At 39.2% G+C, this 95,863-nt stretch carries 81 protein-coding genes; 36 read left to right on the top strand and 45 right to left on the bottom strand.

Translation table 11 applies throughout. The features are described 5' to 3' along the window. Window positions 1–117: 117 nt before the first annotated feature. Window positions 118–348, bottom strand: coding sequence for a signal peptidase (locus BLR27_RS11525; RefSeq protein WP_143007736.1), 231 nt, complete (start codon window positions 346–348; stop codon window positions 118–120). A gap of 146 nt (window positions 349–494) precedes the next feature. On the opposite strand from BLR27_RS11525, the gene ileS reads away from it, so the two are divergent. From ileS to BLR27_RS11500, 5 genes are all read left to right on the top strand, one after another. Beyond that, window positions 495–3,902, top strand: coding sequence for an isoleucine--tRNA ligase (gene ileS, locus BLR27_RS11520; RefSeq protein ID WP_176767684.1), 3,408 nt, complete (start codon window positions 495–497; stop codon window positions 3,900–3,902). Between the two features lie 2 nt (window positions 3,903–3,904). Then, entirely contained in the window at window positions 3,905–4,288 is a 384-nt protein-coding gene (locus tag BLR27_RS11515; RefSeq protein WP_090705027.1) for a TraR/DksA family transcriptional regulator, read from the top strand. Beyond that, the gene (locus BLR27_RS11510; RefSeq protein ID WP_090705024.1) at window positions 4,289–4,939 is read left to right on the top strand and encodes a lipoprotein signal peptidase; all 651 of its coding nucleotides are present in this window, start codon (window positions 4,289–4,291) and stop codon (window positions 4,937–4,939) included. 138 nt (window positions 4,940–5,077) lie between these two features. Further along, window positions 5,078–5,782: an SIMPL domain-containing protein gene (locus tag BLR27_RS11505; RefSeq protein ID WP_090705022.1), complete on the top strand. Its 705-nt coding sequence runs from the start codon at window positions 5,078–5,080 to the stop codon at window positions 5,780–5,782. A gap of 169 nt (window positions 5,783–5,951) precedes the next feature. Next, window positions 5,952–7,010 carry a hypothetical protein gene (locus BLR27_RS11500; protein ID WP_090705021.1) on the top strand — a complete coding sequence of 353 codons (1,059 nt, stop codon included), beginning with the start codon at window positions 5,952–5,954 and terminating at the stop codon, window positions 7,008–7,010. 317 nt (window positions 7,011–7,327) lie between these two features. On the opposite strand, the gene BLR27_RS11495 is transcribed toward BLR27_RS11500, so the two are convergent. Further along, on the bottom strand, window positions 7,328–10,765 hold the full coding sequence (locus BLR27_RS11495) for a pyruvate carboxylase (protein WP_090705019.1): 3,438 nt from the start codon (window positions 10,763–10,765) through the stop codon (window positions 7,328–7,330). A gap of 145 nt (window positions 10,766–10,910) precedes the next feature. Between BLR27_RS11495 and BLR27_RS11490 the strand changes: the two genes are divergently transcribed. Further along, on the top strand, window positions 10,911–11,372 hold the full coding sequence (locus tag BLR27_RS11490; RefSeq protein ID WP_090705017.1) for a DUF4112 domain-containing protein: 462 nt from the start codon (window positions 10,911–10,913) through the stop codon (window positions 11,370–11,372). A 162-nt stretch (window positions 11,373–11,534) separates the two neighbouring features. On the opposite strand, the gene serS is transcribed toward BLR27_RS11490, so the two are convergent. After that, window positions 11,535–12,806 (bottom strand): serine--tRNA ligase, encoded by a 1,272-nt coding sequence (gene serS / locus BLR27_RS11485; protein WP_090705015.1) that lies wholly within the window; start codon window positions 12,804–12,806, stop codon window positions 11,535–11,537. A 95-nt stretch (window positions 12,807–12,901) separates the two neighbouring features. On the opposite strand from serS, the gene rsmI reads away from it, so the two are divergent. The 4 genes from rsmI to BLR27_RS11465 all read left to right on the top strand — a co-directional run bounded on the left by rsmI (window position 12,902) and on the right by BLR27_RS11465 (window position 17,091). Continuing rightward, the gene (gene rsmI / locus BLR27_RS11480; RefSeq protein WP_090705014.1) at window positions 12,902–13,573 is read left to right on the top strand and encodes a 16S rRNA (cytidine(1402)-2'-O)-methyltransferase; all 672 of its coding nucleotides are present in this window, start codon (window positions 12,902–12,904) and stop codon (window positions 13,571–13,573) included. Window positions 13,574–13,593: 20 nt separating this feature from the next. Beyond that, window positions 13,594–14,220 carry a PH domain-containing protein gene (locus tag BLR27_RS11475; RefSeq protein ID WP_090705012.1) on the top strand — a complete coding sequence of 209 codons (627 nt, stop codon included), beginning with the start codon at window positions 13,594–13,596 and terminating at the stop codon, window positions 14,218–14,220. Continuing rightward, window positions 14,221–15,873, top strand: coding sequence for an apolipoprotein N-acyltransferase (gene lnt / locus BLR27_RS11470; RefSeq protein ID WP_090705010.1), 1,653 nt, complete (start codon window positions 14,221–14,223; stop codon window positions 15,871–15,873). It abuts the gene before it with no gap. A gap of 264 nt (window positions 15,874–16,137) precedes the next feature. After that, window positions 16,138–17,091: a sugar phosphate isomerase/epimerase family protein gene (locus BLR27_RS11465; protein WP_090705008.1), complete on the top strand. Its 954-nt coding sequence runs from the start codon at window positions 16,138–16,140 to the stop codon at window positions 17,089–17,091. A gap of 123 nt (window positions 17,092–17,214) precedes the next feature. On the opposite strand, the gene BLR27_RS11460 is transcribed toward BLR27_RS11465, so the two are convergent. Continuing rightward, complete coding sequence (locus BLR27_RS11460; protein WP_090705042.1) at window positions 17,215–18,855, bottom strand: NAD+ synthase; 1,641 nt, start codon at window positions 18,853–18,855, stop codon at window positions 17,215–17,217. 107 nt (window positions 18,856–18,962) lie between these two features. Between BLR27_RS11460 and gldB the strand changes: the two genes are divergently transcribed. Both gldB and BLR27_RS11450 read left to right on the top strand, forming a co-directional pair. Next, window positions 18,963–19,991: a gliding motility lipoprotein GldB gene (gene gldB / locus BLR27_RS11455; protein WP_090705006.1), complete on the top strand. Its 1,029-nt coding sequence runs from the start codon at window positions 18,963–18,965 to the stop codon at window positions 19,989–19,991. 33 nt (window positions 19,992–20,024) lie between these two features. Beyond that, window positions 20,025–20,798 carry a patatin-like phospholipase family protein gene (locus BLR27_RS11450; protein ID WP_090705004.1) on the top strand — a complete coding sequence of 258 codons (774 nt, stop codon included), beginning with the start codon at window positions 20,025–20,027 and terminating at the stop codon, window positions 20,796–20,798. A gap of 65 nt (window positions 20,799–20,863) precedes the next feature. Here BLR27_RS11450 and BLR27_RS11445 read toward each other — a convergent pair whose 3' ends face one another. The 8 genes from BLR27_RS11445 to BLR27_RS11405 form a co-directional block, all read right to left on the bottom strand. Continuing rightward, entirely contained in the window at window positions 20,864–21,073 is a 210-nt protein-coding gene (locus BLR27_RS11445) for a hypothetical protein (protein ID WP_090705002.1), read from the bottom strand. A gap of 55 nt (window positions 21,074–21,128) precedes the next feature. Further along, complete coding sequence (atpG, locus tag BLR27_RS11440; RefSeq protein ID WP_090705001.1) at window positions 21,129–22,010, bottom strand: ATP synthase F1 subunit gamma; 882 nt, start codon at window positions 22,008–22,010, stop codon at window positions 21,129–21,131. An 83-nt stretch (window positions 22,011–22,093) separates the two neighbouring features. After that, a complete protein-coding gene (gene atpA / locus BLR27_RS11435) occupies window positions 22,094–23,668 on the bottom strand; it encodes a F0F1 ATP synthase subunit alpha (RefSeq protein ID WP_090704999.1) in 1,575 nt (524 codons plus the stop codon). A gap of 87 nt (window positions 23,669–23,755) precedes the next feature. Next, window positions 23,756–24,295, bottom strand: a complete 540-nt coding sequence (atpH, locus tag BLR27_RS11430) for an ATP synthase F1 subunit delta (protein WP_090704998.1) — start codon at window positions 24,293–24,295, stop codon at window positions 23,756–23,758. Window positions 24,296–24,355: 60 nt separating this feature from the next. Further along, window positions 24,356–24,868 carry a F0F1 ATP synthase subunit B gene (locus tag BLR27_RS11425; protein ID WP_090704996.1) on the bottom strand — a complete coding sequence of 171 codons (513 nt, stop codon included), beginning with the start codon at window positions 24,866–24,868 and terminating at the stop codon, window positions 24,356–24,358. Window positions 24,869–24,936: 68 nt separating this feature from the next. After that, window positions 24,937–25,155 (bottom strand): ATP synthase F0 subunit C, encoded by a 219-nt coding sequence (gene atpE, locus BLR27_RS11420; RefSeq protein ID WP_090705041.1) that lies wholly within the window; start codon window positions 25,153–25,155, stop codon window positions 24,937–24,939. Window positions 25,156–25,201: 46 nt separating this feature from the next. Then, window positions 25,202–26,344 (bottom strand): F0F1 ATP synthase subunit A, encoded by a 1,143-nt coding sequence (gene atpB, locus BLR27_RS11415; protein WP_090704995.1) that lies wholly within the window; start codon window positions 26,342–26,344, stop codon window positions 25,202–25,204. A gap of 400 nt (window positions 26,345–26,744) precedes the next feature. Then, complete coding sequence (locus BLR27_RS11405; RefSeq protein ID WP_090704992.1) at window positions 26,745–26,990, bottom strand: AtpZ/AtpI family protein; 246 nt, start codon at window positions 26,988–26,990, stop codon at window positions 26,745–26,747. A gap of 203 nt (window positions 26,991–27,193) precedes the next feature. On the opposite strand from BLR27_RS11405, the gene porW reads away from it, so the two are divergent. Genes porW through uvrC form a run of 3 tightly spaced genes read left to right on the top strand, consistent with a single transcriptional unit; the run spans window position 27,194 to window position 34,071 of the window. Next, window positions 27,194–29,986: a tetratricopeptide repeat protein gene (gene porW / locus BLR27_RS11400; protein ID WP_456072995.1), complete on the top strand. Its 2,793-nt coding sequence runs from the start codon at window positions 27,194–27,196 to the stop codon at window positions 29,984–29,986. Window positions 29,987–29,998: 12 nt separating this feature from the next. Further along, complete coding sequence (locus BLR27_RS11395) at window positions 29,999–32,236, top strand: transglycosylase domain-containing protein (RefSeq protein ID WP_090704988.1); 2,238 nt, start codon at window positions 29,999–30,001, stop codon at window positions 32,234–32,236. A 35-nt stretch (window positions 32,237–32,271) separates the two neighbouring features. Then, window positions 32,272–34,071 (top strand): excinuclease ABC subunit UvrC, encoded by a 1,800-nt coding sequence (gene uvrC / locus BLR27_RS11390; protein ID WP_090704986.1) that lies wholly within the window; start codon window positions 32,272–32,274, stop codon window positions 34,069–34,071. A gap of 55 nt (window positions 34,072–34,126) precedes the next feature. Here uvrC and porN read toward each other — a convergent pair whose 3' ends face one another. From porN to BLR27_RS11360, 6 genes are all read right to left on the bottom strand, one after another. Then, window positions 34,127–34,993, bottom strand: coding sequence for a type IX secretion system ring subunit PorN/GldN (gene porN / locus BLR27_RS11385; RefSeq protein WP_090704985.1), 867 nt, complete (start codon window positions 34,991–34,993; stop codon window positions 34,127–34,129). A gap of 5 nt (window positions 34,994–34,998) precedes the next feature. Continuing rightward, complete coding sequence (gene porM / locus BLR27_RS11380) at window positions 34,999–36,531, bottom strand: type IX secretion system motor protein PorM/GldM (protein ID WP_090704983.1); 1,533 nt, start codon at window positions 36,529–36,531, stop codon at window positions 34,999–35,001. Window positions 36,532–36,578: 47 nt separating this feature from the next. Next, a complete protein-coding gene (porL, locus tag BLR27_RS11375; protein WP_090704981.1) occupies window positions 36,579–37,373 on the bottom strand; it encodes a type IX secretion system motor protein PorL/GldL in 795 nt (264 codons plus the stop codon). Window positions 37,374–37,412: 39 nt separating this feature from the next. Continuing rightward, window positions 37,413–38,738 carry a T9SS ring complex lipoprotein PorK/GldK gene (porK, locus tag BLR27_RS11370; RefSeq protein ID WP_090704979.1) on the bottom strand — a complete coding sequence of 442 codons (1,326 nt, stop codon included), beginning with the start codon at window positions 38,736–38,738 and terminating at the stop codon, window positions 37,413–37,415. A 274-nt stretch (window positions 38,739–39,012) separates the two neighbouring features. After that, the gene (locus BLR27_RS11365) at window positions 39,013–39,792 is read right to left on the bottom strand and encodes a uroporphyrinogen-III synthase (RefSeq protein WP_407641184.1); all 780 of its coding nucleotides are present in this window, start codon (window positions 39,790–39,792) and stop codon (window positions 39,013–39,015) included. Between the two features lie 5 nt (window positions 39,793–39,797). Further along, a complete protein-coding gene (locus BLR27_RS11360; protein ID WP_176767683.1) occupies window positions 39,798–40,751 on the bottom strand; it encodes a DUF4271 domain-containing protein in 954 nt (317 codons plus the stop codon). Window positions 40,752–41,023: 272 nt separating this feature from the next. On the opposite strand from BLR27_RS11360, the gene BLR27_RS11355 reads away from it, so the two are divergent. From BLR27_RS11355 to BLR27_RS11340, 4 genes are read left to right on the top strand one after another with little or no spacing between them, the layout of a single operon-like run. Beyond that, entirely contained in the window at window positions 41,024–41,497 is a 474-nt protein-coding gene (locus BLR27_RS11355; protein WP_090704976.1) for an Lrp/AsnC family transcriptional regulator, read from the top strand. Window positions 41,498–41,501: 4 nt separating this feature from the next. Then, complete coding sequence (locus tag BLR27_RS11350; protein ID WP_090704974.1) at window positions 41,502–42,461, top strand: EamA family transporter; 960 nt, start codon at window positions 41,502–41,504, stop codon at window positions 42,459–42,461. A 48-nt stretch (window positions 42,462–42,509) separates the two neighbouring features. Further along, window positions 42,510–43,640, top strand: coding sequence for a radical SAM family heme chaperone HemW (gene hemW, locus BLR27_RS11345; RefSeq protein ID WP_090704972.1), 1,131 nt, complete (start codon window positions 42,510–42,512; stop codon window positions 43,638–43,640). Between the two features lie 6 nt (window positions 43,641–43,646). Continuing rightward, a complete protein-coding gene (locus tag BLR27_RS11340) occupies window positions 43,647–44,438 on the top strand; it encodes an SDR family oxidoreductase (RefSeq protein WP_090704970.1) in 792 nt (263 codons plus the stop codon). 4 nt (window positions 44,439–44,442) lie between these two features. Here BLR27_RS11340 and BLR27_RS11335 read toward each other — a convergent pair whose 3' ends face one another. Continuing rightward, the gene (locus tag BLR27_RS11335) at window positions 44,443–44,868 is read right to left on the bottom strand and encodes a YybH family protein (protein ID WP_090704968.1); all 426 of its coding nucleotides are present in this window, start codon (window positions 44,866–44,868) and stop codon (window positions 44,443–44,445) included. A gap of 156 nt (window positions 44,869–45,024) precedes the next feature. Between BLR27_RS11335 and BLR27_RS11330 the strand changes: the two genes are divergently transcribed. The 5 genes from BLR27_RS11330 to BLR27_RS11310 all read left to right on the top strand — a co-directional run bounded on the left by BLR27_RS11330 (window position 45,025) and on the right by BLR27_RS11310 (window position 50,595). Then, window positions 45,025–46,125 (top strand): vWA domain-containing protein, encoded by a 1,101-nt coding sequence (locus BLR27_RS11330; protein ID WP_090704965.1) that lies wholly within the window; start codon window positions 45,025–45,027, stop codon window positions 46,123–46,125. Window positions 46,126–46,136: 11 nt separating this feature from the next. Beyond that, entirely contained in the window at window positions 46,137–47,648 is a 1,512-nt protein-coding gene (locus tag BLR27_RS11325; protein ID WP_090704963.1) for a sigma 54-interacting transcriptional regulator, read from the top strand. A 39-nt stretch (window positions 47,649–47,687) separates the two neighbouring features. Continuing rightward, window positions 47,688–48,953 (top strand): metallophosphoesterase, encoded by a 1,266-nt coding sequence (locus tag BLR27_RS11320; RefSeq protein ID WP_090704962.1) that lies wholly within the window; start codon window positions 47,688–47,690, stop codon window positions 48,951–48,953. Window positions 48,954–48,972: 19 nt separating this feature from the next. After that, entirely contained in the window at window positions 48,973–49,851 is an 879-nt protein-coding gene (locus tag BLR27_RS11315) for a UbiA family prenyltransferase (RefSeq protein WP_090704960.1), read from the top strand. A gap of 84 nt (window positions 49,852–49,935) precedes the next feature. Continuing rightward, window positions 49,936–50,595, top strand: a complete 660-nt coding sequence (locus BLR27_RS11310; RefSeq protein WP_090704958.1) for an MOSC domain-containing protein — start codon at window positions 49,936–49,938, stop codon at window positions 50,593–50,595. Between the two features lie 62 nt (window positions 50,596–50,657). Here the strand turns inward: BLR27_RS11310 and BLR27_RS11305 are convergent, their stop codons facing one another. From BLR27_RS11305 to BLR27_RS11295, 3 genes are read right to left on the bottom strand one after another with little or no spacing between them, the layout of a single operon-like run. Then, entirely contained in the window at window positions 50,658–51,347 is a 690-nt protein-coding gene (locus BLR27_RS11305) for a response regulator transcription factor (protein WP_090704957.1), read from the bottom strand. Between the two features lie 2 nt (window positions 51,348–51,349). Further along, window positions 51,350–53,053: a sensor histidine kinase gene (locus tag BLR27_RS11300; RefSeq protein ID WP_317040472.1), complete on the bottom strand. Its 1,704-nt coding sequence runs from the start codon at window positions 53,051–53,053 to the stop codon at window positions 51,350–51,352. Continuing rightward, window positions 53,028–54,914 (bottom strand): S9 family peptidase, encoded by a 1,887-nt coding sequence (locus BLR27_RS11295; protein ID WP_090704955.1) that lies wholly within the window; start codon window positions 54,912–54,914, stop codon window positions 53,028–53,030. The genes BLR27_RS11300 and BLR27_RS11295 overlap by 26 nt, the downstream gene beginning before the upstream one ends. Before the next feature lie 297 nt (window positions 54,915–55,211). Here BLR27_RS11295 and BLR27_RS11290 point away from each other — a divergent pair, with 297 nt between their 5' ends. From BLR27_RS11290 to rfbC, 3 genes are read left to right on the top strand one after another with little or no spacing between them, the layout of a single operon-like run. Further along, a complete protein-coding gene (locus BLR27_RS11290; protein ID WP_090704953.1) occupies window positions 55,212–57,017 on the top strand; it encodes a tetratricopeptide repeat protein in 1,806 nt (601 codons plus the stop codon). A 46-nt stretch (window positions 57,018–57,063) separates the two neighbouring features. Beyond that, window positions 57,064–57,372 (top strand): DUF4286 family protein, encoded by a 309-nt coding sequence (locus BLR27_RS11285; RefSeq protein ID WP_090704952.1) that lies wholly within the window; start codon window positions 57,064–57,066, stop codon window positions 57,370–57,372. Next, entirely contained in the window at window positions 57,369–57,911 is a 543-nt protein-coding gene (gene rfbC, locus BLR27_RS11280; RefSeq protein WP_090704950.1) for a dTDP-4-dehydrorhamnose 3,5-epimerase, read from the top strand. Before BLR27_RS11285 ends, rfbC begins: the two co-directional genes overlap by 4 nt. A gap of 50 nt (window positions 57,912–57,961) precedes the next feature. Here rfbC and BLR27_RS11275 read toward each other — a convergent pair whose 3' ends face one another. The 19 genes from BLR27_RS11275 to BLR27_RS11185 form a co-directional block, all read right to left on the bottom strand. Continuing rightward, window positions 57,962–58,801, bottom strand: a complete 840-nt coding sequence (locus tag BLR27_RS11275) for an OmpA family protein (protein WP_090705035.1) — start codon at window positions 58,799–58,801, stop codon at window positions 57,962–57,964. Between the two features lie 10 nt (window positions 58,802–58,811). Next, window positions 58,812–59,474, bottom strand: a complete 663-nt coding sequence (locus tag BLR27_RS11270; protein ID WP_090704948.1) for a DUF2461 domain-containing protein — start codon at window positions 59,472–59,474, stop codon at window positions 58,812–58,814. Then, window positions 59,452–59,859 carry a DUF983 domain-containing protein gene (locus tag BLR27_RS11265; RefSeq protein WP_090704947.1) on the bottom strand — a complete coding sequence of 136 codons (408 nt, stop codon included), beginning with the start codon at window positions 59,857–59,859 and terminating at the stop codon, window positions 59,452–59,454. The genes BLR27_RS11270 and BLR27_RS11265 overlap by 23 nt, the downstream gene beginning before the upstream one ends. A gap of 55 nt (window positions 59,860–59,914) precedes the next feature. Then, window positions 59,915–60,190, bottom strand: coding sequence for a hypothetical protein (locus tag BLR27_RS11260; protein WP_176767682.1), 276 nt, complete (start codon window positions 60,188–60,190; stop codon window positions 59,915–59,917). A gap of 93 nt (window positions 60,191–60,283) precedes the next feature. Further along, window positions 60,284–60,823 (bottom strand): DUF420 domain-containing protein, encoded by a 540-nt coding sequence (locus BLR27_RS11255; RefSeq protein ID WP_176767681.1) that lies wholly within the window; start codon window positions 60,821–60,823, stop codon window positions 60,284–60,286. Between the two features lie 24 nt (window positions 60,824–60,847). After that, window positions 60,848–61,555, bottom strand: coding sequence for an SCO family protein (locus BLR27_RS11250; RefSeq protein ID WP_090704944.1), 708 nt, complete (start codon window positions 61,553–61,555; stop codon window positions 60,848–60,850). Beyond that, complete coding sequence (locus BLR27_RS11245) at window positions 61,555–61,896, bottom strand: cytochrome C oxidase subunit IV family protein (RefSeq protein ID WP_090704942.1); 342 nt, start codon at window positions 61,894–61,896, stop codon at window positions 61,555–61,557. The genes BLR27_RS11250 and BLR27_RS11245 overlap by 1 nt, the downstream gene beginning before the upstream one ends. Before the next feature lie 21 nt (window positions 61,897–61,917). After that, window positions 61,918–62,607, bottom strand: coding sequence for a cytochrome c oxidase subunit 3 (locus BLR27_RS11240; protein ID WP_090704941.1), 690 nt, complete (start codon window positions 62,605–62,607; stop codon window positions 61,918–61,920). 23 nt (window positions 62,608–62,630) lie between these two features. Continuing rightward, window positions 62,631–63,212, bottom strand: coding sequence for a cytochrome c oxidase subunit 3 (locus tag BLR27_RS11235; RefSeq protein ID WP_176767680.1), 582 nt, complete (start codon window positions 63,210–63,212; stop codon window positions 62,631–62,633). Between the two features lie 6 nt (window positions 63,213–63,218). Further along, window positions 63,219–64,109 (bottom strand): heme o synthase, encoded by an 891-nt coding sequence (gene cyoE, locus BLR27_RS11230; RefSeq protein WP_090704938.1) that lies wholly within the window; start codon window positions 64,107–64,109, stop codon window positions 63,219–63,221. 302 nt (window positions 64,110–64,411) lie between these two features. Then, the gene (locus BLR27_RS11225; protein ID WP_090704937.1) at window positions 64,412–66,319 is read right to left on the bottom strand and encodes a cytochrome c oxidase subunit I; all 1,908 of its coding nucleotides are present in this window, start codon (window positions 66,317–66,319) and stop codon (window positions 64,412–64,414) included. 2 nt (window positions 66,320–66,321) lie between these two features. Then, the gene (locus BLR27_RS11220) at window positions 66,322–67,650 is read right to left on the bottom strand and encodes a cytochrome c oxidase subunit II (protein WP_090704936.1); all 1,329 of its coding nucleotides are present in this window, start codon (window positions 67,648–67,650) and stop codon (window positions 66,322–66,324) included. Between the two features lie 40 nt (window positions 67,651–67,690). Further along, window positions 67,691–68,911 carry a quinol:cytochrome C oxidoreductase gene (locus BLR27_RS11215; RefSeq protein WP_090704934.1) on the bottom strand — a complete coding sequence of 407 codons (1,221 nt, stop codon included), beginning with the start codon at window positions 68,909–68,911 and terminating at the stop codon, window positions 67,691–67,693. A gap of 17 nt (window positions 68,912–68,928) precedes the next feature. Continuing rightward, a complete protein-coding gene (locus tag BLR27_RS11210) occupies window positions 68,929–69,522 on the bottom strand; it encodes a c-type cytochrome (RefSeq protein ID WP_090704932.1) in 594 nt (197 codons plus the stop codon). Continuing rightward, a complete protein-coding gene (locus BLR27_RS11205; protein WP_090704930.1) occupies window positions 69,506–70,042 on the bottom strand; it encodes a DUF3341 domain-containing protein in 537 nt (178 codons plus the stop codon). The genes BLR27_RS11210 and BLR27_RS11205 overlap by 17 nt, the downstream gene beginning before the upstream one ends. Window positions 70,043–70,044: 2 nt before the next feature. Next, entirely contained in the window at window positions 70,045–71,523 is a 1,479-nt protein-coding gene (nrfD, locus tag BLR27_RS11200; protein WP_090704929.1) for an NrfD/PsrC family molybdoenzyme membrane anchor subunit, read from the bottom strand. A 21-nt stretch (window positions 71,524–71,544) separates the two neighbouring features. Continuing rightward, window positions 71,545–74,565 (bottom strand): TAT-variant-translocated molybdopterin oxidoreductase, encoded by a 3,021-nt coding sequence (locus BLR27_RS11195; protein WP_090704927.1) that lies wholly within the window; start codon window positions 74,563–74,565, stop codon window positions 71,545–71,547. A 47-nt stretch (window positions 74,566–74,612) separates the two neighbouring features. Beyond that, on the bottom strand, window positions 74,613–75,887 hold the full coding sequence (locus BLR27_RS11190) for a cytochrome c3 family protein (protein ID WP_090704925.1): 1,275 nt from the start codon (window positions 75,885–75,887) through the stop codon (window positions 74,613–74,615). Between the two features lie 248 nt (window positions 75,888–76,135). Then, window positions 76,136–77,116, bottom strand: a complete 981-nt coding sequence (locus tag BLR27_RS11185) for a deoxyhypusine synthase family protein (protein ID WP_090704923.1) — start codon at window positions 77,114–77,116, stop codon at window positions 76,136–76,138. 152 nt (window positions 77,117–77,268) lie between these two features. Between BLR27_RS11185 and BLR27_RS11180 the strand changes: the two genes are divergently transcribed. The 7 genes from BLR27_RS11180 (at window position 77,269) to BLR27_RS11150 (ending at window position 87,556) form a co-directional block, all read left to right on the top strand. Next, the gene (locus BLR27_RS11180; protein WP_090704920.1) at window positions 77,269–78,924 is read left to right on the top strand and encodes a M28 family metallopeptidase; all 1,656 of its coding nucleotides are present in this window, start codon (window positions 77,269–77,271) and stop codon (window positions 78,922–78,924) included. 503 nt (window positions 78,925–79,427) lie between these two features. Beyond that, window positions 79,428–80,573, top strand: a complete 1,146-nt coding sequence (locus BLR27_RS11175; RefSeq protein WP_090704919.1) for a BamA/TamA family outer membrane protein — start codon at window positions 79,428–79,430, stop codon at window positions 80,571–80,573. 65 nt (window positions 80,574–80,638) lie between these two features. Beyond that, window positions 80,639–81,943, top strand: coding sequence for a hypothetical protein (locus BLR27_RS11170; RefSeq protein WP_090704917.1), 1,305 nt, complete (start codon window positions 80,639–80,641; stop codon window positions 81,941–81,943). A 24-nt stretch (window positions 81,944–81,967) separates the two neighbouring features. Further along, window positions 81,968–83,467 carry a serine hydrolase gene (locus tag BLR27_RS11165; protein ID WP_090704915.1) on the top strand — a complete coding sequence of 500 codons (1,500 nt, stop codon included), beginning with the start codon at window positions 81,968–81,970 and terminating at the stop codon, window positions 83,465–83,467. A gap of 136 nt (window positions 83,468–83,603) precedes the next feature. Next, entirely contained in the window at window positions 83,604–84,557 is a 954-nt protein-coding gene (locus BLR27_RS11160; RefSeq protein WP_090704914.1) for a pectate lyase family protein, read from the top strand. Between the two features lie 108 nt (window positions 84,558–84,665). Then, window positions 84,666–85,937, top strand: coding sequence for a serine hydrolase domain-containing protein (locus BLR27_RS11155; protein ID WP_090704912.1), 1,272 nt, complete (start codon window positions 84,666–84,668; stop codon window positions 85,935–85,937). A 38-nt stretch (window positions 85,938–85,975) separates the two neighbouring features. After that, window positions 85,976–87,556 carry an N-acyl-D-amino-acid deacylase family protein gene (locus BLR27_RS11150; RefSeq protein ID WP_090704911.1) on the top strand — a complete coding sequence of 527 codons (1,581 nt, stop codon included), beginning with the start codon at window positions 85,976–85,978 and terminating at the stop codon, window positions 87,554–87,556. A gap of 246 nt (window positions 87,557–87,802) precedes the next feature. On the opposite strand, the gene BLR27_RS11145 is transcribed toward BLR27_RS11150, so the two are convergent. Continuing rightward, complete coding sequence (locus BLR27_RS11145; RefSeq protein ID WP_090704909.1) at window positions 87,803–88,588, bottom strand: O-methyltransferase; 786 nt, start codon at window positions 88,586–88,588, stop codon at window positions 87,803–87,805. A 133-nt stretch (window positions 88,589–88,721) separates the two neighbouring features. Here BLR27_RS11145 and BLR27_RS11140 point away from each other — a divergent pair, with 133 nt between their 5' ends. After that, window positions 88,722–89,606 carry a transglutaminase-like domain-containing protein gene (locus BLR27_RS11140; protein WP_090704908.1) on the top strand — a complete coding sequence of 295 codons (885 nt, stop codon included), beginning with the start codon at window positions 88,722–88,724 and terminating at the stop codon, window positions 89,604–89,606. 345 nt (window positions 89,607–89,951) lie between these two features. Here the strand turns inward: BLR27_RS11140 and prfB are convergent. The 3 genes from prfB to BLR27_RS11125 all read right to left on the bottom strand — a co-directional run bounded on the left by prfB (window position 89,952) and on the right by BLR27_RS11125 (window position 93,828). Further along, window positions 89,952–91,029 (bottom strand): peptide chain release factor 2 gene (prfB, locus tag BLR27_RS11135; protein WP_143007735.1). Its coding sequence is split into 2 segments (ribosomal slippage): window positions 89,952–90,968 and window positions 90,970–91,029, totalling 1,077 coding nucleotides; the frame shifts between segments, so codons are not numbered across the junction. A gap of 77 nt (window positions 91,030–91,106) precedes the next feature. Next, the gene (locus BLR27_RS11130) at window positions 91,107–92,510 is read right to left on the bottom strand and encodes a M16 family metallopeptidase (RefSeq protein WP_176767679.1); all 1,404 of its coding nucleotides are present in this window, start codon (window positions 92,508–92,510) and stop codon (window positions 91,107–91,109) included. A gap of 4 nt (window positions 92,511–92,514) precedes the next feature. Continuing rightward, complete coding sequence (locus BLR27_RS11125) at window positions 92,515–93,828, bottom strand: M16 family metallopeptidase (RefSeq protein WP_090704906.1); 1,314 nt, start codon at window positions 93,826–93,828, stop codon at window positions 92,515–92,517. A gap of 99 nt (window positions 93,829–93,927) precedes the next feature. On the opposite strand from BLR27_RS11125, the gene pgi reads away from it, so the two are divergent. Beyond that, complete coding sequence (pgi, locus tag BLR27_RS11120) at window positions 93,928–95,574, top strand: glucose-6-phosphate isomerase (protein ID WP_090704905.1); 1,647 nt, start codon at window positions 93,928–93,930, stop codon at window positions 95,572–95,574. Window positions 95,575–95,863 lie beyond the last annotated feature (289 nt).

The raw sequence follows: 95,863 nt of genomic DNA, 5'->3' as shown, positions 1-95,863 counted from the left end.
CACAAAGATTTTAGTTTATTAACACCCCCCGGACCCCCCATTTCAACAATAGTAATAGCTAATAAATATTCTTTCATTGACCAAAGGAAATGACGTGAATAGGGTCGTGATTTCAACCTACTCCTCCTCTGCGTCCTCTGCCCGTTCCTTCATGATAGCTCTTCGGTCCATTTTGCGGATCAAACTATAAATTACCGATAAAAAGCCAACGCCAAACGCGATGGTGCCACTTACCATCGCCCAGCCATACTTGTAAATCTCCTCTCCCATCAGGTAATATCCCAAAAGATTTAAGGCTATTCCTATAAGTATCAGCCAGATGCCACGGCGCATGTATATATTTCTCATAAACTAAAAAACTAACAGTGTAATATACACAAAATACGTGCCCTGCTTAATATCCAAATTTTCGCGTATTAATGATTTGAATAAACTGCATTTTAAGGGTTAAAATTCTTAACTTTGCATCCTTAAATTTGGGAGTTAAAGCACTGATGTACAAAGAATATAAGCAACTTGATCTATCAAAAACCGGAAAAGAGATATTAGAATACTGGAAAAAAAACCAGGTATTTGAAAAAAGTATTTCTAACCGGCCTGCTTCTAAACCTTATATCTTTTATGAGGGACCACCATCCGCAAACGGGATGCCGGGGATCCATCATGTTATGGCCCGCTCCATCAAGGATATCTTTTGTCGCTATAAAACCCTGAAAGGCTTCCGTGTAGAACGTAAAGGTGGCTGGGATACCCATGGTCTTCCAATTGAGCTGGCAGTAGAGAAAAAGCTGGGTATTACCAAAGATGATATCGGTAAGAGCATTACCGTTGAAGAATATAATGCGGCATGCCGTACCGAGGTAATGAAATATACTGATGTATGGAACGACCTGACTGAGAAAATGGGTTACTGGGTTGACCTGGAAGATCCATATATCACCTACGAAAACGATTATATCGAAACCCTCTGGTGGATATTGAAGCAGTTTCATGAAAAAGGACTTTTATACAAGGGTTACACCGTTCAGCCTTATTCTCCTGCCGCAGGAACCGGATTAAGCTCACATGAGCTGAATCAGCCCGGGACCTATAAAATGCTGAAAGACACCTCCATTGTTGCCCAGTTCCACATAAAAAAGGATCAGGAACATCCATTGATGAAGGTTCTGTTCGATCAGGAAACAGAAGATACCACCATTCTGGCCTGGACCACTACCCCATGGACCTTGCCTTCCAACTGTGCATTGGCTGTTGGGGCATCCATCAATTATGTAAAAATTAAAACATTTAATCCTTATACTTTCAGTCCCGTTAGCGTGGTTCTGGCAAAGGATCTTGTTTCAAAATACTTCAAAGAAGAAGCAAAAGGCATTCAATTCTCAGATTACAAGGAAGGAGATAAACTGATTCCATGGCAGATCGTGGCAGAATTCAAAGGCACAGACCTTATTGACCTGCATTACCATCAGTTGATGCCCTATGTAACGAATGATGACCTTGAAAAGAATGCATTCCGCGTTATTCCTGCCGATTTTGTAACGACAGAGGATGGTACAGGTATCGTACATACGGCTTCTGTTTTTGGTGCAGACGATTTCAGGGCATGCCGCGAAAACAATGTGCCATCGGTCATGATCACCGATGAAAAAGGAAACGAATTTCCGCTTGTCGACAGGCAGGGACGATTTGTTCAGGAGGTCACAGATTACGCCGGGAAGTACGTAAAAGAAGAATACTACAGTGATGAAGAACGCAAGGATCCTGATTTCAGGCCTACGGATGTACTTATCGCCATTAAATTAAAAGAAGATAACAAAGCGTTTGATGTAAAGAAATACGAGCACAGTTACCCGCATTGCTGGAGAACAGATAAGCCCGTATTGTATTATCCGCTCGACAGCTGGTTTATCAAGACCACAGCGGTGAAGGAACGCCTTGTTGAACTCAACAAAACCATAAACTGGAAGCCCGAATCAACTGGTACCGGTCGCTTTGGAAACTGGCTGGAAAACCTGGTCGACTGGAATTTATCCAGATCAAGATACTGGGGTACTCCACTCCCAATCTGGCGTACCGAAGATGGTGCAGAAGAAAAATGTATCGGATCAGTGAACGAACTCAGAGCAGAGATCAAAAGATCGGCAGATGCTGGTTTCATGGACCCTTCATTTGAGATCAATGATATGCACCGTCCGTATGTGGATGATGTGGTGCTGCTTTCTCCATCCGGCAAGAAAATGCTCCGTGAACCTGATCTGATTGATGTATGGTTTGATTCTGGAGCAATGCCTTATGCACAATGGGGACTTCCGCCAACGGAAGAAGGGAAAAGCGGAAACATCAGTGCGAAAGACTTTTTAGAATACTGGAACACACATTCAGGATCTGATTCTGAAGCTGGGTCAATATATCCTGCAGATTTCATTGCCGAAGGAGTGGATCAAACCCGTGGATGGTTCTTTACCCTTCATGCCATCGGCGTAATGCTCAACGACAGTGTTTCCTTTAAAAATGTGGTATCCAACGGATTGGTATTGGATAAGAACGGCAATAAAATGTCGAAACGTTTGGGCAATGCGGTAGATCCATTTGAAACCATTGAAAAATACGGTGCAGACCCTACACGCTGGTACATGATCAGCAATGCATCACCATGGGATAATTTAAAATTCAATATCGAAGGTATTGATGAGGTGCGCCGCAAGTTCTTTGGAACCTTGCATAATACCTATGCATTTTTCGTACTGTATGCAAATATAGACGGTTTCAGTTATAAGGAGGAGGAGATTAAAGACCGTCCGGAAATTGATCGCTGGATCATCTCATTATTAAATTCATTAAGTCTGGAAGTAGATAAATACTACGCCGACTTTGAGCCTACACGTGCTACACGTGCTATCCAGAACTTTGTGGATGAACACCTAAGCAACTGGTATGTTCGCTTATGCCGTCGCCGTTTCTGGAAAGGTGAATATACCGAAGATAAGATCTCTGCTTACCAGACATTATATACCTGTCTGAATACCATCGCAAAACTAATGGCACCGGTTGCGCCCTTCTTTAGTGATCGTTTATTTATCGATCTGAACAGTGCTACAGGTAAAGAACAGGCGGTTTCTGTACATCTGGCTGATTTTCCGGAATATAATGAAGGCCTGGTAGATAAAGCCCTTGAAGAACGCATGGCGCTCGCTCAGGATATTTCTTCCCTGATCCTTTCATTAAGAAAGAAAGTTGGTATCAATGTAAGGCAGCCATTGGGGAAAGCACTTATACCAGTGCTGGATAAAACTTTTAAAGCGAGGGTTGAAAAAATAAAAGATCTGATACTTTCAGAAACCAACATCAAGGATATTGAGTATATTACAGATACATCTGGTATTATCAGCAAAAAAATTAAGCCAAATTTTAAAGCTTTAGGCCCGAAAGTTGGTAAGGATATGAAAGTTGTCGCAGAAGCTTTAAGCTCACTAACACAACAGGATATCAGCCGGTTTGAGAACGAGGGTAAAATAGATATCCCCGGCACTTCCTACCAGATCCTTGTTGAAGATGTTGAGATCCTGGCGGAAGATGTTCCGGGCTGGCAGGTTGCAAATCTTGGAGCATTAACAGTTGCATTAGATATTACCATCACCGAAGACTTAAAGCAGGAGGGAATTTCAAGAGAGTTAGTTAACCGCATCCAGAACATGAGAAAGGATCAGGGTTTTGAGGTTACAGATAAGATCAGGGTACTGGTTAAAGACCATCCATATATTTCGGAAGCCCTGAAAAATAATTTATCATATATTTGCGCCGAAATTCTGGCAGACTCCTTAGAGCTTGTAAATGAGTTAACTGAAGGAGAAATAGTAAGTATTGATGAGAATAATTTAATGATACTAATAAATAAAGGATAGAAATGGACAAGAATGAGAAAACAAGGTATTCCGATTCAGAATTACAGGAATTCAAAGACCTTATTATAGAGAAATTACGTAGTTCAAGAGAAGAATTAGCTGCCTTGAGCCAATCATTAAGTAACCCTAACATGAACGGAACTGATGATACCGCAGGAACTTACAAAACTCTTGAGGATGGATCAGCAACCCTTGAAAAGGAATCAATCAATCAACTGGCAGCTCGTCAGAGAAAATTCATAGATAACCTGGAGAGTGCATTGGTGCGTATTGAAAATAAAACATACGGCATCTGCAGAGAAACCGGAAAATTAATACCTAAAGAACGTTTGCGTGCAGTACCTCATGCAACGCTTAGTATGGAAGCTAAACTGAAACAGGCCTAAATGAAAGCTTATACCAAGCCCTTTTTTGCAATTTTCTTCATATTAATTGCTGACCAGGTTTTAAAATTCTGGATCAAGCTGAACATGTCCCTTGGACAGGAATATAAGATCATCGGAGACTGGGCTATCATACATTTCACTGAAAATAATGGAATGGCATTCGGCATGGAGTTTGGCGGCGAAGCCGGCAAACTTGCATTAACCTTATTCCGTATTGTGGCTGTGTTAGGAATAGGATACGGATTGGTATATATGATCAAACGTAAATATCACCGCGGCCTGATCATGAATTTATCGCTCATCTTTGCAGGTGCAATGGGTAATATCATTGATTCAACTTTCTATGGAGTGATCTTTAGCGAAAGTTCTTATTATGAGCCCGCAAAATTTTTGCCTGCTGAAGGAGGATATTCCAGCCTGTTCCATGGTAAAGTAGTCGACATGTTCTATGTTCCCATTATTCAGGGGACTTACCCGGCGTGGTTTCCATTCTGGGGCGGACAGGAACTCATTTTCTTCAGGCCGGTATTTAACCTGGCCGATTCTGCGATCTCCATTGGAGTTATTATGATATTAATTTATCAGAAAAGATATTTCAAAGAAGAGAAAGAAGAGGAAGTGTACACACATAGCGAAGTTGTTGAAGAATAGAATTTGAGGCCTGAAAAGGCCTTTTTTTATAGATACTATTTTGTATGTGATGGATTAGGTCATAAATGTCAATTAGCTTATGGAATTGGCACGAAATTTTCATCAAGATTAAATAGTTTAACATTTTAAATAACATACATGAAAAATATGATCGCATTGGCACTATTAAGCGTATTCAGCTTAAGTGCATTTTCACAAAATATCGATACACGCAGAAAGATCGAAGTAAATGGTTCTGCAGAAGCTGAAGTAACCCCTGATATTATCTATATCGGCATGTCCTTAAAGGAATACTTCAGAGACTCGAATAACAAAAAGAAAGTAGAGATCGAAGAACTTGAACGCCAGCTTCAATCTGCAGTGTTAAAGGCAGGCATTCCACAGGAAAACTTCACGATCAATAATATTTCCAGCTATAATAACTGGTGGGAAAAGAAAAAAACTCCTGATTTTCTGGCGCGCAAACAATACCGCATCAAGGTTACTGATCTCACAAAATTCAATGAGATCATGAGCGCGGTTGACCCAAAGGGTATTGAATACAGTAATATTGAGAGTTATGACTATTCTAAAAAAGAAAGTCTTAAAAAGGAACTGAAGATCAAAGCGCTGCAGGAAGCAAGAGCAAAAGCCGAATACCTGATCACATCCATCGGTGGAACGCTGGGAGGAGCATTGGATATTCAGGAGATCAATAATGAATATTACCCTCAGCCAATGTATAAAACCAGTATGGCAATGAGAGGTGATGCTGTGAGCAGCGCCGAATCTGCCATGCCAGATATCGATTTTAAAAAGATCAAGCTGAACTACCAGATGAGAGCGGTATTTGAGATAAAGTAAGAGGTCTGAGGTCTGAGGTCTGAAGTCTGAAGTCTGAAGTCTGAAGTCTGACTAGCGTACCCAAACTGATAACTGACTACAGATAACTGATAACTATTTACCAACCAACTATCTACTAACCACCTAACAAACTAACTACTAACAAACTAACTACTAACCAAAGCTCAAAATGCATTTACATCAAAAGGAGCCCAGGGATGTTGTTCCCTCAAAAAAGAAACAGCTTTATACCATAAGGCCTGAGCTTCGTGAATATCTTTTGAAATTCGACCGTGAGGTAAAACTTCCGGTTCAGTATTCTGACTTATTGCGTTTTAACCTGAAGACCCCTTTACGGGACAAGGAAGGTCGTGATACGCTTTGGTACACCGTATATTATGATGAAAGTGAGATGAAGGAACTTTTCCCGAATCTCACTTACATCTATGCGCTGATGAATACCGATGGCGATACAGCGGTAATGGAGCACCTATCGGTGGCGCGCATCGACTATTGTACTTTCGCCAATACCAGGCCATTCCGGGTTCGCATCATCAACAGACTGAATGATAATTATGATCATTTTTATATAAAGGTAGCTGATGCCTCCAGAGTTTACGGACTGGAGCTGGAGCATATTCTTTCACCCAACAGGATCAGTTATTTAACGGATGGCAATACCCTGATCGAAGAACACATTCCCGGTTTACCTGGTGATGAATTTATCAGCAGACGATTAGGAACTTCCAAATTTAATCAGATCAGGATATGTAAGGAGTTTGTGAAGTTCAATGAGCGATGCTTCGTCAGGCTGCTTGGAGATATGCGTTCCTATAATTTTGTAGTGGATATCACTCCGGATATTGAAGGGAATCAATACCGCTTTCGGGCAATCGACTTCGACCAGCAATCGTATGAAGGCCGGCTGAAAATGTATCTGCCGCATTATTTCAAGGAAAACCTGGCACTAGTTCAGCTTGGAATGCAGCATATGGATGAAACCACCATGAGACAGTATCAGGAGGAAGAGAGAAGCCTTATCGCAAACCGTTTTCGTACAGGACATTACCGCATTGAAGAACTTTTCCGGGTGATGGACATTGACACCATTGCTCCGGAAGAAAAAGTCACACAGTTAGGCAGGGAACTTTCCTCCTACCATAAAAACCCGGCATTTAAAACCTGCAGTACCATGGGTCAACTAGTATTTGAATGTCTGAGCCAGATCGTTGGAAAACGGCAGTGGTAAAAATATAAGGATTAGGATAGTCTGTAACTCTAGAGCCGGATTAATTTAATTTTAGATTTTTCAGAACCACCCCCTTTTATTCCCCCGCCGGCGGTGGATACTGGGCGCATAGGGAAATTTGCTCCAACATGAAAATATCAATCCTCAACCAAATTTCCCTATCCGATATGCTGTCCGGCGGTGGATACTGGGCGGCTAAGAAAATTTGATATAAACTAACATCTCAGTATTAAACTACAATTTTCTTATGCGTCATACATTCGCGTCTTTGCGCCTTTGCGAGAAAATTTTTTAAATACAATCATGGATTTTAACCCCTACCTAAACTCCAGCACCAGATCATCTGTATTGACCAGCGTTCCCGCCGATAATATAATATCTCCAACAATACCATCCGCACTTGCAGCAATATTGGTCTCCATTTTCATGGCTTCAACCATAAACAAAGGTTGATTCTTTTTTACTGCATCGCCCTGCTTCACAAAAACCTTTGAAAGCATACCCTGCAGAGGAGAGCCTATATGATGGGCACTTGCTTTATCAGCCTTACGATTTTCCTGTCGGATCACTTTAATAGACCTGTCCTGAACCTCAATATTACGGGTCTGTCCGTTCAGCTTAAAGAAAGCCGTACGCATACCTTTATCATCAGCGGGTCCGATAGACTGAAGCCGCACAAGTAATGTTTTGCCGGGAGCGATCTGAATGGTGGTCTCTTCACCCGGTTTCATCCCGTAAAGGAAATACTTGGTCGGGACTACATCCACATCACCAAATTTGCGGAACATCTGCAGGTAATCTTCTGTTACTTTTGGATAAAATTTATAGGACAGGTAAGTAGTATAAGGAAGATCATCACCAAATTGTTTCTTAAAATCTTTGAAATCCTGTTCAAGATCAAGCGCAGGCAGACTTTTGCCGGCACGCTCAGTCATTGCAGTCTTACCCTTCAATACTATCCGCTGAAGCTCTTGCGGGAAACCTCCCTCTGGCTGCCCTATCTCACCCATAAAATAAGAAACTACCGATTCCGGGAAGGAGATCTGATCGCCTTTGGTAAATACATCCTCCTTACTAATGTTGTTTGCTACCATATACTGGGCCATATCACCAACAACTTTTGAACTTGGAGTTACCTTTACGATATCTCCAAACATCTCATTCACATCAGCATAGCGTTCCTTGATCTCTTCAAATTTATCTCCAAGCCCGAGTGCGATCGCTTGTGGCTTAAGATTTGAATATTGTCCGCCTGGTATCTCATGCTGAAATACTTCAGCAGAGCTGGATTTCATTCCTGATTCAAAGGGATGGTAATAATCACGAACAGTTTCCCAGTAATTACTAAACTGGTTCAGTGATTTTACATTATATGGGTTTTCCCGATCGTGAAAACGCATCATCTCAACAATAGAATTAAAATTAGGCTGGGAGGTCATACCAGACAGGGCACCCAGGGCGCAATCAACTACATCAACACCTGCTTCAATGGCCATCAGGTAAGTTGCCGACTGCAAAGAGGAAGTATCATGCGTGTGAAGGTGTATAGGAATCTTCACAGTGTCTTTTAATGCTTCGATCAGCACTTTGGCTGCATAAGGCTTCAAAAGCCCTGACATGTCCTTAACGCCCAGAATATGAGATCCTGCATTTTCAAGATCCTTTGCCAGGCGCAGATAATAATCGAGATTGTATTTAGTCCGCTTAGGATCGAGAATATCGCCGGTATAACATAATGAACCCTCTGCAATTCCTCCGGTTTTACGTACCATATCAATACAAGGGGTAATATTTTCCATCCAGTTCAATGAGTCGAAAATACGGAAGACATCCACACCATTCTCCCAGCTCTTTTGAACAAATGACTCGACCAGATTATCAGGATAGGCTGAATACCCAACCCCATTACAGCCTCTTATCAGCATCTGAATAAGAATATTTGGCATTGCAGCCCTTAATTTCTGTAATCTCATCCATGGATCTTCATGAAGGAATCTCAGACACACGTCGAATGTGGCACCACCCCATGCCTCCATACTGAATGTTTGAGGATGATCTTTAGCATAAGCTTCAGCAACCTTTAGCATATCATAAGTACGCATACGTGTAGCCAGCAATGATTGGTGGCCATCCCTAAAGGTGGTATCCGTATAATAGATCTTCTTCTCGTTCTTTAACCAGGCGCAGAAGGCCTCTGCACCCATTTCATTCAGCATATCCTTTGTGCCTTTGGGATAGCTGGAGGTATGATCAAATTCCGGGATCAGGGGTTTCTCCAGACGGATTTCAGGATCGTATTTCTTCACATCCGGATTTCCGTTCAATGATATATCGCCAAGAAATGAAAGAACACGGGTACCTCGATCCAGGCCTTTGGTGATCGCAAATAACTCAGGAAACTCCTGAATAAAATTAACCGTAGCCTTTCCTTCTACAAAAACAGGATGATTGATCAGGTTTTCGAGAAACTGAATATTGTTTTTTACACCTCTGATCCTGAATTCACGCAGGGCGCGGTTCATCTTACGTGCAGCATCCAGTAAAGTGGCTCCCTGGGTACTGACCTTCACCAGCATGGAGTCGAAAAAGGGACTGATCTTCATCCCCGGATAAGTACTTCCCTCATCCAGACGGACACCAAATCCGGTAGCATTTCTATAGGTGATCAGTGTGCCATAATCAGGCTTAAATTCGTTCGACGGATCTTCGGTCGTGATCCGGCATTGCATGGCAAAGCCATTTTTCATCACTTTCGACTGATCAGGAAGACCAATTTCAGGGTCAGAAAGTTTATAACCATCGGCTATAAAGATCTGTGTTTTAATCAGGTCAATACCGGTTATCATTTCTGTAACAGTATGTTCAACCTGAATTCTCGGATTAACCTCTATAAAATAGATATGTTCATCAGAATCCACCAGGAACTCCACTGTACCCACGTTGTTATAGTTAACAGCTTTTGCAATACTAACTGCATAATGGTAGAGTTTTTCGCGGGTCTCATCTTTCAAATTCAGTGAAGGGGCAACCTCCACCACCTTTTGGAAACGTCGCTGAACAGAACAATCACGCTCGTAAAGGTGCATTACATGCTGATGATTATCGGCTACGATCTGTACCTCAATATGGCGCGGACGTTCAATGAACTTTTCAAGAAATACGGTGTCGTCTCCAAAGGCGTTTTTTGCCTCACTCCGGGCTTCCGGGAATGCTTTTCTCAATTCCTCCTCAGTTCTGACTACCCGCATACCACGGCCACCACCACCTGAAGCAGCCTTTAATATCATTGGGAAGCCTATTCTTTTCGCCTCAGAAAGCGCTGTTTCAAGAGTATTAAGATCTGGTTCATTGCTTTCAATTATAGGGATCTGTGCCTGCTTAGCAACTGTCTTTGCTGTGATCTTATCTCCCAAAGCGATCATTACATCAGGCCTCGGACCGATAAAGATGATTCCATTTTCAGCACATTGGCGCGCAAATTCAGGATTTTCAGATAAAAAGCCATATCCGGGATGAATAGCATCGGCTTTGCAGTATTTGGCCATTTCAATGATGGCCTGAATATTAAGATAAGGCTTTAAAGGGTCATTATCCTCACCGATCTGATACGCCTCATCGGCCTTATAACGGTGAAGAGAATAACGATCTTCGTATGTATAAATTGCTGCTGTCTGTATGTTCAGCTCATTACAAGCCCGGCTAATTCTAATTGCAATTTCTCCCCTATTTGCAATCAGTATTTTCTTAATATTCATAATTCAAACAATTAATTTGTAAGATAGAAAAAATAAAAAATTATACCAAATAACAATTTGGTTCAAAATGTGTTATAGATTAATCGTAAAGGGCATTTAATCAATCATAATATCTGCAAAACAAGCATAAACTGTTAATTTTTGTATGCAAAAAATTACAAATTCAAAATTAAAATGGGTAGAACGTGTTTCTTACCTAATGGATGAAAAATTCCGCTTACCAGGAACAAATTTCAGATTCGGGATAGACCCGCTAATTAATCTAATACCTGTTGTGGGAGATCTTTCCGGATTTGCTGTTTCATCTATGCTGGTTCTGTCCATGGCAAAACATGGAGTAAGCAGAAAAGTTTTGATCCTGATGTGCCTGAATATTGTACTGGATTCAACTATAGGCGCCATCCCGATCATCGGACAAATATTTGATTTTATCTATAAATCAAATTCAAGAAACATCAAACTCCTGAAGGAGCATTATGAGGAAGGAAAACACCAGGGCAAAGGAAAAGATGTTATCTTTTGGATCATTGCCATACTGATGCTCAGTTTCCTGATTTTTGCCTATTTATTATGGATGCTCATGAGCTGGATAATTGATACGATCTGATAAATCACAATTTGGATAAGACCACCCCCTTTGATTCCCTAGCGGTGGACACCGGGGCCTAGGAAAATTCCCCAAAACTGAACAGATTGGAAGATCTTGTACCAAACCTGATCAGGATTTTTTCCCGGCTCAGATCACAAGATCATTAAATGCAGAAACAGATTAATTGATCCACTCAAAACCAGTGTAAGGAACCAATGCTGCAGGAATTCTAATTCCCTTTTCTGTCTGATTGTTTTCCAATAGTGAAGCCACAATACGAGGTAAGGCTAGCGCACTACCATTTAATGTATGTGCAAGCTGAGGCTTCCCTTCCTTACTTTTGAAACGTAGTTTCAAGCGATTACTCTGATAAGTTTCAAAATTAGATACAGAAGACACCTCCAGCCAGCGGGCCTGTGCGGCACACCATACTTCCATATCATAGGTTTTAGCTGAAGTAAATCCCATATCGCCACCGCATAAACTTAAAACACGGTAAGGTAGCTCCAACGCCTGCAGGAGCGACTGAACATAAGTACTCATATCTTCAAGGACCTGATAGGAATCAGCAGGGTGAACAACCTGCACGATCTCAACTTTATCAAACTGATGCAATCTGTTCAATCCACGAACATGAGCACCATAAGATCCCGCTTCTCTGCGGAAACATGGGGTATAGGCACAATTTTTTATCGGTAGCTCTTCTTCCTTCAAAATTACATCCCGATACAAATTAGTAACCGGAACCTCAGCTGTAGGGATCAAGTATAAATTATCAATACCAATATGGTACATCTGCCCTTCCTTATCCGGTAACTGTCCTGTTCCAAAACCAGACGCCTCATTTACAACAATAGGCGGCTGCATTTCACGGTATCCTGCCTCGCCGGCACGATCCAGAAAGAAATTGATCAAAGCACGCTGAAGTTTAGCACCCTTTCCCTTGTAAACAGGAAATCCGGCACCTGCGATCTTGTTACCAAGCTCAAAATCAATAATATCATATTTTGTTGCCAGCTCCCAGTGCGGAAGTGCATTTGTCATGAGTTGAGGAATCTTTCCGTTTTCCAGAGCAACAACATTATCTTCAGGCGTTTTTCCTTTTGGAACAGAAACATGGGGCAAATTAGGAAGCAAAACAAGCTCATTCTGTAATAGAATTTCAATTGCACTTAACTTATCACTTAGCGTTTTTGTTTGCTCTTTATAGGTATTGGACTGTGATTTTATGCTTTCAGCTTCTTCCTTAAGCCCCTGACGCATCAGATCACCAATTTTCCTGGCAGATGCATTTGCTTCTGAAGCAATTGAGTCCAGCTGAGTTTGTGTTTGCCGGCGGTCATCATCTAATTTAATGATTTGATCGACCAGTTCAGGTTGTTTAAAATTCTTTACCGATAAACGATTTAAAACTTCCTCCCTATTTTCGCGGATATAACTAACTTGCAGCATCTTTTATAATTTTAGACAAAGATATAAACAGTTTGGAGTTTGGGCTTTGGTTTTGGAGTTTTTCCTTGATTATTGCCCGAATTAAATAAGAACCCATGAGCGGCAAACTCTACCTTGTACCAACACCGATAGGCAATCTTGAAGACATGAGCTTCAGAGCTATCCGCATTCTAAAAGAGGTGGACCTGATTCTTGCAGAAGATACCCGCACCAGTGCACCATTACTTAAACATTTCGGCATTGACAAAAAGCTATTTTCTCATCATCAGCACAATGAACATAAATCAGTTACAGAGGTCATTCGCTTTCTGAAAGAAGGCAAACAGATCGCTCTGATCTCTGATGCAGGAACGCCAGCAATTTCAGATCCCGGATTTTTGCTTGTGCGTGAAGCCATCCGCAACGATATCCCTTTGGAATGCCTCCCGGGTGCCACGGCCTTTGTTCCGGCATTGGTCAATTCCGGATTAGCAGCCGACAGATTTACTTTTGAAGGATTTTTACCTGTTAAAAAGGGCCGGCAAACGCGCATGAAAGAACTTGTGAACGAAACACGGACCATGATCTTTTATGAATCTCCGCATCGCCTGCTAAAAACACTGGAAGAATTAAGCCAGTATTTGGGTGCAGAACGCCAGGCTTCCGTTTCACGGGAACTGACAAAGATGTTTGAAGAAACTGTCAGAGGAACTTTAGAAGAAATTAAAATACATTTTGAGACTCATACGTTAAAGGGTGAGATCGTTATTTGCGTTGCCGGCAAATAGGCACATTAAAAAATAAAACTATGTTAATCGAACAATATTTAACTGATGATCAGGATCCAAGGACCGCAGAAAAGGTCTTAGGGAAATTACGGGACATGCTTACCTCTGGTGAGGCCGTAATTTATTTGGCTATCCAGAAGAGACCTGCTGTAACACTCATTCCCGATTGTATCGCGGTAACCAATAAACGAATCGTATTCTGTATTCCTGAAAACCTGGGACTTACAACCAATTATATCACATTTACCTGGGCGGAAGTCAAAGAAGTAGCCTTCAAAGAAGAATTCTTTGGCTCAAAATTCATCACCATCCCTCAAAGAGGCGAGAATGTTGCAATTGATTATATCCCCAAAGTTCAGGCGAGAAAACTTTATCAATTCTGCAATGAGCAGATTGAAAAGCATAAAACAATACCTTCCGGACCGGAGACTGCTTTGCAAAATGAAAACCTGGCTGATGATTATGCCTCTTACATTGAGGTTAGGGATGAAGTTGCCCCGGTTTCGGAACCCGTACAAAGTGCAATTCCGGATATTGAAGATGAGCTGACCCAGAAACTGAAAAAATTGAAAATCCTATTCGAAAAGCAACTCATCAGTCAGGAAGAATACGAAAGTAAAAAAGCAGATATTTTATCTCAACTATAAGTGAAGAAAAATTACCAGCTGGCTTTGCTCAGCGCATTTCTACTATGGCTGGCCTGGCCACCAATTCCATTTACTGCCCTGATCCTGCATGTGGCTCTTGTGCCATTACTTCAGGCAGCAGAGAACATCATTCAATCAGAGGAAAAAAAGAAAGGCAGATTGATCTGGCGGATTGCCATCATTTGCTTTTTTATCTGGAATACAGCCTGTATTTACTGGGTTTTCAACTCTCTGAACGCTGTCATGCAAGGCTGGCTGGCCATAATCATTGCACAGATTCCTTTTTGTCTCGGCGCAGTATTGATGACCCTTGCCTTTTGGCTATACTACCGTTTAAGACTGATAACAAGCAGGATTTGGAGTTATGCCGGATTGATCTGTTTCTGGATAGGGTATGAATATCTGCATCAAAGCTGGGATCTGGCCTTCCCGTGGATGAACCTTGGCAACGGTTTTGCAGAATCTCACTACCTGGTTCAGTGGTATGAATATACAGGTGTATACGGCGGAACATTATGGATCTTATTATCCAATATTCTTGTTTTTGAAACCATACTTGCGGTAAAGAGCAATGCTTCGAAAACAAATAAGATCAGGCTTCAAATTTCAACGGCAGCATTGGTATTGATTCCTGTTCTTAGCTCAGTACTAATCTATAATAACTATGAGGAAAAGGTTAATCCTGCTAATATTGTTGTAGTTCAGCCCAATATTGATCCCTATGAAAAATTTAGCACTTTATCATCAGCAGATCAGGTAGCAAAGCTGATCAAGCTTTCCGAATCAATAGGACAAACCAATACCGAATTTTTTGTATGGCCTGAGACTGCCATTTCAAAAGGCACGGAAGAGAGAAGTTTCAGGGGCGATGAGAACTTTATCAGAATTCAGGAATTCTTAAAAAATTATAAAAATGCAAACCTGATATCAGGGATAGAAAGCTTTGCAGTTTACGATACAGCAGTTACAGAAACTGCACGGTTTGACAGCAAATCAGATATATATTTTGATGTTTTCAATGCCGCTGTCCTGATTGAAAATTCTGCAAAACTGCAATTCTATCATAAATCGAAACTCGTTCCTGGAGTAGAGCAAACTCCCTTCTCAAATTCAATGGCATTTTTAAAGCCAGCCTTCGCTGCTTTTGGCGGATCATCCGGAAGCTATGGTAAACAGAGTGAACCGTCTGTATTCTATTCCCAAAGTGGAATTGGATCTGCACCAGTCATTTGTTATGAATCGATATGGGGCGAATATGTGGCTGACTATATTAAGAAAGATGCACAGTTCATTGCCATTATAACCAATGATGGCTGGTGGGGAAACACATCCGGTAAAGACCAGCATCTGCAATATGCAAAACTCAGAGCAATAGAAACCAGACGATGGGTAGCTCGTTCTGCAAATACAGGAATATCAGCTTTTATTGATCAGCGCGGCACTATCGTACAACGAACAAAATGGTGGATGCCTGGCGTATTGAAGCAGGATATTAATCTGAATGAAGAAATTACGTTTTATGTAAAACATGGTGATTATATCGCCAAGGCAGGTTCTGCAGGAAGCGCCCTGTTTGCATTATTGCTCCTTGCAGGAATTTTCAAAAGACCAAATATCAAAAAAGATCCGCCCCAAAGGAACGGATCTAACTAAACTAAACTAAAAATAAACCTAAAAAAATCGGTTTGGAATAATCTGGAATCAACATAACGTTTATTCCAATACATCAGATAACCACCTGCAAAGTAACGGAATTTGAAACCACTACAGGTTCACACTGCAGCTTTGTTACAGGCATCTGACGATAATATGATAAAAGTTCATCTCTGCCTTTAAATCCCGAAAAGATATCTCAGCAATATTTTCTGTATAACTATAAATAATGTACTTTCATGGATAAATCTAAAGTCAGCAACCATGTCAAATAACCGTCGCAAATTTATTCATCAAATTTCAGGCCTTGCCGGAATCGCTCTGATTCCCACCTCATTATATTCTTGTGTGGGAAGGAAAAATCCAAATGCCGCAGATCTGAAAAACTCATTTTTTGAGATCTCCCTTGCTGAATGGTCTCTTCATAAAGCACTTTTTAGCAAAAAGATCGACAATCTTGATTTTCCTGTGATCGCTAAAAAAGAGTTTGGTATCAGCGCGGTTGAGTATGTAAATGCCTTCTTTAAAGATAAAGCCAAAGATACCAATTATCTGAATGAGCTCTTAAAACGTTGTAATGACAATGGGGTCAAAAATCACCTGATCATGTGCGACGGAGAAGGAAATCTGGGAGAGTTGGATAATACCAAACGCCTTCTGGCGGTTGACAATCATAAGAAATGGGTCGAGGCAGCCAAACATTTAGGATGCGCAACGATCAGAGTCAATGCCCATGGTGTTGGAACCGCTGCCGAAGTTCAAACAGCAGCTATTGACGGCCTGGGACGTATTGGTGAATTTGCAGCAACAATGAATATCAATGTTGTTGTTGAAAATCATGGGGGATACAGTTCAGATGGATCATGGCTAAGCACCGTAATGAAAGGCGTTGGTGATAAAAACGTAGGAACACTGCCTGATTTTAATAATTTCTGTCTGAAACGTGATGCAAAGAATCAGTGCATTGAAGAGTACGATAAATATAAAGGTACCTATGAAATGCTTGCCTATGCTAAAGCAGTAAGCGCCAAATCAATCGATTTTGATGAGCAGGGAAATTGCGTAGAAACAGATTACGTAAGAATGCTTAAGATCGTTAAGGATTCAGGTTTCAAGGGATATGTGGGTATCGAATACGAAGGTGAAAAGCTGGGAGAATACGAAGGCATCAAAAAAACCAAAGCTTTACTTGAACGCGTTGGAGCAATGATGGGATAAGGTTATATAAAGATTGCTATGCTTAAATTATCCAATTTAGGCATAGCTATTTGAACGCTTAAAGGTGAAAGCTAAAAGCATAACGGCTAACTACTAAGCACTAACCAACTAATTACTAACCAACTACCCCAAATACTTTCCTACAATCGGCATCCTTCTTCCAATTCCAAAAGCTTTTGGAGAAACCCTCAAAATTGGCGGTGCCTGATTTCGTTTGAATTCCGCAATATTGACCATTCGCAATATCCGTTTCACCAGAGCCACATCAAAGCCCATTGCAATCAGTTCTGCAGAGCTCTTTTTATGTTCGATATACTCATACAATACCCCATCAAGGATATCATATTCTGGTAAGGAATCAGAATCCTTCTGTCCCGGGCGAAGTTCTGCGGAAGGAGGTTTAACAATACTGTTTTCCGGGATGATCTCTTTTTCCCGGTTAATGTAATGAGAAAGTTTATAAACCTGCGTTTTATATACATCACCAAGCACTGCAATAGCGCCTGCCATATCGCCATATAAAGTACCATAACCCACAGCACACTCACTTTTATTGGAGGTATTGAGGAGGATATAGCCGAACTTATTCGACATCGCCATTAAGATGACCGCTCTGCTCCTGGCCTGGATATTCTCTTCTGCCACATTGAAAGGAAGATCTTTAAATACAGGGTTCATCATATTACCGAATGCAGCAGCTGCCTCTTTAATCGGAATTATTTCATGTTTACAGCCCAGATTATTGACAAGGTCCAATGCATCCTGAATGGAATGATCACTAGAATATTCAGAAGGCATCAACACTGCCATCACATTCTCAGGACCCAGCGCTTCAGCAGCAAGTGCACAAACAAGTGCAGAGTCAATGCCTCCCGAGAGTCCCAGAATGGCCTTGCTGAATCCTGATTTTGCGAAATAATCCTTTATCCCAAGAATCAGAGCATCATGTATTTGCTGAATATTGTTTTGAGTATCATGAACTATCGGTTTATGTCCAATGATTTTCCCGTACTCAAAAGAATATATTTTAAGGCTTTCAGAAAAGTAAGGCAGTTCATCAAGTAAAGAACCATCCTGATCAAAGACCAGCGAGCCCCCATCAAAAATAATTTCTGTTTGAGCTCCAACCTGATTAACATAAAAGAGCGGAAGCCGATACTTTCTGCAATTATCCCCAAGAATTTGCACCCTCTCTTCATCATGATTATAGGAAAAGGGGGAAGCAGCAATATTGATCATCAGATCAGGATTTTCAATTACAAGCTCATCCATAGGCGAAATAACATACATCGGATTATCATTGATATTCCACATATCTTCACAGATCGTCAGGGCGATCCGATGTCCCATAAATTCTACGCAGCTGAAATTTACTGCAGGCTCAAAATAACGGTACTCATCAAAAACATCATAATTCGGAAGTAATGCCTTATTGACAATAGCTTTTACTTTAGTATCCTCAATAAAATAAGCCGAGTTATAGAGATCCTTGCCTTTTACCTTAGGATTTTTTGTCGGGAGACCAATAATACAGGCAATACCACTGCATGCAGCCGCGATCTTTTGTGCTGACACCTCACACAGGTCGATAAACTCAGAGAACTCCAAAAAATCGCGTGGTGAATAGCCGCAAACAGATAATTCAGCAAACACGACCAGATCTGCTCCCTGCTTTTTTGCAGATTGAATAGTTTCTATTATTTTGGCTGTATTGTAATCAAAATCACCAATAATGTAGTTAAGTTGCGCAAGGGCTATTTTCATTCTGTAATTCTTTAACATGAAAGGCTTTAAATTATGAACTGCCTATTTAACAAGCTTAACACAGAATTTTCTGTGCATTTTCATAATTTAGCAGATAATCAGTATCTATGAGACACCAGCAAATTTACCTGTTTTTTTTTATATGCCTGATCTTCCTTTCTTGTAATAACAAAAAGACGCCTGACATCAGCAAGATCAAACTGAATATGAAGATCGAACGGTTTGATCAGGAACTTGGTACTATAAAACCTGATGAAATTTCAGATAAAGTTCCTGCTCTGAGAAAAAAATATACCTGGTTCTTTGATGACTACATGGAAAAAATAATCAGTGCCGGTCTGGTATCTGACACCGCTTATTACAGTAACCTTAGGTCAATTCTTCAAAATCAGGACTACCTGGAACTTAAAACAACTGTCGATAAAACTTTCCCTGACCTCAAAAAACAGGAGGAAGAGATCAATCAGGCCTTCAAATACATTCGCTATTATTATCCGAAGCAAAAATTACCGCGGCTGATCAGTTTTTTATCCGGATTTGCGGTACAAACGCCTATTGGTAACGACTATATTGGAATAGGGCTGGATATGTTCCTGGGAGAGAGTGGATCACGCTTTTACCCTGCATTAAGGCAAAGTATTCCCAGTTATATTGCCAGAAGATTCAGCCCGGAGAATGTTAGTCCGAGGGTTATTGAAGCCTTTATCCGTGAAGACATGTTCCCGGATCAGGATAGTGACCGAAATCTATTATCTAAAATGATCTATAATGGAAAGATCCTTTATTTGATGGATGCGGTAATGCCTGATACAAATGACTCCCTGAAAATCGGTTATACCAAAGAGCAGCTGGAATGGTGCAGCGAGAATGAAGCCGGCATTTGGGCCTACTTACTCCAGAACGAACTCTTGTTTGAGTCAGATTACATGAAGATCCAAAAGTATTTGGCAGAAGCTCCTTTCACCCCTGGAATAGGCGAAAACTCGTCGTCAGCGCCTAAATTAGGTGTTTGGACCGGATGGCAGATCGTCAGGAAATACATGGATAAAAATCCAGAGATTAGTCTGCAGCAACTGATGCTTGAAAAGGACGCCCAAAAAATATTGACTGATTCCAAATATAAACCAAGGGACTAAGCCTATCAGACCTTAACCCATTAATAAATAAGGATGAAAATCGGACTTGTATTATCTGGCGGGGGCATTCGCGGCATTGCCCATTTAGGTGTTCTTCAGGCCCTATCTGAGGCTGGTATCAAATTCAATATGATCAGCGGAACAAGTGCAGGTTCAATCGTTGGTGCACTTTTCGCGCAGGGCATTGAACCTGCCGAAATCCTTAAGGTTTTTATGAAGACCCACCTCTACAAGTATATCAGACCTGCTTTCGGAGCCAAGGGGCTTATGTCGCTGGATAAAATAAGAACTCTTTTACTGGAATATTTTCCGCATGATTCATTTGAAGGTCTGAAAATTCCTACAGTTATTACCGCTACAAATTTTAATGAATGTAAAGTAGCCTATTTTCGTTCTGGTGAACTAATAAACCCCATATTAGCTTCAAGCGCCATACCTGTATTTTTTAAACCAATCCATATAGGCGGAAAAATTTATATAGACGGTGGCATTTTAAACAACTTCCCGGTTGAGCCTATAAAATCAGAATGCGATTTTATTATCGGTTCATCCTGTAACCACCTACCTGAAACAGATAGAATTGAAAGCTATCGCAGGTTGATAGAACGGTCAGTTATCATGTCAATCAATTCAGACATGGCCGTGAAAGCAGAATATTGCGATGTCATAATCGAACCCCATGGAATGGGGGCAACGAGCGTATTTGATGTAAAAAAAACGGAGGAGATCTATTGGCTTTCTTATGAAGCTGCACTAAGGAAACTTCAGACCGACCCAAAGCTTAAGCAGCTTATCGTAAAAAAATAATATTCTCCTAAAAGAAAAAGGCTCATAACCATGATGGATATGAGCCTTTTTTATATAATAAGTACTTATTTTAATATTTTAACAACTGCTCTGAGGCAGATCACTGCTCCTAAAACCCACAAAACGTTTGATACAATACTGATCAAAGGCCATGAACCGGTAAAACGTAAAAATATACCTATCAAACCAATTACAATACCTACAATAAGAGTACTGTAATGAGCCGGATTATTAGCTTCAGCTGTTGCGTTATTTTTATTTAATGAATCTTCCATTTCCGTTTATTGAGAAAGTATAAATTTACAAATCTATTTTGCAGTTTAAAATTAATTATCCGTTAGATAATGCTGCCGCACCACTCACGATCTCGGTAAGCTCGGTTGTAATTGCTGCTTGTCTGGCCTGGTTGTATGAAAGTTTAAGAGCTTTCAACAGATCACCTGCATTCTCAGTCGCTTTATCCATAGCCGTCATACGAGCTCCATGCTCTGATGCATGCGAATCCAAAACTGCCTTGAACACTTGTGTTTTGATCGATTTAGGGATCAATTGTTCAACGATCTCTTCCTGCGATGGTTCCAGAATATAATCGGTTTGGGTACTGCTCACTTTCAAATTATCTGATTTTGGAACAGGTAATAGTTGTTCAGTTGTGAGGATCTGAACAGCTGCATTTCTAAACTGATTATATACCAGGTCAACCCTGTCATATTCACCCTTAGAAAAACCAGCCATAACGGCTTCTGTAATTTTGGAAGTATTTTCGAAGCTCAGATCCGTGTATAGTTCATTGTTATTCCCTATCACATTGTATTTACGCTTCTCATAAAAATCCTGAACCTTCTTACCAATAGCAACGATCTGAACATTCCCTTTTCGGTATTGTTCAGGATATTTCTCAGCAATCAGATTATTAGTGGTCTTGATCACATTCATATTGAATGCACCTGCAAGTCCACGATTTGAAGAAACAGCAATGATCAACACTTTATTCGGCTCACGTTCCTGAGTAAAAGGAGAGTTGGATCCATCCATACTTGCAGATAGATTTGACAAAATGTCTCTCATCTTATTCGCATACGGACGCAGTTGAACAATTGCACTGGTAGCTCTTTTCAACTTAGCAGCTGAAACCATTTTCATGGCCTTGGTGATCTGCTGAGTCGAAGTGACTGATGCTATACGATTTCTTACTTCTTTTAAATTAGCCATTGTTATTAGATGCAAGATGTGAGATGTGAGATATAAGACAAATGCCCTATCTCAAATCTCATATCTAATGTCTGATATCTCAATTAATATTTATTCCCCAGCTCCTTAGCTACTGTTTCCAGAGCCGTTGTAATGGTATCATCAAGTTTACCGGCTTTTAGTCCCTGTAAAACTTCAGGATAACGTTGTTCCAATTGCTGAATAAACTCAAATTCAAATGCTTTAACCTTATTAACAGGTACATTTCTCATTAGGTTCTTAGTTCCAACGTAAAGAATTGCAACCTGCTTTTCTACTGCCTCAGGTGAAAACTGTGCTTGCTTTAACAATTCAACGTTACGGGCACCTTTATCAAGTACGGACTTTGTTGCTGCGTCAAGATCAGATCCGAATTTAGAGAAAGCCTCCAATTCACGATACTGAGCCTGGTCAAGCTTCAAGGTACCTGCTACTTTCTTCATCGACTTGATCTGCGCATTTCCACCTACACGAGATACAGAGATACCTACGTTAATAGCCGGACGAACACCCGCGTTGAATAAGTTGGACTCCAGGAATATCTGTCCGTCGGTGATCGAGATCACGTTAGTTGGAATATAAGCAGAAACGTCACCTGCCTGAGTTTCGATGATAGGTAATGCAGTTAATGAACCACCACCCTTTACGATATGTCTGATAGATTCAGGAAGATCATTCATTGACTGAGCAATGGAATCATTCTGATTGATCTTTGCAGCACGCTCAAGTAAACGACTGTGAAGATAGAACACGTCACCTGGATAAGCCTCACGGCCCGGAGGACGACGTAATAACAGAGACACCTCGCGGTAAGAAACTGCCTGCTTGGAAAGATCATCATAAACGATCAATGCCGGTCTGCCAGTATCACGGAAGAACTCACCAATGGCAGCACCAGCAAATGGAGCATAGAACTGCATAGGAGCAGGATCAGCAGCAGATGCCGCAACGATCACTGTATATGGTAAAGCACCATTCTCTTCTAATACTTTTAATATTTGTGCTACAGTAGAGTTTTTCTGGCCAATAGCAACATATATACAGAATACAGGCTTACCTGCTTCATAAAATTCTTTTTGATTGATGATAGTATCAATACAAACCGCTGTTTTTCCGGTTTGACGATCACCGATCACAAGTTCACGCTGTCCACGACCAATTGGGATCATCGCATCAATTGCTTTGATACCTGTTTGTAATGGTTCTGTAACCGGCTGACGGTAGATAACACCTGGCGCTTTACGCTCCAAAGGCATCTCATAAGTTTCACCAGCAATAGGACCTTTACCATCGATCGGCTGACCCAATGTATTAACAACACGGCCAAGCATGCCTTCACCAACTTTGATGGAAGCAATCTTATTGGTACGTTTTACTGTAGCACCTTCTTTGATCTCATCAAAGGCACCTAATAACACGACACCCACATTGTCTTCTTCAAGGTTCAATACGATACCCTGCAAACCGTTTTCAAATTCAACCAACTCTCCTGATTGAACTTTTGTTAAACCGTATACGCGGGCAATACCATCACCCACTTGTAACACAGTACCAACCTCTTCGAGCTCAGCCTCCGATTTAAAGCCTGACAGTTGTTGTCTTAAAATCGCCGAAACTTCATCTGGTCTTACCTCTACCATAGTAGTATTTTTTGAGTTTTATATTGTAAATCTTACGCCCCCACCCCTATTGGAAGCAAATAAAGCCCTTTTCAGGGTTTGGGGTAATTAATTTTGTTGAAATTCTTTTTTAAGTTTATTCAGCTTGCTGGATAAACTTGTATCAAACTGCTTATCGCCAACCTTCAGGATAAATCCTCCGATCAGTTCAGGATCAACGAGAGCAGTTAAAATAACTTCACCCTTTGTTGCTTGCTTCACTACCTCTTCGATCTGGGTAATATTATCCGGACTTAATGGAGAAGCCGATGTTACCGTTGCCTTTACTACATTCTTAAGAATATTATACTGATTGATAAATTCCTTTCCTGTACCATATAAAACTTCAGCACGTCCTTTCCTGATAACAATCTTAAAGAATGACAGGATCATTTTATTCAGCTTATCACCAAATAAACCATCCAGTATATTCGCCTTTTTGTCAAGGCTAATGATTGGATTCTTAAGAATTGCCTGTAACTGTGGATTAGCTCTGCAGGTATCGAGAAACAGCTCAATATCTTTCTTAACCGGCTCTACAACATTCTGTTCAGCCGCCAGATCAATTAAAGCTTTTGCGTAACGCGATGCAACTTGTATTTCTGACATAATTCGATTTGTCGATTTGTTAATTTGTTATTTTACAAACAGTATGATTAACAAATTTGCTTAATTGAGTTTTACTTCTTTTAACAGATCATTAACAAGCGCCTGCTGTTTTCCCTGATCTTCGAATTGCTTGCGCAACACTTTTTCAGCGATCTCAATAGATAAGCTGGAAACCTGATTTTTAATTTCTGCCATTGCAGCAAGCTTTTGATTAGTGATCTCAATTTTTGCTTTTTCGATCAGCTTAGCCCCTTCAGATTTAGCCTGATCTTTTGCATCATTAACGATCTGATCTTTGATCTCTTTTGCTTCCTTTAAAATGCTGTCGCGCTCTAAACGGGCTTCTTTCAATAGATCTTCGTTCTCACTGATCAGCTTAGCCATTTCTGCCTTTGCCATTTCTGCCTTTGCCAAAGCATCTTCGATTGAACGCTCACGCTCATCAAGAGCCTTAACTATTGGCTTCCAGGCAAACTTGCTTAAAAGGAAAAACAGTATTAAAAAAGTAACTGTTGACCAGATGAACAAGCCCGGATCCGGAGAAACTAATGGATTTAATGCCAGTAATATCATTTGTTATATTATTTAATAAATCAAAATAATAAAATAAGGCCGGTGCCAATCGCACAAGCCTTATTTTTTTAGTTTACTTGTCCTGTTCCTAAGAACGCAACAACCACAGCGAACAATGCTACCGCTTCAACGAATGCTGCCGCGATTAACATAGCTGTTTGAATTTTAGATGCTGCTTCAGGTTGGCGAGCCATACCTTCCATAGCTTTTCCACCAATGTTTCCGATACCAATGCCTGCTCCGATTGCAGCTAATCCTGCACCAATACCAGCGATACTTCCAACGATCATAATCTGATTTTTAAATATATATTAAACAAAAAATAAATTCATATTAATGCTCAGCATGCTCTTCCACCGCCATCCCGATAAACAGGGCTGACAAAATGGTGAAAATGAATGCCTGAATAAATCCTACCACCAACTCGATCACACTGATAAACAGTACGAATGGAATTGCGATACCTGCAACGAAAACTGATTTCAGAATAAATATCAAAGAAATCAAACTTAATATCAGAATGTGGCCTGCAGTAATGTTTGCGAACAAACGAATCATTAATGCAACAGGTTTAACAAATAATCCAACGATCTCAACCGGGATCATTAATGGATATAACCACCATGGAACATGAGGTGTAAATACATGGCCCCAGTAATTCTTATTGCCATTTACAGTAGTTAAAACAAATGTACAAAGTGCCAGCATCATGGTAACAGCTATATTCCCTGTTAGATTTGCGCCTCCTGGAAAGAATGGAATCAATCCCATCAGGTTGTTTAACCAAACAAAGAAGAATACAGTTAACAGGTATGGCATAAAACCTTTGTATCTATGACCCAATTGCGGCTTGGCAATGTCATCACGTACAAACAATATAATTGGCTCAAGTATCGATTGTAAACCCTTAGGAGCTTTACCTTCGCGTTTTTTGTATGAACCGGCAATACCAATGAAAACGATCAAAAGAACCGTTACAGAGATCAATAATGAAACAACGTTCTTGGTAATTGAAATATCCAGTGGCTTTCCATTTAAAAGCTCTCCTTTTGAATCATGTGAGATATAGGTTCCATCAGCACTCTTCACATCAGAAGGATAGTAGAACTTTCCATGATAATTAACAAGCTTAGTACCGTCTGCATCTAAAATTTCAGTACCATGATCATTATGACCAAATTTATTCGAAAGGAAAGTTACAAGGCCATTATCTGTCCAAAGAATTACAGGCAATGGAATGGAAACATTTCCGAAAAAATGCCATTCGTGTGAATCAGCAATATGATGAAGAATCACTTTAGAAATATCTTCATCTTTCTCTGTTGCCTCAGCGTGTTCTGCAGTAGCAGGCACATGTGACGTATCTGCGGCTGTATGCTCCTGAGAATAGGCAGAAAAACTCAACAACGAAAATAAAACTGCATAAAACGATATGCTGAAGAATTTTTTTGAATTGAAAATATGGCTCAAATCCATTTATTATAAGGAATTTACTTAAATTTTTGGTTGCGCAAGTTACATAACAAACAATATATTTCAAACACTGTATGAAAGAAATATAGATAAAAAAAATTGATGATGAATTTTGCCGGCTCAACAGTGTTCCCGCTTATGTAAACAAAGGCTATAATCATGCAAATGAGCAGCTTAATAGTGACACTCCCAAGCAGAGCCTGACCCGAAGCCTTGTTACTGATACTCATTCTCCAATAGGCAAATAAATAGATACTGAAAGTGACGATCGAAAATATCCAGAACAAGGGCCAGAATCTTGGAATAACCAGAGCTTCATCCGGAAAATAATATTGGGCAATCAAAGGGGCAACAGCTAAAAAAGCAATAAAAAGAATGAAATAAATTATAAAACGCAGAATGCTCATGGCTTAAGTTGTTTGATCGTTTGGTAAATCGAAAGACACACACCCAAAACACAGGCAAGAGCAGTTACCCATTGTACCTTATGATCATACCATTGATCTATCTTGTATCCTAAATATGCTGATCCTCCGATTATAGCCATCATCTGGAACGCAACTCCTGTGTACTTAGCATAATTACCGAATGCCTGTCCTTCAGGGTCCTTATCATCCTTAAAATTTGGTCTATTCTCTTCCTGCCCCATTTCCGAATATTTTCAGGACAAAATTATCAAATTTAACCCTTGCCTGGTGGAAATAAATAAAAGTTCAGGAATATTATTCTGGACATAATAAGTACCCGCAATTTGATCCCTGGTTTTTAATATTCAGGCAGCTAAAAGCAACATGATTTTATAACAGAAAGAGTTTATATTTATCCGAACAAATCCATTCCGATAAAATATCTTTGCAAAGATTCTGTTATACTAATTCAAGCCTGATTAATTTGAGATCAAACATTCAAGTTATACTTCGTTTTTTATTTCTAAGCTGCACTCTTTGTCTCTGCTTTTCTTCCTGCAATTCACAAAAAGAAACTGTGGCAAGTCGTGGTATGCAGAATCTAACCGCTCATTATAATATTTTGTATAATGCAAAAGAACTTATCAATGAAAGCGAACGGAATATTCAACTGGCATATTCTGACGACTATGACCGGGTGATTCCTGTTTACAAAGAGCCAAATGAAACTATTTCCCAGTCTGAATTAAAAAAACTGGATGATGCAATACTCAAGGCCAACACCATCGCAAATCAGAAATCACTCAGCAAATACGTGGACAATGCCTATTTTCTTATTGGGAAAGCCAATCACCTGAAATCGAATTTTTATAATGCCGTTGAATTCTTTAGTTATGTATATGTTAACTACCCAAAGGAGAAAGAGATCAGGCAGGCATCGCTTGCATGGAAAACCAGATCACTCATAGCATCAGACAGGTTAGAAGAAGCTGAAGCATCGATTGATTCAGCACTTAGGTATATCAGTTCAGAAAAAAAGTCAGTAGCCGATATTTATGCAATCCGGGCGCAACTTCATATCTATGCAAAAGAAGATGCTCAGGCCATCTCATTACTGGAAAAAGCAATAAAATCAGCCGTAAATAAACAGAATAAAATACGCTGGACCTACCTTATTGCGCAGCTACAGGAAATCAATGAACAGCCGAAGGATGCTTATTTGAATTACACAAGGGTTTTAAAGAGCAATGCCCCTTTCGACATGGCCTTCAATGCAAAACTCAGTATGATCAATCTGAAAAATCAGCTTAGCGGTGATACTAGCGGCAGGACCAGGCAAATCGCTGCAATGCTGAAAGATGATAAAAACAGGGATTTTACTGATCAGATCTACTTTCAGATTGCTGATAGCTATGCAGATGCCAGCAATATTGATAAAGCCATTGAAAACTACAATTACGCTATATCAAAAAGCACAAAAAATGTGACTCAAAAAGGACTGGCATATCTAAAACTGGCAGAGATCTATTTTAAACAAACGGACTACATTAAGTCAAAAGCGTATTACGACAGTACTCTGATATCTCTCCCAACAATTTATCCCGACTATGCGCTGATAAAAAAGAAGGCAGATAATCTTGAACTTCTTGCCGATCGCCTTTCTATTATAGCCAGAGAAGATACCTTGCAGATGCTTGCCGCATTACCTGAGTCCGAAAGAAATAATAAGGTTAGTTCTCTGATCAAGCTTGAGGCCCTTAAAGCACAGGCAAGGAAAACAAACAGCCAATCAGGCGGGGCTTCTACCATCCAGATTAGCAGTACAGGAGGAGACAATAAATTTTATTTCAATAATTCCATTGCCTTAAATCAGGGTCTTGCAGATTTCAAAAAACGATGGGGAACCCGAAAATTAGAAGATAACTGGAGACGCAGTCAGAAATCGGCGAGTGATATCTCTAATGGGGTTAGTCCTTTTCAAACTCTTGATAAAGATCCCTTTCAGCAACTTACTATTGCAGAAACTGAAGCGAATCTGGATTCCCTGAAAAAATCATTCACTGAGTCTATACCACTTAGCAGCGAAATGAAATTGATTTCCGATCAAAAAATCGCTTCTGCGATGTACGATATAGCCAACTATTACCGTGAAGTATCCGCAGATACAGCCGAAGCTGTAAAAACATATGAACAATTGCTTAAACGATTTCCTGAAAATTCAAATAAACTGGCGGTCTATTATAATTTGTACAGGCTCTATCGCTTTGTAAATCCTAAGCGATCTGACGAATACAAGAATATCCTTCTGAATCAATATCCTCAATCTCCTTTTGCCAAAATCATTCTGGATCCTGAGTATAGCCAGAAAACTGATGAACAAGAGCTGGCTTTCAATCGCTTTTATAATGAAGTATATAATTTATATACAAGCAGGAACTATCCTGAAGTATTAAAATTGATTGAACAGCAAAAGATACAGGCAGGAGAAAAGAAACTGTCTGTTCAGTTAGCCTATATAGGCTCACTGGCTCTCGGACACTTACAAAAACTTGATCAGCTTGAAAGTGCATTTAAAAATATAGTCGATTCCAATCCGGATGATCAGCTAATCGTTCCGCTTGTAAAGCTGCATCTGGCATATATTGACTCGAACAGAACTACCATGTCAAACCGGGTTTTTGCATTGCTGGACAATGATTCTAAGGATAATACGTTTATTGAAGAACCAGTATTTGAACAGGTTATTGTTGCAAAACAAAACAACGAACAGAGAATTGAACCGACAATCACTATTACACCAGCCGGGCAAGAACAAGTGCCAATTTCAGAGCTGAAAAAGGAGGAAATAAAATCTGAGACCCCAGCAGCAGCTGAGTTTTTTGATCTTGAGGAATCTACCGATCACTATTTTGTTGTCAATGTTTCTGACCCCTCGGTAAATTTAAGTTCATCCCGATTTGGGATCGGACAGTTTAATAGGGTAAATTTACCTGGCACTGTCATTAAACATCAATTAAAATCTATTGCTAACCAAAATCAACTGATATTTGTTGGTCCGCTGACAGGTAAAGAGGCAGCAAAAACTTATTTTAATCAAATCAATCCCCTGATCAGGGAAATTATGAAAATACCTGCTAATAAATACAGTACCTTCTATATAAACAAGCAGAATCTTGAGAAGATCAGTGACAGGGAAACGCTTGACCGGTATGTTGAGTTTTATAAAAGGAATTATTAACAACAAAAATTTATGAATACCCCATTAACGCAGCATGAATTAAATCAATATACCATCCGGTTTTGGAAGTGGATCATTGGAATTATTGCGTTTGGAGCGATCCTGATCTTCAGTATCGGACTTGGTCTTTTTGGCAGGCTACCTGACCTGAGGGCATTAGAAAATCCTAAGAGCAATCAGGCATCAGAAGTAATATCAGATGATAATGTGGTATTAGGAACTTATTATGTACAAAATCGCTCCAATGTACGATATGATGAAATTTCACCAAATGTTATAAATGCACTAATTGCTACAGAGGACATCCGTTTTTACAACCATTCCGGCATTGATTTCAAACGGACTTTCACTGTTATTTTCTACAATCTGATCGGTAAAAGGCAGGGAGCAAGTACAATAACGCAGCAACTTGCATTAAATCTTTTTTCAAAAGAAGGTCGTTCAAAGAATTTCATAAAACGACTTGTTCAAAAATCCCAGGAGCTTATTGTTGCGGTAAAACTGGAGCGTCAGTATACAAAGGAGGAGATAATTACTATGTATCTCAATACTGTGGATTTTGGTTCTTACAATACCTTTGGAATAAAATCTGCGGCCAGAACATATTTTAGTACCACCCCCGACAAGCTTGAACCCGAACAGGCAGCTATTTTGATCGGAATGCTGAAAGGACCATCGCTTTATAACCCTCATCGTAATCCTGAACGAGCTTTGTTGCGCAGAAATACGGTCATAGAGAACATGAGTCAGGCAAATTATATCAGTGATGCTGAAGAAGAGCGTCTGAAAAAGATCCCATTAAAGCTTGCATTTAATCCTTCAGATCATAACGAAGGATCAGCACCTTACTTTAGGGCTGTATTGAAAAAAGATATTCAGCTAACCCTGGAAGAAAACTCGATATATAAAGCAGATGGTACCCCATATGACCTTGACAGAGATGGTTTAAAGATATATACAACACTGAATTCACGTATGCAGAAGTATGCAGAGCAGTCGCAGCAGGAATACCTTAAAACTCTGCAGGTACAGTTCAACAACTCCTGGAAGGGCCGCGATCCCTTTAATTTCAAAGAGGCAAAAAGCCTGATCGATCAGGGAATGCGGCGCTCAGACAGATATCAGCAATTAAAAGCAGAAGGAAAAACAGAAGAGGAGATCCTGAAGAATTTCAAGACACCTGCACAGATGAGCATTTTCAGCTGGCGAGGAGAAATTGACACCCTCATGAGGCCCCTGGATTCTATCAAATATTATAAACTGATGCTCCGTAACGCAGTTATGTCAATGGAACCGCAGACAGGTTATGTGCGGGCATGGGTTGGCGGCACTAATTATACCCATTTTAAATATGATCAGGTAAAAATGGGAACCAGGCAGGTAGGTTCTACCGCCAAGCCTTTTACATATGCAGTTGCAATAGGCAATGGGGGTTATTCGCCTTGTTATACTGTAGCGAACGAACCTGTAAGTATAGATGCTGGCGATGGTACCGTCTGGACTCCAAAAGCATACAACCCAATACCAGGTAACTTAACCCTGAAAAAGGCACTGGCAAATTCCCAGAACTATGTGACTGCCTTCATGATGAAGCAGGTAGGCCAGACAGCAGTGGCAACCCTTACAAAAAATATGGGGATTACCAGTGATGTTCCTGCAGTTCCATCAATTTGCCTGGGCTCATTTGATGCTTCAGTATATGATATGGTAGGCGCTTATTCTGTTTTTGTAAACCATGGAGTATGGACAGAACCTATCTATCTTCTACGCATAGAGGATAAGAACGGAAACGTAATTTACGAACGCAGACCCAAGATCAAAGTTGTGCTGGATGAACAAACTGCCTATGTGATGACTGATATGTTGAAGGCAGTGGTTAAAGAAGGTACAGGAGTGCGATTAGGATGGAAATACAAACTGACCAACCCGATAGGGGGCAAAACAGGCACTACGCAGAATAATTCTGACGGCTGGTTCATGGGAATTACTCCCGAACTGGTCACAGGAGTATGGACCGGTGCTGAAGACAGAGCGATACATTTCAGTTCAACCAATTTTGGAGAAGGAGCCAATACAGCACTTCCAATATTTGCGCTGTACATGCAAAAGGTGTATTCAGATCCAACTTTAAAATATTCCAAAGGTGATTTCCCCCTTCCAAAGGGTGGCATAACAACCACACTCGATTGTGGGGCATATTCACAGCAGCAAGCCGGAGAGTCTGAACTCGATAAGAAGCTTGGTTTTTAATCAGGAGGAAAAGCCCTTATCTGACATTAGCCCCAATGAAAAAATTTGATTACCGATCCGACTTAAAGAATATACCCCAAAAACCCGGGGTGTATCAGTTTTGGTCTGAATCTGAAGAACTGATATACATTGGCAAGGCAAAAAATCTCAAGAACAGAGTTTCTTCCTACTTCAACAAAGACAATTTCCGGATAAATGCCAAGACCAGAGTCCTGGTAAGCAAGGTCAAAAAGGTAACGTTTACCATTGTTGATACAGAGATCGATGCCTGGTTATTGGAAAACAGTCTGATAAAAAAACACCAGCCGAGGTATAATATCTTATTAAAGGATGATAAAACCTATCCCTGGATCATTATCAAAAATGAAAAATTTCCACGCATCTTCTGGACCAGAAAGATCATAAGAGACGGATCAACCTATTTTGGACCCTATGCATCAGTAAGCATGATGCATACTATACTTGGGATGATCAAAGAAATATACCCTTTAAGAACATGTAGTCTGCCCCTTTCTCCGGAAAATATCAATGCAGGGAAATTCAGGGTTTGCCTTGAATATCAGATAGGAAATTGTAAGGGCCCTTGTCAGGCTTATCAAAAAGAGGAAGACTATGATCAGAGCATTTCAGAAATTAAAGATATCCTGAATGGAAAAACTGGTGCAGTGATCAAACGGCTTAAGAAGCAACTGGATGATTCAGTTGCAGAGCTAAATTTTGAACTGTCACACAGACTAAAATCCAAGTACGATCTTCTTGATCGTTACCAGAGTAAATCAACTATCGTTAATTCATCTATTACCGATGTAGACGTTTTCAGCATTGCTACTGACGAAAAGCACGCATTTGTTAACTTCCTGAAAGTAATGAATGGTACCGTTATTCAAACCCAGACCCTGGAGATGAAAAAACGATTGGATGAAAGTGACGAAGAACTCTTAAGCATTGCCATTACTGAATTCAGGACAAGGTTTGACAGCCATTCGAAAGAGATCATTGTACCATTTGATATCGATCTTCCTGACTCAGGAATCAAATTTACAGTTCCTAAACTGGGTGAGAAGAAAAAGCTGCTGGAGCTATCCCAAAAGAACGTGCTATTCTTCAAACGCGAAAAGTTGGATCAGTATGAGAAGTTAAATCCTGAACTAAGGACTGGTCGTCTTCTGGAACTGATGAAGAAGGATCTGCGTCTTAACCAGTTGCCAAGACATATCGAATGTTTTGATAATTCCAATTTTCAAGGAAAATTTCCTGTTTCAGCGATTGTAGTTTTTAAGGATGCGAAACCTTCGAAGAAAGATTACCGGCATTTTAATGTTAAAACAGTTGAAGGTCCCGATGATTTTGCCACCATGGAGGAGGCTGTATTCAGAAGATATCGCAGAATGCTGGATGAAGAACAAACACTCCCACAGTTAATTATCATTGATGGTGGAAAAGGACAACTTTCATCTGCGATAAAGAGTCTTAAGAAATTGGGAATTGAGAAGGAGGTCACGATCATTGGAATTGCCAAACGCCTGGAGGAGATCTATTATCCTGGGGACCAATATCCTATGTACCTGGATAAAAAATCAGAAACCTTAAAGATTATACAACAGCTCAGGGATGAAGCCCACCGCTTTGGTATTACTTTCCACAGAAAGAAACGAAATAAGGCCACTTTAGCAACAGAACTAGAAAATGTACCCGGCGTTGGCAGAACAACAGCAGAAAAGCTCTTAAGGCATTTCAAATCTGTAAAAAAGATAAAGGAATCAACAGAAGCAGAATTGCTTGAGGTATTAAACAAGAGTCAGACAGTTTCGCTCCTAACCTATTTTAAACAATAAAGCCGGCATGAAAATAAATTCTGCCGGCCTTATTTAATATTTTGTCAGTCTATGATCAGAATGACCAAAGATCATGTTCAAAGTCCATCAACGCCTTCTTAACCCTCTCTGATTCATATAAGCGATCTATTCCGAGAGCATAATCCTTAATACGGAGATCCTCAGGATTAGATTCTTTTACTATATAGCTTGAGAAGACACGTTTCATGAAAATATCATCATAACTCAAGCCTGTTGCATCATTACTACGGTTAACAACAGCTTTGGTAACTAAAAGATGACGCACTTCAGGGAAGTAGATCCAGAATGCAGGCTGCTCATCAAAAGCTTGTCCCGCAGCAGAAATACGAACCATTGGTGCAATACCTACAATTCGGGGTTCAAATACCGAACGCTGCTTATCAAAGATCCAGTCCTCTTTAATACGGAATTTAACAATACTATCCGGATTAAATTCACCAGCTGTAACTACTGTACCTGTTTGATTTCCATCCTTATCGAAAATAGGAACCAACACACTATCAGCAAATCTTGCCATCGCTTCCTCTGCTTTCAAAACAACAGAAAACTCATCACCATTCACATCATCCTTTGTACTGCTTGCATCGTATGCTGTTAGCTCACCTGCCTGTATTGCATCTGTAAGAATGGTAATCAACCTCGACTTAGGAGAAGCAAAGATCATATTTACCTTATCGCGAAGATCAATTTCTCTCCATACCCGCTTACTGAACATTACGTCAGATTCTCTTAAACTCGCATAGGGTGATACCCTGGCATTCAGAATATTGGTCTTTTGATAAAATCCATCAACAGGCCTTTCTGCTGGCTTTGGTTTGGTGTCATTATTTAAATTAGGAGCCTGAGCACTCAAACGTAGAGTACCGGCTATCAGGATCAAGGCAAAAAATATTTTTTTCATACCAATTAATTTGCTTTAAACGCCATTGGGTCAAGTTGCCTTTGGGTTCCATCCGGACCAACAGCAACAATATCATCAAAAATCACCCGGGTTCCAGGAGTTACTGCGGCAATTGCAGCACGCATTTGCGGGCTAAAAGAATTACCGGTGGCCTGCAGTACTACAACGTCTGCACGTGGCCTTGCAATAACCAAACTAAATCTGGTAACCGCAAATTTCGCATCAAAATCAAACTGATCAAGAATAGCGAATATTGATCCCTGCGATTTTATTATAACAGAACTAAGGCTTCCTCCAGTTTTACCCGCAAATTTCGCTTTAGGATCAGGGATACGTTTAACCCGGAAATCACTTGAACCAATATTTTGAACTTTCCCATTGATATTTGCTGAGACATTTACCTTAGCAACAGATCCCGGAGAAGTAACGTTAACAGTATACTTACCATTGGAACCGGAAATAGAACCACCGCTAATTGTTACAGACAAATTCTCCTTTGGAATACCAGGCGCTGAAACAGAAACAGGATTCGGTACTCCAACATAAAACACATTCATCTTATCAGGTGAAACAACCACTGAAGGTCGGGAAACCTGGTATTTTTGTTCCGGGGTAGTATAGGTCTTTATTGAACCATCTGTTTGTTTCACACGAACAGTACCGATCCAGCTAAAAATACCCTCCTTACCTGTATTAACAGAATAAATACCTTTACCGTCTTTTATTTGAAGTCTTGAACCTCCAACTGTTATATCCGGACTGGATTTTGAGTCTGATGCAGTCAGGAATACTTCAGCAGTATAAGACTGACCCGCAATCAAATATGATGTAGGTGCAACTGCTACAGCCGAAAACTGATCGAGATTAACAACTGCAATATCCATTTTTCCAAGTATCCGCTTAACAATTTCTGATTCCGCATTCTTTGTATCTGCCTGAATCTTTGCCAATGCAGTTAGTGCCGCTGTAAGTGGAATACCATCTCCAAAATTAGATTGCTCCCAGCTCCTTTTTATCCCACCGCGATTTGGCGGATCTTTTGCTTCGAGTGAAAAACTAATACTTTTACGTTCCTTTTCGTCAAGAAGATCAAGTAATTTACTCCGGGTATCGTTTATCTTTTTCTTAAGCTCAGTGGCACGATTTTCATTGATCATTAACCGCGGAGAAATATCAAGATTATCTCTTTTACTAATATCTCCTGTTGCTTCATTGTACCCTCCACCTTCTTTTTCAAAAAGCTTTTTCAGTTCTGCTACATATATCTCAAGCTCATTGGTATATGAACTGGCTAATTTAGCCTTATCATAAATAGGTTTGGCTCTGGCAGGTTCATCCCTGAGTTTAGTGGCCTCAAATGAAGCATAGGTTGCATCAACACCACTTTGAACATTCTGGGTTGAAGCATTCAGACTATCCGTTAAATTTTTGAAAGCTTCCAAGATTGAATCACTGACATTCAGTGCTACCAAACCAAGTAAAACAAGGTAAAGTATTCCAATCATTTTCTGCCTTGGGGTTTGTTTACCTCCAGCCATGCAATTTTATTTAAAAATTTAAAGATTTATAATACTTATTCAAACAATTAAGATCTGTTAGGCTGATTCATGGCTGATAACATATTACCATATATCGCATTTAAGGATGATAAGTTCTTAGCTAACTTGCCTACTTCGTCTTTAAACTGTTTTGAGTCTTCCATTGACTCATTGAAATTTTGCATAGTCAATGAAAGATTCTGATAAAACTTATTCATTGATTTTAAATGGGCGCTGGAATCCTGTAATTCTAATTCATAAACTGCATTTAAGGCTGAAATATTTTTAGCTAGAGAGTTTACCTGATCGTGGTAAGATCTTGAATCAATATTAGTTTCACCCATTTCTTTTAAGCTGGCTGTTGCTTTCTCGAATGCTTGATTTAGAGTATCAAAACTTCCGGAAGCAGTTTTTACTTTGGCAGCAAGCTCAGTAGTGGCACTTGCTGTATCTGCTATACCAGATATTGCAGATACTTTATCTCCGAATGTGCGTAAACCAGTTCCAAGACTTTCGATAAGCTCGGGACCAATTTTAGCATCTGTCAACATTTTATCCAATGCAGCAGTTGAAGAAGCAGAGCTACTTCCGGATGAGCGGGATACTTCACCCTTATATTCCTCATCAAGCTCGGGATAGACCTTGGTCCAGTCTGGTTCTGTAGGCTCTGACTGAAAACCCAAAACAAAAAACAAAAGTGCTTCTGTTATTAATCCAATAGCAATCATATATTCACCACCTTTCCAATGAAGGATTTTGAACATCAGACCTACAATTACAATGGAAGCACCCCAGGAAATTAAGGTATTGATACCTAGCTTGAATTTTTTCTTTTGAGCCATAATACTATTTACGAATTTTAAGAGAGGAAATTTTAAATTTTAGAGCTTATCTTTTATATCACGACCCTGATATTTGGTAATGCAACGAAATCCGATATAAGATTTTGAAGTGTCCTGATATTCGAAGCTGCTTGCTGAATTCTGAAGGAAATAACCAATATCCTTCCAGGAGCCTCCGCGAATGACTTTACGCTTCAAAACCTCAGGATCATCTGATTTAGCCTCATAGCTGAATGTTGGATTCATATCATGAGTGAATGTTGATGAGGATTCATCAAATGCTGAAGAAGTCCATTCTGCTACATTTCCGGCCATATTATATAAACCATAATCATTTGGATAATAAGCTTTTACATTCACAGTGAATGGTCCGCCATCATCAATATAATTACCACGTCCGGGCTTGAAATTAGCCATCAGACAACCTTTTGCATTTCTTATATAAGGGCCTCCCCATGGGAAAGTTGTACCTACCCTGCCACCACGTGCAGCATATTCAAATTCTGCCTCAGTAGGAAGTTCATAATCGGCTCTCTTTGGAAGACGACGACTATCTTTGTATGCTTCGTTGAATCGAGTTCTCCAAACAGTGAAGGCACGCGCCTGACGCCAGTTTACACCAACTACAGGATAATTAGCGTAAGCAGGGTGCGAGAAATAGCCCTTAACCATTGGCTCATTCTGTGCATAAGCAAAGTCAGATAACCAAACAAGAGTATCAGGGTAAACACCGACAGTATCTCTGAGAATGAAATCAGATCGCTTTGCAGTCATATTATTTCTGTTGTTTGCTGCTTCCCTTAACCTCATGATCGCGAAATTATATTTCAGTAACCTTACATCAATTTCATTCCGATCGAACACTCTGTCTTCTCCCTGATAGTACATGGCCTGAAGCTTCGGTCCATTAGCTGAAGCACCTTTTCCCTTTTTTCCACCCCATATGGCACTTCCGTTTCCAACTTTTTTCCAGTTGATATATTTTTTACCTGCATCATTGGGATCTACCTGACCCTTTGGTTTAAGATAATATTGATCATCCTGAAGATAAGTGGAAATGGCAATTGAATCACGGACCCAGTTCACAAACTGACGGTATTCCTTATTGCTGATCTCAGTTTCATCCATGTAAAAAGCCTGAACAGTAACCTGCTTATTCTGTGAGATCTGAGCAAAAGTAATATCCTGGTCAGTCTGACCCATAATAAAGGTCCCGGCAGGAATGTAAACCATGCCAAAAGGAACCTCATTGTTCTTAAACTTCTTAGTTGCAACACCAACCAACTCACCATTGGTCCCACCTTTACCACAGCCAGTGCCTATTATGACCAAAGCTGCAAGAGCGATAAAGTATATTTTTCTCATTTTAAACAATTCCAGTTTTGCATTCCCTCAACAAAATAATTTCGAATATAATAAAATTCATTATACTATATACGATAAAACTAATCCATCTGCGTTCAAACACAATATTTCATAGAGAAGCAAGCTTATCAATGTAATTAAATGATTATTAGAACGTCAAATTAATGCATCTATTTTCGATACAGCAAAATATTTCAATAATACGTTCAAATTCAACTAAAGGTTGCTGAAATTTTAATTATAAATTTCCATGAAACCTTATCTGCGCTGTAAATCACTTGTTTACCTGTTTGATATATTGTTCCAGAGCCATGGTCATACTTGGTGCCTCAGGCGTTGGTGCAGGGATATTCAGGACTAATTTATGTTCAAGTACCGCTTTATGTGTACTGGCCCCAAAAGCAGCAATACGGGTAAAATTTTGTTTAAAATCAGGGAAATTTATAAACAGAGAGTTGATACTGCTTGGGCTAAAAAATGCGATCACGTCATAGAACACCTCAGCAAGATCTGACAGATCACTGCATACAGTATGAAATAGCACGGCAGTTTTGAAGTCATATCCATTATCATTCAGAAATTTTTGAGTTTCTTCAGCAGCTACATCCGAACATGGGTAAAGAAATTTTTCTGCGGTATGCTTTTTCAAGACCTCAGCAAGGTCAATTGCTGTTTGTTTCCCGAAAAATATCTTTCTCTTCCGGTATTGAATATACTTCTGAAGATAGAGAGCGATAGTTTCAGAAATACAAAAGTATTTCATGTCGGCAGGGACATCAAAACGTATCTCTTCACATATTCTGAAAAAGTGGTCCACAGCATTTTTGCTGGTAAAAATAACAGCCGTAAAATCTGCTAAATTGATTTTTTCCTTCCTGAATTCTTTTGCTGGCACACCCTCAACATGAATAAAAGATCTGAAATCAATTTTTAGATTGTATTTCTTTGCCAATTCAAAATATGGCGACTTATCGGAATCCGGCTTTGGTAACGTAACCAAGATGCTTTTTACTTTCCTTGGTTTCTCTGTTGAAGGTACTTGCATATTTGTCATGGGGCTTAATACCCAAGTGCTTTAAATAGGATAATTAAAGGACAGAATTCGAGGGCACAAAGATAAATAATTAAATATACTTTAGGAAACTTGTAATTCGATAAAATATTAGCCCCAGCCCGAAGAAATTGGAGGACAAAAATTACAATGAGCATTGCTATTCCAATATAGCTGTAAATAACTGCGAAACGATAGCTTGTAAGGCTAAATGCAATAACTACTGGCAGGAATAAAATGGCCGCATTAAAATAACTAAGGTATAAAACTGACACATATTCCCTAACCAATCGTTTCACATCAAATAAAAATCCTAATATCCGGAGAGCAATAATTTTCAACGTAAATAATCCAACTACAACAGCTGATAAGTATATAAATAATTCAAAACCTTCTGCCGGATAAGATATTTCAAGATACTTTCCTGATAAATAAAGATAAAGACCTGTGATCAGCCCAAATAAAAGGTAAAGAAATACAAATGGCCAGGAACTAAATAAGGTATCTTCCTTATTGATCTTGCTTAAGGTCTGATTACTATAAAAGGCATGGATTATTGTATTCAGCTCTGCAGGAAAAAAGAATCTGATCAGTGCAAAAAACAAGACAAGAAACAATACCACCACAATGACCCATGTTTCTCTGTACGGCCTTGGACTTCCCTCATCATACCGGACGGATTTCTTCTGAAATTTTCCAGCCCAGGAACGAAAGTCAAGATTTTCAACTTTATAGAGTGAAATAAGACTATCCAGAAAGCGGTTAGGCCTTTCAGGATCAGGAGCCTTTATCCATACCGTTGAAAGTGAATCTTTAATAGACTTTAGTGAATCTCTATAGTTCTGCCTCTGTACTAAAGCTGCAGAATCCAGCCATCTGTTGGACACGCGATAATTTACCTGACCGGAATTTAATTTACTACTGTCAACTTGTCCGGAAACAAGTGGATTAATTAGAAACATTATCAGTATTAAACCGAAAAACCGCTTTATCATCCTTGGCTAAAATCCATTACACCGGATAAACTCCAGTTTATCAAATTTCAGCTTTTTTATGGTTGTTTCCTAAAATCTTTTTGAATTCAGGATTTACATACAATCATTCTTGATCCTATTGAACTTTTTAAAATTGTGACAAAGAATAAATACTAGGATATTGATTCAGAAAAGAATATCATTCTTTAAATCTCATGTTATTTTGAATATTATTCTATTTTATATATTTTTACCGAATAATGCATCAGAAAGAGCACATATCCGATAAAATAGATCTTGAAATTCTAAGCTTAATGCAGGAAAATTCCAGGATATCTAATGCCGATATTGCGCGGGTATTAAATATGGCTCCTTCTGCGGTGCTTGAGCGGGTAAAAAAACTGGAACAAAAAAATATCATACTTCAGTATACAACCCGGCTAAATCCGCTTGCTCTAAATCAAAACCTGCTTGCTTATGTTTATGTAAAAGCAAGTAATGGAATTGGGATTAGCAATACGGCAATTGAACTAGCAAAGATCGCAGAGGTACAGGAAGTTCATCAGATTGCAGGAGATGATTGTTTTATCGTTAAGATCCGCACCACTGATTCAGCTTCACTGTTGGATCTGTTGAGGAACACCATGAGCAAAATTCCTGATATAGTTATCACCAAAACTACCCTGGTTCTTGAAACTATCAAAGAACAGCAACAGTTAGTTATTCATCAATAATAGAATGTCTGCCACCGAAAACAAATCCGCCTCACCCTTAATGGTTATCCTTGCCTTTGCAATAGTTTATATTGTATGGGGCTCGACCTATTTCTTTATTCAGATGGCTGTTAAAGGATTTCCACCATTTATTCTGGGTGCCTTACGTTTTATATTAGCTGGCTTACTCATGGCGGGCTGGTGTATTATAAGAGGTGAAAAACTATTTGCGATACGCGGTATCAAACATGCTGCTATAAGTGGGATACTGCTTCTTTTTTTCGGAAACGGAATCATTATCTGGGTAGAACAAAGTATGCCAAGTGCAATGGTTGCCATCACAGTTTCATCAGCACCTTTATGGTTTGTATTGCTAGATAAACCCAAATGGTCTGAGAATTTCAGAAGTAAATCTATCATCGCAGGAATGCTTATCGGCCTTGCCGGTGTCATCTTACTTTTTAGTGAACAAATTTCACAGATCTTTTCAATGCCGGAAAGTACGCCTGTAAAAATGAGCAGCATGGTACTTTTGCTATTTGCAGCTATTGCATGGGCCGGGGGCTCACTCTATTCAAAATACAGATCTGCCGAAGGCTCGATCATAGTTACAACAACCTGGCAAATAATGGCTGCAGGAATTGCCTTTATCCCAGGTATCCTGATCCGTGACGAATTTAGCGGCTTTCATTGGCAGGAGGTTCCCTCCGATTCATGGATCGCCCTTGTCTATCTGGTGATCATGGGCTCTGTTGCCGGATTCAGCGCTTACGTTTGGCTTCTCCAGGTGCGAACTGCCATGCAGGTTAGTACATATGCTTATGTAAACCCTGTTGTAGCAGTGCTGCTTGGAGTATTTTTCGCGAATGAAAAAATTACTGCAATTCAGATAGCGGGACTAATAATAATTCTGGGAAGTGTGTTACTAATCAATATGGCAAGGTACAGAAGGGAAAAATTGGCAGATAGAATAAAAAATTCTTAACCATTGCCTAATAATTAACCCTGCTGGGATTTGTTGTAGATTTGTAAAATGGCCGGAATTTATCTGCACATCCCTTTCTGTAAAAAAGCCTGTCACTATTGCGATTTCCATTTTAGCACATCGCCTCAGTACAAAGACCAAATGCTCAAAGCATTAAGGCATGAAATTATTTTAAGAAAGAATTATTTAGCCGGAGAAAAAGTTGAAACGATCTACTTCGGTGGTGGTACTCCATCCTTACTCAGCGCCGATGAAATACAAACCCTGATCGGAGAAATAACCGAGCTTTTTGAAGTTTCTCCAACTGCTGAGGTCACCCTTGAAGCTAATCCTGATGATCTGAATCCTCAAAAAGTAAAAGAGCTCCGCCAAACCCTGATCAACCGTTTCAGCATTGGTGTGCAATCATTTTTTGAAGAGGATCTTAAATGGATGAACCGTGCTCATTCTGCCGGGGAAGCTCAAAGCTCCATAAAAAGAGTCCAGGATGCAGGTTTTGAAAATATTACAGCCGATCTGATTTACGGATATCCCCTGCTTAGCAAACCTAAATGGGAGCATAATATTCAGCAGCTTATTGAATTGCATATCCCCCACATCTCATCTTATTCCATGACAGTGGAGCCCGCAACAGCTTTATCATCTTTTATTAAAAAGGGCGAGCAAAAGCCCATGGATGAAGGCCAGAGTGCTGCTCAGTTCCTCATTCTGATGGAACAACTTATAGAGGCTGGTTTCGACCATTATGAAATATCAAACTTTGCAAAGCCGGGTTTATACTCTAAACATAATTCTAACTATTGGGAAGGAGTGCCTTACCTGGGAATCGGGCCATCAGCTCATTCATTTAATGGGGAAAGCAGGCAGTGGAATATTTCAAATAATTCCAAATACATTGACCAGATTGAGCTGAAAAAGATCCCTGCAGAAATAGAAGTTCTAAGTATCGAAAACCGCATCAATGAATATATAATGACTTCCCTGCGGACAAGTAAAGGAATGAATTTAAACAAGATTACTGAACGCTTCGGCTCAGACTATTCAAACGAGATAAAGGATGGACTTGAACCTTTCATAGATAAAAGCTGGATTAATTTAAAGGATCATATCGTTACATTAACAACTGATGGGAAACTCTTTGCTGACCATATTGCCTCAGAACTATTTATAAATACCTAAAATTCTATGGAGATCAGGAACAAAGTTGTATGGATAACAGGCGCATCAAGCGGAATAGGTGAAGCCCTTACCTACAAACTCAATGAATTGGGTGCTAAACTCATAATCTCTTCAAGAAACAGAGAATCCTTATATCTGGTAAAAAGCAAGTGTAAGGTCAATCCTCTGGATGTACATGTACTTCCTCTGGATCTTGAGAATACAGACTCATTGAAAGAGGTCACAGCCTCGGCAATCAAAATTTTTAACAAAGTCGATATTATCATCCATTCCGGTGGTGTTAGCCAGCGTTCACTTGCACTTGAAACTGATCTGGATGTTGCACAAAGGATCATGAATATCAACTTTTGGGGAACTGTGGCACTTACTCAAAACATTTTACCTTCTATGCTTTCTAATAATAGCGGACATATTGTTATCATAAGTAGTCTGGTTGGGAAATTCGGAACAAAATTTCGCTCGGCCTATTCAGCATCCAAACATGCTTTACATGGGTATTTCGATTCCTTGCGAACAGAAATAAACCCTGAAATAAAGATCAGCATCATTTGCCCCGGATTCATTAAAACCAACGTCACGATCAATGCATTAACCGCAGATGGCACAAAACAGAACAGCATGGATGATGCTCAGGCCAATGGTATGCCTGCAGATAGGTGTGCTATCGAGATAATAAAGGCAATTCGATCAGGAAAGGAAGAAGTTTATATAGGTGGAAAAGAAAAGTATGCGGTGTTGCTAAAAAGATTTTTGCCAGGCATCTTTTCAAAAATTGTACGAACAGCCAAAGTAACCTGATCAATTAACTTGAATGGTCGGCAATTACCTTCCATTTTCCGCTGATCTTTTTTACAAGCAAGGTAAAATATCCTTTTGGATCATCCTTTTCCCTCTTCAAATGCCAGGCACCAAGCACAAATGCATGATCAGCGGATATCATTCTTATTTCTTTGATATCAAAGCTTAAATAACCCATCGCTGATTTGTCGGGGTAACTCTTTATATAATTATTGAGGATAACATTCCATCCGTATTCAGGTCCACTATTTCCAACAAAAAGCAATGAATCTGACTGGGTATATCCCTGCATATATTCTTTAATATCTCCTTTGTTCCAGGCCTGCCTTTGGTCTTCAAGAAGTGTAAGAATTAAGTCCTTTTGACTCTTCTGAGCATACAGATTGTGTACTGACAATAGAAATAACAGGAAAATAAATGGTTTCTTCATGTCTAAAAATAAAGGTTTAAAAGGACATTTATGTAATTTCTGAAAATAGCAAGATCAGGAAAAATCCGACCATAGCTTTATTTGACACATCCCTAACATTATTAGCCGTTTAAACCTTTAACTTTGATCTTTGTTAAATAAAAGTGATCAAGCCACATGCGAGGACATGCATTTTCAAAATTTATTCCGAATGAGCTTCCAAAAGGGGGTTTTGATGAATTATTGAAGCTATTTCTCGAACTGCTCAATTACACATCCGGCGATGCGAATGAAGCTATTGCCTGGTTAAACGAACTTGACAAACAGTACAAACTCACTACCGATGAGTATGGTATGGGTGATTTCATCGAAGACCTTAAAAAGAAAGGTTATTTAGGTGATGACGACAAAAACCCAGGAGGATTTAAAATAACTGCAAAAACTGAACAAAGCATTCGCCAATCAGCACTTGAAGAAATTTTCGGTCAACTGAAAAGATCAGGAAAAGGGGGGCACAACACTAATATTTCAGGTATTGGCGAGGAGAAAAATGCAGACAGAAGAGAGTATCAGTTTGGCGACAGTGTTGACCAGATCGATATGACTGCCTCCATACACAATGCACAGATCAATCATGGAATAGGTGATTTCTCAATGACTGAAAGAGATCTTGAAGTTGAGGAAAAGGATTTTAAAACCATCACATCTACGGTACTGATGATCGATATTTCTCATTCGATGATCTTATACGGTGAAGATAGAATTACCCCTGCAAAAAAAGTGGCTATGGCCCTTGCAGAACTGATCAGAACCAAATATCCAAAAGACACATTAGATATTGTAGTATTTGGAAATGATGCCTGGACCATTACTGTCAAAGAACTACCTTATTTACAGGTAGGGCCTTATTATACGAATACCTATGCTGGTCTGGAGCTTGCTGTCGACTTGTTAAGGAGACGAAAAACTCATAACAAGCAGATCTTTATGATCACAGACGGCAAACCCACCTGTTTAAAGGAGGGAAATAAATACTATAAGAACAGTGTAGGCCTGGATCGTAAAGTGGTGAATAAAACCCTGAATATGGCTGCACAATGTAAACGGCTCAGTATACCCATAACTACTTTCATGATAGCACAAGACCCTTATTTACAGCAGTTTGTGAGGCAGTTTACTGAAATAAACGGAGGCAGGGCATTTTATAGCTCACTGAAAGGATTGGGTGAATATATTTTTGAAGATTACATTAAGAACAGAAGAAGAACAATTAGATAGAATTTCGATATATGAATTTGTTGCAGATAAAAACACTTAAAGAACTCCGTGAATCCGGATATGTTTCCCGTTCAGTTAAAGAAGAGCTGCGCGAGAATCTTATCAGAGAGCTGAAAAATAAAAATACCGTTATGGAAGGTATCATAGGCTATGAGGACACCGTTATTCCTGACCTGCAGACGGCCATTTTATCTCAGCATAATATTTTGCTTTTAGGTTTACGCGGACAAGCAAAAACGCGTATCGCACGCTTAATGATCAATTTATTGGATGAATATGTTCCATACATTGAAGGTTCTGAATTATTTGAAGATCCATTAAATCCTATATCCTGGTTCGGACATCATATTTTAGAAATCAAAGGAGAAGATACTCCTGTTGCCTGGCTGCATCGCTCTGACCGTTATACAGAAAAACTGGCAACTCCTGATGTTACAGTGGCCGACCTGATTGGCGATGTCGACCCCATCAAAGCAGCAACACTAAAATTAACGTATTCGGATGAGAGGGTAATCCATTTCGGACTCATTCCTCGTGCTCACAGAGGAATTTTCGTGATCAATGAACTTCCCGATCTTCAGGCTCGTATTCAGGTTGCTCTGTTTAACATTCTCCAGGAAAAAGACATACAGATCAGAGGCTTTAAACTTCGCTTACCATTAGATATTCAGTTCGTTTTTACGGCAAACCCGGAAGATTACACGAACAGAGGCTCTATTGTAACACCTTTAAAGGACAGGATAGAAAGTCAGATATTGACCCATTACCCTCGCAGCATTGATATTTCAAGAAAAATCACCCAACAGGAAGCCAGAATAACTACTTCACAGCGCTCAAGTATTGAAGCTGATGGATTGGTAAAAGACCTGGTAGAACAAATTGCATTTGAAGCCCGTGATTCTGAATATATCGACAAAAAATCAGGTGTTTCGGCCAGGCTTACCATATCTGCTTATGAGAATCTTATCAGCAATGCAGAAAGAAGAATGCTACTGAATGACGAAGAAAGCACCTTTGTTAGGATTTCAGATTTTCTGGGAGTGATCCCGGCAATAACCGGAAAGATCGAGTTGGTTTATGAGGGTGAGCTGGAAGGTCCAAGTAAAGTTGCAAACATTCTATTAGGAAAGGCTATAAAAACTCTGATGATCACCTATTTTCCTGATCCGGAAAAATTAAAAAAAGCCAAATCTACTAACCCTTACGCTGATATCATCAACTGGTTCGCGGCAGGAAATACGATTAGCCTGGTTGATGACCTGTCCTTAGAAGAGTATAAAAAGTCATTGGAATCTGTCCCGGGCTTAAAAAATGTAATAAAACAGTTCCATCCTCGTCTAAGTGAGAACCAGAAAGTATTACTGATGGAATTCCTGTTGCATGGATTGGCTGAATTCTCTTTGATAAACAAATCTTTTCTGGATAAAGGCTTCAGCTTTGCAGATATGTTCAATAGCTTATTCAGTCCGGAGTTTGAAGATGATGAAGACGAGGATTATAATGATGATAAGGGGCGATATTAAGCACCCATTTTCATAGAATAAAAACAACAATTACAATTAATGGCAAATCGGATTTTGGGATTAATAATAATCAGCATACTGCTGATTATCATTGATATATATATTTACAGGGCTGTTCGGTCGGTTAGCTGGAAATGGAAGAATAACAAATACTTATCATTTACTTATATCTGGTGGGGCTATACCTTTTTACTGATAATAGGAGTATTTATCAGTATATTTTTTAATATTAAATTTCTCCTTCGATCCATCATATTGGTCGTCTTCTTTCTGACCTTTGTATCCAAAATATTTATACTTCCTTTTTTAATCACTGATGACCTTCGGAGGGGATTTATATGGATCAAAAGAAAGTTTAAAAGCAGAACTCGTGATGAGAAAAATGGGGATAAAATTAAGCAGGAAGCTATTCCCAGATCAGAATTTTTAATAAAAGCCGGAACACTTATTGCCGCATTACCGTTGGCATCTTTAACATATGGAGTTGTTTCCAGTGCGTATGACTATCGTATAAAACGAAAAACACTTTTTTTACCTAACCTTCCAAAAGCCTTTGATGGAATTACATTGGGACAGCTGTCTGACATCCATTCAGGAAGTTTCTATGATAGTAAGGCTGTACTTGGTGGAGTTGAAATGTTACTCAAAGAGAAACCTGACCTGATATTTTTCACAGGTGATCTGGTGAACAATTTAGCCTCAGAAATGAGGGATTATCAGGATATATTTTCAAAAGTAAAAGCTCCCCTGGGAGTTTACTCTGTTCTGGGAAATCATGATTACGGAGATTATTTATTCGGACAGGGTGGATCAAGTGCAAAATCTAAAAACCTGGCTGATGTTAAGATAACTCATAAGAACATGGGTTGGGATCTTCTGCTAAACGAGAACAGAAGAATAAAAATAGAAGGTGAAGAAATTGCAGTTCTCGGCATTGAAAACTGGGGGGTTGGGAGATTTGCAAAATACGGACAGATGGATAAGGCTATCAAAAATACAGATGATGTTCCGGTTAAACTACTTTTGTCGCATGACCCATCTCACTGGAGGGCTCAGGTACTTCCTGAATATCCTCAGATCGATGCCATGTTTAGCGGACACACCCATGGTATGCAATTTGGTATAGTTACAGAGAAATTTCAATGGAGTCCTGCGCAATATGTATATAAAGAATGGGCAGGACATTATAAGGATGGTGCTCAGCAATTGTACGTGAACGTTGGATACGGCTTCCTTGGCTATCCCGGACGCGTAGGAATGTTACCTGAAATTACGATATTTGAATTACGACGGGGCGATTCATGATCTGATCCCGGGTTCAAATATGAACAAATACCTTAGGCAAACTCTGGATTTTCTGTTATTCAGCAATATTTTCATTGCTATGTGCGCAGTTTCTCAGGGCATGGTTACTTATTGGCTCTTACAGGTAAAACCTCATGAGTATGTACTGGGGCTCTTATTCTGTTCCACACTGGCCCTCTATAATTTCAGTATTCTGATATCAAAACCCGACAAACCAGAGAATTCCGGATTTCGAAGAGTCAGATGGATATTTTCTCATTACCGGCTGATGATCACCCTGACAATCATTTCAGTTGTCGCAATAATCCCATTAAGTTTCTTTCTTAGTACATCATCCAGAATACTGCTGATAGGTTTAGGCTTAATTTCTGTTGCCTATAACCTACCCATTTTCACTATTCATGATAAACGATTTGGTCTGCGCAATATTCCGGGAGTCAAGCTGTTCATCATCGCCATGGTTTGGGCAGGAAGCTGTGTCCTCCTTCCAATTCTTGAAATAGATGGCAATAATGCTGCGTCAATTACAATAAATGAAACGATACTCTTATTTTCAAAGCGATTTCTTTTCATTGCAGCTATTACTGTTCCATTTGATATACGAGACCTCTTTCAGGATAAAAGCAATGAGCTAAAAACTATACCTGTGATTCTTGGTGAAAAGAAATCATTATTGATATGTCAGGGATTACTGGCGGCCTATATGTTTTTGTTATTTACCCTTACTGAAAAGATTGATAAAGATTTCTTCGCACTTAGCCTGACCATTATTTTATCAGGTTGGCTTATATTCAAATCGAAATGGAAGAAAAATGAATATTATTACTTTCTTTTTCTGGATGGAACAATGATCCTCCAATTTATTATGCTGCTTTTATTCAGTACTATTCCATTATGAAACCTGCATGAGCTTACCGCTCACAAACCGGAATGAATAAGCTCATGCAAGCTTCATAACCATTAAAAAACAAATTATATTCTGATGAAAAACATCAATATTATTTCCTTAAACATTCTTGGTAAAGCAGAATTATTGGTATCAGATCATCAGAAAGCGTTAACTGCGTTCAGAAAGAAAGCTATTCAAACTGAAGGTATTGAATTGGGACTTACAGGATTTGCAGGCGACATGGTAAAGGACACTAAACATCATGGCGGTAATGATAAGGCAATATGCTGCTATAATTCCGATCATTTTGCAAAATGGAAAAAAGAGCTGGGATTTGATCTGGAGCAGGGAGCATTTGGCGAGAACCTGACGCTGGAAGGTGAAAATGCGAATGAAAGCCATATTTACATAGGCGACCGGTATCAGTTAGGTGAAGCACTGGTAGAAGTATCAGAACCTCGCGGACCCTGCTATATGATCGGCATCAGGTATAACTACAAAAAATTTCCTGTTCACCTTCAAACTACGGGACTGACCGGCTATTATCTAAGAACAATCAAACCGGGGTTTGTTAGAATGACAGATAAGCTCATCCACATTAGTTCACACCCTGAAAAGATATCCGTAATGGACGTGAATCATGTACGTTATCACGATCCCGAAAATAAAGAATGGCTTCAGCGATTAATAAACCTACCGGAACTAACTGAGGAATGGCGGGTCATGTTTGAAAAAAAACTGATCAAATTATAATTCAAAGCAATAAGAAAATTGCTTTCAAAGTTTGATCATGAAATCTTCAAGAATAGGAGGTATTAATCGATCACAAACTTATAACCTACTCCACGCACTGTTTGCATATAGTGTGGGCGATCAGGATTACTTTCAATCTTCTTGCGCAGGCGAACAATATGCATATCGAGTGTACGGGTATTCACATCAGAGTTATACCCCCATACAACCATCATTAATTCATCACGATTTATTACCGTATTAGCATTCTTTAGAAAATAAAGCAGAATCCTGTTTTCCAGAATGGTAAGTTCTATCTTTTTCCCATCGCGCATTAAGGAATGCGTATTAGGATGATGTTCCATATTACCAAACTTGTAAACCTCAGACTTTTCGTTATTGATTACAAATTTTACTTTATTATCAATTAAGGCAACCAGTACGTCCATATTAAAGGGCTTGGTCACATAATCTGAAACTCCAAAGCTATAGGCATCAATTTTATCAATATCCTGTGACTTGGCTGTCATCATGATGATCAGATTGTCAAAACCAAGCTTACGTACATTTTGGCAAACCTCAGAACCTTGCTTAGTTGGCAACATCCAGTCGAGCAGCACAATATCCGGTTGCTCGGTCATGATCAACTCTTCTGCAAGCTGCCCATCAGAAGCATCCACAACTTTATAACCTTCAGCTTGCAGACGATGTACTACCAGGAATCTCAAATTCTCATCATCCTCAATAACGGCAATCTTAATTTCTTTTTGCATAATTATAAATCGTAAGGCAATTCTATTGTAAATTCAGATCCTTTGCCAACCACACTTTCCACTGATATTGTTCCATTCATAAATTTAACCAGTTCTTTACAGAAAGCCAAACCTAAACCAACGCTACCCTGCTGGTTATATTCATTTTGAACTCTGAAAAACTTTTTAAATATGTTAGTAAGATCTTTAGCAGGAATACCGATACCATGATCGGAAAATTTGAAAACTAACTGTTTTCTACTTTTGGCAATACTGATCTTTAAAATCTTATTGTCAGGCCTGGAATATTTGTAAGCATTGTCGATCAGATTCTGAAATATGCTTCCTAATAAAACAGGATCAGATTTAAAGTATTCAGCACCTTCAATATTACAGCTAATATCAAAATTAGGATATTTTAACTGATAACTGTCAATTAAATTTTGGCAGAAGACCTCCAGATTTATATTCTCTGGTTTAATTTTTATAGCCTTATTTTCAATCTGAGTAAATGAAAGCAATTTATTCATCAAATCATTAAGTTTATCTGCTTCTTCATCCAGTATCTTACCATAATGTAACCTTTCTTTATCGGAGAGATTGGAGGCACTCCTTATATTATTACCCGCGATCTTGATTACACTAACCGGAGTTTTAAACTCATGAGTCAGGTTATTTATAAAATCATACTGAAGCTTAAATAGTTTGCTATTGATATTCAGATTTCTAAAAATCAAATACGCAATTAATACGAGAACGAAATATGAAACAAATAAACCACCAGCAATAGGCATAAATCTGGTATTGATCTCCTTCCGCAAAAAATTTTTACTCGAACTGAAATACAATTTATAATCAGAAAAAGGACCCGATAAGGGAAGATCATTACTGATGATCTCTGAATTATTTTCAAGTGACTCATAAACCAGCGGTTTAATATTGATCGATTGATACAATTCAGGATTTGTATTCTTTATCTTCAGTTTTAGCGGATCCAGATAGAAGGAAAGCATATCCAATTCATAAACCGGCGATAAATTCTGTTCATTCGACATCAGGTCTTTATAGATCTTCAACTCTTCCCTTCTGGGAATGTTCATATAGGTGATCCTCTCAGACATTATACTATAAAAAACACTAAAACGATCAGAGTCATTCAGCGCACGCGTCGTATCTGCCGACTCAATAAACCCACTGAACTTGATTGCCATCTTGTTGAACTCATCGCCAGTCCTTAAGGAGAAAGTACTGGTTGGCTGATCATCTTTAAACAGTACTATTGAATCTTTATGGAGATTTCTGGCAAACTGGTACACTGCTTTGGGTCCTAAAGAAAAATTATTAACCCTTATTCCATCGGGGATATTATGATTACTTATTGCTGCATCATAAAAAACAACACGATCTACAAACTTGAATTTGCGAAATATGGTATCAATGTATTTTGCCGCTTGTGCAGAATCCAGATATCCCTGATAGAAAGAAATTTCAGGGATCTTATTTTGAAAAAAATCATTATAGGGCCTTACAGTTTCTTCCAGAACCTCAATTTTCTGAGAGGCGAAGTCATTTTCTACGTATTTGCTGGTGAGTTTATAGGCGAGATATAATGCACCTCCCAGGGCAGCTGTAATTAGAACCAGAAAAATTATAACCAGAGAAAAGTTTTTACGATAAGATTGCTGATACTCCTTCATTCCGTTACTTACGGCTAAGATTTTTATCAAGAAATATTTCGAGCTCTCTGTAAAACTCTAATCTGTTTTCAATATTTCTAAAAAAATGCCCTTCGTCTTCTTTTAAGATATAGGTGACCGGAACCTTTCTCTTTTTCAGTTCCTTTACAAACTGATTCGTTTCATTCATATTCACTCTTGGATCTCTGGCGCCCTGGGCAATTAATACCGGGACCTTGATCTTATCAGTATGAAAAACAGGCGAAACCGCTCTGAAGTAGTCAGCATCTGTTTCAGGATTTCCAACAGTTTCATAATACATCTGTTGATATGGCCTGAAATAGGGTGGAATATCTTTGAGATAAGTAAATAAGTTAGTAAAACCTGAATAGGATGCCCCGCACTGGTATAAATCCGGTCTTGAAATAAGACCATGAAGCGCTGAAAAACCACCAAAACTTGATCCATAAATGGCAATACGTGAAGAATCAGCAATCTGCTCTGAAATAAGCCAGCGAACGCCATCTGTAATATCATCCTGCATCTTTCCACCCCATTCTTTGAAACCTGCTATCCAAAATTTCTTACCATAACCTTTAGAACCTCTGAAATTAACCTGGAACACTGCATAACCTCTGTTCGCAAGAAACTGTACCTCAGAATTATAGCCCCAGCTATTTCTTGAATCAGGCCCGCCGTGAGGCATCACAACTACCGGAAGATTTTTCTTTGCTTTGCCCTTGGGAAGTGTTAAATAGCCATTTACTGTAAGTGAGTCTCTGGTTTTAAAACTGACAGGTTTCATCTCAGACATATCATCAACAGCCAGGGAAGAGTTAATATCACTTAATTTAACCAGTTTATTTTCACCAGGTGTATATTGATAAAATGAACCGGGATTTCGGTCAGTATAAGAACGGATAATGAATTTCCTTTCTGCCGAATCAGAACTGCTCACACGGATCTCTGTATTTGGGAGTAGCTTTTCAAGCTTATTGAACATGCTTTTGACAGTATCATCAAGATAGTGACGCTCCTTTTTCCAGGTTTCATATCCCGCATATATCAGTTTATCCTTATTTACAGAATATATTGCTTCAGATACATCTACCTCTGGATTACTGTAAATGGTTCGATGCTCTTTTCCACTTTTGCAATCCAATTCAACCAGTGCCATCTTATCACGATTCTGGTTTGATAAAGCATAAATACAACTATTATCTGCACTAAATGCTACAGGTAGAATGCTGGTTTTGAAATTATTTGTCAATACAGGATTCAATCTCTGATTCTCAACATCACGATATAATAAAGTTTCATTAACCCCGTCACTTGCTATTGCCATACGCAATTTACCAGCAGGATCAGAGTACCACTTAGTTATATTTCCTGGATTTTCAAGAAGTAAGGACAATTTCCCGGATTGAATATTTAATCTATAAGCATCGAAAACCGTAGAATCACGCCTGTTAAGAGCAACCAAAACCTGATCATCGTAAACCCTGCCCGTAGTAATTAACCTGATCTTTGCATTGTTAAATGGCAAAAGCTCCCTTTTGTTTGAACCGTCAATTTTTACCGCAAATAGTCCGGCATCTTTATCTTCAGGGCCACTCTTCAGATAAAGAATCTCATTATTGCTTGCCCAAAAATAATTTGAAATACTGCGGTTAGTATCGCATGTTAGCTGAGTGGTATTTTTCCCATCCCAGGTCTCTACATAAATATGAATGCGATTATTGTCTGGTTTCAGATAGGAAATAAATTTACCATCGGGGGAAACAAGAAAGGATGTTTTTATAGGCACACTGAAAAATTTCTCAAGTGGAATTTTCTCAACAGTGTCCTCAAAAGAACATGACACAAGTGTCAGCAATACAAATAAGAAAAAGTAATTTTTAAATACCGGCATTATCCACTACTATTTATTCAAATTTCGCTCAAAAAACTATAATACCCGCTTCATTGCAAAAAAATACAGATAAATGTTACAACTATAAAATATCAGAGGCTGTTTTGAAACTAATCTTTCAATGTAATAAATTCCTTTACAATCATAAAAAACTTATCGTAACATTTAAACTACAAGGACTATTTATTGCAAAACAATGAGCTGATCGGTCAGAACTTTAATTTGGACTTTCAGGCAAAATTAATTGCATTAGCCTTAACTTTATGAATTCGGAAAAATGAGTAACAACAAACAATTATGAAGAAAGTCATTCTTCTGCTTATACTGTTCATTTCATCTGCAGGACTAAAGGCTCAGCTAAGTTCAGAAGAAGCCCTGGCCATGCAATACTTTCAATCCGGAGATTTCGAAAAAGCTGCTTTACTGTATGAAAAACTATTCAACCGAACCAAAAACTCAAGCTATTACGATCCATATATAAACAGCTTGCTTAAGCTTAAACAATTTACGGAGGCTGAAAAACTCTCACGCAGCCTGCTAAAAAGCAATCCCGGCAATTTCACCTATTCAGTTGATATTGGTCGCATTTATCAGGAAAAAGGCGAACAGGAAAAAGCATCAGAATGGTTTAATACACTCATCAGGACCATGCCTGCCAATGAGTTTGCGATAAAGGATCTTGCGATAACATTTTATCGTGCTGAGGCGTATGATTTTTCAGTTAAAGCCTTCCTCACCGGCAGAAAGCTGCTTAATAAGGATAATGCCTTTACTTATGATCTGCTGAGTCTGTACCGGTTCCGAAAGGATAAAATAATGCTAATTCAGGAATATATCAATCTACTAAGTACAAATCCAGAGGCATTACCCCAGGCACAAAACGTACTGGGAAATATTCTGGAAAGCAAAGATGATTTCGATATGTTAAGATCATCGATTTTGCGCCGACTTCAAAAGGAGCCGCAAAGTATTGTCATGACAGAATTTTTAACCTGGCAATTTATTCAGCAAAAGGATTTCGACATGGCATTAAGGCAAACACTTGCTTTGGATCGCCGACTAAAAGAAGATGGAAGCAGGGTCTTTGAGCTATCCCGTTTGCTGGTATCAAATCAGGCATTTGATCAGGCAATTGAATCATTAAACTATCTGGTATCAAAAGGTGCTTCAGGCAGGTATTATCTTCCAGCCAAAATTGACCTGCTAAATGTAAAAACCAGACAGCTAACTTCTTTAAAGTTCAGTAAAGAAGATCTGATCACAATAGAAAATGATTTCAACTCTCTTCTGAATGAATTTGGAAGAAGCTCAGGAACAGCATTTGCAATACGTCAACTGGCAAATCTTCAGGCTTATTACCTTGAAAAACCTGCCGTAGCAGCCCAGCAGCTTCAGAAATTATTGGAACTCCCGGGATTACCACCTCATATTATCGGACAAACAAAATCAGAGCTTGGTGATATTTACATCCTTACCGGAGAGGTTTGGGAAGCAGCTCTTTTATATGGCCAAATTGAAAAAGCTTATGCAAATGAGCCCCTGGGACAGGAAGCAAGGTTTAAGAGTGCAAAATTAGCTTATTACCAGGGTGATTTTGTATGGGCAAAAGCACAACTTGATGTATTAAAAGGTTCTACCTCCCAATTGATAGCGAACGATGCACTAAACCTAAGTTTACTTATTTCAGATAATCTTCAAAGTGAAACTGATACTGCAGCACTTAAAAAGTATGCAGATGCTGATCTTATGATTTTTAAAAACCGATCGGATAAAGCATTGCTGATCCTGGATAGCATTAACGTACTCTATCCGGGAAACTCTCTGGCAGATGATATTTTGATGGCAAAATCAAAGATCTTCATAAAAAATAATACCCTTAATCAGGCCATTGATCAGCTTATGGGAATAATAGAAAATTATCCATCAGAATTATGGGGAGATGATGCAGTATTTATTCTGGCTGACATTTATGAAACAAGATTAAACCAGCCTGTTAAAGCTCTTGAACTGTATCAGAAAATAATAACTGATTTTCCTGGCAGTTTATATGTTATTGAGGCAAGAAAACGATTTCGTAAACTGCGAGGCGACAAGCTTGGATAAAGGCATACAGCCTTAAATTATAAATCCCTATTCCTATATTCGCAACATGATATTATATAATGTAACCATAATTCTGGATGATGAAATCCATAATGAGTGGTTGAATTGGATCAAGACAAAACAGATCCCGGATGTAATGAATACTGGATGTTTTGTATCTAACCGCATGCTAAAAGTAGTGGACTCCCCAAATGAAGGCGTTACCTATTGTATTCAGTATATTTCGGATTCATTAGAAAAACTGAACGAATTCCGACAAATACATGAGCGCTTAATTCAGGCCAGCACTCCTGAACAATTCAATAATAAACTTGTAGCATTCCAAACGGTAATGGATTTTATTGACAATCAATGAACTTTATAACAACAAAAATAAAGGGTCTTTTAATTGTAGAACCAAAGATCTGGAAAGATGACCGTGGTTATTTTTTTGAAAGCTATAATAAGAAATGCTTTGATGAGGCAGGTATTCATGTCGATTTCGTTCAGGATAATCAGTCTCTCTCGCAAAAAGGAACCTTAAGAGGTCTGCATGCACAGGCAGACCCTCATGCCCAGGGGAAACTTGTTCGTGTAATTCATGGAAGAGTTTTGGATGTTGCTGTTGATATAAGAAAGGATTCTGAAACTTATGGACAGCATTTGGCTATTGAGCTAAGCGGAGATACCAATCAGATGCTTTGGGTTCCGCCAGGATTTTTACATGGCTTCGTAACTCTTGAAAATGACACGATCTTTACTTATAAAGTTTCGGGGCTTTATAATAAATCATCTGAATTTGGCGTGCTTTGGAATGATCCTGAACTGAACATAGATTGGGTAATTTCACAAGATGAAATGATATTATCAGAAAAAGATCAAACTTTACCCCTATTTAAAGATCTTTCTTTTTAACAAAAAAGCCGGAGCAAAACTCCGGCAATACGCATAGCTTTAAATAAACACTACTTAATAAGATTATATAGTTCATCCAGCTTTGGAGACAATACGATCTCTATGCGTCTGTTACGGCTTCTGATATCTGCACTTGTGCCTTCCTCTATTGGCTGATATTCCCCTTTACCCGTGGCTGTTATTCTATTATGCTCTATCTTTTCAGTCTCTGTTAAGAATCTTACCACTGAGGTTGCCCTTAGTACACTTAGATCCCAATTATCCTTGATCTGTCCAAGGTTTACCACACGCTGATTATCCGTATGGCCCTCAACTGAGATATTGATTTCTGGCTGCGTTTTTAAGACTTTGGCAAGTTCCTGCAATGCAAGCTTCCCTTTATCATCAATGATTATGCTACCACTACTAAACAACAACTTATCTGTTAAAGAAACATAGACCTTTCCATTACGGATGTCCACACTTAGTCCACTCTGCTGAAATCCTAATAATGCCTTCTGCAGCTTGTTTTTAAGAGCATTTGTTGCTTCATCTCTTTTACGCAAGATATCTTCAACTTCCTTTAAACGGGCTTCACGCTTTTTCAAATCATCAGCAAGCTTCCGTATTTCAGAAGATGTATTTGAACGCAAGGAGGTATAACTATCATCCAGTCCTTTTAATTTTGATTCAAGATCAGAGATCCTGGCATTTAGTATTGCACTATCAGATCTTAAACTTACTATCTCGCCCTCCAATGTGCTTACCTTATTTTTTGAAGCTTCCCAGCCCAGAGATAGGGAGTCTTTCTGAGCTAATAAGGTATTTAACTTCTTAGGTGACATAACAACACAGGAAGCTAATAAGCTAACTAAGAAAAGAGCAAGAGCAGGGATAAATAATTTTCTCATACAAATAGTTTTATGAAATGGCATTCCTCAAAAATGCAATAAAGGGGTTCAACTTTGCAAATCCATTTACCACCTGTTCAACAGCACCAGAATTTGTAAGTTCTGCCCTGCTAAGCATATGGCTAAATGTAAAACTTTTTAGTTTCAGGTATTCTATTTCAGGATGATCTGAATCATAGCCCTTGGGACATGTTTTAAGTTTATATTCAGATTCGGGCTTCCCATAATACTTTATAAATGAAGGGTCTTCAATGATTGCCCGAAAGTCGCTCCCGTTATAATCAATTTCCTGTCTGATAGCCTTCAGAAGATCAGCTTCGGGCATCCAGCAGCCACCTGCTATGAAAGATCCTTCAGGATGTATATGCAAATAGTACCCCGGACCATTAAATTTCTTGCCGTTTTGTGAAAAACCAGCACCGAAATTACTCTTATAAGGAGTTTTTTCCTTGCTGAAACGAACATCCCTGTATATTCTCATTACACAGTCTTTTGGATCTAAGCCTGAAGGTATGGTATGGTCAAATTTAGACAGTCCTGTTATAACTTCACCTGCGAATTCAAGAACATTTGTACGAGCATCATCATGCCTCCCCTTATTTACAAGAAACCAGTCACGGTTATTATTCGCAGCTAAATCATTTAAAAAATTAAATGTTTCGGATTTTATCATCAGTATCGTATTCAGGGTTATACTTAATTTTAGGCGTTAATAAATGAAGTAGGAAAACCTTAGAATACCGGTAATTAACCGGGGTAAGTACTAAAATAGAAAGCAATATCGCTGTAATGTATAACCATGGGGATTTATCATTACCAGTTATCAGATAGGTTAGCAGACCCACGTTTAACATTTCACCTACAACAAAGGCATAACTTACATACATGGCGCCGTAAAAATAGCCAGGCTCAACTTCAAACCGCATACCGCAATGAGAACAATTTTCATTTGTTGTCTGAAGATTCAAGCCATATAGTGAACCGGAAAATATATTGCCCCTTCTGCATCGTGGACATTTTGCCTTCACTATAGCTTCAAATTTTGATGTTTTTGCCATAGAAGATAGGGATATTGAAAAATAAAAAAGGCTTAAAGAAACACGAACAGGAATCCTAATTCAAATTAATCTTGCTGTCCTTAATATTCATACTAACGCTTTTCCGTCTGTATTTCTTATACCAAAGAAATCCTACCCCAGCTATAGCCAGATAAGGTGCTGCCAGAAGATATAGAATACCATTGTTTAGTCCCTTACCTTCTGTATTACCATTTTGAACAGAATTTTCAGCATTTAGGGTACACATAGAGCATTGTGCAGATACTTCTAATGAACTCAGCGCAGAAAATATTAATATAAAGCCGACAAGAATTATTTTAAAAGTTCTCATACTACAAAGATAAGGTAAATCGAAATACAAACACATTTCTGTGAGAGAATCATCGGTTTTAAGTTCATGTCTGACGCTATTCAGACAAAGTATTTAAAACGTATAATAAGGTGATATCATCAGATAAACAATAACACCTGTAACTGTAACATATAACCAAATAGGATAGGTCCAGCGAACAAGTTTTTTATGAGCTGCAACCTGCATTTGAAGTCCCTTTTGAAAACTAAACAATACCAGCGGCAAAACCACAGCTGCAAGAATGATATGGCTTATGAGAATAAAATAATATACTGAACGGATAATTCCCTCTCCACCGTACGTGGTTTTAATACCGGTAGCATGAAAAATAATATAGGATACTAAAAATAGCGAAGACAAAATAAAAGTTAATATGTTTAGTTTCTTGTGGGTTGGAATATCCTTTCGTTTTATAAAATACAAAGAAAGCAGCAGCAGGATACTGCATGTACCATTAACCATTGCATTGAACTTCGGAAGGAAAAATACCCAGGATGGGATTGCAGATTTATCAGGAAAAATATTGAGAACATTACTCTGCAGAATAACCACAACAATTAAAACAAAAATAGAAACACCTGTTATTAGCCTTGCAATAAATTTATCATTCATACTCTTGTGTATAATAACTAGAAATTAACGATCCTTGATACTTCGTAATTCTTCTGTAATCAGGACTTTTATTTCATCAATCAGTAAATTAACCTGATCCTGTCCGCGACTGGAATCGTAATATCCTCTGATTCTCTTTTGCGGATCAATTAGGATAAGCATGGGACTGTGAATTATATTTTGCTTATTTGAAGTATCCTGAATAGCATCTACAAGGAAATCATTCTTAGCAATAGAGTAAATAAGCTCCTTATCGCCGGTCAGGAAATCCCACTTTTTATTTTCAGCAACAAAGGGCTTACTATATTCAGCTAGTACAGATGGGCTATCATTTTCAGGATCAACACTTATCGAAATAAATCGCATCAACCTGTTGTTGTTGTAGATCTTTGCAACCCGGGCCATCTCCTTATTCATTCCAAGACAAAAAACGGGACAACGGGTATAAAAGAAATTAACAACTGTGATTTGATTACTATCGGCCGGAAAACTTATGGAGTCAGAATTTTGATTCAGAAACTTAAAATCACGCACCACATGATAAATAGTATCCGGAATCTGTTTTCGACGTTTAATGTGGAAGGTTTTTGCTACCTGTTTCGTACCATAAATAGGTAAAGGACGATAGCGATTCTGGCCCTTTTCCTTTAGCAGATAATATAAAGTTCCTGGTACTGCCAAAAGTATCAGCAATACCAGGACCTTTTTTATAGGAAATGAGGGTAAACTCATTAATTCATTTGAACAAACTGGTAAGAGCCTTCAATTAGCATCAATACAATAAAATAGATGATGAAAATTAACGAAACAGTTATTCCAGTTTTCAGGGCAAATTTTTCAAACTTAAGGTGCATAAAATATGCAACTATGTAGAATGCCTTAACAAGCGTTAGAGCGATATAAGCAAAGTTACCAATTCCGTGTCCTATCAAACCCTTAGGTATCATGTAAAGAGCTATGAAGAATTCAACAGCTGTTATCCCTAATAGGTAAAAGAAGACCTGCCAGATCTTTTTCTTGGTCATTCCCTCATGCTCTGCTGCATGCTCATCGTGTGTGTGTTCTGCTGACATTATATATCGATTATCAGGATTTTAAACTAAATAGAAAAAAGTAAATACGAATACCCAAACAAGGTCTACAAAGTGCCAGTACAAACCAACTTTTTCAACCATCAGATAGCTTCCGCTTTTCTGGAAAACATTTCCGATTACCATTAACAGAATAATAATATTTATGACAACTCCGGTAAATACGTGAAAACCATGAAAGCCTGTAATCGTAAAGAAAAGGTTAGCAAATTGCAGTGCGCCAACCGTATCAACTCCGGTATAGGAGGCCGGGAAACTTCCCCACCAATATCCTTCATGATGCAGGTGTGACCACTCTAATGCCTGACATCCAAGGAACATCATTCCACCAATAATGGTAGCCACCATCCACCACACAACCTCTTTCTTTGAATTACGATGTCCGGCTTCTACAGCAAGCACCATAGTTACAGAGCTCATAATAAGGATAAAGGTCATGATACCCACAAAAACAAGCGGAAAACCATGATCTGCAATACCCGGTATAGATTGAAACACTACATCAGGGTCAGGCCAGCTAATTTTACTGAAGCGTTGGGCTCCATAATAGATTAGAAATGCTGAAAATGTAAATGCATCTGACAAAAGGAAAAACCACATCATCAGTTTTCCATATTCTACAGCAAAAGGCGACTTTCCGCCACTCCAGGCGTCAGTTTTTAATTCATCTAATTTTGATACAGTAGTACTCATTTAAACAATGGTATTTTGATTTATTATTGATTCAAAAGTAAGAAAACATATAGATAAATCCATAGGATATCTATAAAATGCCAAAAAATGGATGTCACTTCCATGCGAAAGATATTACGCACCTGTGGAATATTGCGAATTTTGCCTATCAGAGCATAAATCAACATAAATATACCAGCAATAATATGCAACAAATGCGCACCAGAAAACACGTAAATAAATGACTGGGAGGCATTATAGTTGACAAAATAAGCGCCCGATTCATACAAAACCTGCCATGCAGAAAATTGACTATAAAAGAATGCAATGGCAAGTAAAATAGTTAATGCGATGAAAAGCTTTTGCTTCCCAAATTGTAGTTTTTGTGCAGAGAGGTATGCCAAATGCATAGTAATGCTACTCACAATAATGATTAGTGTGCTATACATAAATGCTTTAGGCAGCAGAACCTTAATGCCACGTTCAGCATTACCTTCAGTATAAACAATAAATCCGCTCGTTAATGCTGCAAACATCATAAATGAAGAGATAATAAACAGCCACATTAAAAATTTTCTTGCTTTAAAATTCTGCCTATCCTCTACCTGTACATTTTTAATTTCCATAGTAATCTATTTTGCAATAAAGTCAAACAATAAAGCCAGCTGCAACAATGGCAGGTAAAAAAAAGACGTATACATCAGATTTTTGGCCGATGGAACATCTCTGTTCTTGTACAATAAAACAGCTTTCCATGTAAAGTATACTCCTGCAAGCAGAGCAATAACTAAATATATATTCCCACCGAAAGCCTGCCCATTAGGCGGCATCAGATATACTGTTGGCATCAGACTAACCGGTACCAGAATGATGGTAGTTAAAAGCGTAATAAAAGCACTGGTCTTATCCTGTTTTGTTGTAGGTAACAATCTGAATCCGGCTCTTTGATAATCTTCATCAAGCACCCAGGCAATGGCCCAGAAATGAGGGAATTGCCAAACAAATTGAATCAGAAAAAGAATTATTGGTATCCAGGATATTTCCGGTTCATTGAAAGCAGCAAAATAACCGATCAGAGGAGGAAAGGCACCTGGAAAAGCCCCAATAAAAACAGCAATTGGCGATTTTCTCTTCATTGGTGTATACACAAAGGCATATAAAAATATAGAGAGAACAGCCAATACGCCTGTTGGGAAATTAAGTCTAACCAACATTAAAGTTCCGGTAATACCCATTACAAGACTCAGTACCAGAGCTTGTCCGGTCGTCATTTTCCCTGATGGAATTGGGCGGTCCATAGTACGCCTCATTAACTTATCCAGATCCTTTTCAATAATTTCATTAAAACCATTGGCAGCACCTGTTACAAGAAAACCACCAATTGTAAGTATCATCCAATTGAACCAGTTAATATCTCCCTGAAACCTGCTTCCCATAAGAAAACAGATCGAGGCAGAAAATACCACTGTCATCGTAAGTCTTAACTTGATTAATTTATTGAAATCGGATATGAAATTCCTCACTCTATTTTCTATTTCACAAAATTAAAATATCTGATTTTACAATATTATACAAAAATTGTTCAGGCCAGATAAACTGCAAAAGTACTAAGGAAATATATTTAAATGCTATTCCCCCAAGATATATCATGTATTCTACCGTATAAATGATATTGAATCAACACTAATTATCGGAGATGAACGCAGCTACTCAAATCGACTATTAACCAGATAGCCATTCATTCAAAATGCAAATACGGAATCTACTTTAAATAAACAGGCAGTACGTTAATACTGCCTGTTTATACTATTGATATGTTTCTTAATTAAACTTGCTCTGTAGTTTTTGGCTCTTTCGCATGTTCTTTTTCCCACTCCTCCTGTATACGTTCAGCTTCAGGATTATCTTCAAAATCATGTTGAAGGTTAGAGCTCATTGTTTCAGAAAAAGGTGTGGTTTGAGGAATAAAGTCTGTATGATGACCAGGCTTGCTATAATCATATGGCCAGCGATAAACTGAAGGAATTTCTCCAGGCCAGTTACCATGCAAATGTTCTACAGGTGCGGTCCATTCCAATGTATTAGAATCCCAGGGATTCTGTGGTGATTTCTTACCATAAAACATTGAATAGAAGAAGTTCCATAAGAACGCAACCTGAGCAAGTGCTGAAATAATTGCTGCCCATGTAATGAAAACATTCACAGTTAACCATTCCTTCATAAATGCAAATTCAGTAAAAGCATAGTAACGGCGAGGAACTCCGTCAATACCCATAAAGTGCATTGGGAAGAACACCAGGTAAGCACCAATAAAAGTTAACCAGAAATGCAGGAACCCTAAACGCTCATCCATCATACGTCCGAACATTTTTGGATACCAGTGGTAAACACCGCAAAGCATTCCAAAAATTGCAGCACAACCCATAACCAGGTGAAAGTGAGCAACTACAAAATATGTATCATGAAGATTTATATCCAGAGCAGCATTTCCTAAGAAGATACCGGTAAGACCACCGGAAATAAAGAATGAAACCAAACCAATAGCAAATAACATCGCTGGTGTAAATCTCAGGTTACCTCTCCAGATCGTAGCCAGGTAATTAAAGGTCTTTACCGCTGAAGGAACTGCAATTATCAAGGTAGTGATCATGAACACACCACCAAGGAATGGATTCATACCAGTAACGAACATATGGTGCCCCCAAACAATGAAGGAAAGAACTGTAATACCAATCAGTGAATAAACCATTGCATGGTAACCAAATATAGGTTTCCTTGAATTCGTAGCAATTACTTCCGAAGTGATACCCAAAGCAGGCATAATTACAATATAAACCTCAGGGTGACCCAGGAACCAGAATAAATGTTGCCATAATACTGGGCTACCACCTTGATTAGGAAGAATCTGACCAGCTACAACAATATCAGAAAGATAAAAGCTAGTACCAAAACTACGGTCAAATATTAAAAGGACAACTGCAGAAACTAATACAGGGAAAGATAAAACACCAACAATTGCAGTTAAGAAGAATGCCCAGATGGTCAAAGGCATTTTCCACATATCCATACCTTTGGTACGCATGTTCAGAATTGTTGAAATATAGTTCAGTGCTCCTATTAGTGATGATGCAACAAATGCGACCATACTAATAAGCCACAAAGTCATACCTGTTCCTGATCCACTGATAGCTTTAGGTAAAGCAGACAAAGGAGGATAGACCGTCCAGCCTGAACTTGCAGGTCCGCTTTCAACAAAGAATGAGGCCATCATAATAGTACAGGCAGTAAAGAATAGCCAGTATGAAAGCATGTTAAGGAATGGTGAGGCCATATCTCTGGCACCCAATTGTAATGGAATTAAAAGGTTACTAAACGTTCCGCTAAGTCCGGCAGTTAACACAAAGAATACCATCATTGTTCCGTGTATGGTAACAATAGCCAGATAAAAATCTGGTTTTATACGTCCTCCTTCAGCCCACTTTTCTCCAAGAAATGTTTCCAGTAAAGGAAAACTTTTATCAGGCCATGCTAATTGAAGCCTGAAAAGAATAGATAATACCATTGCCACAACAGCCATAACTATTCCTGTTATCAGAAATTGTTTGGCAATCATTTTATGATCCTGGCTAAAGATATATTTTGTTAAAAATGTTTCTTTATGATGTCCATGATCATGACCGTGATCATCGTGTTGGTGAAGTACAGCTGAATCGTGTGTTGCAGTGCTTGCCATAATTATTTTATAATAGTATTAGTATTTAAAGCAATTTTATTGTTTTCTTCAGTAGATTTTTTCTCAACCAGCTGAAGTTCTTTTTTAACGTCATCATTGTAATAAAGTGCCTGTTTAGCAATCCATGTAGCATATTCAGCTTCAGAAACAACAGTAACTTTAGCTTGCATGTTATAATGTCCAGCTCCACAAATTTTAGCACAAAGAAGAACATAATCATATTCCGGATTATTCCGTTTCTCTCTCATTTGAGCAGTTGTCAAACGTGGAGTGAACTGGAAGTAAGTAGGCATACCCGGAACCGCGTTCATTTGAACTCTGAAGTCTGGCAGGTAGAAACTATGAAGTACATCTTTAGAACCAATTGTAAAACGAACCGGCTTATTAACCGGAATAACAATTTCGCTTACAAGCTTATCATCCCAGCTTTTTTGATCTTTAAAATCAATTCCTAAACCGTTGGTTGGTGTAGTCAATTTATAATTACGCTTACCAACTTCGTTGTCGGCTCCGGCATATCTTAAGCTCCATTTAAACTGCTCGCCTGTAACCTCAATATTGATCGCTTTCTTCTGATCTTCAGGAGAGACATTAGTAATACTTCTCCAGGTAAAGAATCCCAGCAATACAAGAACAGTTAATACTATGGCCGGAATAATTGTCCAGATCCTTTCCAATGAATTATTGTGAGGATAGAAGTAAGCCTTCCTGTTTTCAGAACCTCTGTATTTAAACGAGAATCCAAAAAGAGCTATATGGGTAAGAAGAAATACAATTGTAGTTAGTATCAGGGTGATATTGAACATGAAATCGATATCAAGACCATGAACTGAGGCAGATTCATGCATACTCATCGGGCCCTGAACTGAGTAAGACCAGTAAACACCGTAAATTCCAGCGAATAAAGATAGTCCCAGTAAAACACCATGGATCCTTCTGCTATCAAACTTGGATTTCTGTCCCTGCATCTCACGGCTTATTTCATAAACCTTAAGAATTTTTCCAATGATCGCTACAAAAATGCAGAGAAGGAAAAACATAAGCAGATAATAAGAAGCAGAGCGATAGGCTTCAGAATAATCCTTAGTCTCTGCAACTGGTTGCATGTTCTTGTAACGGGCAACAGTATCAACAGCAGTACTGATCAATGGTACAGACGATGGAGATAACTCTGATACAGCTGATTTTGCCGCAGTATCGATCGCAGCTGTAGTTGAACTAACTGTAGAGTCCTGCACCTGGGCAAATAATGTATTTGCCATTACAGTAAGAGTGCATATGACTAGCAATGCAGCTACAGTTCTGATATTAAAAATTTCTCTTAACCTCATTTTATTCGTAGTATTTTCTTTTTGCTATTAAGAACTGTGTTTAAATCTGGTGATTAATACTCTCCTCTAAGAAAGGATGATTAGTTGACACCAAAGATCTTTTACTTATTTGGTTTAGTGTAAGGAATGTAAACAATCCTACAAAACCTACTGCTATTCCAATTTCAATTATTCCGAAGCCTCTATGTGATTCAACTGTACCAGGCATGATCATCATGTAGTAATCTAACCAGTGTCCGCACAATAGCAAGATACAAACGAACATCATTCTATTCATTTGACGCTTTGAATCTCTGGCCATCAAAATTAAGAGTGGAGCCAAAAAGTTAATTATTATGTTTAACCAGAACCATGGAAGGTATTCAGGTTCCCAACGCTTGTAAAAATAAACAGTTTCCTCCGGCATGTTAGCATAATAAATCAGCAGGAACTGAGAAAACCAGATATAGGTCCAGAATATTGAGAAGGCAAATATAAATTTACCAAGGTCATGTAAATGATTTTCGTTAACCCATGACAAATAGCCGGCTTTTTTCATCAGGATCACGATAAGTGTGATCACACATAAACCGCTTACCCACATGGCAGCAAAGTTATACCAGCCGAACATGGTAGAGAACCAATGAGCTTCTAATGACATGATCGTATCAAAAGCCCATATTGGAGTTGTAAAGCCAAAAACAATCAGGAAAATTGCAGACCATTTAAAGCTCTTATCATAGAAAACTAAACCGCCTTCCAATTCTTCACGCTGAGAGTATTTTGCGAATAACCATGCAAAGAAACTATAAGCACCAAGAAATAAAACAAGTCTTGTTAAAAAGAATGGCACATTTAGAAAGCCTGCTTTACCTGCGATAAGTTTATCATAATTAGGGCTGGCGGGATCTGTTAATCCTTCACCATTCCAGTGATGATATAAGTTATGCGTCATTAGACCGGCAGCACAAACAACAATAAGGATTAGAGATGCTATAGGAAGCACTCTTGACATCGCTTGTGGTATTCTTATCAATCCCGTTGCCCATCCAGCCTGCGCTACATATTGCAAAGCAATAAAGAACAAACCGGTTGCACAAACACAAGTAAAGTAATAAGCCATTAAAAGCAGATTGGCGAAAGTACGCTCCTGCTGTCCTGTAACAAAACCAAAGGCTATAGCAAGAATTCCAACCACTATTGCTATTAAAGTCCAGGTTTTTAATTTTCCCGAAAATGTAAATTGTTCAGTGAAATTATGAGTATGATTATGATTTCCCATCTGGTTTTAGCAATTGACTATTGTAATTTTTGTAATTCATGAACGTACATAACAATTTTCCACCTTTGCTCAGGGGATAATTGCGATTTGTGTGAACCCATAAGGTTAACACCGTGTGTAATAGTATGGTAGATCTTACCATCAGTAAGGTCTTTCATAGAACCACCTCTTGAGGAATTTCCTGTACCATAAGAAGGCGGGGCAGGAAATTTACCTAACTTGACAATTGATCCATCACCTTTTCCTTCTAAACCATGGCATTGAGAGCACATGTTAAGATAAAGTGTTTTACCCTGCTCTAAAGTTGGAACACTAACCGGTAAAGGGTTGGTTAATGACGCGCCTGCTGCCTGATATCCTTCAAGTGTATTTGGATACACATCATTTTTATCAAATCCAACAGGCATTGTTCCTGCAGGTGGATTTTGTGCGGTCTTTCCGTCTTTAAAATTCTTATTTGCCTGATCCGGATTGTAAGCAATCGGATCATACATATTACGTGCAAATTCTAATCCTGTACTTCTATTATTTGAACAGGAAGAAATAACTGAAGCAGCTGCCACAGTTAAGAAAGCGGTACAAATTATTAGGAGCTTATTCATAACTAACATATTTCCTTTCGTTGTGCTTAACTTCAACAGCACCGGCTTCTTTTAAAATGTCATCAATTTTATCATGGTAAGGATTTGCTTTTGCATCAATAGCAACAACAAATCTGTCATTCGTAGCACGCAGATCCATTACTCTTGGTGCACGTCCGGGAGCCAGGTGGTTTACAAAAAAGTAAGTACCTACCATCCCGAAGGCTGCAAATAATACCGTTAATTCAAACATGATCGGCACAAAATCAGGAAAAGCAAAGTTTGGCTTTCCACCAATATTCATTGGCCAATCAATAACCAGCATGTAAGTGATCATTGAAATAGCAGTGATCGTTCCGGTTAAACCGAAACCAAATGCCACCTTACCCAAGCGTGAACGCTTGATTCCAAGCTTATCTTCAATACCGTGAATAGGCATCGGAGTATAAACATCATAAACACTGACGTTGTTCTCCTGAAGCTTATCTATTCCATGCATCAGATCATCCGGATCCGCAAAATGACCTAAAATATATTTTATATTACTCATCGTTAAACTTTTTCGTATTCAGCAACTTTCGGTGAAACACTATCATATTTCTCAAGAGATTCAATGTAGTAATCCGCCTGTCCTTTATCTACTACCTGCTCAGCAATCAGCTTTTGCTTAGCCTGATCACTTGAACTCTTAAGCAATAATTTCACCTCTGCCATTGCAATTGCCGGCAATACCCTGAGGAATAAAAGGAATAATGTAAAGAACAAACCGATCGAACCAATGAATATACCCACATCAACCCAGCTAGGGTAGAACATTACCCAACTTGATGGAAGGTAGTCGCGGTGTAATGAGGTTACGATAATTACAAAACGCTCGAACCACATACCAATATTCACAACAATTGATAATAACCAGGACAAAGCAATACTTGTACGAATCTTTTTGAACCAGAATAGCTGCGGAGAAATAACGTTACAGGTCATCATGATCCAGTAAGCCCACCAGTATGGTCCGCTAACCCTGTTCAAAAATGCATACTGCTCATATTCAACTCCTGAGTACCAGGCAATAAATAATTCAGTTAAGTAAGCCACACCCACAATTGATCCAGTAAGAATGATGATCTTATTCATCGATTCAATATGGAACATCGTAATGTAGTTTTCGAAGTTCATTACTTTACGGGTAACAAGCAATAATGTTTGAACCATCGCAAATCCTGAGAAGATCGCTCCCGCAACAAAGTACGGAGGGAAAATCGTTGTATGCCATCCCGGAATTACCGATGTTGCAAAGTCCATGGATACGATCGTATGTACCGAAAGTACAAGCGGAGTAGAAACACCTGCAAGTATCAGTGATACCAATTCAAAACGCTGCCATGTTTTAACTGAACCATTCCATCCGAAAGAAAGAATAGAATAGATACGACGACGGGTACCAATTGCACGGTCACGGATAGTAGCAATATCAGGAAGTAAACCAGTATACCAGAATACTAAGGAAACTGAGAAGTATGTTGAGATCGCAAATACGTCCCATACCAATGGAGAGTTAAAGTTCACCCATAATGACCCGTATTGATTCGGTAATGGAAGTGCCCAGTGAAACAACCACGGGCGACCCATGTGTGAAATAATATAGGAAGCGGCACAGATAACGGCAAATATGGTCATTGCCTCTGCTGAACGGTTGATCGAGTTTCGCCAATTCTGACGGAAAAGGAGTAATACGGCCGAGATAAGCGTTCCGGCATGACCGATACCTACCCACCATACGAAACCTGTAATATCCCAGGCCCAACCTACAGTTTTATTTAATCCCCATTCTCCAATACCAAACCAGAAGGTCCAGCTAACTGAGAATACCCAAAGGCCTGCACCCATGGCAGAGACTATAAAGCCAATCCACCAGGCTTTATTCGGTTTGTTTTCTACGGGAACCAATATATCTTCGGTGACCTTGGAGTAGGTAATATTTTCACCGGTTACTAAGGGTTCTCTAAGTATAGACTCGTGATGAGATGACATATCTTTATTGAATTTCTTGTATTAAACCTCTACAGTATTTCTAACCTTTGTTTGATATCCAACGCCTGGTTTTACGTTGATCTCTTCCAGTACATAGTATGTACGTTCGCTTTTCAACGCTTTTGACACTTCAGATTCAGGATCATTACCGTCACCAAAGATGATCGCATTGGTTGGACAAGTTTGCTGACAGGCAACTTTAATATCGCCATCTTTCAACTTACGCTTGTCTAATTTAGCTGATAGCTTACCAGCCTGTATACGCTGAACGCACATAGAACATTTTTCCATTACACCTCTTGAACGGGTAGTAACATCAGGGTTTAACACTAATTGTGTAAACTCATTGTTCATGTAATTATCAAAACGAGAATCATTCCAGTAGTTAAACCAGTTAAATCGACGCACTTTGTACGGACAGTTGTTCGCACAATAACGTGTTCCGATACAACGGTTGTAAGCCATTTGATTCAGACCTTCTGAAGAGTGTACTGTTGCCAGTACCGGACAAACAGTTTCACAAGGAGCATGATCACAATGCTGACACATCATTGGCTGATGAATTACAGAAACGTTATCAAGATTCTCAAGCTTACTTATTTCATCTTCTTTGGTTACTTTATTATCACCATCATTTATCGCATAATAACGGTCAATACGTATCCAGTGCATTTCACGACGACGGCGAACCTCATCACGACCTACAACAGGAATGTTATTTTCAGCATTACAAGCAACAATACAAGCACCACAACCTGTACAGGCATTCAAGTCGATTGCCATTACCCAATTGTGACCAGGCTGCTCAAATTCATTCCATAGATCATATTTATTAACATGAGCATGTCCTGTACCTGCAGTTGGATCTTTTAAGAAGTTTTTTAAGGTTGTTTCACGAACAACATTTCTACCTTCAATTGTATGGTGTGTTTGTGTTTGAGCAAGCTCATAGGTACCTGAAGCCTTGCTTATGCTTGCAGCAGTTGAAATCTGCAAGGTTGCATTTACAAGGCGAAGGAATGGATATGCATTCTTACCAACTTCAGAACCGGCTTTTCCAGCCTTTACTCTTCCGTATCCTAAAGCTACAGAAACAGTTCCATTAGCCTGACCCGGCTGAAGCAATACCGGTAAAGTAACACTGTACTTTTCAGTTTTTATCTCAACAAGATCTAATTCAGCTATACCTAATTTTTCAGCAAACTTAGGATTGATAGCTGCGTAATTGTCCCAGGTTACTTTTGAAACCGGATCAGGTAACTCCTGTAACCATGGATTATTTGCAGACTTACCGTCGCCGATAGCTACATTCTGATAAATATGAAGCTCTATTGCATTCTCGCCACCTTTTGCAAGGCTGTTGCTTTCAGCTATAATGGTCTGAACAACTGAATTCAATTCACGTGAGAATGAATAAACCCCTGCAGATCTTGCAGGAAGAGTAACTGAACCTTTTTGTAAAAGCTCTTTCCAGGTTGTTCCTGATTGAGCAAGAACTGATCTAGACCAGTTGTTTTGTATGTACTGATAGTAATCTGTAACTGCATTTTCAGACCAGATCAATAATCCCTGCTCAGCACTACGAGAGTTATAAACAGGATTGATAGTAGGCTGAACAATAGTATAATAACCTTCTACAGGATTTGAATCGCCCCATGACTCTAAGTAATGATGATTTGGAGCAATTACCTGGCATAATGAAGCTGTTTCATCCTTGCGATCGGCAAAAGAAACGCGTAATTTAACTTTGCTCAAAGCATCAGTAAATGCTTTTGCATCATTAAATTCATAGGCAGGATTACTATTTAAGAAGAAAACTGCATCTACTTCACCGCGATTCATTTCATTTACGAACTCAACAAACTCTGCATCATTTCCAGCATACTGGTATGAAGGATTGTCAAGATCGATTGTAGTACCATAACTGCCTAATAAAGCATTAATGGCATTAACAACTATCTGAATTGAAACATCGTTTGATCCGCTTATAACAAGTGAAGCACCTTTAGCAGCTGAAAGTTCCTTTGCAGCAAGTGCGATAGCCTTTTCAGCATTTTGATTATTTGCAAGAGGCTTAGAACCTGTTACAACACCTCCAAGTGCAGCATATAAATTAAGAAGGGCAATACCTTCTTCAGATGGTTTTAATGGAAGACGTGCATCTGCATTAGAGCCAGTTAAGCTCATTCCCGTTTCAAACTGAATATGACGGGACATCTTTTTACCTTCTAAAGAGGCGTTATTTCTTTTGGAAACATACTGGCGACTGAACTCTAATGGAGAGATCCAGGTTCCAAGAAAATCTGCTCCGAAACTCACGATCAGATCAGCTTTGTCAAAACGATATCTTGGAAGCACCGCTTTTCCAAAACTATTTTCGTTAGCCTTTATAATTCCGGTATAGGAAACAGCATCTACCTGAATATGTTTTGTATTTGGATATTGAGCAGTAAAGTCAGCAATTACAGCTTTAGTAGAAGGGCTGTTGACAGTAGAAGAAACGATACGGATCTTTTTGCCTCCTGTTTTTGCCTTTAATAATTCCTCTTTTACAAATTTATCGATGCTCTCCCAATTAGAATCAGCATCATTCAAAACCGGAACTTTAAGTTTTGAAACATCATAAAGATCAAGAACTGAAGCCTGTCCTTTTGCATCTAAACTACCTTTGCTCAGAATACAGTTAGGATTTCCTTCTATCTTAATCGGACGGCCTTCGCGTGTTTTTACAAGAACACTGTGACCATTGAAGGTAGATGTATAATAATTAGGAATACCAGGTACAATTTCTTCAGGTTTTACCAGGTAGGGAATTGATTTATGAACCGGAACTTTCTGACATGCAGCGAGGGTTACTGCACCCAAACCAAATCCAAGTGCCTTTAAAAAATCGCGTCGTGGGGCTACGGTACTTAAACCTGCCTCATTCAGAACTTCTTCCATTGGAAGCGGTTCAGCGAACTCGTTTTTGCTCTTCTCAGCAAAATCTTTGGTGTTCTGCAGCTCTTCTAAACCTTTCCAGTATTTTTTATTGCTTTCCATTTAAGCTATATAACTGTATACGTATGTTATCTTAAAATTTATTATTCTTAGTAATGACACTTGCTACATTCCAAACCACCTAAGACAGCAGCTGTAACTTTCTCACCCTTTTTCAATTTGTCATGCGCAGCGATCAGCTTATCGTAATAAGGATTATCCTTGTGATCAACCTCTGTCTGCTTATGGCAATTGATACACCATTTCATTGTTAGCGGAGAATATTGATAAACTTCCTCCATCGTTTGAATTGGTCCGTGACATTTTTGACATTCAATACCAGCAACTGAAACGTGCTGAGAGTGGTTGAAGTAAGCCAGGTCAGGTAAATTATGTATTCTGATCCACTCTACCGGTTTGGTATTTTCACCATACTGTTTAGTATCCTCATTGTAATCAAGAGCAGTGTAAATTTTCATGATCTCAGGAGAGGTCTTTCCATCATACTTTTCTGATGCCGTAACGTAATTATGGCAATTCATACAAACATTAAGTGATGGTATTGAAGCATTTTTTGACGTAAATGCACCAGAGTGACAGTACTGGCAATCAATCTTATTTACTCCAGCATGAAGCTGATGAGAAAATTTGATCGGCTGAACCGGTTGGTAACCTGTATGAACACCTGTTTCCCACATACCTTTCCATCCGGCTGAACCAAGGAAAATAATACACAATAAAACTATGAAGAGAATGAATTTTTTGTTTTTGGATAATTTCTTTAATCCGGCGAAACGATCTTTATCTGCCGCCTCTTCTTCTTCAACTTCTATTCCTTTTTTCTGAAGCATAACACGCTCCAGCGTCTTGATAACCTTGTTCAGGACCAAAATGACAAGAAATGCGATGATAATTACAGCAAGAAGGCCGAATAACATGAAGTTACTTACACCTCCCTGATCTGCTGCACCACCTGCACCAGCCTGAGCTGCGCCTGGAGCTGCTGCCGGTTTCGGATCTCCTACCTTAACATAAGCGATTATGTTCTTGATGTCATCATCTGACAATTCAGGAAAGGCTGACATCATAGCCGGAGAGTACGCAGACGCTGTAACAGCTTTAGCATCGCCTGAAGCAATAAATGCAGGAGCATTCTTGATCCATTTGATTAGCCAGGCTTCATCGTACTTTGTGTCTACACCTTTTAAGGCCGGACCTACAACCGCTTTTTCAATGCCATGGCAAGCGGTACACTTTTGCTTAAAAATCGCTGCCCCTGCTGCCGCATCCTGTGCACTCGCTGAATTTACAGCCGCCGCGCTCAGAAAAGAAATCAGTATCAGTGATTTTGTAACACTTCTAAAAAACAATGAGATGCTTCTCATATTGAGTATTTAATGCTTAAAATTTGAAACGTATAATTAAAAAGTCGATAGTTCTGTGTTATCAACATTTTTCAGTTGACAAAAGTATAGTTTATTCAATTACGGATGACATTAACATGACCTATTTTATCAATTTATAATCATTCTAAATTATATTGAAAAACTTGGCCTATTCACTCATTTAACTGATTTTACTAAAAATATGATTTTTTGCACTCTGCAGGCATTTGCATATAATTTTAGAAATACTATTGTTTCAATACCCAGGCAAAAATGAGTGGTGCAACAATAGTTGCATCAGATTCAACAATAAATTTAGGTGTATGAATATCCAATTTACCCCATGTTATCTTCTCATTTGGTACTGCGCCTGAATAGGATCCAAAAGAAGTGGTAGAATCTGAGATCTGGCAGAAATAACCCCAGAATGGAATGTTTTCCATTTCCATATCCTGATATAGCATTGGTACCACACAAATAGGGAAATCACCTGCAATGCCCCCTCCTATCTGGAAAAAGCCCACACCCTTACCACCTGAATTTGCAATATACCAGTCGGCTAACCAACCCATATACTCGATACCGCTCTTCATTGTTGAAGCTTTCAGTTCTTTCTTCATCACATAAGAAGCAAAAATATTCCCCATCGTTGAATCTTCCCATCCAGGTACAACAATTGGCAAATTCTTCTCAGCAGCGGCAAGCATCCATGAATTCTTAGGATCGATCTCATAGTATTGCTCCAATACTCCGCTCAAAAGCATTTTATACATAAATTCATGTGGGAAATAGCGCTCACCTGAATCATCCGCATCCTTCCATAATTTATGAATATGCTTTTGCAACCTCCTGAATGCTTCTTCCTCAGGAATACAAGTATCCGTTACACGGTTATAGTGGTTCTCTAACAGGTCCCATTCATCCTGAGGGCTTAGATCCCTGTAATTTGGAACACGCTTATAATGTGAATGAGCAACCAGATTCATGATATCTTCCTCCAGGTTAGCTCCGGTACATGATATGATCGATACTTTGTCCTGGCGGATCATTTCAGCAAGGGAAATACCTAATTCAGCGGTACTCATGGCACCAGCCAAAGTGATCATCATTTTACCACCTTCATCAAGATAGGTTTCATACCCTTTTGCAGCATCCACCAAAGCAGCGGAATTGAAATGAAGGTAATTTTTTTCTATAAATTGGGATATTGGTCCTCTTTCTACACTCATAATATTATTTTATTGACAAAAATAAATATTTCCTCCGGATGGGCGAATGTTTTATGTGAAGCACGTGAATTTGAGCTAAAATAAGTGATACAATCATTAATTTCTTAATATTAAGGTCACTACCTATATTTATCATTTAAAACCAACCAATTATGATCCAAAACCTAAAATATTATGTACTTGCAGGTGTAGTGTTAGTAGCTGCCTGCAATCAAAATAATCCTAAAGTAAGCGACGATGATGGTCTTTCTGCCTTTAGCGCCGATAGTTTGAGGCTGCATGTTGCCGAGCTTTCCAACGACTCGCTTCTGGGCCGCAAACCATTTACGCAGGGTGAGACTAAAACGATTGCATATCTGCAAAAACAATTCAAAGCAGTTGGCCTGGAACCTGGAAATGGAGATAGCTTTATTCAGGAAGTACCCATGGTCAATATCCAAACCACGGCAGCACCGGAAATGCAGGTAAACACATCAAAAGGCAGCTTTAAGCTAAAAGGCCTTGAAGACTATGTGATCTGGACAGATAAAATTACGGATAAAGTAAGTCTGGAGAATACTGAAGTAGTATTTGCAGGTTATGGTGTAAATGCACCAGAACATAACTGGAATGATTATGAAGGCCTGGATGTAAAAGGAAAAGTAGTGATGGTGATGGTGAATGATCCGGGCTTTGCAGCAGGAGACTCCACTCTTTTCAAGGGTAAGACCATGACCTATTATGGGCGCTGGACCTATAAATTTGAAGAAGCGGCACGTCAGGGAGCAAAGGCATGTCTGATTGTGCATACCACAGAAGGTGCAAGTTATCCATTCAAAGTAGTACAGAATAGCTGGAATGCTTCCAAGCTAAGGCTTGACGACCGTGGTAAAAACAATTCCTATACCGACATCAACGGCTGGCTATCTCTACCTGCAGCTAAAAAACTAATTGCAGCAGCAGGCCAGGATTCATCAAGCTTTTTTGCTCAGGCAGATAAAAGAGGATTTAAAGCCGTTTCTCTGGATCTTAAATTAAGTACCAGTCTGGCTGTTAAGACCACCTTCAATAAATCCATGAACGTGATCGGAAAAATAACAGGAAGCAAACGTCCGGATGAAGTGATCATTTACACCTCACATTGGGATCATCTGGGAATTGGGACTCCGGATGAAACCGCCGACTCGATATACAATGGAGCATTTGACAATGCCAGTGGCACTGCTAGTCTAATTGAACTGGCCAGAGCATTTAAAAGCCTCAAAGTTCAGCCGGAAAGAACGATCATATTATTGGCAGTAACTGCTGAAGAGCAAGGCCTTTGGGGATCCGCATATTATGCTCAAAACCCAATTTATCCGGCAGCAAAAACAGTAGCTAATATCAATATTGACGGTGTGAATCCATTTGAAAAAACCAAAGATATCATCATTGTTGGGCAGGGACAATCGGAGCTGGAAGAATATCTAAAGGAAGCAGCTGAAAAAGCGGGGCGCGTAATTTCTTACGAAACCCATCCGGAAGCGGGATATTATTACCGTTCCGACCATTTCAATTTTGCGAAAGCAGGTATTCCTGCATTGTATACTTCCAATGGGGTAGATGTTATTGGAAAAGAACCTGGTTATGGACAAAAGGCAGATGATGAGTATACTGAGAAACATTATCACCGCCCCTCAGATGAATATGATCCGGCAAAGTGGACATTCGAAAGTGGAATAGATGACATCAAACTACTATTCCAGGTAGGTAAAAGACTGGCATTTGAAGAAAAGATGCCACAGTGGAAAGAAGGATCTGAATTTAAAGCAATTCGGGAGAAAAAATAATAATCTTAAAAATGCCTGCCTTTTTTCGAGTATTAAGTCGTGGCATCCGCCACGATGACAAATCAGTATTTAACTGTTGAGGAGATTCCGGTTCGGAGACTGGAATCTCTTTATTCACACAGCAATCCATTATTATAGTGGGCTCGACCCTCCTCCTCCCTCCATATTCAAAATTCGTTTCTATTCAATATTGATGTTTCAGGCTTCATTCCTCACCGCTTCTTACCAGCTCCTGAAATGTTTATTACCTGTTTCTATATTAACACAAATTAAACCCGAAAGAAACACAGGGAAAACGCAGACTTGTCCGCGTTTAGTCCGCGTTTAGTGTGGGTTTCCTATGGGTTTACTATGCGTTTGCTGATAAGCAAATACGAACATTGCCTCACCCTGTCTGCCCACAGGGATTACGGGATTTTAAGGTGGTGATTAGAGCGATTTCCCAATGGCAATTTTACTTAAGATCCAATCCTATTCAAACTATATTTAACTTAGCGGCCTTTATGAATAAATATCTGCTAAAAAAACTTCCGGTATTAACCTTACTTCTACTGCTCAGCACCAATGGCTTCGGTCAAATGAAGCTTATTAAAAAACTTTTCTCCAGTGATGCCGACACCGGCCGTTCCAATAGTTTTCTTCCGCTTCCGGTACTTGGATACTCACAGGAAACCGGCGCAGAGATAGGCGCTTTAAGTCTATATTCTTTTTATACAGACCGTAAAGATACCCTTACCCGCACGTCAAGAATTACTGGTGTTGCCACTTTTACGACCAAAAAACAAACAAATTTTCAGCTAAAATCAGATATCTGGTCGCCTCAAAATAAATATCATTATACCGGTGAAGTCCGCTATAAGAATTTTCCATTCAACTTTTACGGCATCGGCAATTCAACTTTAGAGTCAAATGAAGACCCCATTACTCAGAAACTATTTAAGCTGAATGGCGGGATTGAAAAACGATTTGGAAAAACACGATACACCGGTTTAAATATTGCTTTTGAAAGTTATCGTTTCAGCGATAAGACCACAGGCGGAATTTTCAGTACAGACCCTGCCATTTTTGACAAGGACGGCGGAAAAGTTTTATTTATCGGATTCACTCAGATCATTGACAGTAGAAACTCCAATACCTATACCACCAAAGGTACTTTTGCACGAATGAACTACTCCTACGCACCTGATATTTTCGGGGGCGACAATTTTAGTGGCAGCCTTTTTAAAATAGACCTGCGAAATTTTCATGGGATCAGCAAAAAAGCAACATTTGCCCTGAATGCGAATTATCAATCGCTGAATGGCGAAAACACTCCTTTTTATCTGTTGCCCCAGCTTGGAAGTGATGAAATGATGAGAGGTTATTATGCAGGACGTTACCGCGATGAGAATTTATTGGCCCTGCAATCTGAAATACGTTTAAGGTTCCATCCGCGCTTCGGAATTGTTGGTTTTGTGGGAACTGGGACTGTTTTCACCCGGAGAGATTTTAGTCTGAAAGATTTCAAACCAAACCTGGGTGGTGGATTTCGTTACTTCTTCGATATTGAAAGAGGCTTAAGTGTCCGGATGGATTACGGAATAGGTGAAAAAAATCCGGGAGAAAAAAGACAAAGTGGATTTTATTTAAGTTTAGGAGAGTCGTTTTAATAAGGGGTAAAGAATTTTACTAATTTGCATCCGGGAAGACCATCCTTCATCTAAAAATATGGTTTATGCAAAAAATCAATAGTGCCTTACTATTCATTACCCTCCTGTTCTTATTATCCTGTGCTGAAAAGCAACATAAAACTGAAGATCATTTACTCAATGCTCTGGCAGAAGACTATGTTCGTCTTGGTTTAAGCATCGGCCAATATGATGCTGATTTCGTGGATGCTTATTATGGTCCCGATTCACTAAAACCTGCAATTTCCAAATCAGAAATCTTTCCAAAAGACAGTCTCCTCAATCAGGTTTCAGAACTAAGAGTTAGCCTGGGAAATATTTCAGAAAAACTTAGTGATACCAGTAAGGTCAGAGCCAGATGGATGTCACAGCAGCTTTTAGCTTTCGACAGGCGTATCCGGATCTATTCAGGCGAATTCAAAACTTTTGATGAAGAATCCGAAGATCTGTTCGGTATATCTGCACCTGCTTATCCCGAAGAACATTATAAACTTTTGCTCGACACTCTTGAAAAACTATTGCCAGGTAAAGGAAGTGTTCAGGATAGATTCCAGAATCTGGCTAACCAATTCATTATTCCTGAAAATAAACTGGATACTATTTTTAAACGAACCATAGCAGAAGCAAGAAAAAGCACCAAAGCCTATTATGATCTCCCTGAAACTGAAAAATTCAGCATAGAATATGTAAAGGATAAGCCCTGGAGCGGTTATAATTGGTATAAAGGTAATTATACCAGTGTGATCCAGATCAATACCGATACACGGATCTTTATCGAAAGAGCAATTGATGTAGGCAGCCATGAAAGTTATCCGGGGCATCACGTTTATAATATGCTGCTGGAAAAGAATCTTTACCGCGACAAAGGCTGGGTTGAAATTTCGCTATATCCTTTATTTAGTCCGCAGTCTTTCATTGCTGAAGGCAGTGCTAATTATGGCATTGACCTTGCATTTCCCGGCGACAGTAAGATCAGGTTTGCAAAAGACATACTGCTCCCATTGGCCGGACTTGATACAACTTTCATTGATATTTATTTTGAAGCTTTAGCCATAAGGGGAAAGCTGAACTATGCCAGAAATGAAGCTGCGAGAGGCATTGTCAATAAAACTATGACTGATAAGCAGGCCCTTGAATGGCTGATCAAATATTGCCTTTACAACGAAGAAACAGCCCTTAAATCGATCAGCTTTATAAAAAAATACAGGAGCTACGTGATCAATTATAATTACGGACAAGATCTTGTCAGGAAATATGTTGAGGCAAAGGGAACAGACACTAAAAAACGCTGGGAGGTATTCGGGAAATTGCTGAGTAACCCGGTTTTGCCGGAAGAACTACTGATCAAATAATTGCCATAAACCATAACAAATACAATGAAGAAGTTAATTTTTATATTCTTATTCCCTTTACTGGTTTCTGCACAGAGCAAGACTGATCAGGAAAAATTTCTGCAAATTGACAGTTACGCAAACGGCCTGTTATCAGAATGGGATATCCCTGGTTTGGCACTGGTGATCGTTCGTAAAGACCAGGTAATTTATAGCAAAGGGTATGGCTTCAGTGATCTGGAAAATAAAATTCCGGTGAGCAGCAGCACCCTGTTTCCCATCGCATCCAACAGTAAATTATTTACTTCAACTTTAGCTGCTCAGTTAGCATTTGAAGGCAAATTAGACCTTGATATACCCGCCAGGCGATATTTACCTGATCTTAATTTTTTTAATCCTGAATTAAATTACAAGGTAACACTCAGGGATATGCTAAGCCATCGCACCGGACTTCCGGCATACGATGGGATCTGGGTGAATGCTTCCTTCAAAAGGCCCGAACTAATTGGGAAGGTTGCCTACATGAAACCAAGTTTAGGATTTCGAGAAGGATATATTTATAATAATATCATGTATACCAGTGCAGGTGTCGCTATTGAAGCAGTAACCAATAAAAGCTGGGAAGAAAATGTTTCAGAACGTATTTTTAAGCCTTTGGGGATGAATGCGAGTGGATTTACAGGACTTGGAGAAAAGCCAAAAAATCACTCATTTTCATACTTTGAAGCTGAGAACAGCAATAAAATAAAGCCGAGGACTTTCGTTTCACAATCAGAATCACTGGCTCCTGCCGGAAACATCTATTCCAGCATGACAGACATGAGCAAATGGTTGATCACACAGGTTAATGGCGGTAAATTTAATGGCAAGCAGGTACTTGCAGCCGAAGCCATTGCAGAAACTATGATTCCGAATGCAATAGCGGATAAAAGGGGTCGTTATGACGAGTTATCTAACTCTATCTATGCACTTGGTCGGATCCTTCAAACCTATAAGGGAACAAAAATGATCAGCCATACCGGTTCTATCGATGGTTTTTATTCCAATCTGACTTATCTTCCGAAAGATAGTATAGCCCTGTTTATCGTACACAACTTTATGCCTGCCGGATCACTCAGGTCAGTAATGAACCTCCCTATAATCGATATTTTAAAGGACAGAGAAATTACCGACTGGAGCGGGCGCTACAGAAAAGACTATCTGGAAACTGTAGAAAGGAATAAAAAAAATGTGGATGAAATAAATGCCTCACAGATTAAAAATACTTTTCCTTCCCATCAGGCATCTGCATATACAGGCACTTATAATCATCCGGTCTATGGAAAGATCATGATCAGCCTTGAGAAAAATACATTACAGATTCAGTACAGAAGTTTGAACAAAATGCTGCATCACTGGCATTACGACCAGTTTATAACTATGGATGAAGGCGATGGCTTCCCGGATCTGCGGATCAGCTTTTTAACTAATGATAAGGGAGATATCGACCGTATAAGTACACGGCCTTTTGGGGATCCGGTAACAGAATTTATCAGGGTTAAATAATACAAGTGCACAAGCCAAATTTTCCTCACAAAACATAAAATTCATCTTGCATTGTAAACCGAAATTGTACTCAAACTGTGCAGTCCTTTTAGCACTTTAAACTCATGATTTTAATAACTTGAGCAAAGTTATAATCATGAAAAAATACTTATTATTCCTGATCATTCTGGGATGTAAAAGCAACAATCCCAGCCCAAGTAAGAAAGTTAGTCCGGAGACTTTTCCCATTGGCTATGCTATGGTCAATGGAACTACAACCGGTGGTTTTGGAGGCGAAACAGTTACGGTAACGAATCTTGATGATTTTAGATATAATGCCAAATCACCGGATCCGCTTATCATTCAGGTTTCCGGAAATTTTACCGATACAGGTATGGTCATTATTAGCTCTAATAAGACCATTATAGGAATGAACGGTGCAACACTAAATGGAGTAGGACTATCAATTTATGGAGTAGGAAATGTAATCATTAAAAACCTCAGAATAAATAAAGTCGTGGGTGCGGATTGTATCACGATCAAACAGGAAAGTCATCATATATGGATTGATCATAATGAATTATGGCAGGACAGAGATCATGGATGGGACTATTACGACGAGTTGATGGAGATAACAGACAGGTCAGATTATGTTACTATCTCTAACAACATTTTCCATGATGCTCATACTGCACTGCTTGTTGGAAGCGGAGATCAGCAAATCACTGATATAGGGCATCTTAACGTGACCATGCATGGCAATTATTTATATAATATATCTGAAAGACAGCCCAGTATACGATTTGGCTTTATGCATATTTTCAATAACTACTTTTTAAATGGCAGCGGTTATACGATCGGTGTAACCAGAAGTGGAACGGTAAGAACTGACAATAACTATTTCGAAGGTCAGAATATTCCTATTTATACAGATTTCAATACAAGTCCGGGGGTGATCAGCGGAGTTTCAACCAATGTTTATATTAATTCTGGAGCAAATCAAATAACCTCAGTAGTTTCAAACTGGCTTCCTCCGTATCAATACTCTACTGCCCTGATTCCGGCTGCAGAGGTGCGTTCTGTTGTACCAGGACAAGCTGGCCCTCAATAAGCTTCAATCCTTTACGCTTTCAATAAATTTTTATAAAATCTTAAATGGAGAAAATTATCTTAGTGATCAAGTATTCCTATATTTATAGCTTAACTAAAATTCTTGATCATGAAGAAATACCTTTTACTTTTTATTCTTTTCGGCTCAGCAATCCTACAAACACTTGGCCAGACCATCACCAATACAGGCCCTGACGCGGCAGGATTCTCTGCTGAACATTTAAAGCGCATGGATGTTGCAATGAATGATTGGGTAGAAAAAGGGTATATGAATGGAGCAGCAGCACTGATCATCCGTGACGGAAAAGTTGCATACCACAAGGCTATAGGATTTAATGACCTGGATACAAAAGCCCCTCTACAGAAGGAAGGTATTTTCAGAATCGCATCTCAAACAAAAGCGATCACCAGTGTTGCCATCATGATGCTGTTCGATGAAGGTAAACTATTACTTACAGATCCGGTTTCAAACTATATTCCATCCTTCAAAAAGCAAAGTGTCCTGGTTAAATTTAACCCTGCTGATACAACTTATACAACTGTACCTGCTGCAAGGGAGATAACTATCAAAGATCTGCTTACTCATACCTCCGGACTAGGTTATGCTCAGATAGGATCAAAAGAAGCAAATGCTATTTATGCAAAGAACGATATCACCGCCGGACTTGGAGTTAAAAACAGGACTCTTCTTTCTGCAATGACCAAATTAGGTGAATTGCCTTTAATGCATCAGCCTGGTGAGAAATTCACCTATGGCCTTAATACAGACGTGTTGGGTTGCCTTGTTGAAGTAATATCAGGCATTAGCCTTGATGAATTCTTCAGAACCCGGATCTTTGAACCATTGGGAATGAAAGATACCTATTTCAATATCCCGGCAAGCAAAGCCAGTCGCTTAGTAAATCTATACACCGAAACACCTCAGGGAAAATTAGTGAAAGCAAACACAGGCATGCTGAACAGTAATGCAGCTTCAAATTACCCACTGGTTCAGCATAGCTACTTTTCAGGCGGTGCGGGATTAAGTTCTACAATTTATGATTACGCCATTTTTCTTCAAATGCTCCTGAATAATGGAGAATACAATGGTAAAAGATTATTGGGCAGAAATTCTGTAAGAATGATGACTACCAACCAGATAGGTGATGTTAGTTTAGGTGGTGATGAATTCGGCTTAGGATTTCAGATAATTACAGATAAAAATAGCGGGCGCACTCCTGCACAGGTTGGAACCTTTAGCTGGGGCGGAGCATTTGCTACTTCCTACTGGGTTGATCCGCAGGAAAAAATTGTGATGTTATTTTACCGTCAGCTGCAGGCACGTTCACGTAATGATGTAGTTGAAAAATTCAGAGCTTTAACATATCAGGCTATTAAATAATACGAAATCCCAATTTTACCAATACAATATATCTAAACATGAAGTCAATATTTTCTGCAGCATTAATATTCTTAAGTACCCAGTTTGTAAGCGGTCAAACCACAGCTGATCTGTTGATCCGAAATGGTAAAATCATCGATGGTACAGGAAATTCCTGGTACTATGGTGACCTGGCAGTAAAAGATGGTAAGATCATCAAAGCCGGTCATATAACTGATATTCAGGCGACTAAAACAATTGATGCCAAAGGCTTGATCGTAGCCCCCGGATTTATTGATGTTCATGGACATATTGAAGGAGGAATAATAACGACTCCTACAGCTAATAACTACATTTTTGATGGTGTTACGACTGTAATTACCGGCAATTGCGGAGGGTCAGCTGACAATATAGGCTCCTTTTTCCAGGAGATCAACAAAATCCGGCCCTCCATTAATGTTGCGACACTTTTCGGCCATAATACCGTCCGTGCACAGGTCATGAACCGGGATAACAGAACTCCTACAGATCTGGAGCAAAAAAAGATGGAAAGCCTGGTAGAAGAAGCTATGAAACAAGGTGCTGTTGGTTTGTCTACGGGTCTGATCTATATCCCCGGGACTTTCGCCAAAACGGAAGAGGTTAGCGGACTGGCTAGAGCAGCCGGAAAATATAAGGGTGTTTACGCCTCCCATATCCGAAATGAGGAAAATAATGCTGTTGATGCCGTTAATGAGGCGATAAATATTGGTAAGGAAGCAAATATCCCTGTACAGATCTCTCACTTTAAGATAGGGGGGAAGTCAAATTGGGGTAAATCAAATATAACATTAGGCTTGGTTAAGCAAGCCCGTATGGACGGTTGGGATGTTACGATCGATCAATATCCATACACTGCAAGCAGCACGAATCTGGGTATACGTTTACCCGACTGGGCATTTGCTGGTGGAAACGACAGCATGAAGGTCCGTTTGAACAACCCGGTAATTCGCGCACAGATTAAAAAAGAAATGCTGCAGCAGTTAGCCGGATATAAATTTCCTAATTACAGCTATGCAGTAGTTGCCAATTATCCTTCCGATACCTCTTTTAACGGAAAGAATATCTCTGAGATCAATAAACTGATGGGAAGAAAGGCAAAAGTGAAATTTGAAGCTGAAACCATTATGGATATGGTTGAAAAAGGAGGTGCACAAATGGTCTATAACAGCATGAATGAAGTGGATGTGAAAAATATCATGCAATATCCATTCAGTATGTTTGGCGCCGATGCCGGTGTTCCTGTACCTGGTCGTGGAATGCCACATCCGCGCGGATATGGTACCAATGCCAGGGTTTTAGGTAAATATGTCAGAGATGAGAAAGTGCTGTCCATGGAGGATGCTATCCGCAGGATGACCTCATTGGCCGCACAAAAATTCGGACTAAGTGACAGAGGACTCTTGCTGCCAAATTATGCAGCTGATATAGTGATCTTTAGTGAAGCAGAAGTAAACGACATGGCTACCTTTCAAAAACCACATGCTTACTCCAAAGGATTTAAATATGTAGTTGTCAATGGTGAGTTAGTGGTTGAAAACGAAAAACATTTAGGTACCAGAAGCGGGAAAACGCTTTATGGGCAGGGGTATTCGGAGTGAAGGATGAGGCAGGAGGACTGAGGCAGGAGGACTGAGGTATGAGGTCGGAGGTGTGTTGTCAGTTACCTGTTGTCTGTTATCAGAAATTGGAAAAGGCCGTAAACTTCAAACTAACACTGAATTGTCTTTGATCTTTGATCTTTGGTTCCTGGTTCTTGGTTCCTGGTTCTTGATTCCTGGCTCAATTAGCCTGTTGTCTGTTATCTGTTATCTGTTGTCTGTTATAAGCTGTTAATTATAAATGCCTTAAAACCGAATAATAAAATCTTCTTTGGCCTGGCCTTTTTTAACGAATACGAGTCCGATATGGAAGAGATCAATAGTTACACTGACTTCGGGATGTTCTTTGATCTGTGTCCAGGCTTCTTTCATTCCTTCACTCCAGTAAATATCATCAAAGATCATCAATGAGTTTTCCCCTAGTTTGGGTAAGCACCATTTAAAATAGTCAAGGGTTGCCTCTTTTCGGTGATTTCCATCAATAAATACCAAATCGAGTACAGGTATATCTCTGATGACCTTTGGAAGAATTTCGTCAAAATTACCTACGAGCAATTCGGTATTAGTGATATGTAATTTTTTCAGATTTTCAAGGGCGATAGCTGCAGTTTCAGGACACCCCTCGATACTTATGACCCTTGCATTGGGGGCTGCTTTCGCAAGATATGCGGTCGTAATGCCTAAGCAGGTACCCAATTCAATAATATTTTTCGGTTTTACATCAGCTGCGAGGCGATGGATGAGCTGAGCCAACCTGGCAGGCTTTAATGCATTCCTGGCTAAAGTACTGACCTTCTTTTGTTTATTATTGTTGACAAGTGAACCGGCGCCAAGATCAGTAATATTTATCCGGCGTGGATCAAGCAAGAGTTCAGATCTCAATTTCTCGATGTCAGAGTAAACCTTTTTGGCATGAAAATCGTAGATAACTTTATCAACGAGTCGATAGGCAAAGGGTGAATGTACACCATGCCGCGTTTTTGCTTTTAAACGATATTTAAGGTAATCAAGTCCTGTTTGCAGGTTTATCATCACGCTAAAGATAGTTGTCTAAAGCTTATTTCAATGCAGAAATTTTTAAAAGCTAAGAAAAAACCCAGGCAGAAATTCACGGATTATTGCCGTTTAGCCATACTTATAGCTTTTTCTTAAATTTACATGGCATATGAATGAGAAAGAAGTAGAATCACTTATAAAATTGCTCGACGATCCGGATGTTGAAATATCCCGTCATGTTGAGGATAAACTTTTATCCTTTGGCAATGAGGTGATCGGCTATCTGGAAAATGCATGGTCGCATTCACTGGATGCAATCCTTCAGGAAAGGATTGAAAATCTTGTGCATAAGATCCAGTTCAGCAATGTTAAACGCGAACTGGAGCTATGGTATATCTCAGGTTCATATGACCTCTTGCAGGGGATGCTGATCATCAATAAATATCAATATCCTGACATTGATGAACAGAAAATAATCAATCAAATCGAGGATATTAAAAGAGATATCTGGATGCAGCTGATCTATGAGATGACTGCGGTCGAAAAGGTTAAGCTGATCAATCATGTACTTTATGAAACTCATGGATTTACAGGAAATACCAGTAACCATCAGGATCCTCAGAATTCTTATCTGAGCCAGGTATTGGAGAGCAGAAAAGGAAATCAGATCCTGCTTGCGGTAATTTACTCAATCATAGCCCAAAAACTCGACATCCCAATCTATGGTGTTAACCTTCCTCAGCATTTCGTTCTTGCCTATGTTGATGAAGAACCATCAGAACATAACAGTAATTCGGAAAACGACTTCGAAAACCGCATCTTATTCTATATAAATGCATTTAATAAAGGATTTCTTTTTGGAAGAAAAGATGTAGATGGATTCTTAAAACAACTTAATCTCAAGCCTCAGAATCATTTCTATGAGCCCTGCAGCAATGTTGAGATCATTCAGAGGGTACTTAGAAATCTGATCAGTGCTTATGAAAAACTATCGGCAGTGGAAAAAGTTGCCGAAGTTGAAGAGATGCTTGGTATTTTTCCGGAACCAAGATAAAAGAGGGGAATGGGGAAAGCTAAAAGGTAAAAGGATCAATGAGCAAGGAATAAAGACTTTCAGCAGTAATTTTCAACCTTGTCCTTGTTCTCTGATCCTTTTTCTTTGCTCAATTAGTCTGTTATCTGCTATCAGAAGTTAGAATTGGACGTAAATTTCAAATTAGCACTGAACTGTCCTGGTTCTTTGATCCTTAGTCCTGGTTCTTGATTCCTGGTTCCTGTCTCAATCAGCATATTGTCAGTTATCTGTTATCAGAAGTTAGAAAAGGCCGTAAATTCAAATTTGCACTGAATTGTCCTTGTTCTTTGGTCTTGGTTCTTGATTCCTGGTTCCTTGCTCCATTTAAAATTCCATCAAATAAGCCTTTAAAAACTCATCCAGATCACCATCAAGCACTGCCTGTGCATTTGATGTTTCATAATTTGTACGAAGATCTTTCACAAGTTTATAGGGATGCAGAACATAATTCCGAATCTGTGAGCCCCATTCTATCTTTTTCTTATTGCCCTCAATGGCTGCTGAAGCTTCCTGCCGTTTACGCATTTCTGCCTCATAAAGCTGAGATTTCAATAGTCTAATGGCATTCTCTTTATTCTGAAGCTGAGAACGTGATTCCTGATTTTTAATGATAATACCCGATGGTTTATGATATAAACGCACGGCAGTCTCCACTTTATTTACATTCTGCCCACCTGCACCACCGGAACGGAAGGTTTCAAATTCAATATCTGCCGGATTGACATAGATCTCAATCGTATCATCTACTAATGGGTACACATAAACTGAAGCAAATGACGTATGTCGCTTTGCGTTTGAATCGAAAGGTGAAATCCTGACAAGCCGGTGAACGCCATTCTCCCCTTTTAAATATCCATAGGCAAAATTGCCTTCAAACTGTATAGTTACAGTCTTGATACCTGCCACATCACCTTCCTGATAATCCTGTTCACTGACTTTAAATCCATGCTTTTCGCCCCACATAACATACATTCTCAGAAGCATAGCAGCCCAGTCGCAGCTTTCGGTACCACCGGCTCCTGCAGTGATCTGCATCACAGCATTCAGCTGGTCTTCTTCAGAACTGAGCATATTCTTGAACTCAAGCTCTTCTATCTTCTTAACTGTAATATCGTATTGCTCCTTTAGTTCAGCTTCGGTAGCATCGCCCGACTGGAAAAAATCGAGCATGACGGTAACATCCTCCACGGAAGCTTCCGCAAGCTGGAACTCATCGGTCCATTTTTTCTTACTGTTTATGGAATGTAATGCTTTTTCGGCCTCTTTAGGGTCATCCCAGAAATCGGGCCTCAGGGCAATATCCTGTTCATTTTTGAGATCATCTAACTTCTTGTCGATGTCAAAGATGCCTCCTCAGAGACGTTATTCTGTCTCTTAAATCCTGAATATTTTCTTTGGTCATGGTGCAAAAATAGAAAAAATTTACTCATCAATTCAGTAAAAGCTAACATGATCTTGAATCTTGTCAGCCTTTAAAAGTTAAAATCCGTCAGCTTTAATATCCTTTTCTGTAACCTCACCGTACTTTGCCGCAATACTCTTAATATCTTCAGATTTACCGATCAATAAAAACTGAAGCTTATCCTTTGGAAAATATTTATTAATGACCTCTTTGGATCTGGCAAGGGTAAGTCCATCGACATTACTCTGAAAATTATTGATAAATGATTCATTAAAACCATACCAGAACATCTGAGTCAACAAACCAGCTAATTGCCCGGCAGTTTCATAACGTGGCGGAAACTGACCTTTTACATAATTCTTAGCTGAAGCCAGTGTCTTTTCATCAAAACCTGTAGCATGCAGACTATCCAGAACCTGCAAGGTCTTTTCAATAGTAGGCAGCGTAGTTTTTACAGCTGTAAAAGTTGAAATGGAGAAAGTACCTGAGTACTTCAATGGTACAAAACTACTTCTTGCTCCATAAGTTAGTCCGGAATTAACCCGAAGCTCATCATTTAACCAGGAAGTAAAGCGACCGCCAAAAACGGTATTAACAACTTCAATAGCCACAAAATCAGGGTTATCACGACGAATTCCCATGCCACCAATTAAAAAAGTGGTCTCGCGGGCATCTTCTTTATTCACCAGAAGTACCCGGGCAGTTTGCGGCGGACTTACCGCCTGTGCTGCAAGATTATTCTGTGACAGACCGGTTTTTTTCCATCCGCCAAACAAAGTAATGATACGTGCTTTCATCATTTTCGTGTTGAAATCACCAACAATGGCAATTGCCGAACCTTGCGGACCGTAATTGTTTTTGTAAAAGGTCTTCAGATCATCCACACTAAATTTTTCAACGGTGACAGGACTCCCATTTACAGGATTTGCATAGACATGAGAACCATAAATGAATTTATCCCAATAGGCATTGATGACATTTCTGGGACTTAACTTAGCCTGTTCAAGACTTGAAAGAACACGCTTTCTTTCCTTTTCAAATTCGTCTTTATCAAAGACTGGGTCAACCATCACTTCTTTAAGGATCGGAAGAACCTTTTCAGCATCTTTTGCCGCAAACTTTGAAGTAATTGTAGCCGATTCCTTACTTGCGAAAGTGTTCAGATCTGCTCCGATAAAATCAAGTGCTTCCTCTATTTTTGTTTTTGAATACGATTTGGTACCATATTGTAAACCTGCTGCAGTTAAATTTGCCAGACCTGATTTCTCCGCATCATAGATAGCTCCTGCAGGAACAATGGCAGAAACACTGATCAATGGAACTTCATGCTGCTCCATCAGGTAAACGGTCAGCCCATTGGGCAAACTAAATTTTTCATATGCCGGAACTTTAAATGCCGCGGGTGTATTCTGAGCAATAGCCGGACTACAAAGTATGAATGCTATCAGAACAGCAGAGATATTTCTTATAAATTTCTTCATTTCCTTATTCTTCTACATTAGATTTCAAGATACCTACTGTACGGTTTGACTTATTAAAATATTGGCTTGCCACACGCTTCACATCCTCTGCAGTAACCTTTGAAAATTCTGCAGGCGCATCAAACATCTTTCGGTAATCACCAAAAAACAGCTCATAGGTCCCAATATTATTCGACTTCCCATTGATCGTCTCAAGTTGAGCATAAAACTCCATCAGTTTCTGATTCTTGATCTTTTGAAGCTCCATTTCTGTGATTCCATCCTTTTTAATCTTATCGATCTCTGAGTAAATAGCTGACTCTATATCTTCCTCCTTTATTCCTTTTGCTGCAATGGCATAAATACTAAACAGGTTTGGATCAAAGCTTTCGCTGAAATCAGATCCAATCATGTTCGCTAATTGCTTCTTATCAACAAGTTCTGAATAGAGTCGTGATGAATTTCCACTTGTGAGTACGGCGTTCAAAATGCTTAATGAGTAATAATCTTTATTCAAAGCTTCCGGAGTATGGTAGCCAATCATTAAATAAGGGCTTGGTACTTCCTTCTGAATGGTTACTCTGCGCTCGCCGGTTTGCGGAGGCTCAACAAGGTGAACCGGTTTGGGAGGTGCATTTGCAGGTATTGAAGCCATGTATTTCTCTGCCATTCGCTTGACTTCATCAACCTTCACATTTCCGGAAATTACAACGACACAGTTATTTGGGGCATAATAGGTCCGGAAATATTTTTCAAGGTCCTCTTTTGTCCAGTTTTTAATATCCGACTCATATCCAATAACCGTCCAGTGATAAGGATGCTCCTGAAATGCACTAGCATTCACTGCATCACTCAACATATTCCATGGGGAATTTTCAAGTCCTGTGCTTCGTTCAGAAAGCACTACACCTCGCTCACTTTCCACCATTTTAGGATCAATGTTAAGGCTGGCAATACGATCTGATTCGAGGTCAAAAATAGTCTCCATGGCACTTACAGGAAACCAGTCGGTATAAACAGTGACATTTTGAGTGGTATAGGCATTATTAGCACCCCCATTAAATTCCATAGTTTGATCAAACATTTTAGGACCGTATTTCTTTGATCCGTTAAACATCATATGCTCAAAAAAATGAGATAACCCTGTGATGCCCGGATGTTCATTTCGGGAACCAACCTTATAAAACAGGTACATATTGGCATTGGGGATGGAATTATCCTCAGCAACCAGAAATTTCATTCCATTTTTCAATGTAAATGTTTTAATGTCATCAGCCTTGGTCTGGGCGAGCAGGGGAATACAGCAGCCCATGAGCAGTATGCTTAGTAATTTCTTCATTAGTATGTATTGGCTAGTGTGGAATTTTATTCAAATTAATAGATATTAAGTCTAATTTTACAATATTTTTGATTTTTCTTTAACCTATTTTCTGAATCTATGCTTTCCCGCCACAATTTCACGTCAACAGTTGCATTCAATGCCCTTTCTGACCATTTTAACAGGATCAAAAAGGAGCAAATAAGAAATCTCTTCGAGGATACAACAAGATTTGAACAATTTTCAATCACATTCGGAGATATTCTGCTTGATTATTCGAAAAACCGCATCACAGCCGAGACCCATGAGCTTCTGGTTAAGCTAGCCGAAGAATGTGAATTGAAGGAAGCTATTGAGGCGATGTTCAGGGGCGAAAAAATCAATGAAACCGAGGACAGGGCAGTTTTACATACCGCATTACGTAAGCCAATGAATTCAGGTTTTAACCTGGAGGGCAAGGATATATTAGCTGATATTCACCGTGTTCTGAACAAGATGGAACAGTTTTCTGATCGGGTGATCAGCGGGCAATGGAAAGGTTATACCGGCAAGGCTATTGCACATATTGTGAATATTGGAATTGGCGGTTCAGATCTGGGACCGGTTATGGTCACGGAAGCGCTAAAAGCATACAGCAATCATATCAAATTACATTTCGTGTCGAATGTAGATGGTTCTCATATCGTGGAAACACTTAAAGAACTTGATCCGGAGACCACCCTTTTCATGATCGCTTCCAAGACATTTACTACGCAGGAAACTATGGCAAATGCCTATTCTGCACGCGACTGGTTCCTAAAAAGCGGTGCTGGGGAAGCAGATGTTGCCAAACATTTTGTTGCCATCTCAACGAATGAACAGGGTGTTTCAAAATTCGGGATTGATACGGATAATATGTTTGAATTCTGGGATTGGGTTGGCGGTCGTTATTCACTATGGAGTGCAATCGGGCTCAGTATATCCTGCGGAATAGGATTTGCAAATTTCAAGGCTTTATTAGACGGAGCACATGAGGCCGATGAGCATTTCAGAAATACAGATTTCAATAAAAATATTCCGGTAACCCTGGCCCTGCTGGGAATATGGTACACCAATTTTTTCGATGCTGAAAGTCAGGCGATACTACCATACGATCAATATATGCATCGCTTTGCTGCCTATTTCCAGCAGGGAGATATGGAAAGTAATGGAAAATCAACCGACCGCAGCGGAAAGGCAGTCAACTATCAGACTGGTCCGGTGATCTGGGGAGAACCCGGAACTAATGGGCAGCATGCTTTCTATCAACTCATACACCAGGGCACAAAACTGATCCCATGTGATTTTATAGCACCGGCTCAGACTCATAATCCAATTGGAAATCATCATCAGTTATTACTTTCTAATTTCTTCGCTCAGACTGAAGCCTTGATGAATGGAAAGAGCAAGAATGAAGTGGAAGCAGAACTAAAAGCTGCCGGAAAAAATGCAGAAGAGATTGAAAAATTGGCTCCATTCAAGGTTTTTGAAGGCAACAGGCCAACAAATTCCATTCTGATTAAAAAAATAACACCTCATACATTAGGTTCGCTTATCGCGATTTACGAGCATAAAATATTTGTACAGGGTATTATCTGGAATATTTTCAGCTTTGATCAATGGGGAGTTGAACTGGGTAAACAACTGGCAGGGCGTATTTTACCAGAGCTGGAAGATGACAAACCGGTTAGCGGGCATGATGCTTCGACCAATGGTTTGATTAATAGGTATAAGGTTTGGAGGGGATAAAGGGGAAAGGAGAAGGAAAGCTGAAAGGGGAAAGCTTCCACCGCCCGTCATTTCAAATACCTCTGCCATATTTTAATTGAACGCTACTCTTGAGAGGTGGAGAAATCTCATGACTAATGGTAGTGCATCAAATGAAAAGCCAATTCGTTGCAACAGATTTCTCTTCGTTCCTCATCGAAATGACGACAAATTAACGTCATTTCCTTTGGTCAATGAAAGAATATTTATTAGCTATTACTATTGTTGAAATGGGGGGTCCGGGGGGTGTTAATAAACTAAAATCTTTGTG

This window comes from Daejeonella rubra (assembly GCF_900103545.1).
Taxonomy (GTDB): domain Bacteria; phylum Bacteroidota; class Bacteroidia; order Sphingobacteriales; family Sphingobacteriaceae; genus Daejeonella; species Daejeonella rubra.
This window is presented reverse-complemented; position numbering and strand designations above follow the sequence as displayed.

Bases quoted from the DNA above. Each gene is read 5' to 3' on its own strand.
- BLR27_RS11525 (WP_143007736.1), bottom strand. From the start codon at position 348: ATGAGAAATATATACATGCGCCGTGGCATCTGGCTGATACTTATAGGA.
- ileS (WP_176767684.1), top strand. From the start codon at position 495: ATGTACAAAGAATATAAGCAACTTGATCTATCAAAAACCGGAAAAGAG.
- BLR27_RS11515 (WP_090705027.1), top strand. From the start codon at position 3,905: ATGGACAAGAATGAGAAAACAAGGTATTCCGATTCAGAATTACAGGAA.
- BLR27_RS11510 (WP_090705024.1), top strand. From the start codon at position 4,289: ATGAAAGCTTATACCAAGCCCTTTTTTGCAATTTTCTTCATATTAATT.
- BLR27_RS11505 (WP_090705022.1), top strand. From the start codon at position 5,078: ATGAAAAATATGATCGCATTGGCACTATTAAGCGTATTCAGCTTAAGT.
- BLR27_RS11500 (WP_090705021.1), top strand. From the start codon at position 5,952: ATGCATTTACATCAAAAGGAGCCCAGGGATGTTGTTCCCTCAAAAAAG.
- BLR27_RS11495 (WP_090705019.1), bottom strand. From the start codon at position 10,765: ATGAATATTAAGAAAATACTGATTGCAAATAGGGGAGAAATTGCAATT.
- BLR27_RS11490 (WP_090705017.1), top strand. From the start codon at position 10,911: ATGCAAAAAATTACAAATTCAAAATTAAAATGGGTAGAACGTGTTTCT.
- serS (WP_090705015.1), bottom strand. From the start codon at position 12,806: ATGCTGCAAGTTAGTTATATCCGCGAAAATAGGGAGGAAGTTTTAAAT.
- rsmI (WP_090705014.1), top strand. From the start codon at position 12,902: ATGAGCGGCAAACTCTACCTTGTACCAACACCGATAGGCAATCTTGAA.
- BLR27_RS11475 (WP_090705012.1), top strand. From the start codon at position 13,594: ATGTTAATCGAACAATATTTAACTGATGATCAGGATCCAAGGACCGCA.
- BLR27_RS11465 (WP_090705008.1), top strand. From the start codon at position 16,138: ATGTCAAATAACCGTCGCAAATTTATTCATCAAATTTCAGGCCTTGCC.
- BLR27_RS11460 (WP_090705042.1), bottom strand. From the start codon at position 18,855: ATGAAAATAGCCCTTGCGCAACTTAACTACATTATTGGTGATTTTGAT.
- gldB (WP_090705006.1), top strand. From the start codon at position 18,963: ATGAGACACCAGCAAATTTACCTGTTTTTTTTTATATGCCTGATCTTC.
- BLR27_RS11450 (WP_090705004.1), top strand. From the start codon at position 20,025: ATGAAAATCGGACTTGTATTATCTGGCGGGGGCATTCGCGGCATTGCC.
- BLR27_RS11445 (WP_090705002.1), bottom strand. From the start codon at position 21,073: ATGGAAGATTCATTAAATAAAAATAACGCAACAGCTGAAGCTAATAAT.
- atpG (WP_090705001.1), bottom strand. From the start codon at position 22,010: ATGGCTAATTTAAAAGAAGTAAGAAATCGTATAGCATCAGTCACTTCG.
- atpA (WP_090704999.1), bottom strand. From the start codon at position 23,668: ATGGTAGAGGTAAGACCAGATGAAGTTTCGGCGATTTTAAGACAACAA.
- atpH (WP_090704998.1), bottom strand. From the start codon at position 24,295: ATGTCAGAAATACAAGTTGCATCGCGTTACGCAAAAGCTTTAATTGAT.
- BLR27_RS11425 (WP_090704996.1), bottom strand. From the start codon at position 24,868: ATGATATTACTGGCATTAAATCCATTAGTTTCTCCGGATCCGGGCTTG.
- atpB (WP_090704995.1), bottom strand. From the start codon at position 26,344: ATGGATTTGAGCCATATTTTCAATTCAAAAAAATTCTTCAGCATATCG.
- BLR27_RS11405 (WP_090704992.1), bottom strand. From the start codon at position 26,990: ATGGGGCAGGAAGAGAATAGACCAAATTTTAAGGATGATAAGGACCCT.
- BLR27_RS11395 (WP_090704988.1), top strand. From the start codon at position 29,999: ATGAATACCCCATTAACGCAGCATGAATTAAATCAATATACCATCCGG.
- uvrC (WP_090704986.1), top strand. From the start codon at position 32,272: ATGAAAAAATTTGATTACCGATCCGACTTAAAGAATATACCCCAAAAA.
- porN (WP_090704985.1), bottom strand. From the start codon at position 34,993: ATGAAAAAAATATTTTTTGCCTTGATCCTGATAGCCGGTACTCTACGT.
- porM (WP_090704983.1), bottom strand. From the start codon at position 36,531: ATGGCTGGAGGTAAACAAACCCCAAGGCAGAAAATGATTGGAATACTT.
- porL (WP_090704981.1), bottom strand. From the start codon at position 37,373: ATGGCTCAAAAGAAAAAATTCAAGCTAGGTATCAATACCTTAATTTCC.
- porK (WP_090704979.1), bottom strand. From the start codon at position 38,738: ATGAGAAAAATATACTTTATCGCTCTTGCAGCTTTGGTCATAATAGGC.
- BLR27_RS11365 (WP_407641184.1), bottom strand. From the start codon at position 39,792: ATGACAAATATGCAAGTACCTTCAACAGAGAAACCAAGGAAAGTAAAA.
- BLR27_RS11360 (WP_176767683.1), bottom strand. From the start codon at position 40,751: ATGTTTCTAATTAATCCACTTGTTTCCGGACAAGTTGACAGTAGTAAA.
- BLR27_RS11355 (WP_090704976.1), top strand. From the start codon at position 41,024: ATGCATCAGAAAGAGCACATATCCGATAAAATAGATCTTGAAATTCTA.
- BLR27_RS11350 (WP_090704974.1), top strand. From the start codon at position 41,502: ATGTCTGCCACCGAAAACAAATCCGCCTCACCCTTAATGGTTATCCTT.
- hemW (WP_090704972.1), top strand. From the start codon at position 42,510: ATGGCCGGAATTTATCTGCACATCCCTTTCTGTAAAAAAGCCTGTCAC.
- BLR27_RS11340 (WP_090704970.1), top strand. From the start codon at position 43,647: ATGGAGATCAGGAACAAAGTTGTATGGATAACAGGCGCATCAAGCGGA.
- BLR27_RS11335 (WP_090704968.1), bottom strand. From the start codon at position 44,868: ATGAAGAAACCATTTATTTTCCTGTTATTTCTATTGTCAGTACACAAT.
- BLR27_RS11330 (WP_090704965.1), top strand. From the start codon at position 45,025: ATGCGAGGACATGCATTTTCAAAATTTATTCCGAATGAGCTTCCAAAA.
- BLR27_RS11325 (WP_090704963.1), top strand. From the start codon at position 46,137: ATGAATTTGTTGCAGATAAAAACACTTAAAGAACTCCGTGAATCCGGA.
- BLR27_RS11320 (WP_090704962.1), top strand. From the start codon at position 47,688: ATGGCAAATCGGATTTTGGGATTAATAATAATCAGCATACTGCTGATT.
- BLR27_RS11315 (WP_090704960.1), top strand. From the start codon at position 48,973: ATGAACAAATACCTTAGGCAAACTCTGGATTTTCTGTTATTCAGCAAT.
- BLR27_RS11310 (WP_090704958.1), top strand. From the start codon at position 49,936: ATGAAAAACATCAATATTATTTCCTTAAACATTCTTGGTAAAGCAGAA.
- BLR27_RS11305 (WP_090704957.1), bottom strand. From the start codon at position 51,347: ATGCAAAAAGAAATTAAGATTGCCGTTATTGAGGATGATGAGAATTTG.
- BLR27_RS11295 (WP_090704955.1), bottom strand. From the start codon at position 54,914: ATGCCGGTATTTAAAAATTACTTTTTCTTATTTGTATTGCTGACACTT.
- BLR27_RS11290 (WP_090704953.1), top strand. From the start codon at position 55,212: ATGAAGAAAGTCATTCTTCTGCTTATACTGTTCATTTCATCTGCAGGA.
- BLR27_RS11285 (WP_090704952.1), top strand. From the start codon at position 57,064: ATGATATTATATAATGTAACCATAATTCTGGATGATGAAATCCATAAT.
- rfbC (WP_090704950.1), top strand. From the start codon at position 57,369: ATGAACTTTATAACAACAAAAATAAAGGGTCTTTTAATTGTAGAACCA.
- BLR27_RS11275 (WP_090705035.1), bottom strand. From the start codon at position 58,801: ATGAGAAAATTATTTATCCCTGCTCTTGCTCTTTTCTTAGTTAGCTTA.
- BLR27_RS11270 (WP_090704948.1), bottom strand. From the start codon at position 59,474: ATGATAAAATCCGAAACATTTAATTTTTTAAATGATTTAGCTGCGAAT.
- BLR27_RS11265 (WP_090704947.1), bottom strand. From the start codon at position 59,859: ATGGCAAAAACATCAAAATTTGAAGCTATAGTGAAGGCAAAATGTCCA.
- BLR27_RS11260 (WP_176767682.1), bottom strand. From the start codon at position 60,190: ATGAGAACTTTTAAAATAATTCTTGTCGGCTTTATATTAATATTTTCT.
- BLR27_RS11255 (WP_176767681.1), bottom strand. From the start codon at position 60,823: ATGAATGATAAATTTATTGCAAGGCTAATAACAGGTGTTTCTATTTTT.
- BLR27_RS11250 (WP_090704944.1), bottom strand. From the start codon at position 61,555: ATGAGTTTACCCTCATTTCCTATAAAAAAGGTCCTGGTATTGCTGATA.
- BLR27_RS11245 (WP_090704942.1), bottom strand. From the start codon at position 61,896: ATGTCAGCAGAACACACACACGATGAGCATGCAGCAGAGCATGAGGGA.
- BLR27_RS11240 (WP_090704941.1), bottom strand. From the start codon at position 62,607: ATGAGTACTACTGTATCAAAATTAGATGAATTAAAAACTGACGCCTGG.
- BLR27_RS11235 (WP_176767680.1), bottom strand. From the start codon at position 63,212: ATGGAAATTAAAAATGTACAGGTAGAGGATAGGCAGAATTTTAAAGCA.
- BLR27_RS11225 (WP_090704937.1), bottom strand. From the start codon at position 66,319: ATGGCAAGCACTGCAACACACGATTCAGCTGTACTTCACCAACACGAT.
- BLR27_RS11220 (WP_090704936.1), bottom strand. From the start codon at position 67,650: ATGAGGTTAAGAGAAATTTTTAATATCAGAACTGTAGCTGCATTGCTA.
- BLR27_RS11215 (WP_090704934.1), bottom strand. From the start codon at position 68,911: ATGGGAAATCATAATCATACTCATAATTTCACTGAACAATTTACATTT.
- BLR27_RS11210 (WP_090704932.1), bottom strand. From the start codon at position 69,522: ATGTTAGTTATGAATAAGCTCCTAATAATTTGTACCGCTTTCTTAACT.
- BLR27_RS11205 (WP_090704930.1), bottom strand. From the start codon at position 70,042: ATGAGTAATATAAAATATATTTTAGGTCATTTTGCGGATCCGGATGAT.
- nrfD (WP_090704929.1), bottom strand. From the start codon at position 71,523: ATGTCATCTCATCACGAGTCTATACTTAGAGAACCCTTAGTAACCGGT.
- BLR27_RS11195 (WP_090704927.1), bottom strand. From the start codon at position 74,565: ATGGAAAGCAATAAAAAATACTGGAAAGGTTTAGAAGAGCTGCAGAAC.
- BLR27_RS11190 (WP_090704925.1), bottom strand. From the start codon at position 75,887: ATGAGAAGCATCTCATTGTTTTTTAGAAGTGTTACAAAATCACTGATA.
- BLR27_RS11185 (WP_090704923.1), bottom strand. From the start codon at position 77,116: ATGAGTGTAGAAAGAGGACCAATATCCCAATTTATAGAAAAAAATTAC.
- BLR27_RS11180 (WP_090704920.1), top strand. From the start codon at position 77,269: ATGATCCAAAACCTAAAATATTATGTACTTGCAGGTGTAGTGTTAGTA.
- BLR27_RS11175 (WP_090704919.1), top strand. From the start codon at position 79,428: ATGAATAAATATCTGCTAAAAAAACTTCCGGTATTAACCTTACTTCTA.
- BLR27_RS11170 (WP_090704917.1), top strand. From the start codon at position 80,639: ATGCAAAAAATCAATAGTGCCTTACTATTCATTACCCTCCTGTTCTTA.
- BLR27_RS11165 (WP_090704915.1), top strand. From the start codon at position 81,968: ATGAAGAAGTTAATTTTTATATTCTTATTCCCTTTACTGGTTTCTGCA.
- BLR27_RS11160 (WP_090704914.1), top strand. From the start codon at position 83,604: ATGAAAAAATACTTATTATTCCTGATCATTCTGGGATGTAAAAGCAAC.
- BLR27_RS11155 (WP_090704912.1), top strand. From the start codon at position 84,666: ATGAAGAAATACCTTTTACTTTTTATTCTTTTCGGCTCAGCAATCCTA.
- BLR27_RS11150 (WP_090704911.1), top strand. From the start codon at position 85,976: ATGAAGTCAATATTTTCTGCAGCATTAATATTCTTAAGTACCCAGTTT.
- BLR27_RS11145 (WP_090704909.1), bottom strand. From the start codon at position 88,588: ATGATAAACCTGCAAACAGGACTTGATTACCTTAAATATCGTTTAAAA.
- BLR27_RS11140 (WP_090704908.1), top strand. From the start codon at position 88,722: ATGAATGAGAAAGAAGTAGAATCACTTATAAAATTGCTCGACGATCCG.
- BLR27_RS11130 (WP_176767679.1), bottom strand. From the start codon at position 92,510: ATGAAGAAATTTATAAGAAATATCTCTGCTGTTCTGATAGCATTCATA.
- BLR27_RS11125 (WP_090704906.1), bottom strand. From the start codon at position 93,828: ATGAAGAAATTACTAAGCATACTGCTCATGGGCTGCTGTATTCCCCTG.
- pgi (WP_090704905.1), top strand. From the start codon at position 93,928: ATGCTTTCCCGCCACAATTTCACGTCAACAGTTGCATTCAATGCCCTT.